The sequence below is a fragment of the Vibrio sp. 10N.247.311.12 genome, assembly GCF_041467515.1.
Classification (GTDB): Bacteria; Pseudomonadota; Gammaproteobacteria; order Enterobacterales; family Vibrionaceae; genus Vibrio; species Vibrio crassostreae_C.
The window spans coordinates 1-90191 of the sequence record NZ_JBFSUV010000015.1 but is presented as its reverse complement, the minus strand read 5'-3'; the positions used below and the strand labels follow the sequence as shown (position 1 = coordinate 90191).

84 protein-coding genes and 1 tRNA gene are annotated in these 90191 nt (G+C 44.1%); 43 read left to right on the top strand and 42 right to left on the bottom strand.

Annotation, left to right across the window (positions count from 1 at the left end):
- Position 1: 1 nt before the first annotated feature.
- A tRNA-Gly gene (locus AB6E30_RS08870) sits at positions 2 to 76 on the bottom strand.
- A 523-nt stretch (positions 77 to 599) separates the two neighbouring features.
- Here AB6E30_RS08870 and AB6E30_RS08865 point away from each other — a divergent pair.
- The 6 genes from AB6E30_RS08865 to AB6E30_RS08840 all read left to right on the top strand — a co-directional run bounded on the left by AB6E30_RS08865 (position 600) and on the right by AB6E30_RS08840 (position 6070).
- The gene (locus AB6E30_RS08865; RefSeq protein ID WP_102278796.1) at positions 600 to 1763 is read left to right on the top strand and encodes a threonine/serine exporter family protein; all 1164 of its coding nucleotides are present in this window, start codon (positions 600 to 602) and stop codon (positions 1761 to 1763) included.
- Between the two features lie 179 nt (positions 1764 to 1942).
- Complete coding sequence (locus AB6E30_RS08860; protein ID WP_004731484.1) at positions 1943 to 2281, top strand: zinc ribbon domain-containing protein YjdM; 339 nt, start codon at positions 1943 to 1945, stop codon at positions 2279 to 2281.
- A gap of 71 nt (positions 2282 to 2352) precedes the next feature.
- Positions 2353 to 2847, top strand: a complete 495-nt coding sequence (locus tag AB6E30_RS08855) for a GNAT family N-acetyltransferase (RefSeq protein ID WP_017081498.1) — start codon at positions 2353 to 2355, stop codon at positions 2845 to 2847.
- Between the two features lie 93 nt (positions 2848 to 2940).
- On the top strand, positions 2941 to 3372 hold the full coding sequence (locus tag AB6E30_RS08850; RefSeq protein WP_372103314.1) for a GNAT family N-acetyltransferase: 432 nt from the start codon (positions 2941 to 2943) through the stop codon (positions 3370 to 3372).
- Between the two features lie 140 nt (positions 3373 to 3512).
- A complete protein-coding gene (locus tag AB6E30_RS08845; protein ID WP_372103311.1) occupies positions 3513 to 4874 on the top strand; it encodes a DUF1800 family protein in 1362 nt (453 codons plus the stop codon).
- 8 nt (positions 4875 to 4882) lie between these two features.
- The gene (locus tag AB6E30_RS08840; RefSeq protein WP_372103308.1) at positions 4883 to 6070 is read left to right on the top strand and encodes a DUF1501 domain-containing protein; all 1188 of its coding nucleotides are present in this window, start codon (positions 4883 to 4885) and stop codon (positions 6068 to 6070) included.
- A gap of 68 nt (positions 6071 to 6138) precedes the next feature.
- Here AB6E30_RS08840 and AB6E30_RS08835 read toward each other — a convergent pair whose 3' ends face one another.
- Entirely contained in the window at positions 6139 to 6750 is a 612-nt protein-coding gene (locus tag AB6E30_RS08835; protein WP_102428566.1) for a LysE family translocator, read from the bottom strand.
- Positions 6751 to 6852: 102 nt separating this feature from the next.
- Between AB6E30_RS08835 and AB6E30_RS08830 the strand changes: the two genes are divergently transcribed.
- Positions 6853 to 7734 carry a LysR substrate-binding domain-containing protein gene (locus AB6E30_RS08830; protein WP_017062668.1) on the top strand — a complete coding sequence of 294 codons (882 nt, stop codon included), beginning with the start codon at positions 6853 to 6855 and terminating at the stop codon, positions 7732 to 7734.
- Positions 7735 to 7797: 63 nt separating this feature from the next.
- Here the strand turns inward: AB6E30_RS08830 and AB6E30_RS08825 are convergent, their stop codons facing one another.
- The 6 genes from AB6E30_RS08825 to AB6E30_RS08800 form a co-directional block, all read right to left on the bottom strand.
- Complete coding sequence (locus AB6E30_RS08825) at positions 7798 to 8742, bottom strand: ADP-ribosylglycohydrolase family protein (RefSeq protein ID WP_102320749.1); 945 nt, start codon at positions 8740 to 8742, stop codon at positions 7798 to 7800.
- A gap of 218 nt (positions 8743 to 8960) precedes the next feature.
- Entirely contained in the window at positions 8961 to 9884 is a 924-nt protein-coding gene (locus tag AB6E30_RS08820; RefSeq protein WP_102320750.1) for an amino acid ABC transporter permease, read from the bottom strand.
- A gap of 138 nt (positions 9885 to 10022) precedes the next feature.
- Positions 10023 to 10832, bottom strand: a complete 810-nt coding sequence (locus AB6E30_RS08815; protein ID WP_372103305.1) for a transporter substrate-binding domain-containing protein — start codon at positions 10830 to 10832, stop codon at positions 10023 to 10025.
- 12 nt (positions 10833 to 10844) lie between these two features.
- Complete coding sequence (locus AB6E30_RS08810) at positions 10845 to 11642, bottom strand: amino acid ABC transporter permease (RefSeq protein ID WP_372103302.1); 798 nt, start codon at positions 11640 to 11642, stop codon at positions 10845 to 10847.
- Positions 11642 to 12388, bottom strand: a complete 747-nt coding sequence (locus tag AB6E30_RS08805; RefSeq protein WP_029224268.1) for an amino acid ABC transporter ATP-binding protein — start codon at positions 12386 to 12388, stop codon at positions 11642 to 11644. Before AB6E30_RS08805 ends, AB6E30_RS08810 begins: the two co-directional genes overlap by 1 nt.
- Before the next feature lie 225 nt (positions 12389 to 12613).
- Positions 12614 to 13762, bottom strand: a complete 1149-nt coding sequence (locus AB6E30_RS08800; RefSeq protein ID WP_372103299.1) for an iron-containing alcohol dehydrogenase — start codon at positions 13760 to 13762, stop codon at positions 12614 to 12616.
- 193 nt (positions 13763 to 13955) lie between these two features.
- Here AB6E30_RS08800 and AB6E30_RS08795 point away from each other — a divergent pair, with 193 nt between their 5' ends.
- The 5 genes from AB6E30_RS08795 (at position 13956) to AB6E30_RS08775 (ending at position 18015) form a co-directional block, all read left to right on the top strand.
- Positions 13956 to 14840 (top strand): AraC family transcriptional regulator, encoded by an 885-nt coding sequence (locus AB6E30_RS08795; protein ID WP_017062661.1) that lies wholly within the window; start codon positions 13956 to 13958, stop codon positions 14838 to 14840.
- A 569-nt stretch (positions 14841 to 15409) separates the two neighbouring features.
- Complete coding sequence (locus tag AB6E30_RS08790; protein ID WP_102320753.1) at positions 15410 to 16657, top strand: RidA family protein; 1248 nt, start codon at positions 15410 to 15412, stop codon at positions 16655 to 16657.
- A 213-nt stretch (positions 16658 to 16870) separates the two neighbouring features.
- A complete protein-coding gene (locus tag AB6E30_RS08785) occupies positions 16871 to 17227 on the top strand; it encodes a hypothetical protein (RefSeq protein WP_102320754.1) in 357 nt (118 codons plus the stop codon).
- Positions 17228 to 17321: 94 nt separating this feature from the next.
- Positions 17322 to 17471: a hypothetical protein gene (locus tag AB6E30_RS08780; RefSeq protein WP_017062658.1), complete on the top strand. Its 150-nt coding sequence runs from the start codon at positions 17322 to 17324 to the stop codon at positions 17469 to 17471.
- Between the two features lie 118 nt (positions 17472 to 17589).
- Positions 17590 to 18015, top strand: a complete 426-nt coding sequence (locus AB6E30_RS08775; protein ID WP_347231776.1) for an N-acetyltransferase — start codon at positions 17590 to 17592, stop codon at positions 18013 to 18015.
- Here AB6E30_RS08775 and AB6E30_RS08770 read toward each other — a convergent pair.
- Positions 17959 to 19545 carry a BCCT family transporter gene (locus tag AB6E30_RS08770; RefSeq protein ID WP_102320755.1) on the bottom strand — a complete coding sequence of 529 codons (1587 nt, stop codon included), beginning with the start codon at positions 19543 to 19545 and terminating at the stop codon, positions 17959 to 17961. The genes AB6E30_RS08775 and AB6E30_RS08770 overlap by 57 nt on opposite strands.
- Positions 19546 to 20021: 476 nt before the next feature.
- Here AB6E30_RS08770 and AB6E30_RS08765 point away from each other — a divergent pair, with 476 nt between their 5' ends.
- Positions 20022 to 23189 (top strand): chitinase C-terminal domain-containing protein, encoded by a 3168-nt coding sequence (locus AB6E30_RS08765; RefSeq protein ID WP_017072213.1) that lies wholly within the window; start codon positions 20022 to 20024, stop codon positions 23187 to 23189.
- Positions 23190 to 23483: 294 nt separating this feature from the next.
- Complete coding sequence (locus AB6E30_RS08760; RefSeq protein ID WP_372103297.1) at positions 23484 to 24947, top strand: diguanylate cyclase domain-containing protein; 1464 nt, start codon at positions 23484 to 23486, stop codon at positions 24945 to 24947.
- A gap of 135 nt (positions 24948 to 25082) precedes the next feature.
- On the opposite strand, the gene AB6E30_RS08755 is transcribed toward AB6E30_RS08760, so the two are convergent.
- On the bottom strand, positions 25083 to 25337 hold the full coding sequence (locus AB6E30_RS08755; RefSeq protein ID WP_017068159.1) for a YgjV family protein: 255 nt from the start codon (positions 25335 to 25337) through the stop codon (positions 25083 to 25085).
- 268 nt (positions 25338 to 25605) lie between these two features.
- On the opposite strand from AB6E30_RS08755, the gene AB6E30_RS08750 reads away from it, so the two are divergent.
- The 3 genes from AB6E30_RS08750 to AB6E30_RS08740 all read left to right on the top strand — a co-directional run bounded on the left by AB6E30_RS08750 (position 25606) and on the right by AB6E30_RS08740 (position 28025).
- On the top strand, positions 25606 to 26193 hold the full coding sequence (locus AB6E30_RS08750; RefSeq protein WP_136981894.1) for a DUF4136 domain-containing protein: 588 nt from the start codon (positions 25606 to 25608) through the stop codon (positions 26191 to 26193).
- Between the two features lie 178 nt (positions 26194 to 26371).
- A complete protein-coding gene (locus AB6E30_RS08745) occupies positions 26372 to 27556 on the top strand; it encodes a D-alanyl-D-alanine carboxypeptidase family protein (RefSeq protein ID WP_017064476.1) in 1185 nt (394 codons plus the stop codon).
- A gap of 175 nt (positions 27557 to 27731) precedes the next feature.
- Positions 27732 to 28025 (top strand): YkgJ family cysteine cluster protein, encoded by a 294-nt coding sequence (locus AB6E30_RS08740; RefSeq protein WP_080582263.1) that lies wholly within the window; start codon positions 27732 to 27734, stop codon positions 28023 to 28025.
- Between the two features lie 166 nt (positions 28026 to 28191).
- On the opposite strand, the gene AB6E30_RS08735 is transcribed toward AB6E30_RS08740, so the two are convergent.
- From AB6E30_RS08735 to AB6E30_RS08710, 6 genes are all read right to left on the bottom strand, one after another.
- Positions 28192 to 29868, bottom strand: coding sequence for an RluA family pseudouridine synthase (locus AB6E30_RS08735; protein WP_102320759.1), 1677 nt, complete (start codon positions 29866 to 29868; stop codon positions 28192 to 28194).
- Positions 29869 to 30018: 150 nt separating this feature from the next.
- On the bottom strand, positions 30019 to 30639 hold the full coding sequence (locus tag AB6E30_RS08730) for a glutathione S-transferase family protein (RefSeq protein WP_017064479.1): 621 nt from the start codon (positions 30637 to 30639) through the stop codon (positions 30019 to 30021).
- 35 nt (positions 30640 to 30674) lie between these two features.
- Positions 30675 to 31706 carry an NADP-dependent oxidoreductase gene (locus AB6E30_RS08725; RefSeq protein WP_102320760.1) on the bottom strand — a complete coding sequence of 344 codons (1032 nt, stop codon included), beginning with the start codon at positions 31704 to 31706 and terminating at the stop codon, positions 30675 to 30677.
- A 143-nt stretch (positions 31707 to 31849) separates the two neighbouring features.
- Positions 31850 to 32440 carry a TetR/AcrR family transcriptional regulator gene (locus tag AB6E30_RS08720; protein ID WP_017062643.1) on the bottom strand — a complete coding sequence of 197 codons (591 nt, stop codon included), beginning with the start codon at positions 32438 to 32440 and terminating at the stop codon, positions 31850 to 31852.
- A 180-nt stretch (positions 32441 to 32620) separates the two neighbouring features.
- Positions 32621 to 33094, bottom strand: coding sequence for an FKBP-type peptidyl-prolyl cis-trans isomerase (locus AB6E30_RS08715; protein WP_017062642.1), 474 nt, complete (start codon positions 33092 to 33094; stop codon positions 32621 to 32623).
- Positions 33095 to 33170: 76 nt separating this feature from the next.
- Positions 33171 to 33797 carry a thioredoxin domain-containing protein gene (locus AB6E30_RS08710; protein ID WP_372103294.1) on the bottom strand — a complete coding sequence of 209 codons (627 nt, stop codon included), beginning with the start codon at positions 33795 to 33797 and terminating at the stop codon, positions 33171 to 33173.
- Between the two features lie 258 nt (positions 33798 to 34055).
- On the opposite strand from AB6E30_RS08710, the gene AB6E30_RS08705 reads away from it, so the two are divergent.
- Positions 34056 to 34691 carry an OmpA family protein gene (locus AB6E30_RS08705; RefSeq protein WP_029235219.1) on the top strand — a complete coding sequence of 212 codons (636 nt, stop codon included), beginning with the start codon at positions 34056 to 34058 and terminating at the stop codon, positions 34689 to 34691.
- 109 nt (positions 34692 to 34800) lie between these two features.
- On the opposite strand, the gene AB6E30_RS08700 is transcribed toward AB6E30_RS08705, so the two are convergent.
- Together AB6E30_RS08700 and norR are read right to left on the bottom strand one after the other, a co-directional pair.
- Positions 34801 to 35160, bottom strand: a complete 360-nt coding sequence (locus AB6E30_RS08700; protein ID WP_017062638.1) for a glutaredoxin — start codon at positions 35158 to 35160, stop codon at positions 34801 to 34803.
- An 89-nt stretch (positions 35161 to 35249) separates the two neighbouring features.
- A complete protein-coding gene (gene norR / locus AB6E30_RS08695; RefSeq protein WP_017062637.1) occupies positions 35250 to 36842 on the bottom strand; it encodes a nitric oxide reductase transcriptional regulator NorR in 1593 nt (530 codons plus the stop codon).
- Between the two features lie 368 nt (positions 36843 to 37210).
- Between norR and hmpA the strand changes: the two genes are divergently transcribed.
- Positions 37211 to 38407 (top strand): NO-inducible flavohemoprotein, encoded by a 1197-nt coding sequence (gene hmpA, locus AB6E30_RS08690; protein WP_017062636.1) that lies wholly within the window; start codon positions 37211 to 37213, stop codon positions 38405 to 38407.
- Positions 38408 to 38565: 158 nt separating this feature from the next.
- Here the strand turns inward: hmpA and AB6E30_RS08685 are convergent, their stop codons facing one another.
- On the bottom strand, positions 38566 to 39513 hold the full coding sequence (locus AB6E30_RS08685) for a TDT family transporter (protein ID WP_372103292.1): 948 nt from the start codon (positions 39511 to 39513) through the stop codon (positions 38566 to 38568).
- A gap of 386 nt (positions 39514 to 39899) precedes the next feature.
- On the bottom strand, positions 39900 to 41306 hold the full coding sequence (gene clcA, locus AB6E30_RS08680; RefSeq protein WP_004731384.1) for a H(+)/Cl(-) exchange transporter ClcA: 1407 nt from the start codon (positions 41304 to 41306) through the stop codon (positions 39900 to 39902).
- 549 nt (positions 41307 to 41855) lie between these two features.
- On the opposite strand from clcA, the gene AB6E30_RS08675 reads away from it, so the two are divergent.
- The 3 genes from AB6E30_RS08675 (at position 41856) to AB6E30_RS08665 (ending at position 45093) form a co-directional block, all read left to right on the top strand.
- Complete coding sequence (locus AB6E30_RS08675) at positions 41856 to 42839, top strand: GTP-binding protein (protein WP_372103290.1); 984 nt, start codon at positions 41856 to 41858, stop codon at positions 42837 to 42839.
- A 182-nt stretch (positions 42840 to 43021) separates the two neighbouring features.
- A complete protein-coding gene (locus tag AB6E30_RS08670) occupies positions 43022 to 44308 on the top strand; it encodes a DEAD/DEAH box helicase (protein ID WP_372103287.1) in 1287 nt (428 codons plus the stop codon).
- A 164-nt stretch (positions 44309 to 44472) separates the two neighbouring features.
- Positions 44473 to 45093: a LysE family translocator gene (locus AB6E30_RS08665; protein ID WP_004731394.1), complete on the top strand. Its 621-nt coding sequence runs from the start codon at positions 44473 to 44475 to the stop codon at positions 45091 to 45093.
- Between the two features lie 249 nt (positions 45094 to 45342).
- Here the strand turns inward: AB6E30_RS08665 and AB6E30_RS08660 are convergent, their stop codons facing one another.
- Complete coding sequence (locus AB6E30_RS08660; RefSeq protein WP_372103284.1) at positions 45343 to 47370, bottom strand: PhoX family phosphatase; 2028 nt, start codon at positions 47368 to 47370, stop codon at positions 45343 to 45345.
- A gap of 254 nt (positions 47371 to 47624) precedes the next feature.
- Here AB6E30_RS08660 and AB6E30_RS08655 point away from each other — a divergent pair, with 254 nt between their 5' ends.
- The 6 genes from AB6E30_RS08655 (at position 47625) to AB6E30_RS08630 (ending at position 51992) form a co-directional block, all read left to right on the top strand.
- Positions 47625 to 47966, top strand: a complete 342-nt coding sequence (locus AB6E30_RS08655; RefSeq protein WP_102333496.1) for a YggL family protein — start codon at positions 47625 to 47627, stop codon at positions 47964 to 47966.
- A 266-nt stretch (positions 47967 to 48232) separates the two neighbouring features.
- On the top strand, positions 48233 to 48373 hold the full coding sequence (locus AB6E30_RS08650) for a hypothetical protein (protein ID WP_017067451.1): 141 nt from the start codon (positions 48233 to 48235) through the stop codon (positions 48371 to 48373).
- Complete coding sequence (locus AB6E30_RS08645; protein ID WP_065583911.1) at positions 48366 to 49049, top strand: spondin domain-containing protein; 684 nt, start codon at positions 48366 to 48368, stop codon at positions 49047 to 49049. The genes AB6E30_RS08650 and AB6E30_RS08645 overlap by 8 nt, the downstream gene beginning before the upstream one ends.
- 9 nt (positions 49050 to 49058) lie before the next feature.
- Positions 49059 to 49739, top strand: coding sequence for a spondin domain-containing protein (locus tag AB6E30_RS08640; RefSeq protein ID WP_017072230.1), 681 nt, complete (start codon positions 49059 to 49061; stop codon positions 49737 to 49739).
- Positions 49740 to 49820: 81 nt separating this feature from the next.
- Entirely contained in the window at positions 49821 to 50552 is a 732-nt protein-coding gene (locus tag AB6E30_RS08635; protein ID WP_017067448.1) for a response regulator transcription factor, read from the top strand.
- A gap of 66 nt (positions 50553 to 50618) precedes the next feature.
- On the top strand, positions 50619 to 51992 hold the full coding sequence (locus AB6E30_RS08630) for a sensor histidine kinase (protein WP_372103282.1): 1374 nt from the start codon (positions 50619 to 50621) through the stop codon (positions 51990 to 51992).
- Positions 51993 to 52040: 48 nt separating this feature from the next.
- Here the strand turns inward: AB6E30_RS08630 and AB6E30_RS08625 are convergent, their stop codons facing one another.
- Complete coding sequence (locus AB6E30_RS08625; protein ID WP_017062624.1) at positions 52041 to 52505, bottom strand: hypothetical protein; 465 nt, start codon at positions 52503 to 52505, stop codon at positions 52041 to 52043.
- Between the two features lie 158 nt (positions 52506 to 52663).
- On the bottom strand, positions 52664 to 53593 hold the full coding sequence (locus AB6E30_RS08620; protein ID WP_372103317.1) for a DMT family transporter: 930 nt from the start codon (positions 53591 to 53593) through the stop codon (positions 52664 to 52666).
- A 149-nt stretch (positions 53594 to 53742) separates the two neighbouring features.
- Between AB6E30_RS08620 and AB6E30_RS08615 the strand changes: the two genes are divergently transcribed.
- Positions 53743 to 54201, top strand: a complete 459-nt coding sequence (locus AB6E30_RS08615) for an Lrp/AsnC family transcriptional regulator (protein ID WP_017062622.1) — start codon at positions 53743 to 53745, stop codon at positions 54199 to 54201.
- 169 nt (positions 54202 to 54370) lie between these two features.
- Here AB6E30_RS08615 and AB6E30_RS08610 read toward each other — a convergent pair whose 3' ends face one another.
- Complete coding sequence (locus tag AB6E30_RS08610; protein WP_372103280.1) at positions 54371 to 54613, bottom strand: hypothetical protein; 243 nt, start codon at positions 54611 to 54613, stop codon at positions 54371 to 54373.
- Between the two features lie 269 nt (positions 54614 to 54882).
- Complete coding sequence (locus tag AB6E30_RS08605) at positions 54883 to 55458, bottom strand: hypothetical protein (RefSeq protein WP_372103277.1); 576 nt, start codon at positions 55456 to 55458, stop codon at positions 54883 to 54885.
- Positions 55459 to 55554: 96 nt separating this feature from the next.
- On the opposite strand from AB6E30_RS08605, the gene AB6E30_RS08600 reads away from it, so the two are divergent.
- The 5 genes from AB6E30_RS08600 to phaC all read left to right on the top strand — a co-directional run bounded on the left by AB6E30_RS08600 (position 55555) and on the right by phaC (position 61126).
- Positions 55555 to 56238: an SH3 domain-containing protein gene (locus AB6E30_RS08600; RefSeq protein WP_136979884.1), complete on the top strand. Its 684-nt coding sequence runs from the start codon at positions 55555 to 55557 to the stop codon at positions 56236 to 56238.
- 529 nt (positions 56239 to 56767) lie between these two features.
- Positions 56768 to 57508 carry an SDR family oxidoreductase gene (locus tag AB6E30_RS08595; RefSeq protein WP_017062618.1) on the top strand — a complete coding sequence of 247 codons (741 nt, stop codon included), beginning with the start codon at positions 56768 to 56770 and terminating at the stop codon, positions 57506 to 57508.
- A 26-nt stretch (positions 57509 to 57534) separates the two neighbouring features.
- Positions 57535 to 58746, top strand: a complete 1212-nt coding sequence (locus AB6E30_RS08590) for an acetyl-CoA C-acetyltransferase (RefSeq protein ID WP_102320772.1) — start codon at positions 57535 to 57537, stop codon at positions 58744 to 58746.
- Positions 58747 to 58876: 130 nt separating this feature from the next.
- Positions 58877 to 59224, top strand: a complete 348-nt coding sequence (locus AB6E30_RS08585; protein ID WP_017062616.1) for a phasin family protein — start codon at positions 58877 to 58879, stop codon at positions 59222 to 59224.
- 75 nt (positions 59225 to 59299) lie between these two features.
- Positions 59300 to 61126 (top strand): class I poly(R)-hydroxyalkanoic acid synthase, encoded by a 1827-nt coding sequence (phaC, locus tag AB6E30_RS08580; RefSeq protein WP_017072236.1) that lies wholly within the window; start codon positions 59300 to 59302, stop codon positions 61124 to 61126.
- A 127-nt stretch (positions 61127 to 61253) separates the two neighbouring features.
- On the opposite strand, the gene AB6E30_RS08575 is transcribed toward phaC, so the two are convergent.
- The 6 genes from AB6E30_RS08575 to napF all read right to left on the bottom strand — a co-directional run bounded on the left by AB6E30_RS08575 (position 61254) and on the right by napF (position 65870).
- A complete protein-coding gene (locus tag AB6E30_RS08575) occupies positions 61254 to 61391 on the bottom strand; it encodes a TIGR02808 family protein (protein WP_372055221.1) in 138 nt (45 codons plus the stop codon).
- 11 nt (positions 61392 to 61402) lie between these two features.
- Entirely contained in the window at positions 61403 to 61981 is a 579-nt protein-coding gene (locus tag AB6E30_RS08570) for a NapC/NirT family cytochrome c (RefSeq protein WP_017069144.1), read from the bottom strand.
- Between the two features lie 29 nt (positions 61982 to 62010).
- Positions 62011 to 62466: a nitrate reductase cytochrome c-type subunit gene (locus AB6E30_RS08565; protein WP_008219291.1), complete on the bottom strand. Its 456-nt coding sequence runs from the start codon at positions 62464 to 62466 to the stop codon at positions 62011 to 62013.
- 109 nt (positions 62467 to 62575) lie between these two features.
- Entirely contained in the window at positions 62576 to 65065 is a 2490-nt protein-coding gene (gene napA / locus AB6E30_RS08560) for a periplasmic nitrate reductase subunit alpha (protein WP_104216304.1), read from the bottom strand.
- A complete protein-coding gene (locus AB6E30_RS08555; RefSeq protein ID WP_017062612.1) occupies positions 65062 to 65367 on the bottom strand; it encodes a chaperone NapD in 306 nt (101 codons plus the stop codon). Before AB6E30_RS08555 ends, napA begins: the two co-directional genes overlap by 4 nt.
- 23 nt (positions 65368 to 65390) lie before the next feature.
- Entirely contained in the window at positions 65391 to 65870 is a 480-nt protein-coding gene (napF, locus tag AB6E30_RS08550) for a ferredoxin-type protein NapF (RefSeq protein WP_017067052.1), read from the bottom strand.
- Between the two features lie 253 nt (positions 65871 to 66123).
- On the opposite strand from napF, the gene narQ reads away from it, so the two are divergent.
- A complete protein-coding gene (narQ, locus tag AB6E30_RS08545; RefSeq protein ID WP_372103274.1) occupies positions 66124 to 67854 on the top strand; it encodes a nitrate/nitrite two-component system sensor histidine kinase NarQ in 1731 nt (576 codons plus the stop codon).
- The gene (locus AB6E30_RS08540; protein ID WP_372082863.1) at positions 67841 to 68473 is read left to right on the top strand and encodes a response regulator; all 633 of its coding nucleotides are present in this window, start codon (positions 67841 to 67843) and stop codon (positions 68471 to 68473) included. The genes narQ and AB6E30_RS08540 overlap by 14 nt, the downstream gene beginning before the upstream one ends.
- A gap of 202 nt (positions 68474 to 68675) precedes the next feature.
- Here the strand turns inward: AB6E30_RS08540 and dcuC are convergent, their stop codons facing one another.
- The 4 genes from dcuC to AB6E30_RS08520 form a co-directional block, all read right to left on the bottom strand.
- Positions 68676 to 70043, bottom strand: a complete 1368-nt coding sequence (gene dcuC / locus AB6E30_RS08535; RefSeq protein ID WP_065584770.1) for an anaerobic C4-dicarboxylate transporter DcuC — start codon at positions 70041 to 70043, stop codon at positions 68676 to 68678.
- 377 nt (positions 70044 to 70420) lie between these two features.
- Complete coding sequence (locus tag AB6E30_RS08530; protein WP_133151380.1) at positions 70421 to 70672, bottom strand: hypothetical protein; 252 nt, start codon at positions 70670 to 70672, stop codon at positions 70421 to 70423.
- A 23-nt stretch (positions 70673 to 70695) separates the two neighbouring features.
- A complete protein-coding gene (locus AB6E30_RS08525) occupies positions 70696 to 70896 on the bottom strand; it encodes a hypothetical protein (protein WP_080582262.1) in 201 nt (66 codons plus the stop codon).
- A 232-nt stretch (positions 70897 to 71128) separates the two neighbouring features.
- Positions 71129 to 71845 (bottom strand): GntR family transcriptional regulator, encoded by a 717-nt coding sequence (locus AB6E30_RS08520; protein ID WP_010430026.1) that lies wholly within the window; start codon positions 71843 to 71845, stop codon positions 71129 to 71131.
- Positions 71846 to 72162: 317 nt separating this feature from the next.
- Between AB6E30_RS08520 and mngA the strand changes: the two genes are divergently transcribed.
- The 4 genes from mngA (at position 72163) to manA (ending at position 79375) form a co-directional block, all read left to right on the top strand.
- The gene (gene mngA / locus AB6E30_RS08515; protein WP_104216309.1) at positions 72163 to 74097 is read left to right on the top strand and encodes a PTS 2-O-a-mannosyl-D-glycerate transporter subunit IIABC; all 1935 of its coding nucleotides are present in this window, start codon (positions 72163 to 72165) and stop codon (positions 74095 to 74097) included.
- Positions 74098 to 74333: 236 nt separating this feature from the next.
- The gene (gene mngB, locus AB6E30_RS08510) at positions 74334 to 76973 is read left to right on the top strand and encodes a mannosylglycerate hydrolase (RefSeq protein ID WP_372103271.1); all 2640 of its coding nucleotides are present in this window, start codon (positions 74334 to 74336) and stop codon (positions 76971 to 76973) included.
- Positions 76974 to 77018: 45 nt separating this feature from the next.
- Positions 77019 to 78185: a glycerate kinase gene (locus AB6E30_RS08505; RefSeq protein WP_102320779.1), complete on the top strand. Its 1167-nt coding sequence runs from the start codon at positions 77019 to 77021 to the stop codon at positions 78183 to 78185.
- A 2-nt stretch (positions 78186 to 78187) separates the two neighbouring features.
- A complete protein-coding gene (gene manA, locus AB6E30_RS08500; protein ID WP_017070588.1) occupies positions 78188 to 79375 on the top strand; it encodes a mannose-6-phosphate isomerase, class I in 1188 nt (395 codons plus the stop codon).
- A 231-nt stretch (positions 79376 to 79606) separates the two neighbouring features.
- Here manA and AB6E30_RS08495 read toward each other — a convergent pair whose 3' ends face one another.
- Both AB6E30_RS08495 and AB6E30_RS08490 read right to left on the bottom strand, forming a co-directional pair.
- Complete coding sequence (locus tag AB6E30_RS08495) at positions 79607 to 79897, bottom strand: putative quinol monooxygenase (protein WP_017062602.1); 291 nt, start codon at positions 79895 to 79897, stop codon at positions 79607 to 79609.
- Between the two features lie 240 nt (positions 79898 to 80137).
- On the bottom strand, positions 80138 to 81280 hold the full coding sequence (locus AB6E30_RS08490) for a fatty acid desaturase (RefSeq protein WP_017062601.1): 1143 nt from the start codon (positions 81278 to 81280) through the stop codon (positions 80138 to 80140).
- A 166-nt stretch (positions 81281 to 81446) separates the two neighbouring features.
- Here AB6E30_RS08490 and AB6E30_RS08485 point away from each other — a divergent pair, with 166 nt between their 5' ends.
- Positions 81447 to 81992, top strand: coding sequence for an N-acetyltransferase (locus AB6E30_RS08485; RefSeq protein ID WP_017062600.1), 546 nt, complete (start codon positions 81447 to 81449; stop codon positions 81990 to 81992).
- Positions 81993 to 82161: 169 nt separating this feature from the next.
- Here AB6E30_RS08485 and AB6E30_RS08480 read toward each other — a convergent pair whose 3' ends face one another.
- The 5 genes from AB6E30_RS08480 to AB6E30_RS08460 all read right to left on the bottom strand — a co-directional run bounded on the left by AB6E30_RS08480 (position 82162) and on the right by AB6E30_RS08460 (position 86537).
- Positions 82162 to 83187 carry a GGDEF domain-containing protein gene (locus AB6E30_RS08480; RefSeq protein WP_372103268.1) on the bottom strand — a complete coding sequence of 342 codons (1026 nt, stop codon included), beginning with the start codon at positions 83185 to 83187 and terminating at the stop codon, positions 82162 to 82164.
- Between the two features lie 284 nt (positions 83188 to 83471).
- On the bottom strand, positions 83472 to 84407 hold the full coding sequence (gene ylqF, locus AB6E30_RS08475; protein ID WP_029405588.1) for a ribosome biogenesis GTPase YlqF: 936 nt from the start codon (positions 84405 to 84407) through the stop codon (positions 83472 to 83474).
- A gap of 167 nt (positions 84408 to 84574) precedes the next feature.
- Complete coding sequence (locus AB6E30_RS08470; protein WP_017069125.1) at positions 84575 to 84889, bottom strand: cytochrome c; 315 nt, start codon at positions 84887 to 84889, stop codon at positions 84575 to 84577.
- Positions 84890 to 84977: 88 nt separating this feature from the next.
- Positions 84978 to 85982: a low-specificity L-threonine aldolase gene (ltaE, locus tag AB6E30_RS08465; protein WP_372103266.1), complete on the bottom strand. Its 1005-nt coding sequence runs from the start codon at positions 85980 to 85982 to the stop codon at positions 84978 to 84980.
- 39 nt (positions 85983 to 86021) lie between these two features.
- Entirely contained in the window at positions 86022 to 86537 is a 516-nt protein-coding gene (locus AB6E30_RS08460) for an NUDIX hydrolase (protein ID WP_017062564.1), read from the bottom strand.
- A gap of 288 nt (positions 86538 to 86825) precedes the next feature.
- Between AB6E30_RS08460 and AB6E30_RS08455 the strand changes: the two genes are divergently transcribed.
- Both AB6E30_RS08455 and viaA read left to right on the top strand, forming a co-directional pair.
- Positions 86826 to 88481: an ATPase RavA domain-containing protein gene (locus AB6E30_RS08455; RefSeq protein WP_372103263.1), complete on the top strand. Its 1656-nt coding sequence runs from the start codon at positions 86826 to 86828 to the stop codon at positions 88479 to 88481.
- Positions 88482 to 88492: 11 nt separating this feature from the next.
- Positions 88493 to 89938: an ATPase RavA stimulator ViaA gene (viaA, locus tag AB6E30_RS08450; protein WP_017064542.1), complete on the top strand. Its 1446-nt coding sequence runs from the start codon at positions 88493 to 88495 to the stop codon at positions 89936 to 89938.
- The last annotated feature ends 253 nt before the right edge of the window (positions 89939 to 90191 follow it).

Sequence of the window (90191 nt, the reverse complement as noted above, 5' to 3'; positions counted from 1 at the left end):
TTGGAGCGTGCAGCGGGAATCGAACCCGCATCATCAGCTTGGAAGGCTGAGGTAATAGCCATTATACGATGCACGCACATCGTCTTAACGAGTTTGATAATGCCACATCTAACTGAAAACGAAACCTTTTTCTTTCATTTTTATTCTAAGTGCTCGCATAACCACCACACCGCTAGTTTTTCAATCATGTTCGGCGTTTTCAGAGTGAATAAAATGTGACTAAACTCTCGTTAAACGGAGGGCGAGAAACAATGGAAAATCCCCCGCTATTTCTGTGACAAATTCGGTTTGATTTATAAACCAGTTTGTTGGTGTTAGCTTGTCATAAAACCCATACAAATTAAGGAATTTGGAGTGTTAACATAAACTGATTTTTAATCGTGTTTTGGCGTCCATTAATAACAATATGGATGCATAAATTTAACTTACCAACCAGTCGAAGTATTCAGGAAACTAATCCCAAATGAGTAGAGTTATACGCACCTTTAAGCGTTCGAAGAAAAAAGTAACGAGTTGAGTTGATAATTTACGCAAAAGTCTCGTCAATCCGTCTATCGTTTGGTACATTTGCCGCACATTTTGTCTCCCCTAAAATACCCATGCCTTCTCAGTTCCGAATTAACAAAATTGTTGAAATTGGTGACACTCTTCACCGCAGTGGTTGTGCTCCGTATAAGCTTGAAAAATATACACAATATTATGCTAAAAAGCATGGTGTGGATGTGATGATCCAAGCAACGCCAACCGCGATCAATTATCAGTTTCCAGACGATAACAACGCTGTGATTCTTAAGCGTCTAAAGCCTGCTTCAATTAACCTGAGTTTGTTGGCTAATACCATCATTCGTATTAACCAACCGAGCAGTGAGCCTGTACCAGAGCCTGTCGGTTACTCTAAATTTGTGACTGCACTAGCCAATATGGGGATTCCGCCTGCGTATTTGATGCTGGTGGGCAGTACGTTGGAAGCGGTGGGTTTTTCTGCGTTATTGGGTTTGATGGTTTGGGTCTGTCAGCAAGTCCTTCATTCACGTCGCGCTATCGCAGTTGAATTCATCTCGGCACTGTTAACGGGTATCTTTGTAGCGTTTTTGGCGAGCACAGGGTTGCCGATACCAGTGTGGGCGTTGTGTATCGCCTCGATCGTCTTGTTTGTCCCCGGGTTATCCATAGCCAACGCACTAGAATGTTTGGCGTTTAATGACTTGGTTTCTGGTACCAGCTTGCTAGGGCAGAGCGCCTTAACCCTGATTAAGCTGTTTGTAGGGATTATCATGGGGCTCAACATCGGTGAAGCGATATGGGGACAAGCGGTCTCCATCGACTATATCAATGCGGTACCGATGTGGATGCACATATCTGGCTTGGTGCTGATCTCTGTTTCTATCGGTGTGATGTTCAATGCGCGACCTAAAGACATCTTACTTGGTTTACCAGTAGCGGTTCTCGGTATGTGGGGCCCGTTCTACCTAGGTTTTGATAGTGGTTGGGTTGTCGGTACTTGGGTTACGACGGTTCTTATTACTTTGTACGGGACTTGGATTGCCAAGAAGATGGAGCTCACGGGCTCTATTTATATCGTGCAAGGGATCATCATCTTGGTTCCGGGTAGCCGAGTATTAGTAAGTGCCAGCCAATCGGTGTTTGAACAGTCGATTCTGCCTATCCCGAGTATTGGTTTATCGGCGTTATTCATGTTCTCGGCAATCGTGGCAGGGCAAATCACCGCTTACTCGATTTACTCACCAAAAGTCGAACGTTAAGCCGTTCCGCTTTTCAAACCTTTAAACAAACACAGCTTAGCGGCTGTGTTTGTTCGTTTTAGGTGCTGCTCTTTTTTGAAGACAATTAGCTCTCCGTAAAACTTGTTAGATTTATGCTCGCTAAGCCTGACAAGAGCCATTAAAATGGAACAAATTCTATTTAAATTAAGTATTAACGTATGTCTCTACCTCCTTGTCCGCAATGCCAATCTGAATATGTCTACCCAGACCAAAACAACCTAATCTGCCCTGAGTGTGCCTATGAGTGGAATCCAGAAGAAGAGCGTTTAGAAAGAGAAGCCGCGCGTGTTAAGGACGTAAATGGCGTTGTATTGGAAAGTGGCGATAAAGTTACCTTCATTAAAGATCTAAAAATTAAAGGCAGTTCTAGCGTACTGAAAATCGGCACTAAAGCCGTGATTCGACGCATCAACGAAGGCAAAGATCACCAGCTAGATTGCAAGTTGGATGGTGGCGGTGAAATGTTGGTTACGGCGAAGTACGTTAAGAAGCAATAGTCGATAATCGGTCAAAATTGCGAGTTGCTAATGAACTAAATAGCGTAAAACCGGCGGAGAATTAACATCATATGGACATGGTTAAAGCTGCTCTTTCGCATTCAACTGCCTTTCATCACTATGTGAACGCCTGTGTTGAAGATGGGTTAGATATTTACACGGGCATTTCTGATGGCAGTGATGCCTATTTAGAAAGACGAATTGCTTATTCAAAAGGTGGGGGTTTGCCAGAAGGGTGGACGCCTGCTTCTACTTATTTTTGTTTCGAGTCTGGACGTATTCTTGGAGTGATAAGAGTTCGTCATGGCACCAGTCCGTACATTCACGATGTCATCGGACATATCGGCTACGAGACTTTGCCACAAGCGAGAGGGCGGGGTATCGCAAGTCATATGTTGTCTTGGGTTCAACGGTACGTATTGTCCGAAAGCGCTATTATTACGTGTGAGAGGGGCAATATAGCTTCGCAAAAGGTCATTGAGAAGTGCGGTGGACAATTCCTGAGTACCTTTTATTCAGAGCAAGATAAACACGAAGTCTTACGTTACCAACTAGAACCAAAATGAACATTTAAGCGTGGCATCTTTTGGTTTGATCGGGGTTACTATGTCCCGGTTTAAACGAAAATGAAGCCATAGCCAATTATTGTTGGAGGTATTTTGAAGTATTCAACAAGACCTGCTCAGTCATCAGATTATGAATTTCTGTTCGAGCTAAAAAAGGCGGCTGAATATGAGCCAATCAAGGCTGTTTTTGGCTGGGATGACCAAATTCAACGAGACATACACGCCGAAGAGTGGGCAGAGGAAAGGCCTGAAATCATTGAGTATCAGGGCAAAGCGATTGGCAGTGTGTTGCTGCAAGACAAAGGCGAGCACTTCTATTTTTGCCGATTCTTTCTACTGCCTGAATATCATGGCAAAGGTATTGGCAGCCAAGTTTTAACGGATTGCTTAGCTCAAGCAGCCAAACTCAATAAGCCTGTGGAGTTGTGTTATTTACAAGGTAATCGAGTTGGGGAGTTGTATTTAAGGTTTGGCTTCGAAATCACCTCGCAAAACGATCAGTTTGTCTATATGTGGCGTGAATAGACACTCATTCAAAATGATCACACCGTGTCGGTAACTTGATAGGCACCTGACACTTATCTAACGTAAAACCTTGTAAAGCTCCCTATGCTTGATGACTAAGCGATTACACTTAGAAAAGATCGAGCGTAAGGGAGTGTGCAATGAATTATTACCCGACTTCAAAAATCGTGGGTGAACAAAGGTTTGGGTTTGGGCCTAGATTAGGTCAAACAACGTATTATTCTCCTGTAGAACAGTTGGATAAAAAGCCATTCGTTCACCAAGCCATACAAGATTTACCGAGTACCGAATCTACTCTGATTAAAGTAGGACAGAATCGTGTACAACGAATGAAGGCCAAGGGTGACGAACAACAGATGCAAGCTATGAAGAAAGAAGCGCAGTCTTTTCTTCGAACGCAGTATCGACAACAAGCTCAAGCTCGCCACCTACAAAGTGTTGAAACGCCTTATGGTTTTCAAGAGCGCATCATTCAGTTTTGGAGCAATCACTTCGCCATCTCGGTCGATAATCGAAAACTGATGCCCTTGGCCGCCAGCATTGAAAACGATGTGGTTCGCCAGCATTGGAATGGTAACTTTGGTGAGATGCTGATGGCTTCTTCTAAACATCCTGCGATGCTTCTGTATCTCGATAATCAACTCTCGATTGGTCCCAATTCAAAAGTCGGAAAGCGCCGTAATAAGGGGCTCAATGAGAACCTCGCTCGTGAGATCTTAGAACTCCACACTCTTGGCGTTGATGGTTCTTACACTCAGCAAGATGTTATTGCTTTAGCAAAAGCCATTTCAGGCTGGGGCATTAAATTTAAATCTCCTGATGCTGGGTTTCGATTTGCTAATAACCTGCATGAGCCAGGAAGTATCACATTGCTTGGCAAGTCCTATTCTCAATCCGGCGTCTCGCAAGGAGAGTCGTGTCTGCAAACCTTAGCGACTCACAAAGACACTGCTACACACTTGGTTGGCAAGCTTTGCCAGCATTTCATTGGCGACACACCTAAAGAACTCTCAGAGCAATTGGTTGCTGAATATCTGAAAGGCGAGGGGAATTTACTGCCTATTTATCGACTGTTATTGAACAGCGCTGAGGCGAGTAAACCTAACCCCAATCGTTTTAGACCGCCGAAGGAGTGGCTGTTTGCCGTCCTTCGTAGTGCCGATATTTCTTTAAACGAGAAACAGGCATTCAATGCTCTCAACAATTTAGGGCAGCCTCCTTTTAAACCGGGTTCACCAGCAGGCTGGTCGGATCAAGACAGAGACTACAATAGCCCTTCGGCGTTGACTCAACGTATGCAAGTTGCGAATAGGCTTGCATCTGCTGCAATAAAATCGGCTAAAGCGTCGGGAGTTAAACCGAAAGCGGTAGTGGATAAAGTGATCGCGGGTTTATATGGCGATGCTATTGATGAACACACCCAAATTGTATTGAACAAAGCCGACAGCGCTGCAATGCAACTTTCCCTGTTGTGGCTAAGCCCGCAGTTTCAATATCGTTAGGAGTGGGTATGAAAAAGCAAGATTGTTCTCAGAATAAAGCGCCACATAGTATTAACCGCCGCCAGTTCATGGGCATTGCGGCGGCTGTTGGCGTCAGTGCGATGTTGCCATTTCCAAGCTTTGCCAAAACAGGTTCAGACAATATCTTCATTTGGGTATCACTGCGTGGCGCGATGGATGGCTTAAATGTTGTAGTGCCGCATGCCGATCCGGATTACTCTAATTTGAGACCTAACATCGGATTGAAACCCGATCAGCTATTGAAGTTAGATAACTTCTTTGGGCTTCATCCATCTCTAAAGCAGTGCCATCAATGGTATGAGAGTAACGAACTCAGCTTTGTACACGCTTGTTCAACCGCTTATCGTGAGCGTTCACATTTTGATGGACAGAAGATATTGGAGAATGGGACTTCCGACCCGTTTAACACCGTAGGGTGGATTAACCGTTTACTCAGGTTGAGCACAGAAAAATACGATGGAATAGCGATTGATTCGGGCTTACCACTCATCATGCAGGGCGAATCGACCGTGGCAAGTTGGTACCCAAACCGCTTGAAAACACGCGATAAACAAACGGAATTGCTGGAAGAGTTGTTCCAAAGTGACCAAATGCTGTTTTCAAACTTTGAAAGTGTCATGAAGATAGATCAACTGGTAGGCGACCAAGGTGTCGGCAAACAGTTTAAATCATTGATGGGTAAAACAGGCGACATATTGTCGGCTGATAACGGACCAAACATCGCAGCGTTAGAACTCGGTGGATGGGACACTCACGCCAATCAAGGTAGCGTAAATGGTAGGTTGAGCAATCAACTTAAAACTTTGGATGTTGGGTTAGCGGCTCTCAAGGCTTCACTAGGTGATCGTTGGCAGAAGACAGTGATCATCGCGGCCAGTGAATTTGGTCGAACAGCAAAAGAAAACGGCACTAAAGGAACCGACCATGGCACCGGCAACGTCATGTTTGTTGCAGGTGGCACGATGCCATCGTTGAAAGGAGCGGGTGGTAAGGTTATTGCCAATTGGCCGGGCTTGAGCCAAAGCCAACTATATGAAGGCCGAGATCTTGATCCAACGATTGATATGCGTTCGGTTATCAAGGGTGTGCTCAACCGACATTTATCGATAGAAGTGAAACAACTCAACGCTATCTTCCCTGGTAGTGCCGATATTAGACCGATGAATCTTGTTTAGAGTTTTACCAAGACCCAGTTAGATGCGATTCAGTCGTTTGAATCGCTCTCTATTTGTGACTCGCTTGTTTACGATTTAATCGCCAACAGTGCTCCGAACGTCACTAAGCCAAATCCACATGCTTGATTAAGCCTTTTCTTTGCTCTCAATAGATGCTTTTGCAATGTATTCGAAGTAAACAGCATAGCGACAACGCCAAACCATAAACCGTGAAGAACGATCATGTAAAGCCCATAGCCGAGCGCGACATGCTGGTTTTCTGCATCAGGTGAGATGACTTGGCTGAAGATGCTCAAAAAGAACAACATGGTTTTTGGGTTGAGCACGTTACATAAGAAGCCTTGGGCTAAATAGCGCCAAACACTGGTGCTTTGCTTTGCATCTTCCATCGGTGCAAGCTTGTTGTCCGCACTCAAGATACCTTTTAGCCCTAGATAAATAAGGTAGGTTGCACCTGCGTATCTAATCATGTCAAACAGCTGCTCATTCTGTGAGATTAAGTAACTGATCCCAAGCATTGAATAACTGATGTGAGCACAAATCGCTAAACTCACACCGATTGCAGTCCAAATCCCTGCTTGTCTTCCTTGGTTGACACTGTTTTTCAAAACTAAAACGAAATCAGCACCTGGGCTGATAACAATCAATAGTCCCAATACTGCTAGGATTAACCACTCCATAATGACTCCAACTCTTTATATTTGATGAGCCAGCATTGTATGGTTTTTTATTGCTGCCTATAATCGAAATGACTTCCACCTATCTGTGAGAAAAAATCACACATGAGACATTTGAAAGCATTTCATATTTTCCACGTAGCAGCGCATTCGAGTAGTTACAGTGAAGCGGCGGATAAACTCAATATCACACATGGCGCGGTGAGTAAGCAGATCAAGGTATTGGAAAATCACTTATCCCAAGTTTTGTTCTACAAACAGGGCAGGAATGTGTGTCTCACCAAAGAAGGGGAATTACTCAAAGGTTACACAGAGCAAGCGTTCCAAGCCTTGGAGACTGGAGTCCATAAGCTTAATCAGCTGAATCATCAAGCGTTGGAAGTTTCATGCGAACCCACATTGACCATGCGTTGGTTAATGCCTCGACTCGGTGATTTCTATAACGAATCCGGAATTGATGTTCGATTGTCGACTGCTGGTGGGCCTGTGAACTTGAATGCGACAGGGCTCGATATGGCGATTCGCCGAGATGACTTTAAATTAACCGAGCGTTACGAACAGATACCACTAGTTGAAGAGTGGGTAGGCCCTGTGTGTTCCCCGGGTTATTGGCAGCAGGTAAAAGATAACTTAGATGATGTGAAATTACTGCACAGCAGTACACGGCCAGGTGCTTGGAGTCATTGGGGTGCTATCACTATAGATAAAGTTAATGGTGGAGAGTGGTCAAAAGCTCGAGCGAACCAAACATTTGCACACTTCTACTTTTGCTTTCAGGCGGCTGTCGATGGGTTAGGCATAGCGCTTGGGTCTTATCCACTTGTCGCCGACGATCTTGAAAGAGGTAACTTGATCGCGCCGTTTGGCTTCGTACCTTCTGGTCACCAGTACATATTGCTCACGCAAGATAGCAACCATGAAGAGCCAGAAAGCCCGTTTGTTGTTTGGCTGAAGAATGAGTTATCGCAGTGTGTTCCAACTTTATAGGAACGACATCCGACCTAGAAGTGTGCTTGTCTTATGTCAGGCTCTAGTTCGTTGTTGTGGAAATCACTCAATAGGCAAAGACAGCACGCCACCATTGAGTTCGACTTGTTTTAGCCATTCGGTTGGAATTTCGCCATCTCCTTCGTAGAAACACGCCGCTAATACCGCGCCAATTACAATCGCACGACCGCAGCTGTCACCACCACATAAGATGTTGTCGCGAATGCCTTGTTGATAACTCTGAGCACCTGCAATAATGCGAATCAGCAAGGGGAACGCGGCACTCAGTTCACAATGCAATCCAAACTTCTTCGCGGCATCTGTAATCGAAAGCTCAGGATCAGCCAGTGCTTCGTCGATTTGATCGTGTATGAACTTGCTACAAGTTTGTCGCACCATTTCTACCGATTGCAGTGGAGAGTTGCCTTGAATTGCCGCTTGAACCAATAAGGTGATGGCTTGTGCCCATTCCACGGCTTTGTCGTTGTTGTTGGTCACTCGTACCGCACTCTCTACCATTGCCGGTAAGGTGTGAGAGGTGTAAGTACACGCCACTAAAGGAATTAGCTTTGAAACAGCAGGTAGCTGGGTGTCATCAGCGCCACAGGCTGTGATTGGAGCTTCTGTTAGCTCTAGTTTATGTATGTTCAGCAAGCTCATACGAGTCGCTTTATCAATGTAACCTTGCCAACTGCCACCAAAATCAAACCAGAAACGGAAGTGCTTAATGTAACTCGCTTCGTCGTAGTGTTGATTATCGGCTAGGCTATCGACCATCGCCAATAACTGAGCACCGTATTGTGATTGGTCGCCAGCGGTTTTACCTTGGTGGGCGAAGTAGCCTTTGTCTTGATAATCGAACTGGTTTGGTGAGCGAAATTCTGGTTCAAAACCCGCCACGTGCAAGATCCTCTCTTGGTCATACAACCAATGCAGCCCCATGGAAGCGGCGTCTCCAACCAATGCGCCAACAACGGCGTAAAAAGCTCTTTCTTTATGATTGTCCATGCTGAGTGAAGTCCTTGAGAAGATCCAATGGAATTTGATACTTCAAGTATAGTGACTAAATGATGGGTTTGCTGTGTTTCAGTAGAGAGTTTTCAAGCAATTAATCCTGATTGGTCAATGAGTTAAACCAATCAGGGTAAGTGGATGAATATTATGACTTAGGTGGCTATGTTGACATCTAACAGACGCTTGAATACACGTCTAAATAAACAATGACACTAGCGGTTAAGGTAAACACTCGAGCGTTGTTCAATGACTTTGAAAATACGTGAAAGGGTGAAACATAACGCGAAGTAAACCGCACCAACAATCAGCCAGATCTCGAAGATCAAACCGGAAGAGTTCGCCATTTCAGTGCCAACAAATGTCATCTCTTGAATCGAAATCAGGGATACAATCGAGGTATCTTTTACTAGAGAAATTGCCTGACCTGCTAAAGGCGGTGTGATGGCCGTTAATACTTGCGGGCCAACCACAAATCGATACTTAGACAACGCCGATAAGCCGAGTGAATCGGCCGCTTCCCATTGCCCTTTAGGAATACTTTCTAAGCCAGCTCGAATCACTTCTGCGATGTAAGCCGAAGAGAGCAAACCAATACAGATAACACCAGACGCCAAGTTTTCCCAAAGGTTAGCAGGACCAAACAGAAAGGCTTGAACAGCGTTAATCTCGCCGTTGTGTTCACGTAAGATACTTTCTAAACCAAGTAATGGAATCAGTTGGTTAGAAACGAAGAAATAGAATATGAAGACAAAAACCAGTGGTGGAATATTTCGAACCAGTTGGATAAAAATCAGTGCAGGCGTTCTGAAGAAAGCGATTTTAGAGTGCCTAGCAACGCCAAGTAATGTGCCAAAAGAGAGTGCTAAAACCATGCTCCAAACACTCAAGCGCAGTGTCGCGATCAAGCCTTGGAAAAAGTAAGGAATATTGCCTTGAGAAGGCGGAATGAAAATCAGGGTAAACGCATCTTCCCAGCGCCAATGGTAGTTAATACCAACAGCGGAACGATAATAAAGCCAACCTGCGAACGCGAAAATGATCGCAAACAACACTCCATCTAATAGATTGAGGCGTTGATACCAAGGCTTCGTGTGAAGGTTGGGCTTGGGCGTTGATAATGCGCTAGTACTACTCACGTCATTCCTGTTTAAACAATGATAATTAATATGCTGTGAGAGTGGCTATGAGTTTATAGCTATCTCGGGTGTTTCTTAAAAGACAGTACCAGCAAGGTACTGCCTTGATTGGTTCTTTAGCGTCTAATTGGCAGTTGATTACTGACCTTGAGCAATCTGGTCTTGCCAATCTAGAGTAGAGAACCAGTACTCGTAACGGTCTTTCAACCAACCGTCTTCAGTACGTGCTTTGATCCACGCGTTGAAGAACTCAGTTTTGTCTGTTTCACCTAGGCGCACAGCAAATGCTTCATTACCTTTTGATAGGCGTTCTTCGAATGGAATAAATAGCGTGTCTGCGTTTTTAATCGCTTCGTGTTCTGGTTTCGGGCTAGACGCGATAACCGCGTGTGCGTTGCCGTTTAATACTTCTTGGAATGCTTGAGCATCGTCATCGAACTGTAGAACTTTCGCTTTAGGGAAGGTTTCACGAGCTACTTGCACTGTGAATGCACCACGACGCGCTGCAATTTTTACACGGCGAGAATCAAAATCAGAGATTTGTGTAAAACCTTCTGCTAGCTCTTTATTCGCTGCCAGTTGAACGCCAGAGTGCGAGTAAGGTTCAGTGAACAATACGCTTTTAGCGCGAGCTTCAGTGATAGACATACCGCCAATGATTACATCAAACTTGTTCGAAAGTAGAGAAGGAATAATGCCATCCCATGCCGTCGGTACGAATTCAACTTTCCAGCCAGAATCTTCAGCAAGACGTTTTGCTACATCGATTTCAAAGCCAACAAGATCGCCTTGTTTGTTACGCATCGCCCAAGGAACAAATGTCGACATACCAACGCGTAGAGAGCCACGTTCGTTTATTTTGTCTAGGTTAGGCGTTTCAGAAGCAAGTGCAGGCAAACTGACGGCAAGCGCAAGTAGGGCTGTAATTGCGGTTTTAAATAGCTTCATGCTGATAAATCCTTATTGTGTTCGCCAGTTAGCTCCGAGCTTATGCTCAAGCCAAGCTGCAACGGCAGAAAGTGAAAGTGTAAGTACAAGGTAAATGATCGCCACAGAGAACCAAATCTCAAATGGCATCGCGGTTTCAGAAACTATGTTTCTGGCTTCGGTTGTTAGGTCAAAGATAGCCATGACACTCACAATCGAAGAGTTTTTGATAAGAGAGATCACTTCATTAGTCAAAGGTGGCAAGGTGCGTTGCACCACCTGAGGAAGAATCACATCCCAGTAAGTATAGGTCTTTGATAAACCCAAAGATTGAGCTGCTTCAAATTGTCCTCTCGCAATACCATTTAAACCAGCACGGAAGATTTCGGCGGTGTAAGCACCTTGGAAAAGTGCCAAGGCCAAAACGGCAGTGCTAAAACGATCCAGCCCTAACACGGGGCCAAACACAAAATAGAGCAAATAAATTTGTACTAATAACGGCGTGTTACGAATCAATTCAACATAGCTGGTGGCCAAGGTGCGTCCAACCACAGAATTTGAGTTTCTCAATAGCGCCGTCGTTAAGCCGATGATCAGTGTCGCGACCAAAGAAATCAGAGAGATATTGATGGTAACCAGTAGCCCTTCAACTAACTCTGCAGGCCACCATTCGCCATCTTCATAGAAAGCAATATAGTCCGGCACGCGCTCCCATTGCCAGCTGTATCCCATGGTTTGTGCGCCAGAATCGAGAATCCAGACAACAGCGGCCACTAGTACAACAATTTGTATTAGAGCGGAAAGGGCTGGTTTAATAATTCGAATCAACATCAATAAGTCAGGATCTGATTTAGGAACGCTTGAGTACGTTCATGTTGAGGGTTTTCAAAGAGCGCTTGTGGGGTATTCGATTCCACAATTTGTCCTTCATCCATGAAGATAACGCGGTCGGCCACTTGTTTTGCAAAGCCCATTTCGTGGGTGACACACACCATGGTGATGCCTTCGCTCGCCAGTTCAACCATCACATCGAGTACTTCGTTGATCATCTCCGGATCAAGCGCTGAAGTGGGTTCATCGAACAAGAGTAATTCCGGCTTCATACACAGAGAACGGGCGATAGCCACACGTTGTTGCTGGCCGCCAGAAAGTTGCACTGGGTATTTGTTGGCTTGTTCTGCAATGTGCACACGCTCGAGATAGTGCATTGCTATCTTTTCGGCTTCTTGTTTGCTTTTTTTAAGCGTACGAATTGGAGAAAGAGTAAGGTTCTCAAGCACGGTAAGATGGGGGAATAAATGAAAGTGCTGAAACACCATTCCGACTTGGCCCGGTGTGTTGAACTTACTCGGGAGCACTTGTTCTAGCACGGAAAGTTCGCCACTTTCGAAAGGTTCTAGCTGATTGATGCAACGGATCAAGGTTGATTTACCCGAACCAGACGGCCCGCAAATCACCACTATCTCTCCTTGTTCAATATTTAAATCGATACCCTTTAGGGCATGAAAATCACCATACCACTTGTTAAGTGACTTAAACTTAACCATTTCCTTGAGATTGTTCAAATCGTTGTTCATACCTAGTAAAGAGACAGGTTTACCTTAACAATATAGAAATATGATTGCACATAAAATTAGGGACTTATGAGAATTTAATAGCATCTTGTAGGGCAAATTAAAAAGCAGCGCCCAAAATGAACGCTGCTTCTGTTGTACGAAAGAAAAAAGTAATGGGTTCAGTCAGATGTGAAAATTCATCGTTGTATGACCAATATCTTTACTTTCTCTCTATTTTCCCGATTCTTAGTGAATCGCAGACTCTAGAATCTCACGTGTTTTCTCTGGCGTGATTGCTTGGTTCTCACCAAGTTGTAGGTAGCCGTGTGATTCAAGTTGAGCAACAACATTGTCAATCGCCGTTGCTTTGTTTGTTTCGTAGCCGTCGAACATGGTTGCTACGTCTAGGCTGTGGTAGAACGCTTCGATTGCAGCGATTGTGCGTTCTGCTAAATCAGCACCCGCTTCTAAGCCAAATACGTTACGACCCATTTGCTCTAGCTTGCCACGTTTCGCTTCGATTTGGTTACGAAGTAGTGAAGGTTGAACAATCGCAAGCGAACGTGCGTGGTCTACGTGCCATAGTGCAGTGAATTCGTGGCCAATCATGTGAGTTGCCCAATCTTGAGGAACACCTGTACCAATCAGGCCGTTAAGCGCTTGGTTTGCTGTCCACATTAGGTTTGCACGCCATGCATCGTTGTCACGCTCGTCGTATTGCTTACCCAGTACAAGTAGGTTCTTAAGCAGTGTTTCTGCGTAACCGTCTTGAACCATTGCGTCTGTTGGCATCGTGATGTATTGCTCACATACGTGAACCCACGCATCAACTAATCCGTTGATCAGCTGGCGCTCAGGTAGAGACTTCATTACATCTGGGTCCATAACCGCAAACTTAGGCTGTACTGCAGGGTTCATGAATGCCAGTTTCTCTTGAGTCGCTTTACGCGTGATTACCGCGCCCATGTTAGATTCAGAACCTGTCGCAGGAAGAGTCAGTACCGCGCCGATTGGCGTCGCTTCAGTTACTTGGTGTTTGCCCGTTAGGATATCCCAACCGTCGCCGTCGTATTTAGCCGCTCCAGCAACGTATTTAGAACCGTCGATTACTGAACCACCGCCAACAGCGATAATGAACTCTACGTTTTCTTCTTTAACAAGAGCGACTGCTTTGTCTAGCGTCTCTTTGGTTGGGTTTGCTTCAACGCCAGAGAACTCAATCCAAGAGTGATCTTTTAAAGACTCTACAACTTGGTCGTAAACACCGTTGCTCTTGATTGAGCCGCCACCATAGATGACTAGTACTTTCTTTGAAGTATCAACCGCTTGGCTGATAGCGTTGATTTGGCCTTGACCGAAATGGATAACAGTAGGGTTAACGTAAGTAAATTGCATCAGAGATTCCTTGTGTAAAGCGAAATTTGTTATTTTGGTTTATTGCTCAATTTCTATATTTGCATATTAGTACAGTAATCTAGGTCAATGAAGAGCTGTTCCTCCAAATAAATTGCCTATTTCTACAAACTTGATATTCTTCCTCTGCTTTAGCTAACTTACTCTTAGCACTTAGAATGGAAAGTCGCCACTTATGAAAACACTCGCTCAGTTATTACAGTCTTATGTTGAACACAAAGGTTGGGATGACCTTGAAGGGATCAGAGAAACTGAAATTAGCGGTGTGTGGTTGTATCGAAGCAGTGGCGGGAATCAGCGTCAGCCATTTACTTACCAGTCTGGCATTATCATGCTCGGACAGGGTAAAAAGAACATCTACATTGGCGAAAGGCCAGTGACTTACGCTGCAGGTGATTATCTTGTGGTAGGTGTGCCAATGCCGTTAGAGTGCGAAGCCTTGCCTGTTAATGGTGAACCATTGCTTGGCTTGTCGATAAGCATTGATTCTCAACGTTTACATAGCTTAGTGAAAAAGCTCGAAGACCAAGGCTTCTTAGAAAGTTATTGCAACAAGCACAAACAGAACTCGAGTGGCTTAGAATCGACGCCGATGGAAGAGCAAATGCTAGAGAGCTTTACCCGGTTGGTGAAAACGCTGCATTGCGACATTGAAGCCAATATATTGGGCGATGCGATGGTGACAGAGATTGTCTACCGCGCATTAACCGGTTCAGAAGGGCGTGTGCTGTTTGATTTAGCTCATCATGATGGCCATTACGCACGTGTCGCTAAAGCGCTGTCTAAAGTGCATGAAGAATACGACCAAACCATCACTGTTCAATCGCTCGCTGACGAAGCCAACATGAGCGTGTCTGCCTTCCACTATGCATTCCGTAATGTCACTTTTGAATCACCACTGCAATATTTGAAGAAGGTTAGGCTCAACAAAGCCAAAGAGCTGATTCAACTAGAAGGCCTTCGTATTAGTGATGCTGCACGTCGAGTCGGTTACTCCAGCCCATCTCAATTTAGCCGCGAATTTAAGCGCCACTTCAATACTACTCCAAGAGCGGTTTAGTTCTTCTTTCAACGAAACTATGTGTTGAGAGCTATAATGCCAAAAGCTATGGTGACGATTGCTCATATTTGTTGAATTATATGAGTAAATGTATCTAATCATAGGCATTGTCAGATTGTAGGTATTTGATTCTCGAATATATTATTAACGTACTTATATAAAATAAGCTCTCGAAAATAATTAATTAAATAGCCTAAGAGTTTATGCACAGGTATAGGGGAGAAACTCACTAACTTAGCTATTAACGAAGTTTTTGTGTGAACAACCTATCAAATATTATCTAAAATTCTGGAATTACTCACCGTACTATCAGAGAGAGTATTCAGGATTATTGAATAGACTTAAAATTAAAGATAATTTAGCAGTTGATAAAGCCTAGTACAACGGATAATTAGTCGTTTGATGACTAATTATTCTGTAACTTGCTGATTTATAGTCAACTGAGAGTCTGATGGATATCACGTTTACCCTAAAATAATTCACTTAACATGGTGCTACTTTAATCATTCTTCCAAATACGATTGTTAAATATAAATACGTATACCTATTTTATTTAAAGGATAATACCGATGAGTAGCGATATCATTAAAATTTCAAGAAACACTGAAAACGCACCAATTAATTCTGTATCTACACAAACGGTCGCTTTTTCTCATTATAATAACTTTTCTGCTCAACTTCCGATTGACCCTAAAACGGGTGAAATAGTCATCGGTGATATTAAAGATCAAGCAGCACAATGTTTGAATAATATTAAAGCGATTGTTGAAAGCATCGACCATGTTATGGATGATGTCGTGAAGATTAATGTTTTCGTTAAGAATATTTCTGATATCGATGCTATTGATGAAGTTTACAAAAGCTTCTTCCACAACAGTCTGCCAACACGCACTGTCGTGGGTGTCGCTGCACTGACAAACAGCGATGCGCTGGTTCAAATGGATGCTCTCATTTCTAACGGTGAAGGCACTAAACCACAAGCTCCTTGCGCGCTAATTAAGGTCTCAAGAAATACGGATAACGCACCTCAAAGTGCTGTGTCTACGCAGACTGCAGCCTTTTCTCACTACAACAATCTTTCAGCTCAGTTGCCTATAGATGTAGCCACAGGTGAGTTGGTTGATGGTGGTATCAAAGCGCAAACAGCGCAATGTCTATCAAACATTAAAGCTATTTTAGAAAGCATCGGACACGTCATGAATGATGTGGTTAAAACGACTATCTACCTAAAAAATATCGCAGATGCGGAAGTGGTAAATGAAGTATGTGCTAAATTCTTCCCAAGCTACGTTCCTGCTCGTACTGTTGTTAACGCAGCTGAATTAGCAATGGGTGCTTTAATTCAAATTGATACATCCATTTCACATGGCGACGGTACACCGCCGCAATTACCAGAAGACACTCGCTTACTGGTTATTGAAACCAATAATACTGTTTCTGCACCATTCATGCCTTATTCGCATACTGTTGCTTTCTCTCACTACAATCATATTTCAGCCCAATTACCTTTAGATCCGAAAACAAATGAAATCGTTGCTGGCGGGGTAAAAGAACAAGCGGAACAATGTTTAAACAATATTAAGGCGATAATTGAAAGCGTTGACCATAGCATGGACGATACGGTGAAAATTAATATTCAACTTAAGGATATTTCAGATATTGATGTGGTAAACGAAGTCTACACCACATTCTTTAATGCTGAGCTGCCTGCAAGAACGGTAGTAGGGGTTTCAGAAATCCCAATGAATGCTTTAGTACAAATTGATGCTGTCGTTTCTAACTGTGAAGGGACACCTCCACAAGACGTTGTTGCATAAATCAATTGAACCCTTCTCGATAATATCGATCAGATCTCGGTTTAGCTTCCAAATAGGGAGCAAACTCAACAGGCCGAGATCTGATCCGTTCACTTCATTACTCAAGTCCATCGAAGCGACACACCTAAGCTTATCCCGTAAACATGGTATTTATAAGGTTGAAGTGTTTTAATATGAAAAACAGACGCTTAACGTAATAAAGAAAACCAGTTTATGCAATTTCGAGCCATTTTACTGCTATGCCTTACCCTAATAGGGTGTTCGTCCAATCAAGAGTTGGTACCCGACCCAACAACCATCACGCTATTTTATGGTGATACATCCATCGCCGCAGGTGTTTTAGAGGATAAAACATTCAGTTCAGTCCTTGCCGATAGGGTTGAAAGCGTTACGTTTTCGGGCTCAATATCAAAGAAAGACTCTGGCTATTTTGTCGATATGTTAGTGATTCGAGAAACAAAAGAGCCACGTTCAACACGACAGCTTAACACCTCGCTTCTAATGAAACCGGGAGAGTTAGTAGATGTTGGCGGCGTGAATAACGATGTGTTCAGGGTAATCCTCGAGTAACAAAAATAAAGTGTTCAATTAATCTGATTTTTTGCTTTACCTCAACCTAACTTCAAGTCTTAAGCTTCTCTTACTGATTAAGAAGGAGCTTATTATGCAAAATAACTACGTAAAAGAACTCGCCGTTAAAACTTACCAAGAAGACCTTCAAAAAGAGTACGTTAGATCTAAAGCTCAGCCATTCCACGCCCCAAGTTTTATCGGTGGGGTGCTGTTGTCAGTTGTGCTGGTAGGACTGTTTTAATTTATGCAGAATTTCTGATCCATTGCCAACTCTCAACATATCTATTTGCTGCACTTTAATGCTTACGGCACAATCTCTTAGGTTGAATTGTGACGCTAATGTCGAGAGGAAGTGAAGTATGGCAAGTCCAAGAGTATTAAAGTCACAGATTACTGATATTACCTGTGGCGAGAATGTCACTATCATCGAGCCAAGTAACGTTTATGGCTGTGAGCTTAAAGATGATGTGTTCGTTGGCCCCTTTGTTGAGAATCAAAAGAACACCGTGATAGGTGCGAGAAGCAAGATTCAATCTCACACCTTTATCTGTGAGTATGTGACCATTGGAAGTGACTGCTTTGTTGGTCACGGAGTCATGTTTGCCAACGACTTATTCAAAGAGGGCAAGCCAGATCCTAATCCTGAAAGTTGGGGGCGTACCTTGATAGCTGACAACGTCACGATCGGTTCTAACGCTACGCTACCCGAAACTAAATCGGGTCAGGTATTAAGCGATACCTTGATCTCTTGCCATCTGCTTCGCGATCTTCGGCGCGTGCCATAGACTCGGGAGCAAGATAAACGATACCGGAACCGCTGTGATTACAATGAACGACTGTAGAGCGGAGATGCCGCCTGAACCCATCGAGATAAGTGTGATCGCTACCGCACCCATGATGATACCCCAGAAGGTACGTACCGCTGCGTTTGGCTCTGTCGTACCCGTCATTACCACACTGATTGTGTAAGTCATTGAGTCACCTGTTGTCACGATGAACGTGGTCGTCAGGATCAGGAACAGAATTGCAATCAAAGTCGGGAACGGCAGTTGAGCGGTAATGGCCAGTAGCACAGCAGGAAGGTTAAAGCCTTCGAATGCACTAGAGATCACACCTGGGTTCTCTAATTCAAACGCTAAACCGCTACCACCAACGATGCTGAACCAGAAACACGTTACAAGCGGTGCAACGATGCTGATAGAAACGATCATTTGGCGAATAGTACGGCCACGTGAGATGCGAGCAATGAAGATCGCCATCATTGGGCCATAACCTAAGAACCAACCCCAGAAGAACACAGTCCAGCCACCTAGCCATGCTGTATCTTGGCGGTATAGCGCCATTGGGATGAAGTTATCAACCATTTCGCCCATACCTTGCAGGTAGCCATCAACGATGAAGCTCGTTGGGCCAACAAGAAGGATGTAGCCGATTAGACACACAGACAAGATGATGTTGTAACGGCTTACCAGTTGGATACCTTTGTTCACGCCGCTCAAAGCAGAAAGCGTGTACATTGCGATAGCAAAGATAATAACAACACTTTGAGTTGCAAAGCTGTCTGAAATGCCAAACAGTTCGCTCAGTGCGTAGCTGATTTGTAGGCCAAGGAAGCCGATAGGGCCGATAGTACCTGCGGCTACAGCCACGATGCTGCATGCGTCGACAACGTTACCAACCCAACTGTTAATCGCTTTGTCGCCAAGTACTGGGTAAAGCAGAGTGCGAGGCTTAAGAGGAAGGCCTTTGTCGTAATGCAAGTGCATTAACACGATGGAAGACAAACCACCTAAGATTGCCCATGCAAGGAAACCCCAGTGCATGAAAGATTGTGATAGAGCATTGAACGCCATCGCTTGAGGATCTGCGTTGCCATACAGTGGCGGAGCTGAAACAAAGTGAGCAATAGGCTCTGCGGCTGCCCAGAACACCCCACCGCCGGCTAGCAGCGTACATAGGACGATAGACATCCATTTAAAGGTGGTCATTTCAGGTAGGGCAAGCGTTCCTAAGCGAACGTGGCCAGTGCGACCTAGTGCAAGCACTAAACCGATAATGAAGTTGAGAAGTAGTAGGACTTGCCAGAAAGCACCGAACCATTTAGTTGAATAACTAAAGCCGATGTTTACAAGTTCGGACAACACGGAGGTGTTGGTGAAGGCTAGGATGACAAAGAGGGTTAAAAAACTGCCACTAAGCCAAAAGACTGGGTTTCCGAGTTCCAGTTTTTCACCCAAAGATTGAGCTTTATTGAAATCGATAGAAGTAGATTCTGCGTTGATGTTTTCGTTGGCGACTTGCGTCAAGTTGGACATTATTTCTTCGCTATATTTGGCTCTTTCGAGCCTATGTATTTCTCCCACACTTGCATTGGAAATGTGAGGTTCGTCAAAAAAATCCGCGATACTACCACAATTGTTAAGGAAAAGTGGGCAAATTTAGAAAAGAAATCAGTTCTACGGCGAAATCAATCCCTTTTGGTTAGTTTTAAAACGAAATTTCAGAACGAACAAATAAAGCAGATATGAATAGAGTTTTGTAATTAAGGATACGAATTAGGCGATATTTTTTAGCGTACCGAAATAAATTTAATATTAGTTGTTCGTGCAAAATAAGTGTCGACTCATTGCATGCTATAAACAAATTAATGCGAGTCATTTTATAAATATCGAATATTTTAGGTGTTAAATTGGCACTGTTACCTACAGTTGTTTTGCGAAGAGATTTAAGTGATGAGAAATATGACACTTAAATTAAGCATCTTGAAACAATAACTTAAGGGACAGCTAACATGCACCTAAACCAAGGAAGAGTGGCCAAGAAGGTTTTTACACTCAGTACTCTCACCGCGTCATGCTTAATGGCGTTCAACAGCTACGCGGCTGTGGATTGTTCAACGTTAGAAGCGTGGGATTCCGCCACGGTGTACACCGGTGGTGATCAGGTTTCACATGACGGCAGCGCGTACTCAGCGAATTACTGGAATCAAAATAACAACCCGAGCCAATTTGAGGGTGACTATGCACAATGGAAAAAGATTGATGTGTGTAGTGGTGGCGGAGGTGGCGGTACGCCAAATGAAGTACCAACGGCTTCATTAACGGCACCCTCTGCTTCTGACGTGATTACTGAAGGCGATAATGTTGTATTGAGTGCAACAGCACTAGATTCTGATGGCAGTGTGGCTTCGGTTGAGTTCTTTGTTGATGGCGCATCTGTTGCGGTAGTCACAGCGGCACCTTTCGAAGCGACTTGGGCTGCAACGTCGGGTAATCATCAGGTTTCTGTTGTTGCAACGGATAATGAAGGCGCAGCAAGTGTTGCAAGTGCGGTTTCTGTTTCTGTTGATTCAGCACAACCAGGGAATGAAGCACCGACAGTTTCAGTTGCACTTTCAGTGACATCTGTTGATGTTGGTGGTGTAGTCACACTGACAGCAACGGCAGCAGATAGCGATGGCACGGTTGATAAGGTTGATTTCTACGTAGCGGGTGCTCTTGTGGGCACTGCTGCAACGAGCCCTTACACGTTAGATTACACAACAACTCAAGCGGGTTCTTTAGCGGTTTACGCGAAAGCAACAGACGACCAAGGTGCGACTGCAGATTCTGCGTTGGCATCTTTGACCGTGAACGGCGCTCCAACAGTGAGCACATGTCGCCCTGATGGCTTATATCAAACTCAAGGTGTCGATGTTCCTTACTGTACAATTTACGATGATGAAGGCCGTGAGAAAATGGGCGCAGACCATCCCCGTCGTGTCATTGGTTACTTCACAAGTTGGCGTGCAGGGGATGATCCACAAGCTGCTTACCTAGTAAATGATATTCCTTGGGAACAACTCACACACATTAACTACGCTTTCGTGAGCATCGGTTCAGATGGCAAAGTAAACGTCGGTGATGTAAACGATCCAAATAACGCAGCGGTTGGTAAAGAGTGGCCGGGTGTGGAAGTTGATCCGGCATTAGGCTTCAAAGGTCACTTCGGTGCATTAGCGACAGCGAAGAAAAAACACGGCGTGAAAACGTTAATCTCAATCGGTGGTTGGGCTGAAACAGGTGGTCACTTCGCGACTGATGGCAGCCGCGTGGCTGATGGTGGTTTCTACACCATGACGACCAATGCTGATGGTTCTATCAACCATCAAGGTATCGAAACATTCGCGACTTCAGCGGTCGAAATGCTGCGTAAGTACCAGTTCGATGGTCTAGATATCGATTACGAATACCCAACTTCTATGGCTGGCGCAGGTAACCCATACGACAAAGACTTCATGGAGCCGCGTCGTCAATACCTGTGGGCGTCGTACCAAGTGTTGATGAAAGTGCTACGTGAGAAGCTCGATGCGGCGTCTGCGCAAGATGGCAATCACTACATGTTAACGATTGCAGCGCCTTCTTCTGGTTACCTATTACGCGGTATGGAAACATTCGATGTAACCAAGTACCTCGATTACGTAAACATCATGTCTTACGACCTTCACGGTGCGTGGAACGATCACGTAGGTCATAACGCAGCCTTGTTTGATACGGGTAAAGATTCAGAGCTAGCGCAGTGGAACGTATACGACACGGCGGCTTACGGTGGTATTGGTTATCTGAACACGGATTGGGCTTACCATTACTTCCGTGGTTCTATGCCAGCAGGCCGTATTAACATCGGTGTGCCTTACTACACTCGTGGTTGGCAAGGCGTAACGGGTGGTGAGAATGGTCTTTGGGGCCGAGCAGCACTGCCAAACCAATCTGAATGTTCAGCGGGTACGGGTGAAGGCGAGAAAAACAACTGTGGCCATGGCGCTATTGGTATCGACAACATGTGGCACGATACCGATCCAAAAGGTAACGAAATGGGCGCGGGTTCTAACCCTATGTGGCACGCGAAGAACCTAGAGAAGGGTATTTGGGGCTCTTACGCTGAAGCTTACAAGCTTGATCCTGTGAATGATCCTTCAGATGTTCTAACGGGCACTTACACGAGAAACTACGACAGTGTGGCGGTTGCCCCTTGGTTGTGGAACGCAGAGAAGGGCGTATTCCTTTCAACAGAAGATAAACAGTCTATCGACGTGAAAGCGGACTACGTTATCGACAAAGAGATCGGCGGCATTATGTTCTGGGAACTAGCAGGGGATTATAACTGTTATGTTCTCGATGCGAATGGCAACCGAAGCTCTATCGATACGACTGAGCAAGCGTGTAACAGCGGTAACGGTGAGTTCCACATGGGTAACACCATGACGAAAGCTATCTACGATAAGTTTAAGTCTGCAACACCATATGGAAACAAAGTAGCGACGGGTGCTATTCCAACAGAAGCGCTAGATATCGCGGTATCGGTTGGTGGCTTCAAAGTCGGTGACCAAAACTACCCAATCAACCCTAAGATCACGTTCACGAACAACACAGGGCAAGCTCTTCCGGGTGGAACTGAGTTCCAATTCGATATCCCAGTATCTGCACCTGATAACGCGAAAGATCAATCGGGTGGTGGTTTGACCGTGATTGCTTCAGGTCATACTCGCGCGGATAACATCGGTGGACTAGATGGAACCATGCACCGAGTGGCGTTTACGTTGCCGACATGGGAAGAGCTTCCTGCTGGCGGTGTGTATGAGTTAGACATGGTGTATTACTTGCCAATTTCTGGCCCTGCTAACTACGCGGTGAATGTCGGTGGCGTTGATTACGCGTTTAGCTTCGAGCAGCCAGATCTACCATTAGGTGATATCAGTTCAGGTGGCGGTAACCCTGGCGATGGTGGCACCAATCCAGGTACATGTGATACGGCAGGTTTAGCGGTTTACCCAGACTTACCTCAGAAAGATTGGGCAGGTAACCCAAGCCATGCAAACACAGGAGACCAAGTGGTTCACAACGGTAGTGTTTACCAAGCAAACTGGTGGACAAGTTCTGAACCGGGTAGCGATGGTAGCTGGACTCAAGTTTGTTCTTAATTTAATGCTAAGCAAACTATTTATAGACAATAGAGTGTAGTAATAGGTAATAAACACAAATGCTTTTAAGTCTATTTATCAGGAATTAGTATCAATTAAGTAATCAATCTAGACGTAAAATCAAAAAGCCGAACTGAATCCAGTTCGGCGTTTTTGTTATAAGTCACAGATTACGTATAGAAACCCTTAAAAATATCGACACTCGTTCAGTAAAAAATAAAAACATGATATAAAACAGTCTGTATATAAGAGAAGTCACAGCGTTACCTGAAATTATAAATCTACGGGGTAATCTTGAAAGTCAGACGTAAATACATTCTTAGTTTCTCAATTGTGCTGGCCGTAGTTTCTCTGCTCCTCTCTGCAGTTCAATTCAACCGAACGAAAGAATCACTATTAGAATCCAACCAATTCTTCTTTCGTACTATTGTGAACGCGAGTTACGACATCGTAGACACCACAGTCAACGAAGCGATCAAAACCTATCTAAAAGGTGTGACTGATACCGTCGCCTCTCACGCACTGCGTGTCTCTCCAGAACAAGAAGTTGAAGAAGTCATTCGAATTGCCAACGAATTGGTGATTGGAGAGTCTGGTTATATCTACCTGATGTCACCACAAGGTATTCATCTATATCACCCGTTTTTACAAGGGAAAAATCGCGCGCATTTAACCCATATTCAACAACAACTGAGCTTACAGTCTGGAATGACCCAATACTCGCACGCCAATCCACATGAAGTTGGCAAGCGTGCGAAGGTCGCATATTCAGTGAGGCTACCGAGTGGCAATACATTGGTGGCGACCACCTATAAAGATGAACTGATGTACCTGGTTGATCTCGAAGCACTTAAAGACAAATTGAGAAAGTACTCGTATGGCGATAGTGGCTATGTATATATCGTTGATTTACAAGGCACGTTAGTCCTTCAACCTAACTTTGAACACGAGCACTTAAAAACCTTGATTGATGACTCTTCAGAGTTGCTTATCGATAAAGTCGCCGATGAACCTGAAGGTCACTTTAGTTACTCTATCTCTACGGCAGATGGCACGACGAGTAAAAACATCTTCTACAAGTTTTATCCGTATCTTAATTGGGTTATTTCTGCTGGTGTCTTAGAACAAGAGCTCAACAAGAACCACAGCTTATTGTTGGCAAGTTTGATGACGTTGGTTGTTAGTCTACTGAGTATCATTGTTGTTCTGGTGCTTTACCTGCGGCATCGTCATCTCAAAATATTGGATGTTGCGAGCCTCGATTACCTCACAGGCCTTCCTAGCCGACGGAGTTTTATCGAGCAGCTAAAACTGAAAATTACTCAAAGGTCGCCTTATCCGCTAACAAATGTCGGTGTCATTTTGCTGGATATTGACCATTTCAAGCGGGTGAACGATCAATATGGTCATGCTCAAGGCGATAGGGTTATCTGTGAGGTCGCAAAATCACTGAAGAGATTTGTTAACCGTCGTCGTTTGATTGCACGCTATGGCGGTGAAGAGTTTATTTTGGTGACGTTTGATTGTGATGAACATGAGTTATTCGAATTATCAGAGGCGTTACGGTTATGTGTTGAGCAACTTCAAGGCTTAGTGTCGCCAGTAACAATCAGCGCTGGTTGTTGCCATGCTCAAGCACTGACTGACATTGAAACCGCTATCGATAAAGCCGACAAAGCGCTTTATCAAGCAAAAGAGAGTGGACGTAACAACACTCAAGCGTATCGAGAGAACGAATATCACGTTGCTTACATATGATCGGTTGAAAGCCTCATTGAATTGAAAAGTTTTGTTCACACAAATCGAGCTCTTGAGAACGACAAACACAAAAAAGCCCAAATAGATCGCTCTATTTGGGCTTTTTCAGAATTATTTGAAAGGCTAATCGTTAATTTAAGCTTTCGCTGCTTTCATCGCTTCCGTTTTTTTTTCCTTTTGCATTTTTGCAAGGAAGTAGATGTTTACACAAGCGATAAAGCCGTTGGTGGCTGCAACTGGCCATGCGTCAATCATGATGCCGTATGCTGTGAAGAGTGCACAGCCAATAAAGTTAAGGACACGCAGACGAACGATATCTTTCATTGTTAATGAAATTGCGACCATAATAGACGCAGCGTAACCTAAAATTTCAACCATATTGAATTCCATTGTTTGACCCTCTTAAATTTGCCGATACTTTGTCGGTACCAATTCTTCTCTTCATGAGATGATTGAGGAAGCTCCGTGCCTCGAATGGTCTGGTTTTGTTTAACGGGGAGAACTATACCAACTCTGTTTTTGTGATTAAACCCCCAAAACAGACAGAGGTGAAGGTTAGCGATTACGCAAACGTTTAATGACCTTTCTATTAACATAATTACTATTTATGTTGGAGGTTGAATTGATAGTTATTCTTATATAGGTAAGAAAGCCTCGAATGATAAAACGATCCATTTGTGCAACAAAAAGCATAAAAAAAGCAGCACTATTGGCTTTGATGGCTATTGGGCTGACCGCATGCTCTACGCAAGAAATACCACCCACACACAATTATGGTGTGGTCACTAGCGGTGACTTTGGTTTCATGAAACACGGCGTGATGACGTACTCCTGGCACCCTGAGTCAGAAAAGGTTTACCTTTCTCAAAAATACGATGAAACCGTGGTAACCGATTTAGTGCGTGATTCGATTCAAGAACAGCTCTCAAGTAAAGGTTATCAGTTAAAGCAGGATGGTGTCGGTGATGTTGTTGTAGGCTTTGGATTAGCGGAAGAATCGGAACTGAACGATGAGTCTATCTTCGATGCGATTAGGCTATCTACTGGTGTGCCATTTTACGATGGTGAAGGTAAAGTCGCGGAGAAAGGGTCGTTGTACATTGCGTTTTTCGTACCTAACTCAGAGGTCGTACAATGGCAAGCATTAGCACAGTCTGGCATCCAACCTGATTTAGAGCCAAGCGAGAGCAAACAGCGTATTACTGGCTTTGTTGAAATGTTATTTAGACGCATGCCTGAGCGATAGCATTAGGCGTTGAATGCATTCGTGGAGTAAATATTAGTTGTGGAAAATATGGTCAGATCGCAGATTATACTTTTTTATTTGTAACGAATGGTACAAATACGTAAAGCAACGTAAAGTTCGCGCTTCTTTTGCTAGCATTTGTCTATACTGCTCAAAACGTTAACTTAGGTTTGATTCAATGAAACTGTTTTCCAAATACTCTCTCCCTCTATTAAGTATATTCATTGTAAGTAACGCCGCGATGGTAAGTAATGCAGCTATCGCAGCACCTTCTATAGTACCAAGCCCACCTAGCCTAGGCGCAAAAGGGTATGTATTAATTGATTTTAATTCTGGTGATGTGCTGGTAGAAAAAAACGCACATACGAAGTTAAACCCAGCAAGCTTGACCAAACTGATGACCAGTTATGTGGCAGGTCAAGAGATGAAGCGAGGCAACATCTCTGCTGATGATCAGGTACGAATCAGTGAGAACGCGTGGGCGAAGAACTTCCCAGACTCTTCAAAAATGTTCATCGAAGTAAACACCGATGTAGCAATGATGGATCTTTATCGTGGCTTGATTATTCAATCCGGTAATGATGCTAGCGTTGCGATTGCAGAGCATGTTGCAGGCTCACAAGATGCATTCGTTGACCTGATGAACTCTTGGGCTACCTCTCTGAAGCTAGAAAACACCCATTTTGCCAATGCACATGGTTTGGATGCAGACGACCTCTATTCGACTCCTTACGATATCGCGTTACTCGGTCGTGCCATTATTCGTGATTTACCGGATGTGTATGGCTTATACAGCGAACGCTCTTTCAGTTACAACGGCATCACTCAACATAACCGTAATGGCTTGTTGCGTGATAGAAGCTTAACCGTTGATGGCATGAAAACGGGCTACACCTCTGGTGCTGGCTACAGTTTGGCGAGTTCAGCGACACAAGGTGAGATGAGACTTATCGCGGTTGTGATGGGCGCATCAAGCGTTAAGAGCCGTGAATCAGACAGCAAACAGCTGTTGAGCTACGGTTTCCGTTTCTTCGATACACTAAACCCGCATAAAGGCGGCGATCAAGTGGCTGAAGAGAAGGTATGGTTTGGTGAGCAAGACACATTGAAATTAGGTGTGGCAGAAGACACGTTCATTACGTTGCCTAAGTCAGACAGTAAAAAGCTGACTGCATCTATCGAGCTTAACTCTGAACTGAAAGCGCCAATTGCAGAAGGTCAAACTCTAGGTGTGGTTCATTACACCGTTGATGGCGAAGATGTTCAAACTCAGCCTTTGATCGCGCTTGAAGCGGTTGAACAGGGCGGTTTGTTCAAACGTTTAATAGACTACGTTAAGCTGTTCTTCGCGAGCCTGTTCTAAATAGAGCCTGTGGCGATAAGCCGCGCTGAAAAGTCGAAATATTATGGGTGTTGTGAGTGAATCACAGCGCCCTTTGTTATTTCTACATCAATGAAAACGCCGCGCCGCACTATCTTTATTAGCCGTAGCGGGCGGTTTCGATTACTATACGCAAAATTTAGCAGTGTAGTCACTTATGACGATAGATATAAAGAACGTAACCGAACCCGAAGTAACCTGTGCAAATTGTCAGGCATGCTGTTGTCGTTTAGAGGTTATGATCATCACAGATACGGGCGTACCTGAAGAGCACATCGCTTATGATGAATGGGGCGGTGAAACCATGAAGCGCTTAGACGACGGCTGGTGTTCTGCGGTAGATAGAGAAACACTGATGTGTACTATCTACGAAAACCGACCATGGATCTGTCGCGAGTTCGAAATGGGCTCTTTCGAATGTGTTGACCAGCGCAAAGATGTGATGGGCTAGGCGTCTGCAGTATTGAACTCAGTAACTAAAGTACGCTAATGAACTGTGATAATCACATTAAAATTAAATATCAGGGTTCTATACCTTAAGCAGTTGTAGAACCTTGATGCGTTTTATGAGATCAAATATTGAGTGAGATAAGAGTCTTAGCTCGATAAGTTAGAGTTTAGAACTCGGAAGGCACTTCAAACTCCATCCATTCACCGGTTGTCGGGTGAATCAACTTTAAGTAGCCAGCGTGCAGGTGTAAGCGCTCGCGTTTGTATCCGTATAAGTCGTCACCACGAATAGGTACACCAAGCCCTAATGGATGAGCACAGTGCACTCGCAGCTGGTGGGTTCGCCCTGTTTTAGGGTACAAGTGAACCTTGGTTTTGCCATTGTGAGTGCTAACCACTTGCCAATGGGTCTCTGTATTTCGGCCGTGTTGGTGACAAACCAGTTGTCTTGGTCTGTCCGTGATGTCGCCGCGCAAAGGAAGGCTGATATTGCCAGATTCGCCCGTTATCTCGCCATCTAACAAAGCGGTGTAGCGTTTCTCTACGGTTCTATTAATGAACTGCTTCTGAATATGCTTGTTTGATTCCGCCGTGAGCGCCAAGATCAACAAACCTGACGTCGACATATCCAACCTATGGATAATCAAAGGACCAGTCGCATCCGGGTAACGCGCTTTTATGCGGGTATAAACTGAATCTTCGATGAACTTACCGGGAACCGACAAGAACTCTTCAGGCTTATTGACGACTACGATTTCATCGTCTTCATAAACAATATTAAAAGACTTACCAACCGCAGGGTTCACGATAAGCGGGTTATCTTCTAGCTCTATGCCACTTAACTGGTGTTCGAGGATCTCAAAGCTTTTACTCTGACAAACAGGGTAGAGGTTTGCGTGTTGTCGAATGATGTCTGTAGGCGGTAATCCCCACCAAAACTCAGATAATGCTAACGGCTTGAACCCGTGTTCAAACGCAAAGTTAAGCAACTTAGGTAGGCAGCAGTCACCAGAGCCTTCAAGCGCGTCTTTACCATCGAGCAACTCGAGTAAATTCTTAGATTGCTTGGCTTGATTGATAAAGCGATAGTGAGAGAGGCGTTGAGTTTCCAACTGTTGTGAAACTGCTTGGTGATCTTGCTTACGGTTTTTCAGTTCGCTTTCAATCAAATCAATTTGTGATTGGCGCTCTGCGATCTTCTGTTTCCACTCAATACGAAGTGCTTTTAGGTCACGTTTCTCTTGGCTACTTTGATTGCCCAGTTGTTTGAGCAAATTCGCCGCTGACTCTAGATTCCCTAAGGCTTTTTCTTGATTGGCTTGTTCTCTGAGTTCGTTACGCTGAGCTTTGTTTGCGGCCATTGCTAACTGAAAGGCTTCGATAGCTTTTGCTGATTCGATTTTTAACCCTTCTAGCTCGGCCAATAATGTGTCTAGATTGTGCGACTGTTGCAGCTTTTCAATGTCGTCCGAGAGCTGCAATTGTCGAGCAAGGTTCGCACTGTTTTGAGATTGAAACTGTTTTGAATCGAAGGCTGGTGGAACAAAGTGAATGTTGTTTAACTGAGAGACCAAAGCCGGATCTAACTGCAAGCCTGAAAACGCAGAAAGGTAACCTAACCCTTGTGTGGTTGGATTCTGAACAAGAAGCACAGCGTAGAGATTACCTTGCGAGGTTTCATTCACACCACAGTCGACAAGTGATTGCTGAAGCTGCAGCATAGCGAATTCACACACAGGGTGCGGGGTATAGTAATACGGAAACGTAAAACGAGTCGGTAGCGCTAAATCGACATTCGTGTTTGCTAGGTGCAGAGGTGTGTATTGAGCGAGGTTTGTTGGCATTAAGATCAAACTCTATGGCTGTTCAGTTAGAGTTCGGTATTGTTGTCGAAATGAAGACAAATGAGAAGCCAAAGCAGAAGATAAATCGGCTTTGGCTTCATTTAGTTTCTTGTGTTTACTCTAGCAAGCACGTGTTTGAGTGAAACTCGATCAGTTCGAGTGTTCTAGCTCTACTTGCTCAGCTTTTTGGTAAGCAGGGTGGCTCTTTAAAAGTTCACCGTATTTAGCGATGTTAGGGTAAAGCGCAGTTGCACCAAAGTTACCCACGATTTCTACGATGAACGACATCATAAAATCTGCACCTGTTAGTGTGTCTGCAACCAAGTAGGTTTTACCTTCAAGTGCATTATTCACGTAAGTGAGGATCTTTTGGTTTTCGTCGTCTGCATAACCGCCTAGGAAGTTAGTTTCGCAGCCGTCTTTCATCACAAAGATCTTAAGTAACATTGGCAAAATACCTGAACTCTCAGCGAAGTGAAGCCATTGCGAATACTCAACGTAGTTTGCGGTGCCGCGTGTAGGTGCGAACTTACCCTGACCGTATTTGTCGATTAGGTATTCCGTGATAGCACCAGATTCAGTGATCACGACGCCATCGTCTTCAATGACAGGAGATTTACCCAATGGGTGAATGGATTTGAGTTCTGGTGGTGCAAGAAAAGTGACACTGTCTCGTTGGTAGGGTTTGATTTGGTAATCTACCCCAAGCTCTTCCAATAGCCAGATGATGCGCTTTGAGCGCGACTTATTCAGGTGATGCAAAGTAATCATGATTCTACCTAGTTAACGGGTTCAGTTTATTGAATTTATTTAGCTTCGTTCGTTTTGATAACAAGCTTACCGAAGTTCTGACCTTCCAATAGGCCCATGAATGCTTGTGGCGCATTTTTTAGACCTTCAACCAGGTGCTCACGATAGTGCATCTTGCCTTGAGACAACCATTCTGTCATTTGAACAGCAAATTCGTTGTAACGGTGTGCGTAGTCATCAAAGATGATGAAACCTTGCATCTTAATTCTTTTAACAAGCAGCATACCCATCAGGCTAGACATACGATCTGGTCCTTCAGGCAGTGAAGTCGCATTGTATTGAGAGATAAGGCCACACACAGGAATACGAGCACCTGTGTTAAGCAGAGGCATTACTGCATCGAATACCTTGCCGCCAACGTTTTCAAAGTAAACGTCGATGCCGTTGTCACACGCTTTAGCCAATTGCTCCGCGAAGTCGTCAGCTTTGTGGTCGATGCATTCATCAAAGCCAAGAATCTCTTTCGCGTACTGACACTTCTCTTGACCGCCTGCAACGCCGATAACACGACAGCCTTTTAGTTTGCCGATTTGTCCAACGGTTGCGCCTACAGCACCTGTTGCTGCTGCAACGACTAGCGTGTCGCCTTCTTTAGGTTGGCCGATATCAAGCAAGCCCATGTAAGCAGTAAAACCAGGCATACCCATGATGCCAAGCGCGTAAGAAGGGTGCGTTGGTTCTTTACCTAGTTTGATAAGGCCTTCACCGTTAGACACACCAAGATCTTGCCAACCTGTGTAAGCCAGTACCCACTCGCCAATTTCGTAATCAGCGTGGTTTGATTCTTCAACCTGACATACGGTTGCGCCTACCATCACTTCATCAATCGCAACGGGATCTGCGTAGGATTTAGCATCGCTCATACGACCACGCATGTATGGGTCTAGAGAAAGGTAAACTGAGCGAAGTAACATCTCGCCGTCTTTGATGCTTGGCGCAGCTATTGTCTCTAAACGGAAGTTGTCTTGAGTCGGTGCGCCAACTGGGCGAGAAGCCAATACGATTCGGCGATTGTCTTGTTGAGTCATTGGATGTCCTTAATTGTGTATTTTATACATTTAGAATTAGACCAGTCGTCTAGTCTTGTTGTCTAAAAATCCCGCCGTCATCAAATTGATAAGAGGGCGGGTGATTTTTTTAAGTTAAAGCCAATAAAGCGCGCTGCGCGTTATTAGCTTTCACCTTTTAAAATTCGTTCGGTAAGGCTCAAAGCTGACTGTAAGCTATGTGAGCTTTGGCTCAGCTTGCTCAATAAGCTGGCGCCTAACCACATTGAGTATAGGTTCTGAGCTGCTTCTTGGCTCTCTTCAACCTTTATGGAGCCATCTTCAATACCGCCGACAATGCACTGTTCGATGGTATTCGTCACTTTTTCTGCACCCTTTAATAGCGCTTGGCGCATAGGATCAGAAAGATCAGAAACTTCCGCGCTGAGTTTAACGACCAAGCATTTATGAGCATTGCAGGTGCCGTTTTCAATCTGTGACCATCGAGTGAAATAACTGACAATTCTCTGGTAATGGTTGCCTTCACCATGAACCAAAATAGTTTCAACTCTGCTGATGTAGGTCTCAAAATAGTGCTGGATCAGAGCCTCGCCAAATTGCTCTTTCGATTTAAAGTAGTGGTAAAACGACCCTTTCGGCACGTCCGCTTCTTTAAGCAATTGCGATAAGCCAACGCCGTTAAAGCCGTTGTTCACTATTAATTGGTAGCCAACATCTAAAACATGCAGGCGTGTGTCATTCGTTTTTTCGTTCATGGGCGGTACTATAAGTTAAATTAGACCAGTCGTCTAGTGGTCGGTTTTCGAGGGTATATTTGGTCGTTGTTACAGTAGCTAAATAGCTAAATAGCTCAATATCTAAAGAGGCTTCAAATGTTCAGATATAAAAAAGCCCCGACATAGCGCGTATGTTGGGGCTTAAATCAGTAACTTCGATTATTTGATAGAGATGAGTTCTACATCAAAAATCAGAGTCGATGATGGTGGGATAGGGCCTGAACCGCCTTTACCGTAAGCTAGAGTGCTTGGAATAAATAGACGAACTTTTTGGCCTTCAACCATGTAAGTCAAACCTTCTTGCCAGCCTTTAATTACTTGCTTAAGAGCAAATGAGATTGGCTCGCCGCGCTCAACAGAGCTGTCGAAAACAGTGCCGTCGATTAGCGTACCGTGGTAGTGAACCGTTACTTTGCTGTTCTTAGTTGGGTGCTCTGTGCCTGTACCTTCTTCAAGAACAAGGTATTGAAGACCGCTTTCAGTCGTAATCACGCCTTCTTTAGTGCCGTTTTCAATTAGAAATTGTTGGCCTTGTTCGAAGTTTTCTCCGCCAGACTTATGATTCGTCCAAGTACGGTAAATCATGAAACCCGCCAAAAGAAAGACAATGACCGGGATGACAAATTTAGACATAGTAAAACCTATTTATATTGAGTGCTGAATTTCTTAGTTAATACAAAATGTGTTAATCAGTTGACTAAAGCCGTGATTATGGTTGAGTCAAAAGGTAGTTGATCGTTTTTGCAATGCCAGCAACGTCTTGGTGACCTGCTGTTAGTACTTGGTATTTACCGTTGATGATAAAGGTTGGTACTGAGTTGATCTGACCTTTTACTGAGATCTCTTCTGCTCGCTTAACGTAGTCGAAAAGAGCGACTTGCTGTTCTTTATTCAGCTGGTATGGGCTAACCAAACCACGAGAAGTAAACGCTGTCTCTAGTGCTTGTTGACGCTGCTCAGGTGTTGCATCTGCACCCATTTGAACGGCACCAAATAGGTCGTCCATGAATGCGTGGTCAGGCGTCGCATCAAGCTGCATCACTGCTGTGTAGTAGATCATTGCGCTGATTTGAGCGCTTTCGTTGAACGTCACGTGCATCTTGCCAATAGTTTGGTCTGTTAGAGATTCAATCTCTGGAATGGCACTTTCCATTTGACGGCAGTGACCACAGTTAAGAGAGAAGATTTCAGTGATCGGAGACAAGTTAAATTCTGTTAGAGCAGTAGGAAGCGCTTCGTATTGAACGCCTTTTTGTGGCTCGTCTGTTTCACTACAACCCGCGATAATGAGTACGGCAGCGAGTGCTGTGATGAATTTAGTAAATGGTTTAAACATAATGTTTGCTCTAGCGTTGAGAAGTCGTGAGATTCTAACTATTTAGTACGAATTGGAAAACAATTATAAGGTAAATAAATGCAAACAGTTCGAACTAGCGGCTGAAGACAAGCTAGTAGACGGTTAACTGTGATCAACAGCACTTTTTTGGGTTCTGCTTTCTTTTCGTCTAAAGTTTTTCCCTCGGTGCCGATATAGACATTAGTGAATGGTTTATCTGCATGAGTGGTTGGTGAAGTAATGAGATATTTAGCGATAATGTTAAGCATAGCTTTGGCTGGGTGTGAAGCCACGTCACCAACTGACTTACTTGGCGGTGACATGCTAGAGACTGCACCACAAACCGATTACGACTTGATGCATCCTGAATGGGGTGTGGTTCAAACGACTCATGTAGCAAGTAATCGTGGCTACTCGATTCAGAGCAGCACTCATCAACACAGAACCATCACGACCAACTACGGACGTGGCGTTTCGACTAACGATCCACTGGAAGTCTTTTTAAGACAAAACCGTATCGATTTTGAAGTGTTGCCGGGCAACCATGTGATGGTAAAGCTTGAGCAGCACGTGAACTTTAAAACAGGTTCAGCATTCCCTGAGCCAGCTTATAATCAATGGCTAGATACGCTAGGCAGCTACCTTGCTCAGCGCCAAGATATTGATGTGGTGATTGAAGGGCACACCGATAACACGGGCACAGATCGAATCAATGATCCGCTTTCAGAGCAACGAGCAAAAGAAGTGAAGGCTCGATTAGAGAGTAACTATGTGTCGAGTCGTTCTATTTATACTCGTGGCTTCGGTGAGTATGTTCCAGCTTGTACGAACGCTTCTGCGCAAGGCAAGGCGTGTAACCGCCGTGTTGAATTGATGCTGATTGTCACGAAGTAGTCGTTTGAGTTTTCGCTCCCAATTTGAAGCGATTAACGCCAAATAACAGACATAAAAAATCCCTCACATTCGAGGGATTTTTTGTATCTGACTTTTGTTGCTTTATTGCTTATGCAAACTGCTTTTCTAAGTAAGTCACGATATCTGAAGATTCGTACATCCACTCAGTTTTACCGTCTTTTTCGATACGTAGACAAGGCACTTTCACACGACCGCCGCCAGCTTCAAGCTCAGCACGGTGTTGCTCGTTGTTTTTTGCATCACGAAGTTCAAATTGAACCGACTGACGTTTCATCGCGCGGCGCACTTTCACACAAAATGGGCACGCTTCGAATTGGTATAACGTGTGCGTTTTTGCTTGCTCATTTACTTTGCTTTGTTCTTCTTGAGAACGCTTCACACCACGTGGGCTGAAAACAAAATTCAATAACAAGATGACACGACCTAAGAACCAACGGATAAACTTCATAACTCTCTCTACATATTTAAAATTAGCGTTACAATTTGCAGCATTATATACACAAGTTTTGTCAGATGCTCGCAACAAACCGCTAATATCTATTTTGTCCGTTCGATCGTATGAGACTTAGCCACATTTAGCCCTAAACGCTTAGACAGTCGAGTCAGATTTGCTCGGTCTGTTTTCAGAACTCGCCCTGCTTGTGCCCAGTTAAAGTTGGCATCTTCCAACACCTCAGTAATGATACTGCGTTGAAAATCGTCCGTTGCACCACGTAGCCCTGCAGAAAGGTCGATCGTTGGTGTCGATAATGGTGTGTTTTTCACCTGAGTCGTCGCAATTGGCTGATCTTGGTCTAGAGGACCACAATCTTCCTTGGTGATTGTCACCAGGTTTTTATTGGTGCTGCGCGCTAACGCTTTCAATGCGGAACGACTGATCACATGCTCAAGTTCACGCACGTTACCCGGCCAACCATAACGGTTTAGGAAAGAAAGAACGTCGGAGCGGAACTTAACTTGGTTGATACCAAGCTTACGACGCGCTTGTTCTAAGAAGAAACCCGCTAATAGGCTGATGTCGTCACCACGATCTTTCAGTGCTGGCACCGCGATAGGATACACACTCAATCGGTGGTACAAATCGGCTCTGAATCGACCGTCTTCAACTTCTTGTTTTAGATCTCGGTTTGTCGCTGCCAATACTCGCACATCAATGGTTTGAATGTTGTCTTGGCCAACCGGTTGGATTTCGTTGTTTTGCAGCGCACGTAGGAGCTTACTTTGAGCGGCCAAAGGCAATTCACCAATCTCATCAAGGAACAGTGTGCCACCATCGGCTAAAGCAAATTTACCTAAGCGGTTTTTGTCTGCGCCAGTGAACGCGCCACGAACGTGACCAAACAGTTCACTCTCTACTAAGTTTTCAGAAATTGCAGCACAGTTTACGTAGACGAGTGGGTTACGTTTACGTTGAGATTGGTGGTGCAGGGTGCGAGCCACAAGCTCTTTACCAACCCCGGTGTCACCATGAATCAAGATATTAAACTCAGATGGAGCTACAACAGCGATGTCGTTCTTAAGCGCGACCATGGTGTCACTGTTACCAATCAACTCACCGCCGTCACGTTCCCACGCTTCTACGTTCAATTCTTCGAGTAATTGCTTTGACTGTTTTGCTTGATGCTCAAGTTGCGAGAAGGTCAGTGCCATCTGCATGGTTGAGGCTGCAATAGCTGCCAGTACTTCAAGGTTCCGCGCCGGAATATTCGCGAAGACATCAGGTTTCAAGCTATCTAGAGTCAGAATGCCCAATAACTTGTCGCCAAATAGCAAAGGCAAGCCCATACAAGCATGCATTGGTAAATCGCCATCATGGTCAATAAGCAAACCATCGAAAGGATCGGGTAGGGAGCTGTCAGCATCGAAACGAACAGGAGAGCGAGACGCGCAGATCTCTTCAAATCGTGGGTGTTCTGAAATGATAAAGCGACGACCGAATGTATCTCGGCTGAGCCCTTGCATTGCGATAGGTACTAGCGTGTCGCCTTGAAGGCTTAAAAGCGCGACACAATCACACGTTATGGTTTTGCGAATGGCATCGATCAGGCGATTGAAACGATCTTGATCGTTGACACCACTTGCGAGGCCAATGGTCATTTCCATGAGGGTAGATGCGGAGATATCTTGCATAAAAAACTCTAACTGTGTGTGTTTATCTACATAATAGAGTCTTATTGACTTAAAAAAAAGGTCTTTTTGACATTTTTATAAGATGAGTTTTGAGAAGAAAACCAGTAATGACGGGGATTGATAAAGTTGGCACTGATTGTGCAAAAGACACAGCGAAGCCCAATTATAGCGCTGATTAAAAAGACTATTCTTGATCTCAATCAATCAGGTGGCATTAATCAGGTTTCGCGATTTTTTGAAATGAAAACGAGTCAAAATAACTCAGTTTCTAAAAATAACTAAGGTTTCAGAAAATCGATAAGTCATTCTTAATTTTTAGTAGTCAAAATGACATATAGGTCATAAGGCTCAGTGTTCGGAGTAAATTCATGCTTAACAATGCACATATCGAAATCATCAAATCTACTATTCCTCTACTTGAGAGCGCAGGCCCAGCTTTAACTCAGCATTTTTATCAACGTATGTTCACGCATAACCCTGAGTTGAAAGATATCTTCAATATGACTCACCAAAGAACAGGTCGCCAAGGCGTAGCACTGTTTGAAGCTATCGCGGCATATGCAAAGAACATTGAAAATCTAGCAGCGTTAACAACTGCCGTTGAACGTATTGCTCAGAAACACACAAGCTTTAACATTCAACCAGAGCACTACCAAATTGTTGGTTTGCACCTGATTGAGACATTACGTGAACTAGCTGCTGACGCCTTTACTCCAGAAGTGGAAGAAGCATGGACAGCCGCTTACCTATTCTTGGCGCAAGTATTCATCGATCGTGAAGCTGAACTTTACCTACAGCGTAAGCAAGCTGTTGGTGGTTGGGAAGCAGCGCGTGCGTTTGTGATTGCAGACAAAATCGAAGAGTCAGCGCTAGTAACAAGTTTTATCCTTCAGCCAAAAGACGGCGGTGAAGTTCTGGATTACACACCAGGTCAATACATCGGTATCGAAGTGAAACCAGAAGGCTCTCAATACAGCGAGATTCGTCAATACTCACTGTCTGATAAGCCAAACGGCAAGCAATACCGTATTTCTGTTAAACGTGAAGGACAAGGCCAAGAGACACAAGGCGTTGTATCTAACCACCTACACGATACGGTTGCTGTTGGTGATGAGGTTAGCCTATACGCACCAGCGGGTGACTTCATGTATCAAGAGCGCAGCAAGCCAGTAACACTTATCTCTGCAGGTGTTGGTGTAACGCCAATGCAGTCTATGCTTGAGTTCCTAAACACGGAAGATAAAAACGAGCCAGTACTTTACCTTCACGCTTGTGAGAACGTAGGCCAACACTCTTTCACGACTCGTGTTAAAGATATTGTTGCCGACAAAGGTTGGGAAGCGAAAACGTGGTACATGAACAAAGATGAATCTGCATGTGAAAACACGCATCAAGGTCAAATGGATCTAGCGTCTATCTCTGATACTAAAGGCTTTGAAGAGAGCGATTTCTACATCTGTGGTCCTGTTGGTTTCATGAAGAACATCGTAGAGCAGCTAGATGCAATGAAAGTTGACCGTTCACGCGTTCACTACGAAGTATTCGGCCCTCACGCTAACTTCTAATAGGTCTCGGCATTTCTAGTAACACTCGCCTGAACTATTAATACCTTGCCTATTCAAAGGCCTCACAGTGTGAGGCCTTTTTGGGTTTGGTTGGTTTTGTCTGACATCATCGACTACTGCAGAACACGATGGTTCAGCTAAGATCTTTTCGCTTCTATCTAAGAACGTTTCATCTTCTTGGACATGTAGTCGGAATCGAAAAACTCAGGCCAGTACATTTTCACGTAACCACCTGCAACCCAAATCACTAGGATGGTCGCGATGGTTAACTCGAAGAAACCAAACTTGTGCAGCCAATACCATTGCGGGTATTCCGCGCCGAAAAACGTAGTTAGACGATGCATGGCAATAGCGCTGATCACGGAAGGGAAAGTGACGGCAGCAATCGAAGGTTGGAATTTCAGACGCATCAATCGTATGTAACACAAGTAGATCAGCAGTGTCATGGTGATAGCAATGCCAGCCAACGCGCCTGTTAGAATCGGGTCTGGGTTGTCGAAGTTAACCAAGTAAGCCGCTAAAGACAGGTTCACAGGTGCTGCCATGATGGCTAAGGTTGGTCTTGCTCGGCGTGGCAGGTTTCCTTCGAATACCAAGCGGTACAACACCACTGGTAGCATTAGGAAATAGATACCGATACAAGTGGCCGCAAGTGTTTCTGAAAAAACGGTGTGCCCAAATTGTGAACCTGCTAAGGAACTGCTGATTAACCCCACCGGATACAGAAACCAACTCGGTACAATGTTCGACATTTTGAAGTTGATTATCTGGAAACTAAAGAACAACACCATCATGGTAAAATGCAATAACAACGCGCAGAACCAGACTGGGTAAGCAATGACTGGAGAGATTTCGGCTAAATAGTCGCATAGAATCAATAACGCCATGCTCATTGGTGCCATCAAGCTTCCACTAAGCGGATGACGAATGTCATTTATGAAAGTATTAAAGCTGGTGAGATAACGAAGTAAAACGGGTAGCAATAACAGTGCGCCAAATGCAGCAAGGTAAGGGCGAATGATCTCACCAACCCCTGGCAGATATAATGCCCAAGCTTGTCCTAGTCCAATAACACCAAGTGCCAAAGACGCCTGAGATGGCGGCACATTTTTTACTTGGGTTAACCTTCTCCAGTTCAACGCCTTTCTCCAACTAGTTATTTATAGAATATGAGTTATATAGAATGTGAGCTGTTTATATAATATGAGTCAATTATAGAATTTTTGCTCTAGAGTGAGCGCTCAGCTGTGTCCTCAATAGATGTTAAGGACACTCAAATAATTTTGAGTGGATGATAGCAAGTTTAACGTTTGCTTTTTTGATTTTGATACGAAATCGGGACATTAAGCACTAGGAAAGTGTGCTTTATTTTTTTGAGTGATTTATAAATACCGAGCTTGGTTTGCTCATGTATCAGTGGAACTTGACTGTATTAGTGGAACTTAACGAGTTACGTTTAAGCCCCACATTTGAACTACCGTTCTCAATGTCGTTAACGTACTTCCTCTTGCTGAGGGAGGTCTTGTTGTCTTAGCTTCTCGTTTTTCAGCGTACGGTTAAGCAGCTGACTGTAAATTGGCTGCCCACCTAACATTTGAGCAATGATTACCGCGCCCAAGCAGGTGATGATCAACGGCAGGATCAGGTAGTAGTTATTGGTCATTTCAATAACCAAGAGTATGCCAGTGATAGGCGCTCGTACGGTGGCGGCAAATAATGCGCCCATGCCAGCAATCGCAAACATACCCGGTTCAATATTCAGTTCAGGAAAGAATGCCGCCGCGATAAGCCCAAACGCGTAACCAAAGAGCGTTCCTAGAGCAAGCATTGGTGCAAAGATACCACCCGGTGCACCAGAGCCGAAACAAAGCAGGGTAGTGATCACTCGGCCTAAGAAGATTAACAGCAGCACGTTTGCGCTGTAGTTGCCATTAGTGATGTTCGGGATGATACCAATACCACCGCCAGTCAACTCCGGTATATAGAGCAGCAATAAGCCAAAGCAACCGCCCAGCAGGGAACCTGTCATTAAGTAGCGTTTACGGTCATTCTTGTGTATTGCCACAAACAGGTCTTGCGAAAGTGTAATCAACTTATTGAAAATCACACCAAACAGGCCGAACAACACGCCTAACAACAAGAATAACCACAGAGCATCCAGTTCAGGCGGTTGGTATTGAGGCATTGTGATAACGGCAGACTGTCCGTTGATTGATCGAAAAACGATGTTGGCTGAAACCGCGGAGATGATGACGGCTTTAATTGATATGAGTGAGTAGCGAAACTGTGGTCTCATCTCCTCGACTACAAACATGATGCCAGCCAGTGGTGCATTGAATGCGGCGGCTAAACCACCTGCGGCACCCGAAGCTAATAGTGAGTGGCGAGTGTCGTCATCTTTGACTCGAAAGATATCGGTGACCATGCGACCAATACTGCCGCCCATTTGAACGGTTGGTCCTTCTCGACCTAAAACCATACCAGAGCCTAATGCGCCCATACCGCCAAAAAATTTCACTGGCAATACTCTCCACCATCGAACAGGGCGCATACCGTCCATCGCACCTTCAATTTCGGGGATGCCTGAGCCTGCAGCCTCTGGAGCAAAGCGGTGAACGAGGAAGTAACCAATAAAGGCAAATGCTGCACTAATAAGGAAAGCGGCCAGCCAAAGGGGTAAATAGCTACCGATTTCATCTTTAAGCCAATCGGTACGAGTTTCTGTGATGAAATGAACCGCGACTTCGAAATAGGTACCCACTACGCCAGCAAGTACACCTACAATACAAGAAAGAAAGAGAACGGAAGCGGGTGTCTTATCTCTTGAGAGAAATTGATTAATAGCATCCCTTGGCATTTTGGCTAATAAGGATTGCTTAATTTTCTCTCTTCTGGTCATTGAGATAAGGCTCCTGAATGGGTTAAGGCGGGGTTGTCATAAATTATACGCGTCCTCTGCATATCCTATAGCAGCAAAGATGAAAAGTTGAATTTCATTTATGGAATGTACGTGTTACATAAATGGAATCTATGGGAAATTGTGGAATCGCCGTCACAATTTTGATCGATTCTCTGGTGGTGGCTTGAATATCCCCAAAAATGAACCATAGTTAAATCGTAAAGCAACATAACAAACCGCAAGGAGACGTGAGGTTTTACACACAATTTGGATGGATTCAGATACAAAGTTTTAGTTTCTCGTTAATTGTTCAGGTCGATATTTAAGGCTTCCTGATTCGCGAACTCACGATTGAGTAACGAGAGTGAGGCGTACTTCAAGTACGCCTTTAGTTCGTCTGGAGCATCCCATTTCCACATTCTGCCTCTACTGTTTATCTCTTCTGATTATTTTCGCGCCAACCTCTATTAACGAATCTCAGTGTAAACAATCGATTGGGGTCAACTTTTTGGTGATTGAGTATATACTCCCTTAAAAAGGAGAACTGATATGACCAAAAAAGTTCCTACAAACATAATTACGGGTTTCTTGGGTGTTGGCAAAACGACAGCTATTTTGAACCTGCTCAAAAATAAACCTGAGAATGAAAACTGGGCTGTCCTGGTTAATGAGTTTGGCGAAATCGGCATTGATGGCGCGTTAATGACAGACCAAGGTGCTTTAATTAAAGAAGTACCGGGTGGCTGCATGTGTTGTACTGCAGGTGTTCCTATGTCGGTAGGTATTAATGCCTTACTGCGCCAAAAGCCGGACCGTTTATTGATTGAGCCAACTGGGCTTGGTCACCCTAAACAGGTTATTGCGACACTTACTTCAGAGCAATACACACCTTATGTTGATTTAAAAGCGACGCTTGGTTTGGTTGACCCACGAAATCTATCTAATGAAAAGTACACCTCGAATCAGAATTTTAATGATCAATTAAACAGTGCAGATGTGATTCTTGGTACTAAGGTTGACCTTGTTCATTCTGAAGACATCGATGTGTTCAATGATTGGGTGACGGATCAAACGCCATCAAAAGTCTTCCATAAGCTAATTCACGATGGTGAAGTGCCACTGGAAGTGTTGGACATTGAAAGAGTATACGGCAGTGCTTCCTCTCATATTGAAGCGCATCATCACGATCACGCTGAACAAGAGCCTCAATTCCAACTTCCTCCCGGTGAAGCGTTCATCCGTAAAGAGAATAAAGGTCAGGGCTATTTCAGTTGCGGTTGGCTATTTGGCGCAGAGCATAAGTTCGACTTTGATGCGCTGTTTTCAATGCTGTCGGATCTTACGGCTGAGCGTGTAAAAGCCGTGGTGAATACTGACCAAGGTTGCTATGCGTTTAACGTGGCGAATCAAGTGGTGTCCGTGAATGAAATTACACTGGATGGTTTTGAATCAAGACTGGAAGTGATCGACTCGCAGTTAATGCCTTGGGACGATCTCGAGCAGGTTCTACTCAAGCTGTGTGGCATCAAATAGCGCCATTTTTACTGTTTGAACTGATGATCTCGGTGTTTACTTCGTTGAAGGTGGGGTAAACACCAGATTAAATGAGAAAGTTTGCGTTATATCACGATAAATGTGAGATAAATCACTCTAATTACTTTATAGTGCTCGGCTGAAATAAGAATGTAGGCTGTCTGCTTAAGGAACCCGTAACAATGTCATTTTCCTCTCAAGGTTTTGCTCCTGAATTAGTCAAAGCGTTGATTGAGTGTGGTTATGAAAAACTCACTCCAATTCAACAAAAAGCGATTCCAATGGCTCGTAAAGGCCATGATATTTTTGCTACTGCTCAAACCGGTACGGGTAAAACAGCGGCATTTTCATTGCCTGTTATTCAGCACCTTTTGAACAGCGGTAAAAAGGTGTCTAGAGGAACGGCTCGCGGCCTTATTCTTGCTCCAACTCGTGAGCTCGCTGCGCAGATCGCTCAAAACATTAAAGACTACGTTAAATACACTGAACTAAGCGTTTCAGCGGTTTACGGTGGTAACAAAATGTCTTCACAAGTTCGTCAATTAGAACTGGGTGTGGATATTTTGGTTGCAACACCTGGCCGTTTGGAAGAACACTTAGAAGCGGGTAACGTGTCTATCGCAAACCTAGAATTTCTAGTATTCGATGAAGCTGACCGTATCCTTGATATGGGCTTCATCAATGCCGTTCGTAAGATCATGTTGGATGTAGAAACATCGCCGCAAATCATGATGTTCTCGGCAACGACTTCTACTCAGTTAAACCAACTATCTGTTGATATTCTACGTAAACCAAAACGTATCAGTGTTGAGCGCGAAAACTCAACGGCTGCTACTGTTGGTCACGTGGTATACCCTGTGGACCAAGAACGCAAAACAGAACTGCTTTCTGAGCTGATTGGCCGTAAAAACTGGCGCCAAGTGCTTGTGTTCGTGAACTACAAAGAAACAGCGAATGACGTTGTTAAAGAGCTTAAATTAGACGGCATTAAAGCGGTACTTTGTCACGGTGATAAAGCACAAAGCGCTCGTCGTCGTGCTTTGGATGACTTCAAAGAAGGCAGAGCACGTGTGATGGTAGCAACTGACGTTGCAGCTCGTGGTCTTGATATCGAAGACTTACCACATGTAATTAACTACGACATGCCTTTCCTAGCGGAAGATTACGTTCACCGTATTGGCCGTACAGGTCGCGCTGGTAAACAAGGTCATGCGATTTCTTTCGTTAACCGCGAAGAAGAGTTGACTGTTGTTCAAGTTGAAACACTGATTCAACAACGTATTCGTCGTGTTGAACAACCGGGTTATGAACCGAAGAAACGTGATGCTTACATCGAGAAGCTGAACACTAAATCGGCGTACAAAAACCGCCAAGGTCGTAAGAACAACGCGAACGAAGAGCCTCAAGATCAAGCAAGCGCAGAACGTCGTTTGACTATGATGAAGCGAATTAAAAACCGTCGTAAGTAATTACGGTTGGTGACTAAAAAGAGCCACTGTTATGTGGCTCTTTTTGTTTGTATTGCTCGCAATATTGTTTATTGTCATTACTGCTTCGTTTCAACCTCGCTTCATTTCAAGCCCGATCAAGAAACAAGAACTATTAAATAAAAATAAGTCGATAAGGTAATAATATGGATAGCGCACTACTTTGGGCTTTTATTCCCACTTTTTTCTTTGTGTCAATCACGCCCGGTATGTGTATGACCTTGGCTTTGACGCTAGGAATGAGTGTTGGATACAAGCGTACATTATGGATGATGATCGGTGAATTGGCTGGTGTTGCGGTGGTTTCTATTGCTGCGGTATTGGGTATTGCATCTATTATGTTGAACTACCCGTGGCTATTTACGGGCTTCAAATTTGTTGGTGCAGCTTACTTGTTCTATTTAGGCGTTCAGATGTGGCGTTCAAGAGGCAAGCTGGCGATCAGTACTGACAACCAAACAACAAAAGTCAGCAATGATTGGGACTTGGTGGTTCAAGGCTTCGTAACGGCAATCGCGAACCCGAAAGGCTGGGCATTCATGATTTCGTTACTGCCTCCTTTTATTAACAGCAATAAAGACTTAGCACCGCAGTTGTTGATTTTAGTGTCTATTATTCTGGTTTCTGAATTTGTCTGCATGACCTTGTATGCTACGGGCGGTAAGAGCCTAAAACATATGCTGGGCAAAGCCGATAACGTTAAGTTGATGAACCGCATTGCAGGTACGTTGATGATGGGCGTTGGTGTGTGGTTGTTCGTTAGCTAATTCTGGTTAGCCTACAACGAGCAGAGATCACCGACTCAGTCGTTCCTCCTTCTCGAGGATGACGGTGCGTGATTTGGTTTGGGGTGAAGAGCAGTTTACAAAGCCGCAGACCATTAGTTGAGTCAAAGAGCGTATAGAATATAAAAAGAGCGATAGGGCGTTTGGCCTTATCGCTCTTTTTGATTTTACTTAGCTAGCGAACAGAAACTAGATAACAGTAATGTTGCTGATCTTAGTTAGATTTGCTTATTAAACCGCGATTTCACCGCCGTCTTCACGACGAATCACTACGGTAGATGCTCTTGGGCGAACGTTGCCCTGAGTCTGAGCCGTTGCATCTTCTGACGATGGCCAGTTTGCAGGGTGTTGAATGTTCACAAACAGTGATTTGTAATCAGGGCTAATGGTAAAGCCAGTTACTTCACAACCGTTCGGACCAACAAAGAAGCGTTTAAGTTGTGCTTGGTTGTTTGCATTAATTACCGCGCTGTTACCGTTGTCATCCGTTAACTGAGATGGGACAACTGCCAGCATTTGGTCATTGGTGTAGCCCGTTACTTCATCTGCGCCGTTATCAGTCTGAATCCACAAGATGCCACGAGCATCAAACGCTAAGCCGTCAGGGCTGGCGAACTGGTTCATGTCTGTTAGGCCTGAGCGGTTAATAGACTTGTCTTCCACTGCTGGAGAGCCAAATACGAAGATATCCCAATCGAACTCGCCTGCTGTTTTGCCTTCATCCCAACGAATAACATGACCGAACTTGTTGTCTACGCGAGGGTTCGCAGAGTTCGCTTCTTTACGCTTGTTGTTATTCGTTAGTGTGAGATAAGCCGTACCTGTCATTGGGTCAACAGAGCACCATTCAGGGCGATCCATTGGCGTTGCACCAACAAGGTCGGCTGCGCCTGCGGTATTAATGATAAGTGCTGCTTGAGAATCAAATGAATCACCTAGCTTACCGCCGTTTGTGGTCTTACTGCTCATAGTCAGTGGTAGCCAAGTGCCTGAACCATCATCGTTGAACTTAGCCACATACAGTGTGCCTTTGTCCATGTACTTGTCACCCGCACTTAGGCGATTGCTCGGCTCTGCATCACGCGGGTCCCATTTCTCTTCAGAAACGAATTTGTACAGGTATTCAAAGCGCGAATCGTGACCAGAGTAGAATACGATCGGCTCGCCTTCAGTCAACTTACCAAACGTACAGCCTTCGTGACGGAAACAACCCAGTGCAGAACGTTTCTTAGCGCGAGAGTTTGCTGTGTATGGATCGATTTCAACAATGTAGCCGTGACCATGTGCTTCGTTACGGTAATCGTCCATCGGTGAATCAGCGCTTGGTGTTACGTCAAAGCGTGCAAATTCGTCTAAGCGTTCTTGTTTGTTACCTGAAAGTGTGTCCCAACCGTAACGTGTTTTGTCGGTTGCGATACCAATACGCTCTTGTGCTGGCGTTGTCTCGCCTTTGTTCACGAAATAACCCGGCCAGTTTTCTTCACACGTTAGGTAAGTGCCCCATGGCGTGTAGCCATTACCACAGTTGTTCAACGTGCCACGAGCTTGGCTGCCGTCTTGTGAGAACTTGGTTTTGGTAAATTCACTGTGAGCAACAGGGCCAGACAGGTCCATTACTGTTGCGCCTGTGTAGCGGCGGTTCAGTGGATCGTTATCGACCATCACCCATTGGTTGCCTTCAAGTTTCACTCGAACAACACTCACGCCGTGCGCGTTGATCTCTTTACGTACTTCATCAAGGCTAGGGCGAGCGCCTTCGTTGTATGTTGGGCCGTTGGCGTGCAGCGCTTTTTGGTCGATGTATTCGTGGTTGATCACCAACAAACCGTCGTTGCTTTTGCCATTAAGCGGGAAGAAGTGCATGCCATCGTGATGCATGCCTAATGCGTTGGCTTGATCTTGTGCGTTGTTGGTGCCGTCTTTTAACCAAGCGTTGCCTTGTTTGTTGAGTGGAGTACCCCAAGGAACCAATACCTGTGCTGTATAGCCTTTCGGCACAACGACACTGTCTGTCAATGATCCTTTAACCGATTCGAATGAAAGTGTTGCAGTGCTTTTTTGTGCGCCCGTTGCTTGCATTGTCGCAGCGTTAGCCGTGCTGTGACCCGCTAAACCAAACGCGCCAAAGGCGGTCATTGCACTGATGCCTAAACCGCCTTTCAGAACGTTTCTTCTTGAAAGGTTTGCATCTAGAACTTCTTCGAAAGGCTTGTTGTTACTCTTATTGAATCGAGTGCTATCAAATGTTTCCTTGCTCATCGGGACTGCTTCCTGTTGGCTGACTTTATTATTCGTTATTTATGACTTACCCACTTACTAATGAATTGGTTAATAACTTGGGCTGATGTGTGAGCAATCGTGAAGCAGTTAAGTGACAGATTTTTATAGTTTTGATTAAGGTTTTGTTTCTGTAGCACGATTTTTGCTGCTAAGCCTCTCGTGCAATACAAAACTCTTGGGAATTAACGAAGAACTGTGTATAAATGCTTTATCAAATGAAAAGAGAGACAGTTATGAAATTAGATAAAATCGAAAACAAAAATCGCCGCCTACGCAAGAAGTTATACCTAGGTGAATTCGCTATTCTAGGTTTTGAAGTAAGCTGCACGACTTCGATTGCTGATTTTGACCAATACGATGTGTTCATCGATGAATTTATCGATTTTATCGACAGTATCGGCCTGTGCTTTGGTGGCGGCGGCCTTGAGCTGTTTGAAGGTTTCTTATGCTCAATTGAGCGCTACCGTTCAGTAACAGAAGCAGAACAACTGCAAGTTGCTCAATGGCTTGAAGCTCGTGCTGAAGTAAGCAAAGTGGAAGTTAGCGAACTGATTGACGCAAACTACGCGTTCTAATTTGATGTTGTGTTGTTAGCTCGATTGAAAGGCCAAATACGGCTTAGGAAAGAGTAACAACAGTACGCTAGAATAAAGGCCGAATCGTTAAATCGATTCGGCCTTTTTGCGTTTTATTCGTTCCATTTCTATTCTTTATCTTCTTTTCTATCCCTTCTGACGTAAATGATAAATTGATATTTTTCGATTAAATATTAGTACTTTATCGCTATTTTTATTTGCAGTAATAAGTTTGGATAAACTTGTGAGAGTTTTATGAGAATTCAATGAAGTTGCTGATAGATTTGATCGTCATTCTTAGAGTCAACAACACCACAGTTCGTTCTGGCAAAGGTAACGGTATATCGCTGTTATTCGTTTTGTTGGCAACGATAGGACTCGATAAAGGATGGAATCAAAATGAATAAACGTACTCAAATCAGCTTAGTGATCAGCTCGGCTATGTTGGCCTTCGGAGCGGCTCAAGTTCAGGCTGCTGAGCTTGAAGTCACTGTCACTAATGCAACGAAAGGGATCTACTTTACGCCTATCTTAGCGGCGGCTCATGACTCAAGCTTGTTCATGTTTAGAACGGGTGAAACGGCTTCTTCGGAACTAGAGTCCATGGCCGAAGGTGGCGATATTTCAGGTTTATCTGGTGTCATTGCCAACGCGGGAGGCGTGGTGGTTGAGAACCCAGCGGCCGGCATCCTCAATCCAGGCGTCGCAACTACGTTTGATATCAGTACTGGTGATTTAGAGTACCTATCATTGGGTGCAATGTTGCTGCCGACAAACGACGGCTTTGTTGGTCTAGATAGCTGGAAGATCCCAACTCAAGCGGGCACCTACAAAGCGACTCTAAATGGTTATGACGCAGGCACAGAAGCCAATGATGAGCTGGCGGGCAGTATGCCGAACCCTCCATTCATTACCTTTGGCGCTGGTGGCACAGGTGTAGAAACGGCAGTATCAAACGCTAAGGTTCATATTCATCCAGGTAACATTGGTGATGGTGATGCGGCGGGCGGCATCAGTGACCTCGATAGCAGTAGCCATCGATGGTTAAACCCTGTTGCAACTATCACCATTGTTGTGAAGTAAGGGGGATGTATGAAAGCTAGAATTCTATTTATCGCTGCATCAGTAGCTGTGTTAGCGGGTTGTCCGGACGATGACGACGATTACTATCGCTATGATGTGAGTGTTACTAACCTCACCCCCAATCAACCAATGTCACCACTCGCGGTGTTGACTCACAATACGAATTTTGATCTGTTTGAAGTTGGGCAAAGTGCCTCTGTCGATCTGGAATACTTGGCGGAAGGGGGTAGTAATGCACAATTGCTTGCGCTCAGTGACAGTGACGCCAATGTTTATCAAGGCATCTCAGGCAATGGACTGATTCTTTCAGGTGAGCAAGACACGGTGTCGATTCGTGTCGACCCAAATCAAGAAGGGTATATCTCAGTTGCTTCCATGTTGGTGAACACCAATGATGCGTTTGTCGGCGAATCCGGATTATCGCTCAAGTCATTAGCGGTGGGTGATACCTTTACTATGAACATGAATGTTTGGGATTCGGGAACTGAGCTGAACGATGAGCTTGCTGCAACCATTCCGGGACCAGCAGGCGGTGGTGAAGGTTTTAATACCACACGAGACGACACCGATATAGTGAGTTTTCACTCTGGCGTAATCAGCCAAGATGATGGCCTTACGACTTCTACTTTAAGTGCAAATCATCGTTTCCTTAACCCCGGTGCAAGAATCACCATTACTCGAACTCAGTAACAGGTTGAAAGCACGATGAAAGAATTCCTGCTCTGTTCCGGTCAATTGAAAGGTGGGCGGACTCAGAATAGAGCAGGGATCATGAATAGTGCTGCGGTAAATTTGATGGCAAACATATTGTTGGTTGAAGACGATGATGACTTGGCTGAACTGGTGCAGATGCATCTTAAGTTCCAAGGGCATAACGTAATCAGAGCTAATGTGATTGAAAAGGCTCAGGCGCTCTATAAAGAGGGTCATTTCGATTTGATCGTACTGGATCGTGGCTTACCAGACGGTGACGGACTCGATTTCTGTCGAATGTTGCGTCAGCAAGAGGATTGGACGCCAGTACTCATGCTAACCGCAAGAGACGCTGAGTTAGATAAGGTGTCAGGCTTAGAAGCCGGTGTTGATGACTACATAACGAAACCTTTCAGCGTTCTCGAGTTTCAAGCAAGAGTGAGGAACGTGCTTCGCCGTTTAAGCCATGTCGAATCAGCGACTCAAGAGGTTGTGACAGCAGAATCGATTATGAATTTTGGTGTGCTCACTATTCAACCTGAACGCCATCAGGTGTCACTCAATAACCAAGACGTACCGCTGACAGCTACCGAGTTTACCTTACTTCATTTCTTAGCAACCCGCCCGGGGCGTGTGTATAGCAAAGACGAGCTGCTCGATCATGTTTGGAATACTCATCACTCTGGCTATCACCATACCGTGTGTAGCACAGTCAACCGGCTAAGAACCAAGCTTGCGATGCCGAATAGTGATGATGATTTCATTAAAACCGTTTGGGGTGTTGGTTATAAGTTTGAGTCGAAAGCTTAGGCTTATGTGTCGCGTCCGAAGTTTACTAAAAGGCCAGTAAGACCTAAGAGCCATCGAGGAGAGAACATGAGTTTCAAATCGCGTTTAGTGTTGTTCACCAGTTTGTGGTTTCTGCTCGTGAGTGTGGTGATTGCTTATACCTATAATTGGCAAAAAGAGACCATAGAACAAAGAACTAAGCAGAGCTTACACAAAGAGCTCGCGGTTCATATGCGCGATGATAATCCTCTGATGATTGGTACCGACTACAACCCTAAAGCGCTCAAATCCATTTTCCACACCTTGATGTTGATAGGGCCAGATTTTGATATCTATTTCCTCGACAGTCAGGGCAAGATTACGACTCATGCTGCGCCAGAAGGCACTGTGTTAGCCAACCAGATAGACTTAGCACCCATTCAACAGTTTTTAAACGACGAGCCTTATCCCTTTCTGGGGGAAGATCCGATCAATCCCGGGGCTCGTAAGGTGTTTTCCGTAGCAGCGATTGAAGAGCTAGGTTCGACCGTCGGGTATCTGTACGTTTTGATTGGCAGTAATCGTCACACGGTGATTGCCAATTCGCAGGTCGATACGCCATACATTGCGCTCGCGGGGCTCATGCTGATCTCTATCTTGGGTTTTGCGGTTGGAGCTTATCTGTTGGTCAAACGTAGCCTGTTAAACCCAATAGAAGCAGTAACTAACAAGTTGCAACAACAAGCAGAGCAAGATTTTCGATTGGACCCGAACTTCATTCATCAAGTACCAGAATTGGTGCCGATTGCACGCTCGTATCAGTTGATGGCGAAGCACATTCAACAGCAATTTTTGCAACTTGAATATCAGTCGTCACATCGAAGACAAAGCTTATTACAGCTCAGTCATGATTTGAAAACGCCATTGTCGAGTGTATTGGGGTATCTAGAAACGTGGAGGATTCAAAACCCACATTCGGATCCACTCATAGATGTGGCATATCGCAATGGCAACAAGTTATCTGAACAGCTCCATTCGCTGTTAGATAGCGCCAAGAAAGATAACCCGGTACCCACATATCAATACGCTTCAATCGATTTCAATGGGCTGATGAGCGAATGCTTAGAAACGATACAAAGCAAATATCGCCATAAAAATGTTGAGTTGAACATTAATATGCCTATTGGAATCAAGGCTGTGGGTGACAGTGATCTGCTTGAGAGGTTGATTTTGAATCTGTTAGATAATGCATTGAGGCATAGCCCAAGTGGCACTGTGGTGTCGTTAGATGTTGGTTTTGAAGCGGATTCCAAACGGGTGAAGGTGGTGATTCATAATGAGGTTGAACTGGAAGCGCCGAATGGTTCTTTGGGAATAGGAACCAAGATCGCGCAGTCGATACTGATGTTACATCACAGCGTGCTAGAAACAACAAAGGCAGAGAACTCCTTTCAGCAAAGCTTTTATTTGCCTTCGGTATAGCTCTGTCTGCCTTCGTTTAGCTCGATGTATACTTACGTAGAACTAACGTTAAGCGTCTTTACTGTCTTCGTTGCCTTCGTTCACTTTCGCGTAGAAGTGAAGTAGCTCAGTTAATTCTTTAACCCAGCCAAACGCATCTTTAGGTGCGTTCTTTAAGATCTTTTCTACTTTCTCACAGTGCACTTCGATTGCGATTGCTTCTTCAAGGTTGAAAGAAATTGAGTAGAAGTGCCAAAGCAGTAGGCGAGTCATTCGCTCGATGTTCTGTTGCGAGTTATCCGACTCTGAGAAGGCTAGGTTTACTTCACCAAGCGCGATAGCGGTCATTCGAAGCATTGCGTCAAATTTTGCTGATTGCATGCGCTCTTCGCTGGTGACTTCTTCTTGCTCGAACGTAAACAATTCCGTCATTGCATCTTCAGGAACAAGGCGATGAATCATTCTTAAACTAAATTCTTCTAGTTCATGGCGAGGCATGGTGATTAAGCAATTTAAGGTGTAGTCGCGTTGCATGGTGTTCTCTTGGATCTGCAAAAAGGTCGGACAGTTTAATGGAGAAGCGAGCTCAGAAAAAGCAGATTTTAGATAAGCCTACGTTTGTGGGCTTATCTGTGTACTACAAGCCCTAAAATCGATGCTTAGGGGAACTGTATTTAGGTTTGAACGCAGTATCAGGCTTTGCTGTGGCTTGGCGGTTGGTACTGCATCGACTGGTCGTTTCTCATGAATATGTTGCTCGCGACCAAACTGCCGATGCAAATAGAACCAAGGGCGAGCCAAGTCATCGCATCAGGAATCTCGTTGAATAGTGGGATCGCCAACAAGGTCGCCACTGCGGGTGTTGCACTGCCAAAAGCGGCAGAGCGTTCAGCCCCTAAGGTATTAACCGCATAAAGGTAAGTGAACGCAGCGATTAAACCCGCCCCAACGCCTTGCACTGTTGAATGAACGGCAAGCTCCGTGAAGGGCCAATTAGCGATTGGTGTGTCCATTAGGTGGCTTGGGAGGTTTCCAGTCAGAATTAGGACGAGTAAAAGCAAAGTAGAACAGAGAGAAATAAAACCGGCACTGACTAACGCATTAAGATTAGCGACACGGGCTGAGATGGTGAACATCGCCCACATTAAGCTTCCGCATAAAAACAATAAATGACCTTTGGTGTATTCAAAGTTGAAGCTGCTTAAGCTACTTCCTAAAAACAACAGTATACCGAGTAAAACCAAACCTAAACCAACAACACGGTGTCGGCTGAGTGGTTGCTTAAAAAAGAGTACCGCAATTCCTGTGACGAACAGAGGGAGCGTGCCCGGAACAAGAGCACTGCCATGTGAGACCGGAACAAACTGCATGGCCGTTCCGGCAACAAGCAGATAAGGCAATCCGCTACCGACAAACATACCCGTTAGATACCGTTTAGGGACGACGGCAATCGCGCTGCGTGCTTTCCACATCAAAGGCAATAACACCAAAGCCGGTATGAGAAATCTTGTGAGGGCGATATCTGCAGGTGTTAAATCTGAATTTGCGCCGCCTTTAAGAGACAGGAAAAAGCTCGCCCAAATGAGTAGGGTGACAGTAATAGATAAGTAGCCAAGATTCATAATATTGAAGGAGAGTGGGTGATGACTCATTATGGAACAGTTGTTGTGCCACAGGTTGGCAAGTTTTGGCCTAACTTAAACTATCGTTGATGATTTCTGCTAATATTCACCAAATAATTAACGGATTTAACTAATGTTTGGCATTTACTATGGATAGAATTGATAGACATCTTCTCGAACTGCTACAAAAAGATGGCAGGTTAACCACGGCTGAACTTGCTGATGAAGTGGGTTTATCACCTTCGCCTTGTGCAAGACGAGTCAAAAGGCTAGAAGAAAAGGGCATTATTGACGGTTATCGTGTGAGCTTGTCACGAGAACAAGTCGGCATCGCAATGAGTGTGTTTGTTGAGGTGAGCCTAAACAACCACCAAGAAGTGTCGATAGATAAGTTTGAGGCGGCTGTTGTAGAGATGGAAGAGGTGATCAGTTGCCACGTTGTATCTGGGGCTTATGACTATTTGCTAGAAGTGGTTAGCCCGAACTTGATGGCCTACGAGGCATTTACAAGAAAACTTCAAAGGCTCTCTAACGTCAAAGATATTCATACCCACCTTGCGATAAGACAAGTAAAAGGCAATGCACCACTGCCAATTTATACCGATTAAGCCAAACTCTGAGCAGTAACACGAAGGCAGAATGAGCTGAAAACGAAATGGTTTACTCCTGAAGTAGAAGCGCGGTCAATATCAAAAATCATCCATTAAGTGTCAGGCTTCAGGCAATAAAAAACGGAGCACCTCGTGAAAGGTACTCCGTATATGATAGGTGCAAAACTTAGTGATACTTAAAGTTAGAGATTGAACAATCCCCAGTTTGTGCATTAATTCTGAATGAAAAAGCATGTGAATGATAATCCACGCCGTCATTCCAAATTGTCTCTCCAAATATCTTACATAGCTCTAGCTCACTTACTGAACCGTACTCTTCCATGTGTTTAGCTACAGATAAAAGTTTACCTCTTATCTCTGCAGTCCATTCCGTGTTACTCAAGCAGTTGAAAGCCATAGTCTTTTGCATATTACCTAGCCAAAATGTTTCTTGTTATTAAGTTATATGAAGATTCATGATAACAATTTTCTGGCGTTTGTAAATCTATTTTGTGATGAATATCTCACATACTCGCTTGCATTGGTCGGAAATTGAACTTCATTGTTGATAGATAGCACATTACTTTCACAACCTATTGATAAAGCTTTGATTAACGAGTTCTTAGAATATTATGAATGGGATTGAGCATATTTATCGGAAAAGTCCAGTCGAACGAGTGAGAGAATCTAATGGTGATTTCAGTTTGATGCACCGTTTGCTGGTTGGTTTATGTGGCGGGCTTCGTCAATCATCGTCGCTTCTCTGCGGTATTTTGAAGACAGCTGACGGAATTTTTCACTGAGTGTATGGAGATCTCGGGAGAGTGATTGTGAGCTTTGGACGTGCACTTGCGCGCTTTCTGCCTGGCGTGGGAGTCTTGCTTTGGTGCAGTGTTTGGCGACGGCTTGCCATGAATACGCTAGAGAGTCAGCGCCTTCAAGTTCACTAGACACAACATACGCCTGTTGTAGCAAAACCTCGGAGACGTCATACGCGGTATTCATATGACTATTGAGCTGCACATTAAACCTTTCTTCATACTTTGCCCAAAGCTCAATGATCTGCTTTTCATTAAAGTGCTTAGATAACAATGTCTGTGACTCATAGGTTGAAAGAACTTGGTTGAACTCTTTGGTGTACTGATTATAGCGACCTTCAAAAGAGAGCTGACGATCCAACAGTGTTTGCCAGTTTTCACGGTCACAATGATTCGCTAGAGCGACATTGGCACTAAAAGTTGCGCTTACAATGATAACTTTCCCCCAAAAACTCATGACTTTCCTCTACTTACCGTGCGCTCTATTGAGAGTATAGATGAGCAGCAGCATGAGTTGATGTACACTTGAGACATACCTATAACGGAAGAGCTGGTGGATTTGATGAAAAAAGCGCTGATCGCTTTACTTGTGTTGTTGATATTGGGCGGAGGGGGAGGAGCGGCATACTACTTCTTGGTCATGAATAAAGACCCAATCCCACAAGAGAAAACGGAAGAGCCGGCGTTAGAAGCTACCGAGCAATCTGAATCTGAGCTTGTACCCATCATGGATCTTCAGCCTGAACCCGAGCAGACGGAATTTTACGTTTTGGAGAGAAAGCTTGAAGTGGTCGAGCAACCTGAAATTGATGGCTTGATAACGGATTACCTCTACAAAGGGGAAAAGGTGGAGGTACTCGAGAAACAGGGAGAATGGGCTCGTATCTCAGACTATATTGTCCTTAAAGATGGCGGCCCACAGACGGCGGAATGGGTCTCTATGTCAGGCTTATCGAATGATGAAGTCATTATTTCGGAAAAAGAAAGCAAAGAGATATTGGATTCCTATTTGGTTAAGTCTGATGACCTCAAGATCCATCAAGAAAAATTCCGTAATTCGGTGGCTAAACTGATCTCTGAGGGGGAGTGTGCCCCAAGTGATTTTGAAGAATTAGGCGGATGGGTGAAATCTGTTAAGTACAGCAATCGAGATGTCTATTTTATTTATTGTGGTGGGTTGTCCCTTGAAAACAAAATTTATCTTGATGTAAATACAAATGAAATATTTACGAAGTGAGATCCCAAGCTCAATTTATTAATGCTATTTACTTAAGCCCACTCATAGATTGAGTGGGCTTTTTCGTCTATTCATAATGCTCATCGTCCCCATTTAGAACGTTAATTATATTGAAGCTCATATAGAATCATTAGGAACCATTTATTAATTTCTAATAATAGTTTTGTTATTATTCTCGTGATCAATCATTTCAAATTCCCACATTGCATTATTCTTGAAACAAGCTGAGAGATATAGATTTATCTCGTATTAACAAAGGCTTATCTGCTTGTTGATAAAAGCAAAATTAAACAAACCTTATTAATATCAGAGCTTTGTGTTAATTTACATGTTCGCAACATTTCATTAATTTTGGGATGCAAGTCTAGTTTTTAATCATAATACGAAAATATTTTATATTTGTAATAATACTTTTTGATTTTGAGTTGTAGGGTTTAATTAAAGCAAAACGTAAAGTTTAATTATCAGCTAAGACATTATCTTATTAATATCATTGTTATTTAATTGCTTGTAAGGGATGGAACCATTAATGAAAAAGCTTGCTTTAATTACAGGGTCAAAAGGCGGTATCGGCTCAGCAATTTCCTCTAAATTAGTTGCAGACGGCTATCGTGTTATCGCGACTTATTTTACTGGAAATTACCAATGTGCCTTGGATTGGTTTAACGAAAAACAATTCACCGAAGATCAAGTGAGATTGTTTGAATTAGATGTTACCAATACTGCGGAATGTGCGCTGAGCTTAAGCAAGTTGTTAGAAGAAGAAGGCACGGTGGATGTGCTGGTCAATAACGCAGGTATTACACGTGATAGCGTCTTTAAAAAGATGGATGCCGAAGCGTGGAAAGATGTGATTGAAACGAACTTAAACAGTTTGTTCAACGTGACTCAACCTTTGTTCGCTCCTATGTGTGAAAAGGGTAACTGCCGTGTCATCAACATCTCTTCCGTCAATGGTCTTAAAGGTCAATTTGGACAGACTAACTACTCAGCAGCGAAAGCTGGAATGATTGGTTTTTCTAAAGCTTTGGCTGCAGAAGGCGCTCGTAGCGGCGTAACCGTGAACGTGATTGCCCCTGGCTACACAGCAACTCCTATGGTTGAGCAAATGAAGCCTGAAGTACTGGATTCAATCAAGAACCAAATTCCGATGAAACGCTTAGCAACACCTGTTGAAATTGCAGACGCAGTGGGCTTTTTAGCGAGTGAATCTGGCGCGTACATTACAGGCGAAACATTGTCTGTGAATGGCGGCTTGTACATGCAGTAATTGGCGAAACTGAAGGGGTTGGAATGATGGAAAAAGTATTTATTGTTGCGGCTAAGCGCACTCCTATTGGTGCATTTACCGGGTCGCTAAAAAACGTATCTGCGGGTGAACTGGCTGGCGTTGCGATCAAAGGTGCACTTGAGTCTGTCGATCTTTCGTTAGATGCGATTGATGAAGTAATCGTCGGCAACGTGATTTCGGCAGGTCAAGGCATGGGGGTTGCTCGTCAGGCTTCCATCTATGCAGGGCTTCCTGAGGAAACACCAGCATACGGCGTGAACATGATTTGCGGCAGCGGAATGAAATCAGTGATGGACGCAGCGGCGCACATCAAAGCACAAGATGCTGAAGTGGTTATTGCTGCTGGCGTTGAAGTGATGTCACAAATTCCTTTTGTGGTACCAGCGAGCGTTCGTAATGGTCACAAAATGGGTGACATCTCAATGAAAGACTTACTGGTTGGTGATGGCTTAACCGATGCGTTTAATCACTACCACATGGGCATGACCGCTGAAAATATCGCGAACACGTTGAATATTTCGCGCCTAGCTCAAGATAACTATGCCTTAGAAAGCCAACAAAAAGCCGTTGCTGCGATTGAGGCGGGTAAGTTTAACGAGCAAATCGTGCCTGTAGAAGTTAAGCAGCGCAGACAAACCGTCACTTTTGATACCGATGAGTATCCGAAGTCAGACGCGACATTCGAAGGTCTGCAAAAGCTTCGTCCAGCTTTTGACCGTGAAGGGTCTGTTACGGCAGGTAACGCTTCGGGCATCAATGATGGCGCGAGTGCAATCATCTTAGCCTCAGAGAGTGCAGTAGCGAAATACGGACTGACACCACTGGTAGAGCTAACGAGCTACGCACAGTCTGGATTAGATCCAAAGATTATGGGGTTAGGCCCAGTAGAAGCCGTTTCTAAAACGCTTGATAAGGCGAATCTCACTCTAGAAGAAGTAGATTTGTTTGAATTGAATGAAGCGTTTGCAGCACAAGCTCTTGGCGTAATGTACCAATTGTCAGAGCAGCATGACTTACCGCTTGATGAGTTCAAGCCAAAGGTCAATGTGAATGGTGGTGCAATCGCGCTTGGCCATCCTTTAGGTGCTTCAGGCAATCGAATTATTGTTGCACTCATCCATGAAATGCTTGAACAGAAAACGACTTATGGCGTTGCTTCACTCTGTGTGGGTGGGGGAATGGGAACCGCTGTTTTGCTAAAAGGTATTGAAGGTTAGAGCCTGATATATCGGTAGCAAGCTTAAATATCGGATCAGCTTTTCAAAGCATCGCGAGTTAATCGATGAGCGTTGGCTGAAACGATAGTGACACAAATTTATTAAACTATGTATTCATCAGGAGTTACTTATGTACACGGATATTTTCAAAACAATTACTGACCAAACTGAAAAGCAATTTGAACCGTACTTAAAGTTCAACAAGTTGGTTGCAAAGAACGTCCAAACGATGACAGAACTGCAAATGAATGCAATGCAGACTTACACGAACATGGGTCTTGCGCAAATGAAAGCAGTGACTGAAATCAAAGACGTGACTAGCCTAACGGCGTTCAACAGCCAGCAACTAGCAGCGCTAACTCAATTGTCTCAACAGATGATGAGTGATAGCTCAAAAATGCAAGCTGCTGCAAAAGAGTTCAAAGAAGATGTTGAAACACTAACAACTGAAAACTTGAAAACAGTTACACCTGCATAAATAAAATCGCCATCGAGTCAGCACAGTGTTTACTGTGAGGCTCGGTGGCGATTTTCCGATTATTGGAGTCATGTTATGTTTCAACACTTCTTTTCGGACTACCTTGTTAAACTTCAACAAACAAACCAGCAATGGTGGGAAAACTTTGAACAAAACAAGGAAGCCGCGCAATCTCCCCTAAATCAAGCGATGCAAGAGTTGAATTTTGATGATGCGTCAAAAATCTTCGAGCAAGCCGCCAACCAACCCGCCGTTCTGCTTCAGTTACAATCTCAATGGTGGGAGCAGCAACTTAAGATTTGGCAAAATGCCGCACTGATGGGTAATACCGAAAGCGTCATTACTGAAGAGCGCAGTGATAAACGCTTTATTGATGAAGCGTGGAAAAATGACCCGTTTTACAGCTTTATCAAGCAGTCTTATTTGTTATTCAGCAAAAGCTATATAGACACCATTAATTCAATCGAAGGCATAGACGAGAAAACCAAGGAACGTGTGGCGTTCTTTTCACGTCAGGCTATCAATGCTCTTTCTCCTAGTAACTTCATTGCGACTAACCCAGAGTTGATGAAGCTAACGCTTGAGCGCAATGGTGAGAACTTGCTAGATGGGCTAGAGCAGCTACAAGCTGACGTTGAAGCGAGCGCGGATATCCTCAAGATCCGTATGACCAACAATAATGCCTTCCGATTAGGTGTTGATGTTGCGAACACGGAAGGTGATGTCGTTTTTCAAAATGATCTGTTCGAGCTTATTCAATACTACCCAAAAACACCTCAGGTGAACGCCACGCCTTTGTTGATCGTTCCTCCATTCATCAATAAGTACTACATTCTCGACCTTCGTGAAAAGAACTCAATGGTTCGTTGGTTGCTTGAGCAAGGGCACAGCGTCTTCATGATGTCTTGGCGCAACCCAGGTGAAGCGCAAAAAGACTTAGAGTTCGGTGACTATGTCACGGAAGGCGTAGCGAAAGCCGTGACGGCAATTGAAGATATCACGGGTAAAGAGCAAATCAATGCTGCAGGTTACTGCATTGGTGGTACTGTTCTCGCTTCAACGGTCGCTTACTATGCTGCTAAAAGAATGAAGAAACGCATTAAAACTGCGACCTTTTTTACGACTCTATTAGACTTCTCTCAGCCGGGAGAGGTTGGCGCATATATCAATGAAACGATCATTAACGCCATTGAGAAACAGAACGATGCTAAAGGATTCATGGATGGTCGTTCATTAAGCGTGACATTCAGTTTGCTTCGTGAAAACAGCCTGTACTGGAACTACTACATTGATAACTACCTAAAAGGCAGCAGCCCAATGGAGTTTGATCTGTTGTACTGGAACAGTGACAGCACTAACGTTGCTGCTAAATGCCATAATTTCTTGCTGCGTGAGCTTTACCTTGAGAATAAACTTGTTCAAGACAAAGGCGTGAAAGTAGGCGGTGTCTGGATTGATCTCAATAAGATAAAAATACCAAGCTACTTCATTTCAGCGAAAGAAGATCATATCGCGCTTTGGCAGGGGACTTACCGTGGTGCCTTGAATACCGGTGGCAACAAGACGTTCGTGCTTGGTGAATCTGGTCATATCGCGGGTATTGTTAACCATCCAGATAAGAAGAAGTACGGGTTCTGGCTGAATGACAACCTAGACGACTCGGCGGATGAGTGGCTAACTAATGCGACTCATAATGAGGGGTCTTGGTGGACACACTGGAATCAGTGGCTACAAGGTTTTGAAACTGACGAAAAAATCGAACCTTTCAATCAAGGCTCAGAGCTTAATCCTGTGATTGGCAAAGCGCCAGGCAACTATGTAAAACAGGTGCTGCCGATTGTCGATCAAGAGCAGGTTGATAAAGAGACCGCAGAGAAAGAAGCGCCAGAAAACGAAGCTTAGGGCGTTAAGTCACATTCAATTATAAAGATACACAACGTCAGATAATAAAAAAGCCACTGAAATCAGTGGCTTTTTCGTATCAACTCATATCAGAATTATCTGGTAGAAGTTGATGGAATCTCGATTGTTAATCGATTTCTTTGTCTTTACCCATAGATAAAATCCAAAGAGATACGGCTGCAACAGCTGCAAAGCCACCAAGAATGATAACTGGCATAGCGCTGTAACCTAGGATGTGCCAAATTACGCTTTCTAAAGTACTCATTCAATCGCTCCTTATTGCCAGCCTTCAACGCCGTGCATGTCTGGTAGTTTGTGTGCAATACCTTTGTGACAGTCTACACACGTTTTTTCACCAGAAGCTAGCGCAGTCGAGTGTTGTTTCGCACTACGGGGGCTCTGCTCTGAGAAGTCCATGTAATCAAACTGGTGACAGTTACGACACTCAAGTGAATCGTTCTTCTTCAAACGAGCCCATTCGCGCTCAGCTAAGTGATGACGACGCTCTTTGAATTTCTCAGGCGTATCAATTGTCTTAGCAATAAAGTGAGCGTATAGCTCTTTTGATGCTTGAACTTTACGAACGATTTTATCAGTCCACTCATGCGGTACGTGACAGTCTGAACAGATTGCACGAACACCAGAACGGTTAGAGTAGTGAATTGTCTCTTGGATTTCAGCAACGATAGGTGCGTGACAGCCAGAACAGAATTCTTCCGTGTTGGTTGCCTCCATACCCGTGTTGAATGCACCCCAGAACAAAAGACCACCCGAGAAACCCAAGAACAAAACAACGCCTACGGCTGCTTTGCTTGGTGTCGCAAGTCTTTTCCAAAACGCTTTTAATAATTTCATATAATAGCCTCTCTACAATACGGCTAAGATTAGCGTAGTGAGTCAACAGGTTTGAACTCGTTCTCTACTAATGGTTTCGCATTAGCTTGAGGAACGTGACACTGCAGACAGAAGTAACGACGAGGTGAAACGTCAGCAAGTACTGCATCTTCACGGTTCATGTAGTGAGTAACACTAATTTTTGTCGCACCCATCTCTTTCGCATTTTTCCAGCTGTGGCAAGACAGACATTTGTTTGCGTTCAGAGAGACTTCGTAGCTACGGATATTGTGAGGTACCAATGGTGGCTGGTATACGTAATCGCTCTCAAGCACTTGGTCGCGAGGGTACTTTTTGAAGTCGTCAGCTGCTCGTGTTGCTTCAAGCTCACTTACACCACGTAAAGACTCTACGCCACCAATGCCGCCAGGGTTATCCAGCTCAGCTTGAGCTACGCCAGCTAGCAAAAGACCGGCTGATAGTAGGGCAGTAATCAGTTTTTTCATGTTAATTTCTCCGCCTAAAGGCTAATTCTTTGAGAGGACTACTTCTTCAAAAGGATGAAAAAGTAGTCGCAATATTAAATACTTAAGATCGTTTCTCTAAGCCTAGGGCTTAAGCAACTTTAGTGATCTTAACTGGACACTTCTTGTAGTCTGTCTGTTTAGACAGAGGATCCGTTGCATCCAAGATCAACTTGTTGATCAGAATTCTTGCATCAAAGAATGGTACGAATACCAAGCCCTGTGGTGGACGGTTACGGCCGCGAGTTTCAACACGCACACGAACTTCACCACGTTTGTTTTCGATAAGAACTTCATCACCACGACGTAGGCCACGAGCTTTAGCGTCAGCAGGGTGCATGTAGCAAAGTGCATCCGGTACTGCTTTGTAAAGTTCTGGTACACGACGAGTCATAGTACCTGTGTGCCAGTGCTCAAGAACACGACCGGTACATAGCCACATATCGTATTCATCGTTTGGTACTTCAGGTGGCGCTTCGTATGGTGCATTGATGATCAGTGCTTTACCATCTGGTTTGCCGTAGAAGTCCCAATCAGAACCTTTCTTAGCATATGGATCTGAACCTTCTTTATAGCGCCATAGTGTCTCTTTACCGTCAACAACAGGCCAACGTAGACCACGAACTTGGTGGTAGCGATCGTATGGTGCTAAATCGTGACCGTGGCCGCGACCAAAGGCTGCGTATTCTTCGAATAGACCTTTTTGAACGTAGAAACCTTGAGCTTGTGCATCGTCGTTAAGCTCTTGAGCTTCAGACAGTGGGAATGCATCAACGTTGCCGTTTTTGTAAAGCACGTCGTACATGGTTTTGCCACGGTACTCAGGCATTTTCGCAACCAGTTCTTCACCCCAAACTTCTTCAATAGTGAAGCGCTTAGAGAATTCCATGATTTGCCATAGGTCAGACTTAGCTTCACCTACAGTTTTCACTTGTTGGTACCATGCTTGTGTACGACGCTCTGCGTTACCGTAAGCGCCTTCTTTCTCAATCCACATTGCTGTTGGAAGGATGAGGTCAGCCGCTTGAGCTGTTGCCGTTGGGTACGGGTCAGAACATACAATGAAGTTATCTGGGTTACGGTAACCTGGCAGACGTTCAGTGTTGATGTTTGGACCCGCTTGCATGTTGTTGTTACACATTACCCAGTAAGCGTTGATTTTACCGTCTTTCAACATACGGTCTTGAAGAACAGCGTGAGCGCCGGGTACCGGTGGAATGGTGCCTTCTGGAAGTTTCCAGATATCTTCTGCAATTTTACGGTGTTTAGGGTTAGCAACCACCATATCGGCAGGTAAACGGTGAGCGAATGTACCAACTTCACGCGCTGTACCACACGCTGACGGTTGGCCAGTTAGTGAGAATGGGCTGTTACCTGGAGTAGAAATCTTACCTGTAAGAAGGTGGATGTTGTACACAAGGCTGTTCATCCATACGCCACGAGTATGTTGGTTCATACCCATAGTCCAAAGTGACATTACTTTGATGTTTGGATCGGCATATTGCTTAGCCAGCTTGATAAGGTCTTCTTGAGATACACCTGACATTTCAGACGCTTTCTCAACTGTGTATTCAGCAACAGACGCTTTGTAGTCTTCGAAAGAGATAGCAGTCATTTCGCCTGAGTTAGGGTTTGCGGCTGCTTTCTGTAGTGGATCATCGTCACGCAGACCGTAACCGATGTCTGTCGTTGCTTGCTTGAAGTTCGTGTGCTTGTTCACGAAGTCCCAGTTAACGGCATCGTTTTGAATGATGTAGTTAGCAATGAAGTTAGCAATTGCTAGATCTGATTGAGGTTCGAAGATGTAACCCGTGTCTGCAAGCTCGAAAGAACGGTGGTAGTAAGTAGACAGTACGTTTACTTTAACGTGTGGGTGGCTTAGACGACGGTCTGTAATACGAGTCCATAGTACTGGGTGCATTTCTGCCATGTTTGAACCCCACAGTACGAATGCGTCTGCGTGTTCAAAGTCATCGTAACAACCCATTGGCTCATCAATACCGAAAGTGCGCATGAAGCCTACTACAGCAGAAGCCATACAGTGACGAGCGTTTGGATCTATGTTGTTTGAACGGAAACCCGCTTTCATCATCTTAACGGCTGCGTAGCCTTCCATTACTGTCCATTGGCCTGAACCGAACATACCAACACCTGTTGGACCGTTCTTCTTCAGTGAAGCTTTCCATTTCTCAGCCATCACGTCGAACGCTTTGTCCCAAGATACGGGTGCGAAATCACCATCTTTATGGAACTCACCATCTTTCATACGAAGAAGAGGTTGTTCTAGACGGTCTTTGCCGTACATGATTTTTGAAAGGAAGTAGCCTTTGATACAGTTAAGGCCTTTGTTTACAGGAGCTTCTGGATCGCCTTGAGTCGCAACCACTTTACCGTTTTGAGTACCTACTAGTACTGAACAGCCCGTACCACAAAAACGACAAGGCGCTTTATCCCACGTGATTTTTGTTTGATCAGAGCTAGCAATCAGGTTGGTTGCTGTTGCCGGTAGAGTTACACCTGCAACGGCTGCCGCTGATGCAGCTGCGTTTGCTTTCACAAACGCACGTCTTGTCATTTTCATACTTCACCCTCAAGTTGAGAATTGTTACTTCCAGTTTCTAAATCCGTTTCGTCGAGTCCAGTTTCGATTTGGTGATAAACCAAAGCTGTCCCCAAAACGTTCTTAATGTTGTTTATTGCTTCGATGGTGTCCGTTACAAAACCTTGGTTTTCAGTTTCTAGGACCACGATGATTTTGCCTTCAGGGCTATCTCCGTAGATTTCAGCGTTATCGAATTGATCGATCTCCGCTTTGATCTCATTTAGATGCTCAGGGCTCACATGCACGACTAAACTTGATATATGCACTTCATTTAGTGCCATAAATTGCTCTCGTTATTTTTGTTTTATGCATTACTCACAAGAATAGCCGAAGTAGGGCAAATTGCTACGCAGGCGCCACAACCGCTACACTCATCTAACTTGATTTTTGGTAGAGCAACACTGCCTGCTCTAAGTTGAAATTGAATGGCCATAGGTTCACACATGTCACCACAGCTTCGGCATTCAACATTTTGTTGCGCTAAACACTTATCAGAGATTTGTGCTTTTGCTTGCCAAGGCTCTCCTTGCTTTGGCTTAAAAATGGGTTCGGGACAAACATCTGCACATTGATAGCAGAACGTACACTCATCAATAGAGAAATCTACAGTGGGAAAACCACCATCGCCTACAATGATTATCTTAGTCTCACAACTCTCGATGCATTTACCGCAGCGAGTACAGTCATCTGTAAAGCTTTCTAGGCTGTCAATCCAAGGCAAACGAATCTGGCTTGAGTCAACTTTTCGTCTAGAAAAAAGACGGCGTTTTGATAGATCTACCACTAGATACCTATAGATGTTACTAAGATGTTGTAATTGTAGGTCATTATTCTATTAATATCTTGTAATGAGTCCTCACAAGTAGTGTAGTTTTAGAAACAATTGTATAAATACCCCCTAAGGGCTAATTGGGGGCATATATTGTCTTAGATCAATAAATTACGGAGCGAGTGATCACATATTGAATGGAGCTATGATTTTTGATGTGTGACAATACGATATCGCTGGCAAGTCATTTATCAATAGGAAGGCACTTTTGCTTATAAAACCGGTTTCATCTGTAACAAGTACGATAGCAAAATCTTTGCTCTCTATACTGCTGTTGTCGGTTGCTACGACTGGCTTTGCCATCTTTACTTTGGCTTCAAGTTTGAATGATGCGGAAGCGGTTAACGTGGCCGGTTCAATGCGAATGCAAAGCTACCGTTTAGCCCATGATATTCAAATAGAATCTGTCGATTATGAATCTCATATTCGTGAATTCGAAAGTTCTCTTTACTCGCCATCCATGACTAATTTGGTCAGTTGGAATGTTCCGACAGACATCACAGAAGATTACTATTTAATTATCGGCCGTTGGCATGAGCTAAAACAGGTCTTGAATAGCGAAGAGCGCGATCACTATCTCGTGTTAGTTGAAAACTTCGTGGCTGAAATCGATGGCTTCGTTTATAAGCTGCAAGAGTTCTCTGAAGACAAGTTAATAAAGTTAGCGTGGGCTGGTGGTATCGGCCTTGGTGGGATTCTGGTCATATCTCTTTTTGTTGTTCACTTTGTACGTAAACAGGTTGTTAAACCGCTACATGCTCTTGTCGGTGCGAGCCAAAGAATCAAAAACAGCGACTTCGAGGTAGAACTCAAGGTGACCAGTAACAACGAAATGGGCATTTTGACCAAAACCTTCAACTCGATGGCCAAAGATTTAGGCGTGCTTTATCGAAACCTTGAAGATGTGGTGGATGCAAAGACGATTGAGCTGCAAAATGCGAACCAGTCGCTGCAGGCACTTTATAACTCGTCACAAGAGCTCACGGTGACGCGTATTGCTCCTGAAAACTTCCGAGCTATCTTGCAGCATCTCGTGAGCTTGGAAGGGATTGGATCACTGAGGCTCGAGATTGTCGATAACTCAGGCCGTTCATTGATTATGGATGAAGGTTACGATTCGAATTTAGACTACGAAAAGTTCGAGATGAAACTCGACGATAACGAACTTATTCTCGGCTATTTATACTGTTCATATCACCACGGGCACTCAACTAAAGCTCTGATCGAAAGCTTCATTCAACTGCTATCGAGAGCGATCTACTACAATCGTGCTCAAAAGAAAGCTGAACAGCTTATTATCATGGAAGAGCGTGCCACGATTGCACGTGAACTCCACGATTCATTGGCTCAATCACTGTCGTACTTGAAAATTCAAGTTACACTATTAAAGCGTGTGATTGGCAAACTGCCAGAGCAACAGCACCGAGAGCAATCTGAACAAATCGCGTCTGAGATCGGAAACGGCTTAGCCGACGCTTATACCCAGTTAAGAGAGCTACTCACCACATTTAGGTTGACCATTAAAGAGGGCAACTTTGGAGACGCCTTAAGTACCATGCTTGAGGCGCTCAGCGAGAGAACCGATGCGAAGATTAACCTCACTAATAATCTCTCATCGATCGAGCTTGATGCGCATAGTCAGGTTCACTTGCTTCAATTGATTCGTGAAGCAACAATAAATGCAATAAAACACGCCAATGCCGACTTAATAGATGTATGCTGTAACGATGAGGACGGTGAAGTATTAGTCGTGATAAAAGATAATGGAGATGGCTTTGACTCAAGTAGTTCCAAGGTGAACCACTACGGGATGAGCATTATGCAGGAGCGTGCGGTAAGACTGAATGGCGACTTGACGATTGAAGCGGCGCAAGGTGAAGGCTGTACAGTCATATTGAAATATAAAAGTTTGAAGGAAGTTAAAGTTGACGATTTGTAAAGTAATGCTGGTTGATGATCATCCATTGATGCGCAGAGGTATAAGCCAATTACTGAGCTTTGAAGACGAATTCGAAGTGATTGCAGAAGCAAGTAACGGCACTGAAGCGGTTGCTCTTGCTCATGAAGAAGAACCTGATTTGATCCTTTTGGATCTCAATATGAAGGGCATGTCTGGTTTAGATACCTTGAAAGCACTTCGCACTGACGGTTCTAGCGCAAACATTGTTATTCTAACGGTTTCTGATAGCCCTGCAGACATTGAAGCGATTGTAAAAGCAGGCGCTGATGGCTACTTGTTGAAAGACACTGAACCCGATGAGTTAATTGAACTGCTTAAGCAAGCAAACAGCGGTGACAAGGCTTACAGCAGTGTGGTTGCTCGTTACCTAAATGATGCTGGAAGCCGCAATGATATCTTCGAACAACTGACTGAACGTGAAATGCAGATCCTTCAAGAAGTCGCGAAAGGTTACCGTAATAAGCAGATCGCCGATCACCTGTTTATTTCTGAATCGACAGTTAAGGTACATATGAAAAGCTTGTTGAAAAAGCTGCAAGTGTCTTCCCGTACCGCTGCAACGGTTCTGTATCTAGAACGCTATGGTGAAATGAAGTAGGGCTTGTTCCTTTGAGATAACACTATTTCAAGCCTGACTGTTTATACATTTTGTACATGTCTCGATAGTTTTAACGATGTTGAGAAAGTGACATTAAAAAAGGCGCTGAACTTATTAAGTTCAGCGCCTTTTTGTTTACGCATTTTATATTCAGTATTGGTGTTCGTTTGTTCTTCGTTCTTTGAGATTAGAAACTTAAGGCTTACGCCGACATTGGAACCAATACAAGCGTACCGAAGATAACCGTAATAAGACCACAGATTACGGGTACAGACGTACGTTTTACGACTTCAAATGGGCTGATTTTACCCATACCAGAAGTCGCTACGATTACGCCAGATACTGGTGAAATTGTACGACCTAGGTTCGATGCTTGAAGCATTGGGATGATTAGGAACGCTGGGTTCAAGCCCATTTTCGCCGCTAATGATGGAGCCAGTTCTACGAATGCATAGAATGGCGCGTTACCAGAACCTGTCGCGATAGCAGCAGCAACTGTTAGACCAGTCAGGATAAGCATTAATGCGATACCGCCAGCGCCAGCTGATTCAGCAAGGCCGATTAGGTTATCAATTGCACCGATAGACATTAGGCCCTGAGCAAATACACCCGCCGCAACCAACAGCATTACTACGCCTTTAAATGCTTCGGCCATACCTTGGTAGCAAGAATCTAGGTCTTCTAGTGTTTTTTCGCCGTCAAACTTCTTCACAACGTAATCGATAACAGCGCCCACGAAAATTGAACCTACTACGATGGTGTAGATATCAAGTGAAAGGCCCGGAATGGTACGACCGTTGAATAGAAATACTCCAAAAATAGGTAAGAATGGAAGAGCAGCATAAAAAGCCGGCGCATTCGTTTCAATTTCTGAAACATCTACTTTTTCCATTGGCGTGTTTTCTTTCTTATCTAGGTATTTGTTCCAGAAGAAAGCCGCACCCGCCATCACGATGATCGCACAGATAGAAACAGGCAGTACCGTTTGAACAGCAAACACATCAAGAGACATACCTGATTTTTCTGCTGCGATAACCACATCACCCGACGTTGGTGAAAGAATGATTGCTGCAGGTGATGCACAAACCGCCACCGCTGCTGGACGAGAAATACCCATTGCCGTCATCATTGGGAATAGGGTCGCCATCAATAGCACGCCAAGGCCTGTTGCAGAACTTACTGCTAGAGACATTAGACACGCTACGATGTAAGCCGCAACAAGAAGTACGTATGGAGATTTGATAGCAGCAAGCGGTTTAGAGAATTGTTTTACTACCACATTGTTTGCGCCGATATGCGTCATGTAAGAAGCAAAGCCACAAAGAAGCATGATTTGCATGCCTAGGCCGCCTCCACGGTACTGAAGCATGTACTTAACGAATTCTAGTGAGTCGGTAACCATGTTACCTGTTGAAGCGACCTTAGCGGGTAAGACTGTGTGACCTATAAGGCCAGTAATAAGAAGTAGGGCAAGGCCAGCTGTCAGTAATACACCTGCCGCTTTATAGCCTTTCACAATAAAGTAACCAACAGCGATAGTAATCACTAATCCGATCAAGAGCTCTAACATAGAAATCTCCACAAAGTTTAAAAAATATAAGAAAGTGTTTCAGAATATGACAATGAATGTACAGAAAACTGCACTGTGGCACGAGGCATAGTTGAGGTTGATATGATCTAAGACAAACATTTTTTTCGATGTTAATTGTGGTTGTAAATCGTGAATAACTACTGTTGTTTAGATGTTAATAAACAAATTTTGTGGCTTGTTAGAATATAACTTGGATCACCTTTGATTGTTCTATTTGCATATGGTGGTGTTATTTTATAAATCGCGAGTATTTTTTGTACTTTGGAAGGAAACGTGTAACGAAGTGGGTATTTATCGGAGTAAAGAGGTGAGAATCTTAGCTTTTAAGCTTACTTACATTTAAAGATTACTTATGTTTAACGCCTACTTACTTCCCATAAGTAAGCGCTAAAACACAAGTTATAATAAGGCGATTCTTCAGCTTCTTCGTTTAACTCAGAACCTTCATTTAATACGACTTCGTCCTCGAGTACCACTTCTTCAACTTCTTCTGCGAATAGGGGCATAGAGAAAGCGATTAGAACTAAAGGTAGCTTTGGTAGGAATCGTGTGTATGAAATTGTATTTGCTAATGGGTGCGATGTTCGTGAGATAGTGTGTTTCGACATAATGGTTTTGTATATAAAGTGATTTAACACGACGAACTAAGTGTTAGTCTGATGAGTAGACAGTGATCGAATCGAACCGTTGGCATTGTCGGCGCAGGTTCCATCGCAATCGACTCCCAATTCATTTTTGGGGTCGGAATGGTATGCACGGATTGGATTAAGTGGAGGTGCTGATTGAATAAGCTCACTTCACTTACAGCGTCCTCAAGTTGTTTGGTATTCATCTACATTCCTGTCGACTGTTGTTCTTGTAATTTGGCGCTTAGTTTATGGTCAAAGCGCCAGAACAGTATTTAAATGAATGTGAATGATCTTTCGTGAGGTTACTTGATATTGGTTTAGGAATATTTGGGTAGGAAAGTTGGTTTTATGATTGAGTTAACAGCATAGAAACACAGAGAACAAGGCGCTCTCTGTGTTGGTCATTTTGCTATTATCGAAACTCGCTGATGAGCATTATCTCTGGCGTCTTGCGACCAAAGTGAATCGGTAATCGTTAGACGTGAAGTAGTTGCGGCTGTATTCAAATACAGTGTTATTGGCGAGGTAACCTCGAGTACGTTTTTCAATGATAGGCTGAGTTGGGTCAATCCCTAACTGTTTAGCAACGTCTTCAGGCGGAAGAATCGGCACCAGTTCTTGCTCACTTCTATCAATCACCATGCCTTTGGTGTTCTCAATAAAGTCGTACTTTGATGTCTGCATCACTTGATAGGTGAGATCTGGGAATAGGGCAACAGGTAACCAAGTTTCTTCAACCGTGATTGGATTGTTGTCTATGAAGCGAACACGCTTTACGTAGAAAACTAATTCGCCTTCTTTAATATCTAGATGTTCAGACATCGCCAAAGAACAGGGCTTCATTTCAAAGGCTAGAACATCACTGTGTGTAACCACATCCAAATGCGCCCACTTTTCTTGAAAGCTCGACTGTTTGTAGATGTCGTAATTGATCTTGTTCTCTTTGACGTAAGTACCGCTGCCTTGAACGCTTTCAAGCTCATCGTTTTCGATCAGTAGTTTCAGTGCTTGCCTAACCGTTACACGGCTTACCGAGAATACTTCACGCAATTGCGCTTCTGTTGGGAGTGCTTCACCAACTTTGTATTCTCCAGAACTGATCTTTTCTCTTATTGCATCGGCGATTTGGCGATACATAGGGAGTCTTGCCATTTTTGCCTCATTTGTGCGCTAGGACAACTAGACTTTGATTAACAACCTGTACCTTAAATACGTAAATTTGCTCTATATAAGCCTTGCTTTAAAGGTTAGTGTGAGCGTCGTATCGGCGTTTTGTAGTACATATAATACAAATTAAACGATACATAACAAGCTTTCTTAAAGGATTTACCAATACGATTTAAATACAAATTAAATACAAATATGTATTGATGAGATCGTGATCACGGATTAAATGTCTTGAAGTTGTATTATTCTTCTCGTCGACAGGGACGACTGTCGTACTAATCCGTGACTATGGGACAAAGGTTATGAAACTTACTACTCTAACGAATAAGTCGCTCGTAAATCTGCAAACTACGTTTAGCAGTCGAGAAGAAGCGATTTACGCACTTGCTGACCAACTGGATCAGCAAGGCAAACTGCATAACAAGCAAGAGTACCTTGATGCAGTATTTGCTCGTGAAGAGCAAGGCCCGACAGCGCTTGGCGAAGGCTTAGCAGTACCGCATGGCAAGACTGACGCGGTTAAAGAAGCTGGCTTCGCTGTAGCAACGCTTAAAGAAGACATGAAATGGAAAGGCTTGGATGAAGACGAAGATGTAAATCTTATCTTCCTAATTGCGATTCCAAATGCAGAAGCGGGTTCTACCCACATGCATCTGCTTACTGCATTGACAACTACATTGGTTGATGACGATGTTCGCGAAGCTGTATTAAAAGCGACAACCGCTGAAGAAATCTTTGCGCTTCTTGATGGCGACAATCAACAAGAAGAAAAACAAGACAACTTAGATACAAATGCGCCGACAATTGTATGTGTTACTGCTTGCCCAGCAGGCATTGCTCACACCTATATGGCGGCTGAGTACCTAGAAAAAGCGGGAAAAAAGCTTGGCTACAAGGTTCATGTTGAAAAGCAGGGCGCAAACGGTATTGAAGATCGCTTAACTGCGGAACAACTTAACAATGCTGTGGCGTGTGTTTTTGCTGCTGAAGTTGCGATTAAAGAATCTGAGCGCTTTAACGGCATTCCTCGTGTTGAAACACCAGTTGCAGAACCGATTAAACACGGTGAGCGCATTCTTAATGAAGCGATTGAAGAGTCGAAAAAAGGTAATGGTGCAGAACGCACAGTGGCTACTGACAACAAGCCTAAAAAGTTGCCACTGAAAACTGAGCTTAAACAAGCACTGCTTTCTGGTATTTCTTACGCAGTTCCTCTGATCGTTGCTGGTGGTACTGTTCTTGCGGTTGCTGTTCTTATCGCACAAATTTTTGACCTGCAAGATCTTTACGCAACAAAAGATTCTTGGCTATGGATGTATCGCAAACTAGGTGGCGGCCTACTGGGTACATTGATGGTGCCAGTACTGGCGGCTTACACAGCTTATTCACTAGCAGACAAGCCCGCACTTGGCCCTGGTTTTGCCGCAGGTATTGCAGCAAACATCATTGGCTCTGGTTTCCTAGGCGGTGTTGTTGGTGGTTTGATTGCTGGTTATGTGATGCGTTGGGTAAAAGAGCATGTTCGCTTAGGTCCTGCGTTTAACGGATTCCTTACTTTCTACCTTTACCCTGTGATTGGTACTTTGGTAGCGGGTAGCTTGATGCTATTTGTTATCGGTAAACCTGTAGCGTTCCTAAACCAAGGTCTAACGGATTGGTTGAACGGTATGTCAGGCACCAATGCGCTGTTATTGGGTGCGATTCTTGGTCTGTTTGTATCATTCGACTTAGGTGGTCCGGTAAACAAAGCCGCTTACGCATTCTGTTTAGGTGCAATGGCGAACGGTGTTTATGGCCCTTACGCAATCTTTGGTTCAGTAAAAATGGTATCGGCGTTCACTGTAACGGCTTCAACCATGATTGCTCCACGCCTATTCAAAGACTTTGAGATTGAAACCGGTAAATCGACATGGCTACTTGGCCTTGCGGGTATTACCGAAGGTGCAATCCCAATGGCGATTGAAGATCCAATCCGTGTAATCGGCTCATTCTTACTAGGATCAGTGGTTACAGGTGCGATGGTTGGCGCGGCAGGTATTGGTCTATCGACTCCGGGTGCAGGTATCTTCTCTATCTTCTTGTTACACGATTCAGGTTTGGGCGCATTCTCTGCTGCTGCAATCTGGTTCGGTGCTGCGATTGTCGGCACAGTGATTTCAACTGTTACTCTTCTGATGTGGCGTGGTCACGCTGTAAAAAAGGGTAAGTTTGAAGCAAGTACTGCAACACAGAACTAACTGAATTTTGAGCTAGCTCCTAACTCACTGCGAAATCAATATATAAAAAATAACAAACAACTGGCTGCCCTAAATACCTGTGCTCCTAACGGTTTTATTCACACAGATTCTGGGCGTGGTTTTCTGCACCCTAAATTTAGTGGCAGCCAATTTTAACCCCTTGAAAAAATTTAATTTAGTCGTATTTGGGTTCGAACTTTAGTTTTACTCGAAGCGACACATTTAGGTAAATGATTATGACTACATCACGCGTACATATTACTCCTCACATGCACTGGGATCGTGAATGGTATTTCACAACAGAAGAGTCTCGTATTCTTCTTGTGAACAACATGGAAGAAATCATGAACCGTCTGGAGAGCGATCCAGAATACAAATACTACGTTCTAGATGGTCAAACCGCCGTTTTAGAAGACTACTTCGCAATCAAACCAGAAAACACAGAGCGCGTAAAAGCATTGGTTGAAGCGGGCAAGTTAATTATTGGCCCTTGGTATTCTCAAACCGACACAATGCAAGTTTCTGGTGAGTCAATTGTACGCAACATGATGTATGGTATTCGTGACTGTATGAAGTTTGGCGATGCAATGAAGATTGGTTACCTACCAGATTCATTCAGCATGAGCTCACAGCTGCCAATGATCTACAACGGCTTCGACATCACGCGTGCAATGTTCTGGCGTGGTTGTTCAGAGCGTCATGGCACCGACAAAACAGAATTCTTATGGCAGTCTAATGACGGCAGTGAAGTGGTGGCACAAGTGCTTCCGCTGGGTTACGCGATTGGTAAATACCTTCCACAAGACGAAGAAGGCTTGCGTGCTCGTTTAGATAAGTACTTCCCAGTGCTAGAAAAGCCATCGGTGACTAAAGATATCTTGCTACCGAACGGCCACGACCAAATGCCGATTCAAAAAGACATCTTTGAAGTAATGGACAAGCTTCGCGAAATCTACCCAGATCGTGAATTCTCAATGAGCCGTTACGAAGAAGTGTTCGAGAAAGTAGAAGCGGCGCGCGACCAACTCGACACAATCAAAGGCGAGTTCAACGACGGTAAATACATGCGTGTTCACCGTACGATCTCTTCTACGCGTATGGACATCAAACTGATCCACGCAGAAATCGAAAACAAGATTGTAAACATCTTAGAACCGCTAGCGTCTATCGCTTGGACATTAGGTTTTGAATACCACCACGGTTTGATTGAGAAAATGTGGAAAGAGAGCATGAAGAACCACGCTCATGACTCTATTGGTTGCTGTTGTTCAGACAAGGTACACGCTGAAATCTTAAACCGTTACATCCTTGCTGACGACATGGCGACCAACCTGATTCACTTCTACAAGCGTAAGATTGTTGACCACATGCCAGATCGCGAAGGTTGCGACAAACTGGCGATGTTCAACCTTTCTCCATACGAGCGTGAAGAAGTGGTTAACACCACTATCACTATCCGTGCTCAAGAGTTCTCTATCTTTGATGAAAACGAAAACCCAGTTGAGTACTTCATCCAAGACAAGCGCCAAATTGACCCGGGTAAAGTAGACCGTCAAATCGTTCACTACGGTAACTACGACCCGTTCATGGAGTTTGATATTCAAATCAAACGCATTGTGCCAGCGATGGGCTTCACCACGTTACACATCCAAGGTAACGAGAAGGGTGCAGTAAAAGTTGCAGAACAAAAAGACTACTTACTAGAGAACGAGTACTACCGAATCAATGTAAACGACAACGGTACTCTGACTATTTTCGATAAAGAGACAGAGCAAGTATTCGACCAAGTACTTCGTTTGGAAGACGGTTCTGATGACGGTGATGAGTACGATTACTCTCCATCTCGTCAAGAATGGTTACTGTATTCAGACGAGTTCCCAGTCGAAACATCGATTGACCACCAAGGCTTCCAATCGGTAGCGAACATCGCTTTCCGAATGAACGTACCTGCAAACCTTGCAGAGCGTGAAGAACGCACGGGTCAAAACGGATTCGTTGAAGCGCAATGCCAAGTGGTATTGAAGCAAGGTTCTCGCCGCATTGAAGTACGTATGGAACTAGACAACCAAGCCGACGACCACCGTGTACGTGTCTTAGTACCAACGCCATTCGTTTCTGAAACTGTGGTTGCAGACAACCAGTTCGGTTGTATTACTCGACCAACCAATGACCCTGCTATGGCGGTTTGGGAAGAAGAGAAGTGGAAAGAAGCACCGGTTCCGGTTTACCAACTGATGAACTTCGCTGCATTAGAAAACGGCAAAGCGGGCATGGCGATTATGTCGAATGGTCTACGTGAATTTGAGGTGATTGCATCTCAAGGTGACGAAAACCGAGATACCTTCGCACTGACACTGTTCCGTGGTATCGGCGTGTTGGGTAAAGAAGAGCTATTGCTTCGCCCAGGCCGTCCATCAGGCATCAAGATTCCGACACCAGATTCGCAAGTGCGCGGTAAGTTAGTGTGTGAATTCACGTTGTGCGGTTTCTCTGGTAACCATATTGACGCGAACATCATGGCGCAAGCACGTGACAATGTCACTCTAATCGAATGCTACAACAAGATCCCTTACAACGCGATGAAGCTCAACGTGGGTGAGCAGAACCTACCTATGAGTTTTAGCCTTCTGTCTAAGCAACAATCAGGCGCGGTGTTGAGTGTGCTGAAGAAAGCGGAAGACGAAGATGCACTGATCATGCGTGTCTACAACCCGGCAGAATCGGGTTCAGTATCGGATTCAATCTCTTTTACTCAAGCGGTTTCAAGCTGGAAAGAGACAAGCATGGACGAGCGCGTACGCGAAGGTGATGTAGCATCTGAAGAGTTCGGCCAGATAGCACCTTGCCAAGCAAAAACATTCCAAATCAAATTCTAATTTCGATAACCCGCTCACCTTGGTGGGCGGGAATGGTGAACGACAATGAAAATTGTAATTGCCCCTGATTCATTTAAAGAATCACTCGACGCTCATCAAGTTGCGTCTTGCATTGAGCGTGGATTTGCCGATGTTTTCCCTTACGCAGAGTTTGTGAAAATGCCACTCGCCGATGGCGGAGAAGGCACGGTAGACGTGTTGCTAGAGGCGCTCAATGGTAAGAAGCAACGGCTGCACACGACGGATCCAATCGGGCGTGAATGTACGGCTTATTGGGCTTCGTTGGAACAGACTGTTGATGGCGCCAACGTAAAAACTGCCTTGGTGGAATTTGCTCAAGCATCGGGTTTAGACCTATTAACCGTAGAAGAAAGAGCACCGTTAACCGCATCTTCGTTTGGTACTGGGCTATTGATCAAAGATGCACTAGATCAAGGTGTTGAACAAATCATTATTGGTTTGGGCGGCAGCGCAACCAATGATGCAGGTGCTGGCATCTTACAAGCGTTGGGAGGCAAGTTATTAGACAAGCAAGGCAACGAGCTATCTGGTGGCGGCGCCGAATTAAGCCGGTTAGCAAGCATCGATCTTGAAGGACTGCACCCTAGATGCAAAGAAGTGACGTTCGTGGTCGCGTGTGATGTGAATAATCCATTATGTGGCGAAAGCGGAGCCAGTACTGTGTTTGGTCCGCAAAAAGGCGCATCAAAAGCTCAAGTTGAACAACTTGATACTGCGATCGGGCACTTTGCCGATATCGCTCAAGCACATACGGGTACTAATCATCGCGACACAGCTGGATTTGGTGCTGCTGGTGGTACACCTCTGGGGTTAAGTCTTGCATTCAATATCCAAATTAAAGCGGGTATTGAGATGGTATTAGATGCCTTGGATGCAGATAAGGTTCTTGAAGGTGCTTCACTGGTCGTGACCGGAGAGGGGCAGATGGACAACCAAACCCTGCAAGGTAAAACACCTTTCGGCATCGCTCAGCGAGCTCAAAAGTTGAGTATTCCAACCATTGGAATTGCGGGCTCTTTGGGGCAAGACGTTGAAAAACTTTACGGCTCAATGTCTAGCTTATTTGGAACCGTACGTTCACCTCAGTCTTTAGACCAAGTTTTATCAGAAGCGAATCAAAACCTGACTCGCACTGCCCGTAATATCGCCGCCACGCTCAAGCTTGGTAGCCAGATTTTTAATGAGAAGTAATTATGTCTCTATTTAAACTCGACAACGTTATTCAAAACTACGCATGGGGAAGCAAAGACTCCATTAACCAATTGTTTGGTATTGTGAACCCAAACCAGGAACCTCAAGCAGAAATTTGGATGGGTGCTCATCCAAATGGTTGTTCAAAGGTAGGCGATACCGGTGAATCGCTTTCTCACATGATTGATGAAAACAAAATCGATGTCTTAGGCGGATACACGGCGGCTCGTTTCGGTGAATTGCCTTTCTTGTTTAAGGTGTTGGCCGCTGAAACACCGTTATCGATTCAGGTTCACCCGAACAAGCGAAAATCAGAATTAGGTTTTGAGCGTGAGAATGCACTTGGTATCCCTTTGAATGCGTCTAATCGCAACTACAAAGATCCAAACCATAAACCTGAGTTGGTTTATGCGTTGACCTTCTACAAAGCGATGAATGGCTTTCGTCCAATCGACGACATTATTGCCTTGTTCGAAGAAGCGGATATTCCTTCGTTAGCGATTGAGCTTAATGTACTAAAAGCCAATGCCGACAGTGATTCTTTGAAGTCGTTCTTTAGCGCCATTATGTCTCTTGAAGGTGACCGCAAAGCGTCTGCGCTTAATGAGCTTTATGCTGCACATGCGCGACCAGCCAAAACGGTCATGGGGCGTGAAGCTCTTCAATACAGCATCGAATTCAAACAGCATTATCCAGGTGATATTGGCTTATTTGCGCCATTAATGCTTAACACGGTTGAGCTGGCGCCCGGTGAAGCGATGTTCCTGTTCGCAGAAACCCCACATGCTTATGTTCAAGGTACGGGTTTAGAGATTATGGCAAACTCAGACAATGTGCTGCGTGCCGGTCTCACTCCCAAATATATCGATGTCCCTGAGCTTATCGACAACACAATCTTTGAGCCGATTAAGCCAGAAGATATCCGCCTTAAGCCTGTATTGAAAGAGGGCAAGATGAGTTATCCGATTCCAGTGGATGACTTTGGCTTTGATATCTTGTCTGCGACTGATGAGAGCAAGTCACAGTATCTACGTAGCGCGGAGATCTTGTTCTGTGTGGAAGGAGAGGCGACCGTCACTTCAGAAGGGAGGTCAGTTTCTCTTAAGCCCGGAGAATCGGTCTTTGTAAGTAGTAATTCAAGTGTTTACCAATATCAAGGGAATGGCATTTTGGCTCGTGCTTTTAACTAGTGCCCCCGTGCTAGCGATCAGCAAAAGAAATGTCAGAGTGCCACTGTAAAGTGGTACTCAATATTGGATTGATGGTTGTTACCTATCTGTCTTTGACAGTCATGATTATTGACCATACCCGCTACTCTGGCGGGTTTTTTCATTATTAGAATGAGCAGATATAAGCTTGTAGAAAAGACAAACCCTGCGATCAGAGCAGGGCTTTTTATTGAATTAGTACTGAGTGACTGGTTAGGCAATGTGCGTCATTTTATTAAGCACAAAGGTTTCAATACAACCTTCAGTCGCAGCCATGTAGTCAGCGATGTGTTGGCTCGCTAAGTGTTTCTCTAGATGAACTTCAGACTCCCAGTTCTCATGAAAAACGAAGTGAGCAGGGTTACTGTTATCTTGGTGCAGATCGTAGTTAATACAGCCGTCTTCAACACGGGTTTTATCGATCAATTTAATCATCTCAGCTTTTACAAGCTCAGTTTTGTCTTCTTTAGAGACGATCGTTGCAATAATAGTCAGTTTGCTCATTTTCAATTCCTTCGCTTTAAACTCGGTAAGTTTAAGTAATATAAGTATAAATTCAGAATGAAGAAAGAGTTCTGAAATCCAATAACTATGGTTCTTACCATCCACAATTCAAACTCGAGAGCATAGGGCCAGAGCCGAGTAGGTTATGCTTATTAAAAAAAAGCCCTCATAGCAATATGAGGGCTTTTGAATAAGAATCAAACTGTGTTGTTACTGGGGTGTTAAGCGTACTGTTTTACCTTAAGCGTATTGCTCAACCGTCATTGCCCAATTTTTCTTCTGTTGTTCGAAATTCATTTTGATTTGCTGATAACGAACCTTAAGAACAGAGTGTTCGTACTTCTTCACAACGTCTTCGCGCTTGCTTTCAAGTAGCTGTTTTTTAACTTCGTAATATTCGTTCATGTTTGATACTAGAGCATCAAACTCTTGTTGAAGCTTCTCTGCGATTTGTTGCTTGTCGGCACGATGCATGATTTTTTGCTGGGTGCGTTTAAGTAACATTGACGCTTCAGCTTTCTCAATACGAGCTTGAGGGGTTTTCTTAAGCTTACTTGCCAGTCCCATCAACGAAGCACTCTTAATCAACCATTTTGTTGGATCGTATTGCCACCAGTAGATGCCGTTACGGTAGTCGTTCTCAAAGATGTGGTGGAAGTTGTGGTAGCCTTCGCCGAAAGTGAGTACTGCTAACACACCGTTATCACGCGCTGTGTTTTTGTCAGTAAAAGGTTGGCTACCCCAGATGTGAGCAAGAGAGTTAATAAAGAATGTTGTGTGGTGGTTAAGTACCAAACGAACTGCACCTACGATTAACAACATGCCAATCACGTCACCGTAAATCACGCCTAAAGCGATAGGAACACCGAAATTCATTAGTAATGCTAACAGAACATAGTGCTTGTGCTGCCACATAACAATCTTATCTTTTTTAAGGTCACGGCAGTTTTCGTAGTTTTCGTACATTGAGGTGCTGTAATTACGAATCATCCAGCCAATGTGTGAGTACCAAAATCCACGTTTTGCAGAGTATGGGTCTTTGTCGTTGTTATCGACATGCTTGTGGTGAACACGGTGATCAGAAGACCAGTGTAGCGCGCTGTTCTGCAGGGCAAATGCACCACCTAATGCAAACAGGAATCTTAGGCTTGAATGCGCTTCAAACGCTTTATGTGACCATAAGCGGTGATAACCTGTCGTGATTGAAAGGTTACAGAACGTAAAGCAGATTGCTAGCCATATCCAGTGCTCCATGCCATAGCCAAAAAAGTAGCCATAAACGGGAGCCGCTACAACAGCAAGCAGCATACTAAAAGAGAACACAAAAATATTGAGCCAGATTAATGGCGGCTTTTTTGTAGATTGTTTGTCGGCACTATTCATTAGCAAATTTCCATTGGGCTTACATCTGTGCGCTAGAATATCAGCGTACACGTGTAAGTCAATATTGAAAGTGTAAACGTGTATTAGTATGTTTTGCTTAAATATTGTATAAAGGTAGTGTGAAATGTAGTAGCAAGTCATAAATGGAAGTACTAAGGGCTAATAAATGGAAATTAAGGTAGCTGAATATAAAGATTATGAGCGGATTGCCCAATTACACGCGGATAGCTGGAAGCTATATTACCGTGGCATTCTTGCTGATGATTACCTAGAACATGATGTTTTGGAGGACAGATCTGTTATTTGGCAGACTCGTTTGATTAATCCTCCTTTCAACCAACATGTTTTATTGCTTGAGGAAGGCGGTTTACTGGTTGGTTTTGTCTGCGCGTTCGGTAATCACAACTTTGAGCGTGGTACGTTCATCGATGCGTTACATGTAGATAATAATTATCGTGGACGAGGTGTAGGCAAGCGTCTGTTGTCTGAATTGTCGAAGTGGTTGCAGCAATACTATTCGGACTCAGGGCTTTACCTAGAGGTGATGTCTGAGAACCACCAAGCGATTGCTTTTTATCAGGCGATTGGTGGCAAAGAAGAACTAGAGCAAGTTTGGAACGCACCATGTGGCAGCCAAGTGAATGAAAAAGTGATTTCTTGGAGCTCTCCCGTTGAACTTGAACAGAAAACAGCGAGCGTTGTGTATTCTTAGTCGATTCTTGTTGAATACTGTTTTTTTGCTGAGTAGCAGGTTCTTAACGAAGCTATTTTAAAGCAGAAGAACAAAGACAAAAGCCCCGAGTATTAAGTTGCTCGGGGCTTTTTTGATTGAATTAGTGGTCGTTTTAATGATTCGCAAAGATGCGTGAAATATTGGGCGATTAATCACACCATGTGATCTTATTCCTACCGCCTTTTTTCGAAATGTAGAGTGCTTGGTCAGCGTCGTCGATAAGCTGCTCGACAGAACCAAGGGCTTGAGGGGCATGTTTCACACCGATTGAAATTGTTACTTCTAATCTAAGGCGAGTAGGGGATTCTAAAAGGGCATTAACCAGCGATTCAATTGAAGCCTCGGTTTCTCCTTGGACCAGCACCAAAAACTCTTCACCGCCGTATCGAAAGCAGTTACTGCTAGTCGGTAGTCGTTTTTGAATCTCATCGGCCAGTTCTTTAATCACCATGTCACCCATTTGATGGCCGTAGGTGTCGTTAATCGATTTGAAATGATCAATATCTATCATGAGCGATGTAATGGATCGCTGACGGTCTATGCTCGGTTCTATCACCTGATGAAGATAAAGGCGGTTGTAGCAGCCCGTTAGTGCGTCTTGATAGGAAAGGGCCTCGAACATATTAGATTGCTTGCGAAGCTGAATCGCTTGTTTGCGGAGTTGCTCGAATTGAGCGAAACGTTTGTGTACTTCCAGGTCACGTCTAACACAGGCCGCTGAGATTAGGATGTAAGCCGAGATATAAACGGAAATTGTTTCTATTTCATGCTCTGGCTCCGCTTCATAAAGCAGTGGCGCAAGGCCGATGAGATAAGCCAAAAAGATAAACGACAGCGTAGATATACTGTATCTGGCTGACAATCTTGAAAACGTACCAATGTAGATCATCACTAAAATGATGCCACCTTGGTAATCGAAGTTGTTCAGCTCGATGGCTAGTCGACCGACATAGACCAAGAAAAGTGAGCTAATTACAAGGAAGGCACTTTCTACGAGTTCCAAAACGTTGGGTTTGTTTGTAATACAGTATCTGGCGGCGGCCATCATCAATAAAAAAAGTATGACTCGGAAAATGATAGGCGTAATGCACTCGCTACCAAAGTGGATGTAGTCGGTGACGATAAAAGCACAGAATATTGAGATAGGGATGTAGATGAAATTTATGTACGGCAAATAAATTTCATTATCGAAATAGGTTTTAAATCTTTGATTCTTGAACCCAGAATAAGAGCGCATTGAGAAATTAGCCGAGATTGATACACAATAATTTGCGTAGTATGTCACAGTCTTTGGGATTGTAAACGACCATTTCTATAGATTTGTCAGTATGTTAGCTAGATCAACAAACGGTACAAGGCAATATTCACGCTCTATTATCGGTAGAACGTGAATATCTTAGAGGCTGGTGTAAGAGTGGTTAACAGAAACTAATGGAGATTAACAAAAACTAATAGCGATTAGCGCTTGTTCTTTAAGTAACGCTTACGACGTTCTTCTTTCTTCTTAATCTGTTGCTCAGCTTTCAGTGCAGCCGCTTCTTCAACTTCGATCAGCTCTTGTGTGATCATTTCTGGCAACTCAAGCGTTACCTTACCTAAAGTGCCATTACGCAATTCGTGAAGCAGGATTTCTGAACATTTGTGAATGTCGATATGACCACCGGCACGAAGTGCACCACGCTTACGGCCAATCGCTTCCATCAGTTCGATGTCAGACTCAGGCAGCTCTTCAATTTGGTAGCGCTCTTGCAAAAGGTTAGGGTACTGTTTTGCTAGGTACTCTACTGTGTAAAATGCCACTTCATCGTATTCCATTGCTGTATCTTTTACAGCACCTGTTGCAGCCAAGCGGAAGCCACTGTGTGGGTTTTCTACTTTAGGCCAAAGGATTCCTGGAGTATCTGAAAGGATCACGCCATTTTGCAGATTGATACGTTGTTGGCGACGAGTTACCGCAGGTTGGTTACCAGTAACCGCAATCGTACGTCCAGCCAAGCAGTTGATGATGGTCGATTTACCCACGTTCGGGATGCCCATGATCATTGTACGAATGTTTTTGCCCATCTGTTCACGGTGCGGTGCCAGTTTACGTACCAGCTCCATAACGTGGTTAACTTCTTCTTTTACGCTAGTCGTAATCGCAATCGCTTTAACGCCTTGCTCCTTCTCGAAGTGCTCAATCCAACGTTGAGTCAGTTCAGGATCTGCAAGGTCACGCTTGTTCAGCACTTTTACACAAGGCTTATCGCCGCGCAGTGAAGAGATCATTGGGTTTTCACTACTGAACGGGATACGAGCGTCCAGTACTTCGATGATCACATCAACTTGTGGGATAACTTCTTCGATTTCTTTGCGGGCTTTATGCATGTGACCCGGAAACCATTGAATAGACATAGAGATAAACCTTGATAAATATATTTGCTGCACATTGTAAGGGTTGGATGATACGTGTAAAGGTATATCTATCCCGACCTTCAATGAGCTCAGTGAGTTTGCTTGAAGTATAGGCGACTTGGTGATGTTTATTTAGCTGATGATTGACCTATTGAAGGTGGGAGCCGCTAATCTTGTAAAGCGTAAAAAGCCGCTATGTCTTTCAAATCTTGATCGTTAAGCTTACTTAGTTGCGCTCGCATCATATCCGCGTAATCGCCCTGCCTATCTCCGGTTTGATACGCTTTCATGGTATTAAAGAGATAGGTTGGATCTTGGCCAGAAAGCTTAGGATAGGAGTTATTAGTCGATTGACTGGTAGGGTTATGACAAAAAACGCAGCTTGGTGATTTAACTTTACCTAGTTCAGCGTCGCCAAAATCAGAGGCATGAAGGTTAGAGGAAAGAGCTAGTAATATTAGAGCGAAGGTTGGGTAATGCACGTTTTTACTCCGATAAAAACATGATTATAAAGCTTCCCCTAAGAGGAAGCTCAAGTCTTATTTGTTCTGGGTGAACATTTAGTATGGCTTAAAGCGCATTTTCCAACTTAGTTAGGAAAGTAGCGATGTCTTCTGAACTGATATCTCTATGAGTAACAAATCGAACAGGGTTCCCTGGTGACATCGTAATGCCTTGTTCGCCCAGTTCGCGTGCGATTCGGTTGATATCCACAGACTCATCTAACTTAGCAAATACAATGTTAGTTTGAATGAAATCAGGGTTAACAGAAAAGCCTTCTAACTTGCTTAGGCCGATCGCTAGGTTTTTCGCGTTCTCGTGGTCAGCTTTAAGTTGAGCAACGTTCTCAGTCAGTGCCATTTTACCTGCTGCAGCAAGAATGCCTGCTTGACGCATACCGCCACCCACCATTTTACGTAGTCGACGTGCTTTAGCGATGTACTCTTTACTACCAAGTAGCAGAGAGCCAATCGGAGCACCTAAACCTTTCGATAAGCAAATCGTCATCGAATCGAAGTGTTGCGCGATCTCTTTAATGTGAACGTCTAACGCGACTGCCGCATTGTATACGCGTGCACCGTCTAAGTGCATCTGTAAACCATGTTGGTTTACGAACTCACGAGCTTCCGCTAGGTAAGACATTGGCAGCACTTTACCATTGATCGTGTTTTCTAAACTAAGAAGCTTGGTACGAGCAAAGTGGCTGTCGTCGGGCTTAATCGCAGCGGCAAGCTTTTTAAAGTCTAAAGTACCGTCTGGGTTATTCTCGATTGGTTGAGGTTGGATAGAACCAAGGACCGCAGCGCCGCCAGCTTCGTATTTGTAGTTGTGCGCCTGCTGGCCACACAGATATTCATCACCACGCTCACAATGCGCCATTAAGCCAAGAAGGTTGGCTTGTGTACCTGAAGAGGTAAACATTGCCGCTTCAAAGCCTGTCTCATTTGCTGCCCACTGTTCTAGTTCGTTGACGGTTGGGTCATCGCCATAAACATCATCGCCCACTTCTGCGTTTGCCATTGCGTCACGCATAGCTTGCGAAGGTTTAGTTACGGTATCAGAACGAAAGTCCATGTTTCTCTCCTAGAGTACTTTAGGTAGCCATATAATTGGCTATAGATGGCCACATAGTTGGGCTTTACTTAAGCAAGCGATAGTTTTGGTATCAGTGATTTGATCGTGTCGTATTTTATCGTGCAGTTCTTCTAAACTCAGTTCGATCACTTCTATTACTTCATCGTCATCGCATTCAAAGCGGGTAGTGAGGCTTAAGTCTTTTGCGACAAACAGATGTTGTATCTCATCACAGAAGCCAGCCAAAGGGGTAACTTGCCCCAAGCTTTGAAAAGAAGTTGCACTGTAACCTGTTTCTTCTTCCAGTTCGCGTTGGGCACATTGAAGAGGTGTCTCATCTATTTCCATCGTGCCTGCGGGTAGTTCCAAAAGCCATTTCTTTAGAGAAGGGCGGAACTGGTTAATGAGGATGATTTTTCCAGACGAAGTGATAGGAAGAATAACTGCCGCGCCAGGGTGATTGATTGTTGTATGTTTTACCACGACGTTCGTAGGGAGCGTCACGTTCTCTTCTATGAGAGAAATACTTTTCCATTTATGGATAACTTTACTCATGCAGTCTGGCCACATTCCTTGCCAATTTTTCGTATAACGGAAGACGTGCACCACCATAACGTCTATGGTGTCGAAAATAAAAGAAAAATTAGGGTTAGCAATAGATTTAGTTTCACGCCGTTCGTGATGTTACTCTCATAATTGGAATCTATGATTGCGCCAAAATTACCGACGTAACCATCTGATATAAATGCAACTCAATAATAAAATACACTTGTAACAAAGTGCTAACAAATGTATAAAAACATATCTACACTCTCAATTGTTCAAAGATTTTCGGAGTAACGCATGAACCCTTCTATTTCTTCACATGCTGACAAGGCGCTACTCTCTGAAAGAATCAATAAATTAGCGCATGCTCTCTCTGATGGAGTCTATGAAAGAGAAGACACGATTAAGCTATGTTTACTGGCTGCATTGGCTGGTGAAAGCGTGTTTCTATTAGGCCCTCCGGGCATTGCAAAAAGCCTTATCGCAAAACGTCTTATTCAGGCTTTTGACAACAGTAGTTATTTTGAATATTTGATGACTCGTTTCTCTACTCCCGAGGAAGTGTTCGGCCCACTAAGTATCCAAGAATTAAAAGACAACGGTCGTTACGTAAGACTAACCGAAGGCTACCTACCAACTGCACAAGTCGTCTTCCTCGATGAGATCTGGAAAGCCGGCCCTGCAATCCTAAACACGCTACTTACTGTCGTTAACGAAAAGACTTTCAAAAACGGCAGTGATATTGAACGTGTACCGATGCGTCTACTAGTATCGGCATCCAACGAACTTCCAGATGAAGACAGCGGCTTGGAAGCACTTTATGACCGTATGTTGGTACGCGTGTTCGTGAACCGTATTCAAAACAAACAAAACTTCAAATCGATGCTGACGACGGGTACTTCTCAAGAAGCGGTAATTCCAAAAGGTTTGGCGATTACGGACATTGAATACCATCAATGGCAGAAAGAGCTCGATAAGCTGGAACTGACAGACAATTCGTTTGATAAGTTGTTTGAACTAAAAACCATGCTTGAAGAGACGGTTAAGAAGCAAGGCTCTGCTTCAGAGTCAGAATTGTATGTATCAGACAGACGCTGGAAGAAGGCCGTTAAACTATTGAAAGCGAGTGCGTTCTTCAGTGGTCGCGATAGCGTGAACCCGCTGGATATTATGCTTCTGCAAGATTGTTTGTGGCATAGCCCAGAATCACGTGATGTGGTTCGTAGCGTGGTGAAAGACTTTGCATTGAACCGAGCGTTTGATCAACAAGAGTCGAAAGCTCAAATTGAAATGTCTCGTGAAGAGTTAGAAGAGATTCAAGACGATGTTGAATCAACGTTGTCGGTGTCACTTTCTATGGAGTCAACCAGTGGCTTGTTGCGTAAAGATGTTTACCAGAATGACATCAAGAACGCGAAAATGTACAGCGTGGGCAGTGCTTACAATCTAGTGAAACTGGTTATGTTGCAAAGCAACATGTCGGTTTCTGAATCTGAGAAAGGCGATAGCCGTTGGGTATACGTAGCTAAAGACGATTTTGATCGTGTTCTTAAAGAAGGTCACGGTGATATTTACGGTTACGTAAACGAAAATAAAAACCTATGCCGTTTAAAACTCGACTTGGATGCATCAAACCAATTAGTGATTAAAGACATCGCCAATCGCTCTGTATTGGTGAGTGTGGTTACTACTGACGGTTTAGACCAAGAACTGTACAACAAGTGGTTGAGTGGCGCTAAGAAAGCCTTAGAACAGTTAACTGAAGCTGAATTCAAGTTAAAACGCGTTCGTACTGAATTCCATGATGCATTACCTCATAACTATATTGACCCTGATTTACCAAAAGCGATGGAAGCAAGTTTGCAATCGGTAACGCAAGATCTTGAAACCACGAAAGTGAAGAGTGCCAAGATCGCTCAGCGTATTAAGTTTATGAGCCAGTACTTCGAGTAAGAGGAGAGCATATGTTAGGAGCAGACGGCTTAAACCTCGCTTTGATGGTAGCTGATTCCGGAATCATTGATACCGCGATGAATGATCTCATCGCTCGTTCTCAAGTCATGATGGCTGCAGAGAACAAAGGTGTGAAAACATCAGTGAAAAACCACTTAGTCAAATGGCGCGGTAAAGTAAAAAAACGCGTCACCAAGGTGTGTGAAACTGATCGATTCCAAGAGGAAATCGCCCTTTATCAAGAAGTGATTTACTGGGATGAACCTCAGTTCTTTGATGAGATAGACAGTGTTATCAAAAAGCTGGAGTGGCACTCAGCGTTTTATCTACAAGCTCGACGCCTTATGGAGAACAACAAGGGTGTTTATAACGCGATGTTTCCACACTACTTTTGCGACCAATGGTACCAATCACTTTCTGATGCGATTAAACAAGCTCAAGTAACTGAACTTGAAACAAGCAAAGAAAAAGTCTTAGCCGATCTTTATCAGCGCATGGAAACCATGAAAAACATGGATAAAGTGACTGAGTCGGGTGATGAAGGCAGTGTAGGGCGCTTGTGGGACATGGCTTCTGCCAAATTAAGCAAAACAGACCTTACCATCATGAAACGTCATGCTGAGTTCTTGAATAAGCACAAGGGCTTGCAAGAGATCGCTGAAAAGCTAGGCCGTATGGCTGGTGAGGAAGATGATCCTTCGCTTCACAAAGCCCCTGTAGAAGAATTGCAGGTGGTTGAAGAGAAAAGCGATGAAGCGGTCGATGATATTGTCGGGATTCATGAAAGTGATGACCTTAACAAGATGCTGCCAAACGAAACCATGTTCTTAGCTTATCCTGAACTTGAGGTTATCTTTTACAAGCACTTGGCCGACAAGCGTTTACTGAGCTATCGCTCGCAAGGTAAATCACGCACGTTACGCAAAGTGAAGGCGCAAAAACCAGATAGCAAGAACATCGATATTGAAAAGGGCCCGTTTATCGTCTGTGTGGACGCTTCGGGTTCTATGAGTGGTTTCCCTGAGCAGTCTGCTAAAGCAATGGCTTATGCCTTAATGCAAATTGCTCTTGCAGAAGAGAGAGACTGTTATGTGATTCTTTTTTCTTCTGAGCAGATTACCTATGAGTTAACAAGGCAAGATGGCCTACGTGAAGCGAGCGACTTCTTAAGTTACTCATTCCACGGCGGTACGGATTTGGAACCTGTTCTCATGAAGTCGATTGACCTAATGACTGGTGATAAATACAAGAATGCCGATTTAATCGTACTTTCTGACTTTATTGCGCCGAAACAATCAGACGAAATGATTGCTCAGGTTGAAAAGTTGAAAGAACACAAAAACCGTTTCCATGCGGTTAGTCTTTCTAAGTATGGCAACCCTCAACTTATGACTATGTTTGACCACTGCTGGGCGTATCATCCGAGTCTTGTCGGTCGTTTCATGAAGAAGTGGTAGCGCTAGAACATCTTGTTTAACTCCATTTTGCTGTGTGTTTTTTGATTGAAGAGATCGAACATGCAGCAATTTGATTTAAATGTCAGCAAACGGAATTTAAATTCACTTTTTTGTTTGACTATCTCCCCTCAATCCGTAAAGTAGGCACCCGAACACAGCGGTGCGGCTTACTTAAGTCCCTAAAGTGTTGAATTTAAAAAGGCGCCTTGGCAGAGTGGCTATGCAGCGGATTGCAAATCCGTGGACCTCGGTT

Coding starts and splice junctions, on each gene's coding strand:
- AB6E30_RS08575 (WP_372055221.1), bottom strand. CDS start 61,391: ATGAGTACTTTAGAAAGCGTAATTTGGCACATCCTAGGTTACAGCGCT.
- mngA (WP_104216309.1), top strand. CDS start 72,163: ATGAAACTTACTACTCTAACGAATAAGTCGCTCGTAAATCTGCAAACT.
- AB6E30_RS08590 (WP_102320772.1), top strand. CDS start 57,535: ATGGAAAAAGTATTTATTGTTGCGGCTAAGCGCACTCCTATTGGTGCA.
- AB6E30_RS08530 (WP_133151380.1), bottom strand. CDS start 70,672: ATGTCGAAACACACTATCTCACGAACATCGCACCCATTAGCAAATACA.
- AB6E30_RS08730 (WP_017064479.1), bottom strand. CDS start 30,639: ATGATTACTTTGCATCACCTGAATAAGTCGCGCTCAAAGCGCATCATC.
- AB6E30_RS08640 (WP_017072230.1), top strand. CDS start 49,059: ATGAAAGCTAGAATTCTATTTATCGCTGCATCAGTAGCTGTGTTAGCG.
- norR (WP_017062637.1), bottom strand. CDS start 36,842: ATGCAAGATATCTCCGCATCTACCCTCATGGAAATGACCATTGGCCTC.
- ylqF (WP_029405588.1), bottom strand. CDS start 84,407: ATGTCTATTCAATGGTTTCCGGGTCACATGCATAAAGCCCGCAAAGAA.
- AB6E30_RS08605 (WP_372103277.1), bottom strand. CDS start 55,458: ATGAGTTTTTGGGGGAAAGTTATCATTGTAAGCGCAACTTTTAGTGCC.
- AB6E30_RS08630 (WP_372103282.1), top strand. CDS start 50,619: ATGAGTTTCAAATCGCGTTTAGTGTTGTTCACCAGTTTGTGGTTTCTG.
- AB6E30_RS08635 (WP_017067448.1), top strand. CDS start 49,821: ATGAATAGTGCTGCGGTAAATTTGATGGCAAACATATTGTTGGTTGAA.
- AB6E30_RS08485 (WP_017062600.1), top strand. CDS start 81,447: ATGGAAATTAAGGTAGCTGAATATAAAGATTATGAGCGGATTGCCCAA.
- AB6E30_RS08495 (WP_017062602.1), bottom strand. CDS start 79,897: ATGAGCAAACTGACTATTATTGCAACGATCGTCTCTAAAGAAGACAAA.
- AB6E30_RS08620 (WP_372103317.1), bottom strand. CDS start 53,593: ATGAATCTTGGCTACTTATCTATTACTGTCACCCTACTCATTTGGGCG.
- manA (WP_017070588.1), top strand. CDS start 78,188: ATGTCTCTATTTAAACTCGACAACGTTATTCAAAACTACGCATGGGGA.
- AB6E30_RS08775 (WP_347231776.1), top strand. CDS start 17,590: ATGGCAAGTCCAAGAGTATTAAAGTCACAGATTACTGATATTACCTGT.
- AB6E30_RS08790 (WP_102320753.1), top strand. CDS start 15,410: ATGAGTAGCGATATCATTAAAATTTCAAGAAACACTGAAAACGCACCA.
- AB6E30_RS08520 (WP_010430026.1), bottom strand. CDS start 71,845: ATGGCAAGACTCCCTATGTATCGCCAAATCGCCGATGCAATAAGAGAA.
- AB6E30_RS08860 (WP_004731484.1), top strand. CDS start 1,943: ATGTCTCTACCTCCTTGTCCGCAATGCCAATCTGAATATGTCTACCCA.
- AB6E30_RS08845 (WP_372103311.1), top strand. CDS start 3,513: ATGAATTATTACCCGACTTCAAAAATCGTGGGTGAACAAAGGTTTGGG.
- viaA (WP_017064542.1), top strand. CDS start 88,493: ATGTTAGGAGCAGACGGCTTAAACCTCGCTTTGATGGTAGCTGATTCC.
- AB6E30_RS08805 (WP_029224268.1), bottom strand. CDS start 12,388: ATGAACAACGATTTGAACAATCTCAAGGAAATGGTTAAGTTTAAGTCA.
- AB6E30_RS08675 (WP_372103290.1), top strand. CDS start 41,856: ATGACCAAAAAAGTTCCTACAAACATAATTACGGGTTTCTTGGGTGTT.
- AB6E30_RS08700 (WP_017062638.1), bottom strand. CDS start 35,160: ATGAAGTTTATCCGTTGGTTCTTAGGTCGTGTCATCTTGTTATTGAAT.
- AB6E30_RS08750 (WP_136981894.1), top strand. CDS start 25,606: ATGATAAAACGATCCATTTGTGCAACAAAAAGCATAAAAAAAGCAGCA.
- clcA (WP_004731384.1), bottom strand. CDS start 41,306: ATGACCAGAAGAGAGAAAATTAAGCAATCCTTATTAGCCAAAATGCCA.
- AB6E30_RS08665 (WP_004731394.1), top strand. CDS start 44,473: ATGGATAGCGCACTACTTTGGGCTTTTATTCCCACTTTTTTCTTTGTG.
- AB6E30_RS08720 (WP_017062643.1), bottom strand. CDS start 32,440: ATGAACGAAAAAACGAATGACACACGCCTGCATGTTTTAGATGTTGGC.
- AB6E30_RS08570 (WP_017069144.1), bottom strand. CDS start 61,981: ATGAAATTATTAAAAGCGTTTTGGAAAAGACTTGCGACACCAAGCAAA.
- AB6E30_RS08565 (WP_008219291.1), bottom strand. CDS start 62,466: ATGAAAAAACTGATTACTGCCCTACTATCAGCCGGTCTTTTGCTAGCT.
- AB6E30_RS08755 (WP_017068159.1), bottom strand. CDS start 25,337: ATGGAATTCAATATGGTTGAAATTTTAGGTTACGCTGCGTCTATTATG.
- AB6E30_RS08780 (WP_017062658.1), top strand. CDS start 17,322: ATGCAAAATAACTACGTAAAAGAACTCGCCGTTAAAACTTACCAAGAA.
- AB6E30_RS08650 (WP_017067451.1), top strand. CDS start 48,233: ATGAAGTTGCTGATAGATTTGATCGTCATTCTTAGAGTCAACAACACC.
- AB6E30_RS08815 (WP_372103305.1), bottom strand. CDS start 10,832: ATGAAGCTATTTAAAACCGCAATTACAGCCCTACTTGCGCTTGCCGTC.
- AB6E30_RS08460 (WP_017062564.1), bottom strand. CDS start 86,537: ATGAGTAAAGTTATCCATAAATGGAAAAGTATTTCTCTCATAGAAGAG.
- AB6E30_RS08800 (WP_372103299.1), bottom strand. CDS start 13,762: ATGCAATTTACTTACGTTAACCCTACTGTTATCCATTTCGGTCAAGGC.
- AB6E30_RS08715 (WP_017062642.1), bottom strand. CDS start 33,094: ATGTCTAAATTTGTCATCCCGGTCATTGTCTTTCTTTTGGCGGGTTTC.
- AB6E30_RS08855 (WP_017081498.1), top strand. CDS start 2,353: ATGGACATGGTTAAAGCTGCTCTTTCGCATTCAACTGCCTTTCATCAC.
- AB6E30_RS08835 (WP_102428566.1), bottom strand. CDS start 6,750: ATGGAGTGGTTAATCCTAGCAGTATTGGGACTATTGATTGTTATCAGC.
- AB6E30_RS08705 (WP_029235219.1), top strand. CDS start 34,056: ATGTTAAGCATAGCTTTGGCTGGGTGTGAAGCCACGTCACCAACTGAC.
- phaC (WP_017072236.1), top strand. CDS start 59,300: ATGTTTCAACACTTCTTTTCGGACTACCTTGTTAAACTTCAACAAACA.
- AB6E30_RS08660 (WP_372103284.1), bottom strand. CDS start 47,370: ATGAGCAAGGAAACATTTGATAGCACTCGATTCAATAAGAGTAACAAC.
- ltaE (WP_372103266.1), bottom strand. CDS start 85,982: ATGGACTTTCGTTCTGATACCGTAACTAAACCTTCGCAAGCTATGCGT.
- AB6E30_RS08810 (WP_372103302.1), bottom strand. CDS start 11,642: ATGTTGATTCGAATTATTAAACCAGCCCTTTCCGCTCTAATACAAATT.
- AB6E30_RS08525 (WP_080582262.1), bottom strand. CDS start 70,896: ATGAATACCAAACAACTTGAGGACGCTGTAAGTGAAGTGAGCTTATTC.
- AB6E30_RS08830 (WP_017062668.1), top strand. CDS start 6,853: ATGAGACATTTGAAAGCATTTCATATTTTCCACGTAGCAGCGCATTCG.
- AB6E30_RS08710 (WP_372103294.1), bottom strand. CDS start 33,797: ATGTTTAAACCATTTACTAAATTCATCACAGCACTCGCTGCCGTACTC.
- AB6E30_RS08745 (WP_017064476.1), top strand. CDS start 26,372: ATGAAACTGTTTTCCAAATACTCTCTCCCTCTATTAAGTATATTCATT.
- mngB (WP_372103271.1), top strand. CDS start 74,334: ATGACTACATCACGCGTACATATTACTCCTCACATGCACTGGGATCGT.
- AB6E30_RS08645 (WP_065583911.1), top strand. CDS start 48,366: ATGAATAAACGTACTCAAATCAGCTTAGTGATCAGCTCGGCTATGTTG.
- AB6E30_RS08765 (WP_017072213.1), top strand. CDS start 20,022: ATGCACCTAAACCAAGGAAGAGTGGCCAAGAAGGTTTTTACACTCAGT.
- AB6E30_RS08670 (WP_372103287.1), top strand. CDS start 43,022: ATGTCATTTTCCTCTCAAGGTTTTGCTCCTGAATTAGTCAAAGCGTTG.
- hmpA (WP_017062636.1), top strand. CDS start 37,211: ATGCTTAACAATGCACATATCGAAATCATCAAATCTACTATTCCTCTA.
- AB6E30_RS08795 (WP_017062661.1), top strand. CDS start 13,956: ATGAAAACACTCGCTCAGTTATTACAGTCTTATGTTGAACACAAAGGT.
- AB6E30_RS08740 (WP_080582263.1), top strand. CDS start 27,732: ATGACGATAGATATAAAGAACGTAACCGAACCCGAAGTAACCTGTGCA.
- AB6E30_RS08625 (WP_017062624.1), bottom strand. CDS start 52,505: ATGCAACGCGACTACACCTTAAATTGCTTAATCACCATGCCTCGCCAT.
- dcuC (WP_065584770.1), bottom strand. CDS start 70,043: ATGTTAGAGCTCTTGATCGGATTAGTGATTACTATCGCTGTTGGTTAC.
- AB6E30_RS08785 (WP_102320754.1), top strand. CDS start 16,871: ATGCAATTTCGAGCCATTTTACTGCTATGCCTTACCCTAATAGGGTGT.
- AB6E30_RS08615 (WP_017062622.1), top strand. CDS start 53,743: ATGGATAGAATTGATAGACATCTTCTCGAACTGCTACAAAAAGATGGC.
- AB6E30_RS08865 (WP_102278796.1), top strand. CDS start 600: ATGCCTTCTCAGTTCCGAATTAACAAAATTGTTGAAATTGGTGACACT.
- AB6E30_RS08840 (WP_372103308.1), top strand. CDS start 4,883: ATGAAAAAGCAAGATTGTTCTCAGAATAAAGCGCCACATAGTATTAAC.
- AB6E30_RS08455 (WP_372103263.1), top strand. CDS start 86,826: ATGAACCCTTCTATTTCTTCACATGCTGACAAGGCGCTACTCTCTGAA.
- AB6E30_RS08585 (WP_017062616.1), top strand. CDS start 58,877: ATGTACACGGATATTTTCAAAACAATTACTGACCAAACTGAAAAGCAA.
- AB6E30_RS08655 (WP_102333496.1), top strand. CDS start 47,625: ATGAAATTAGATAAAATCGAAAACAAAAATCGCCGCCTACGCAAGAAG.
- AB6E30_RS08610 (WP_372103280.1), bottom strand. CDS start 54,613: ATGCAAAAGACTATGGCTTTCAACTGCTTGAGTAACACGGAATGGACT.
- AB6E30_RS08725 (WP_102320760.1), bottom strand. CDS start 31,706: ATGACTCAACAAGACAATCGCCGAATCGTATTGGCTTCTCGCCCAGTT.
- AB6E30_RS08825 (WP_102320749.1), bottom strand. CDS start 8,742: ATGGACAATCATAAAGAAAGAGCTTTTTACGCCGTTGTTGGCGCATTG.
- AB6E30_RS08490 (WP_017062601.1), bottom strand. CDS start 81,280: ATGAATAGTGCCGACAAACAATCTACAAAAAAGCCGCCATTAATCTGG.
- AB6E30_RS08595 (WP_017062618.1), top strand. CDS start 56,768: ATGAAAAAGCTTGCTTTAATTACAGGGTCAAAAGGCGGTATCGGCTCA.
- AB6E30_RS08735 (WP_102320759.1), bottom strand. CDS start 29,868: ATGCCAACAAACCTCGCTCAATACACACCTCTGCACCTAGCAAACACG.
- AB6E30_RS08555 (WP_017062612.1), bottom strand. CDS start 65,367: ATGGCACTAAATGAAGTGCATATATCAAGTTTAGTCGTGCATGTGAGC.
- AB6E30_RS08770 (WP_102320755.1), bottom strand. CDS start 19,545: ATGTCCAACTTGACGCAAGTCGCCAACGAAAACATCAACGCAGAATCT.
- napA (WP_104216304.1), bottom strand. CDS start 65,065: ATGAAAATGACAAGACGTGCGTTTGTGAAAGCAAACGCAGCTGCATCA.
- AB6E30_RS08505 (WP_102320779.1), top strand. CDS start 77,019: ATGAAAATTGTAATTGCCCCTGATTCATTTAAAGAATCACTCGACGCT.